Raw genomic sequence first — 115,343 nt, 5'->3', positions numbered from 1 at the left:
ATAACCGAAGTCCTCAGCAAAAATACATCGTGGCAGAGTTCAATAAACAGCGTGTTGTATTCCATGTGGATAATGTCACGCAAATTCACCGTATTTCATGGGATCAGATTGAAAAACCTTCTGATATGTATCAAGGTGGTACTTCTCAAGTAATCGGCGTTATTAAGCGTAATGAAGAAATGATTTTATTATTAGACTTTGAACGTATTATGGTCGATATTAATCCAGAATCAAGCATTAGTGTAGATGCGGTGAAAAAGCTTGGTAAGCGCGAACGTACGGAAAAGAAAGTCGTGATCGCGGAAGATTCACCTTTATTACGCAAATTGCTATTTGATACGATGACTGAAGCAGGCTATGTAAATACCGAGTTTTTCGAAAATGGACGAGATGCTTATGAATATTTAGAGGCACTTGTGAAGGCAGATAAAAATATCGAAAATCATGTACAAATCGTTGTAACAGATATTGAAATGCCACAAATGGATGGTCACCATTTAACGAAAAAAATTAAAACGCATCCTGATTTGAAAAAACTACCGGTTATTATTTTCTCTAGCTTAATTACAGATGATTTACGTCATAAAGGTGATCAAGTTGGAGCAGAAGAACAAATTTCAAAACCAGAAATTGCCGAGTTAATATTAAAAATGGATAAGCTAATTTTATAAATGTACAACGAATAAATTCTTCAGCTGTAAATGTAAAATTAAAAAGTTAAGCCGGATACTTGAAAAAGTAATTCCGGCTTTTTTAAAAAGGTGACTGTATGAATTTGTGTTAAAAGTAAATTAGTGTAACTAAATTCCAGCAAGAGGTGACAGCGTAAAATGGAAGATTTAAAAACAGCTATTCTTGATATTGGATCTAATACCATTCGCTTAGTGTTATATTCATATGATAAAAATGAAGGCTTACGTGAATTTGGCAATATAAAGACAGTCGCACGTTTAAGAACCTATATTTTGCCTAGTAGTGAAATGTCTGAGGAAGGGATTTGCCTTTTAGCGGATATATTGAATTCATTTAAGCTTATATTAGCTGATTATCGTGTAACCGATGTCAAAGCTGCCGCAACTGCCGCTGTAAGGCAAGCAATCAACAACGCTGAAATCATTGTGCGCATGCAGGAAGAAACGGGACTATCCATTGATATTTTAAGCGAAGAAGAAGAGGCTTATTATGGCTTTGTTGCAGTGGCTAATTCAATGAATACACCTTCTGCTCTTACAATTGATATTGGTGGGGGCTCCACGGAAATTACCGTATTTAAAAATAAAAAGTTGCAAAAAACAATTAGTTTTCCATTTGGCACGGTCTCTCTTATGCAAAAATTCGTACATGGTACGATCATTAGTACAGAAGAAAGAGAACAATTACGGAGCTTTGTCACGGAGCAATTTATGTCCATGGATTGGATTAAGGAAGTGCGTTTACCTGTCATTGCAATTGGAGGAAGTGCAAGAAATATCGCTCAAATCCATCAACAACAGGTGAACTATCCACTATCTGGTGTTCACCAATACGAAATGAAATTAAATAATTTAGTGGATTTACAAAAACAATTAACACAACTTAACTTTGAAGAGTTGAAGCAATTAGACGGTTTATCTTCGGACCGGGCAGATAGCATTGTCCTTGCATTAGAAGTTTTTATTGCACTAATGACGGTTGTACATACAAATGACTTCCAAATTAGTAAAAAAGGATTACGGGAAGGGCTTATCATTAGTCGTGTTTTACAGGGAAATCCACAAGCTTACGATAAAAATAATGTATTTGATGAAAATGCAAGGCGACTAGCATTGACCTATAATCGTTCTGAAAAGGAAATAAAAACACTTGTTCAGTTAGTGACGCAATTTTATAAGGAATGCTGTCAAAGCAATTTACTCAATTATGAGGAAGATGATTTACAGCTATTGAGAAGGGCTGCGCGTGTGTATGCCATTGGCGAATATATTGAACTAGATTCTTCCAGTCAGCATACGTTTTATTTAATTTCGAATCAATCCATTGATGGACTATCACATGTAGAGCGAGTGAAATTGGCATTAGTCGCTTCCTATAAAAATCGCGATTATTTCCAACGTTTTGCACAGCCTTTTGAAACGTGGATTTCAAAGGATGATTTAAAAAAATTGCGGGATTTTGGCGCGATGCTCAAGTTTGTGTATGCATTAAATATGACGAAACGAAATGTTGTAAAAAATGTAGCAATGGAAAAAGTAGAAGATCATATACAGTTGGTTATTTCAACGAGTGAACGGGCGATTGCAGAATCTGCGCAAGCTGAAAAACAAAAAAAGCATATTGAGCGCATATTTAAAAAAACAGTGCAACTAGTATTCAATGAAGAAGGGCGGAAATAGTATGATGGCTAATGTAGATGAAGAGCGTGTTTCGAACCCAAATTTCCAAACAAACGATGAAGAAGCGAAAGTACGATTATTAGAAGAAATCGCTAAACCACAATATTATAACAATCGCGAGCTAAGTTGGTTAGCGTTTAATGAACGCGTATTAGAAGAAGCAGAAGATATAAATAATCCGCTATTAGAGCGCTTAAAGTTTTTAGCGATTTTTAGTTCCAATTTAGATGAATTTTTTATGGTTCGTGTGGCGGGATTACAAGACCAAATTCGTGCCAACTTCCATAAAGCTGAAAACAAATCAGGCTTAACCCCGAAAGAGCAGCTAGCGAAAATTGCGGAGCGAACACAGGCTTTAGTACGTCGCCAAACCGAAGTTTATCGACATTTAGTGGATGATTTACTACCACAGGAAAATGTGCATGTGCGCGATTTAAAACTATTAACACCAGAACAAAAAAATTATATTAATGAATTATTTGAGGAAACAATATTCCCGGTATTAACACCAGTAGCAGTCGACGCCTATCGTCCATTCCCGACACTAATAGGGCGTACATTAAATTTACTTGTCATGCTAGAAAATAACGGCATAGATAATGAAGGTATGGATAAAGTGGCAATTGTACAAGTGCCATCGGTGTTAGAGCGTTTTATTAAAGTGCCTTCTCAAAATAACGAAACGGTGTATGTTTTGCTAGAAGATGTGATTTCAAATAATGTGAATCACTTATTTTTTGGGTATAAAGTGAAATCGACGCAGGCATTCCGATTAACGCGTAATGCAGATTTAACAATTCACGAGGAAGGTGCACAAGATTTACTCGTTGAAATTGAAAAAGAGTTAAAGAAGCGTAAATGGGGCGTTGGTTCGCGCTTAGAAGTTCGTGATGGTGAGATGAATGATGACGTTTTAGAATATTTATTAGATGAATTTGAAATTGAGGAATCGGATGTCTTTAAAATTGATGGTCCACTTGATTTAACCGCTATGTTTGGGTTTGTTAAAGCGATTTCAGTTGGTCGAGAGCATTTAGAATATGAAAGTTTTATCCCACAACCACCACAGGACTTACAATCGGATGAAAATATTTTCGAGAAAACATTAATCCAAGATATTTTTTTCCATCATCCATTTGAATCCTTTGTACCGATTGTCGATTTTATTGCGGAGGCGGCGGAGGATCCAAGTGTGTTAGCGATTAAGCAAACATTGTATCGTGTTAGCGGAAATTCACCGATTATCCAGGCATTAAAGCAAGCCGCTGAAAATGGCAAGCAAGTAACGGTATTAGTAGAATTGAAAGCACGTTTTGATGAAGAGAATAATGTGCACTGGGCAAAACAATTGGAACAAGCGGGTTGTTTAGTCATTTATGGTATGAATAATTTGAAAACCCACTCTAAAATAACATTAGTTGTACGCCGTCGTCACGGAAAAATTGAACGCTTTGTGCATCTAGGTACGGGGAATTACAATGATGCAACGGCTAAGATTTATACCGATATGGGGATCATTACTTCGAATAAGGAATTTGGTATTGATGCGACGAACTTCTTCAATTATTTAAGTGGCTATACAGAAAAACCAAAATTCCATCATATCGTTGTCGCGCCATTTGATATTCGTGATGAATTCATTCAATTAATTGATGAAGAAATTGAGATGCATAAAAAGTATGGCAATGGCTTTATTCGCGCGAAAATGAATTCTTTAACGGACAAGGATTTAATGATGAAGCTATATGAGGCATCAATAGAAGGTGTACAAATTGAATTAATTATTCGAGGGATTTGCTGCATTCGTCCCGGAGTTTCGGGAATTAGTGAAAATATAACAGTGACGAGTATCGTTGGACGTTTTCTAGAGCACTCGCGTATTTTCTGGTTCCATCATAATGGCGAAAATAAATTGTTTTTATCGTCAGCAGATATGATGACACGCAATATGATTAAACGTGTGGAAATTTTATTCCCAATCTATTCTCCAGACATTAAAAAACGGATTATGGGCATTATGGAAGCGCAATTAGAGGACAATCAAAAAGCGCGAATTCAAGATTCTAATGGGAAATATCATTATAAAGAGGACCATAATAGTGATACACGCATTAATAGCCAAGAAATATTTTTAATCGAATCTTTAGGGACGATTGTAGAGGAATAAAACGATACCACTAAAAAAGCGTGTTGCCAATTTATTGTTGGCACACGCTTCTTTTTTGAACTAATTCTGTTTTCTAAAATTAGAAACTTTTTTAAGATAATGAAGTCCACCAATTAATATAAATGCGCCTAAAAACTTGTACAGTAGTGTTTGGAATGCTTCATGTTCAATTGAAATTGTCATAAAAAAGCAACCTATAAAAATAATAATAAATCCTATGATAGCATTTATAATTTTCATAAGTGTACACCTCCCTCTAAATTAATCTGCTTTCTAATGATGGATTTATTTGTTGGAAGCTTGAAAAATACCGAACTGTAATTAATAATATAAATTTTCAGAAAACTGTAGGTATTTTTTGAGTTTTATAGTAAAATAAGATAATGAATGAGTGTTCATTTTAGGAGAGATGGGGGATTTTCTATGATGTTACAAAATAAGACGATTATTATTACGGGTGGATCAAGTGGGATGGGTCTTGGTATGGCAAAACAATTTGTAAAAGAAGGTGCAAATGTTGTTATTACAGGTCGTGATCTAGATCGTTTAGCCAATGCTAAGCAGGAAATTCTAGAAAGTGGTTCAACGATTGAAACATTCCAAATGGATGTACGTGATCCAGACCAAGCACAGGCAATGGTTGATTTTGCGGTTGGGAAATTTGGACGAGTAGATAGTTTAGTGAATAATGCTGCTGGGAATTTTTTAGTACATGCAGAAAAGTTATCTCCAAATGGATGGAAAGCAGTTATTGATATTGTATTAAATGGCACTTTTTATTGTTCGTCAGCTGTGGGGCGTTACTGGATCGAGAATGGGATTAAAGGATCTCTATTAAATATGGTTGCCACGTATGCATGGGGGGCAGGAGCTGGAGTTATTCATTCTGCTGCTGCAAAAGCAGGGGTGCTGTCCATTACGCGATCACTTGCTGTAGAGTGGGGCGGTCAATATGGAATTCGTGCAAATGCCATTGCTCCAGGACCAATCGAGCGAACAGGTGGCGCAGATAAATTATGGGAGTCTGAAGAACAAGCAAAGCGCACAATTAATTCGGTACCATTACGTCGTTTAGGAACACCAGAAGAGATTGCGGATTTAGCCACGTTTATGCTTTCAGATAAGGCCAGTTACTTAAATGGAGAGTGCATCACGCTTGATGGCGGATCCTGGTTAAATCAATTCCCATTTTAAGAATCAATTAATTGACTAAGGAATAATAATAGCGGGAATGCCACATACTAGTTGTACTGCAAAAGGGGGCGGTTTCGATAGGTATGTGGTTATACCCAACGATTTTTGTATGTGTCATTCTATGTATAGTAGGTTACTGGCTTACTGTACGAGTGGGACATGGTATTGAAAAAGATGGCCAAGAAAGAGATTCGGATATTCCAGAGCCAATTATGGAGCATCCATTTTTATTGAATCCAATTATTTTGTCTTACATCATTTTTGGTTTATTTACAGGGTCCATTATCTTTTATTATTGGGCAAAAGGTTGGTAAAGCATACGTAACAAGACGAGAATTTCTTTTCGTTTTGTTGCGTTTTTATTTTAGCGTGTCTGGTATGACTTAGTACCTTACTCATCTTTTTAAAACACTAGGCAGCATTCATGGTCAAAAAATTGGCAATTATGTTATGATAGAAGTAAGCAAATAGATGCTGTGTCATTTTTTAGCGAGCATTACGGATTCGGTATGAAATTTTTTGAGTACCTTACGTCTTTGTGACAACAGCTAACTGACCTATATCATGTAAGTTAAAGCACAAAGCCGAATCCAACCGCATAATTGATTTGATTTTTAAAAGTCGCAGTATTTTCTAGGGAAATTTGTCGACGATGATCCCTTAGCTTACTTAGTGTTTACTGCCCGTTATAAGCGGCATAAAGGAGTAGAAGATCATGATTTCAATTAACAACAGAGCTTTATTAGATATGCCTATTAGTGAATTTATTATTTCTTCTGAAAAAGTAGCACATGTACAAAGTGGAAATAGTGCAGAGCATGCCTTACTTGTGCTAACGAAAACAGGCTATTCTTCCATTCCTGTTTTGGATATGAAATACCGATTACAAGGTTTATTAAGCACAAAGATGATAACAGAAGCCATTTTAGGTTTAGAGCGAATTGAATATGAAAAATTATCAGATATTCGAGTAGATGAGGTAATGGATCCAAAGGTTACGTATTTAAAGTTGTCAGATACATTTCAGCGTGCACTTGATTTAGTCATTAACCATGCCTTTTTATGTGTTGTGGATGAGGATGGCACATTTGTTGGAATTATGACGCGACGAATTATTTTGAAACAATTAAAAAAATATATTTATCAGCATAATGCATAGATAGTAAGAGTCGGCAAAATCCAATAAGGGATTTTGTCGATTTTTTAACGACAAGTATGACATGCATTGGAGGAACCGTGATGACTGTAACAGAGGCAGAAATTTTAAAAATTTTAGCCGAGGAAAGAAATATGCGAAAAGCGGCAGAGCGATTATTTTTGACACAGCCGGCTTTATCGCAGCGTTTACAATCGATTGAGAAGGACTGGGGGGCACAGCTATTTATACGCTCGCAAAAGGGATTAACCCCGACACCAGCGGGAGAACTAGTCATCCAATACTCAAATGAAATCATTGTAAAGCAAGAGGAAGTATTTGAAACGATTCAAGCACTCAATTCAAAGGTTCATGGGACATTGAAAATTGCTTGTGCATCGATTGTTGGACAAAACTGGCTGCCAAAAGTGTTGAAGGATTTTGTGACGAAATATCCTGATGCCAAAATTTCATTAATGACGGGCTGGAGTTCTGAAATTGTGAAGGCACTCTATGAAGGAGAGGCACATGTTGGAATTGTCCGCGGTCAAGTCGATTGGAAAGGTAAAAAAATTCATTTATTCCGCGATATGATGTATTTAGTGGATAAGGAATTAGCGGATATAGAAGATATACTGACGTCAGATCGCCCGTTCATCCAATTTAAAAGTGATTCCGATTATTATCAAGAAATTCAGCAGTGGTGGCAGCGACATTTTAATCACAATCCGAAGCATCAGATTATTGTCGACCAAATCGAAACGTGCAAACAAATGGCTGTTAACGGAATAGGCTATGCCATTTTGCCATCTATTACACTAAACGGAGAAGAAAAGGTCAATAGAATTCCATTAACGAATTCAGAAAAGGACCATGGGCTTACACGTGATACATGGCTCATTGGCTATGACTCGTCCTTTGAATTGCGTCAAGTCGAGGCTTTTGTCGATGTTGTGCAAGACCACGCAAGATGCTTATATGATTATTCTAATGGCGAATCTTAGTAATAAACTATTATATAAAAAAATAAAAGTTATCTGTTTAGCGAATGTTGTTAAACGGGTAACTTTTTTTAGAGGGAAAAATAGATTAATGTCATTTTAAATTTTTGATTATTCTGGAACTTTACATTGCAAATTTCGTACAATGAAAGAGAGAGGTGGGTTTGTATGAAGAAAATGATGACCTGTATTATCCTATTAATTTGCCTAATTCCGTCCGTAAATGCAGCGGCCGAAGTTTCAATTACAGCTGAATATGGTTTGCAAGGACAAGGGAAATTTGATCGACCGATTGCTGTCACATTGACACTTCAAAATGATGAAACACCATTTGAAGGGGAGCTTGTCACGACATATCCAGCTAATTATATGCTGCAAACAGGGCAAGTCATCTCATTAAAGCTTGCGCCACATGAAAAGCTAATAAAACAGTTTTATATGGGAAGCTATCCGTATGAACTCTACTCGGATAATGAAAAGCGATTTGTTCAGTTGTATGAAGGTAGTGTTGAAAATGGGAAAAAGGTGGAGCATTTTCAATTTGAAAATAGAAAGCCAAATTTATTCGAGTATGAGACACATGTTGTCGGCGTTTTTAGCTATCCACAAGTAGCACAAGCATTGCAAAAATTGCGGACGATTGAAAAAGGAAGATTATTGGAAGTAGAAACCTATCCATTGATGACGGCGGACTTGGTCACTGATATTCGTTCCATAGACTTTATAAATACGATTGTTTTGACAGATCCACTGAAAATGATAGAGCAGGACCAATTTGATATTTTAATTGAATGGATGAAACAGGGAGGACAGCTTGTTGTACAAGAGGATGTCACTTTTACACCACTCGCTTCTTATGCAGCTTTGCAAGCAACAGGGGGAACTTCCGAAATTAGCCCAACACAATTAACAGATTTTACGGGCGAGGGTAAATTTACAAATCCAATGTCAATTCGAACGAGTGAATTGATGCCGAAAGCTCAAGCGATTGAGGTAAATGGTCAACTGATTGCGGCTAAACAAAAGGTCGGAAGCGGTATGCTTATTCAAACAGCATTCTCATTGACGGATTCAACTTTAATCGAAATAGACGGCTTTGCAAACTTATTTGCCAAATTAATCGACTTCCAAAATAAAGAAATGTACAAATCCTCGATTGACGATGAAATAGTAAATCAAGTTGTCCCAGTGAATGAGCTATTCCCAGCCTTTCAATTTTCGACGTGGATTATTATTAGTGTGTTTGCGCTTTATATTTTAATAATAAGTCCAGTTATCTATTTTTTACTCAAACGAAAAGATAAAAGAGAGCATGCATGGTGGATTATACCGACCATTTCCTTTGTGTTTTCAATCATGCTATTCCTAGTAGGTGCGCGAGATCGCCTTGCCCAACCTCAAATTCAGCAAAGCGCGGTAATTAAAATAGGAAATGAGATAGACCAACAGTATTTCACACAATCTTTGCTAACAAATAAACGAGGAGATTATACGTTTGAATTAGCAAATGGTATTGAGGCCACTGCTTACAATAGTCGAATGTCGAATCGGACGGATTTCCAAAAAGGGCAATGGAGTTATGTGAAGCAAAATGAGTTTGTTATGAAAAATGTTGCGTATTGGGATGTTGAAACGATTGTAGGAAAAGGCCCGATTGAAGTAGGGCAATTTAAGCTAAATATGACGAACGATAACGGGATTTTGACTGGGACCATTACGAATGAATTACAGATAGATGTAACAGATGTACAGCTTTGGACGGGGACGAATTTTATTTCTATTGGAAATTTAAAACAGGGTGAAAAGCGAAAGATTGAAGAAAAAGTCCCGACAACGCTATTATTACCAGTAGCGCAGCCAATAATGGACTACACTGCACCAACGCCAGAAACAATCGATAAAGTGTGGAAAGACCGACTGAATGCTCTCGCCTATTCGACCCTTTCAACAGAGGATGCACCTGCTATTATTGCAAGTGCAAATAATGTACCACTCGGCGCTATATTATCGCAAAAGGCACAAGTTACTTCAAACGTATTAATTGTTCAGCCGATTCATGATGTATTCACAAATCTGTCGGATGAAATTACGTTAACGAATGAAGCTTTTAACATGAGCTATTCAGAAACACTTTACGGTGGGATAAAGGAACAATTCAACTCATCTATGCAAGATGTTTATTTAGCTCCGGGTACGTATGATGTGTCATATCGTCTATCATTGCCAATTCAAAATATGGCAATGGATTGGTCAAGTTTGCACTATAAAACGGAACATCCAATAATGCGTGCAACTATATATAATGTGGAAACGGAGCAGTTCGAGCCAGTAAATACAAACTTTTCAACAGAAAATGTCCAGTCCTATTTAAATGATGGAGAAATAATTGTTCAATGGGAAGTTAGCGAAGGGGGCAATTTGGAACTACTAAACTTGCCTGAAATCACGCTGAAAGGAGGGCGACAACAATGATTGAATTTCAGCAACTGACAAAAAACTATGGGCAATTAAAAGCACTAAATGAATTGTCCTTAACGATTAAAAGAGGAACGATCTTTGGTTTTGTTGGAGCAAATGGTGCGGGGAAATCAACGGCTTTTTCAATTCTTGCAACGTTACTAAGCCCAACTTCTGGCGACATTTTAGTAAACGGAAAAAGCGTTGTGCAAAATCCGCATGAAGTACGTGCCCAAATTGGTTACATGCCAGACTTTTTTGGTGTGTATGACCAATTAAAAGCCGAGGAATATTTAGACTTTTACGGGGCGGCTTATGGAATGCCTGCAATGTTACGCCAGCAAAAAATTACGGATCTATTAGCGCTCGTTCGCCTTACTGATAAACGCGATCAATATGTAGATGACTTATCAAGAGGGATGAAGCAACGTTTATGTTTAGCGCGAACGTTAATGCATGACCCAGACATTTTAATTTTAGATGAACCTGCTTCTGGATTAGATCCACGTGCACGGGTAGAAATGCGTGATATTTTAAAGGATTTAAAAGGACTTGGAAAAACGATTCTTATATCCTCACATATTTTGCCTGAGCTCGCAGAAATTTGTGATGAAATTGGGGTATTGGATAGCGGAAAATTAATTGCAAGTGGCAATATACTTGAAATTCAAGCACAGCTACAAGGGGATAAGTTTATAACGGTAAAAGTGCTAGGAGATGTAAACGTTGCACAGCAATTTTTCTTACAGCAGCAAGTGGAGCATATAGAAAAAAATGATTTTGAAAATAGCGTAACTTTTGTATTTAATGGGGATGATGTGATGCAGGCGAACTTATTAAAGGCAGCCATTGATGCGGGGATTCAAGTGACGGCATTTGAAGTAGAAGATAAAAACTTGGAAGATGTCTTTATGGTCATTACCGAGGAGGTAGCAAAGCATGAATCAAAAACCGTTTAATCCAGTATTGTTGAAGGAGTTAAAACTACGCTTTCGCAATGCCAAAAGCTTTTCCAGTATTGCTTTTTATTTAATCGCGTTAACATTATTCATCGTTGCCTTTTTTAATTTGATGACGGGCTATACAGCAAGTGGATTTTTTCAGCCATCGGAAAGCTTTTTATTATTTGCTTGTTTAACCGTTTTACAAATGGGGCTTATTTTATTTATTGCCCCAGCGTTAACGGCGGGAGCCATAAGTACCGAAAGAGAAAAGCAAACATTAAATATTTTATTGACGACGACGCAAACATCAGCACAAATTATTATTGGTAAATTAATGGCATCATTAGCCTTTTTACTCGTTATTTTACTGGCGACGTTACCGTTATACAGCATCGTATTTCTTTTTGGTGGCGTCTCTCCAAGCATGGTAGTAGCGGTATTCTTGCTCTTTATTTTAACGGTTTTTGCATTGGGAAGCGTCGGAATTATGTTTTCGACGATTACTAAAAAGACGATTGTTTCCATGATCACTACTTATGGGGTAGCAATTTTCTTCGCTTTCTTTACGTTTCTATTCTTTTTAGTAGGTGTAGTGAATGGTTTAGAAAGTGGATTATTGGCCATTTCGTATGTATGGATTAGCTTAAATCCATTTGCCGTAGCGCTCAGTGTCATTTCTCCAGACATTGCACTTGGAATTAGTGAAACGACGAAAATTGAACTTAGCCCTGTATGGATTTATGTGATTGGCTATAGTGGAATCGGGTTATTAAGTTTAGCCATTGCGATAAAAAAATTAAGAGCAACTCATTAATAAAAGCTGTCCCTAGTGTTCATTTGCACTGGGGACAGCTTAATTTGTTTATGATGCTTTCATTAAGTGCGGTGCTTTTTTGGAAGTCCACATAAAAGCGAGTATGAAGCAACCGACTAAAATAACGAAGCCTAAATAATAAGGAGCTTCTGAATTCCATTCGAATAAAATACCTGCAAGTGCTGGACCGAACATATTTCCTAAGCTCATATATGCATTGTTCATCCCAGCAGCAAAACCTTGTTCAGTACCCGCCATTTTTGAAATAAGTGTATTAACGGCTGGTCGAATAAATGTTGTTGCAATCGAGAACAATGTAGCTACGGTTAGAATGATAAAGAAACCATTTACGAAAATAATCAGTAACATTGTAATTGCAGCCAGTAATAAATTAACTAAAATGACTTTCATTTCTCCAAAACGTTTGAACAAAATATTGATGACATACATTTGTAAAATAACGCCGGCAAATCCGCCAACCGTTAAAATAATCGCGATATCAGTAGGTGTATAGTTAAACACCTTATCTAAATAAAGAGAGAGCGTCGTTTGGAAATTAGCGATACCAAAGCTAAATGTAAAGACTACGAGTAAAAATACAAAATAAGACGTTTTGAATGAACGTGCTAGTTGTTTGACGAGATTTTCACGTGGGGCCTTATTCGCGACGGTACTTTTAATGTTTGGTAAATAAATGGCAGATAAAATGGCTGCTGCAAACGCCACCGTACCAGCTAAATAAAATGGGAAAGTTAAATTGATATTTCCTAATAAACCACCGACTCCAGGTCCAATCATAAATCCAAGAGACATAGAAGCGCCGATCATGCCCATTCCCTTTCCGCGTTCTTCAAAGGTTGTGATATCTGCAACGAATGCCATAATTGGAGGCATTATGAAAGCAGCGCCTGCACCACTTAAGAAGCGAGCTAAAAATAATACCCATACTTCGGTTGCGAAACCGAATAATAGTTGGGAGAAACCATACACAACGAGTCCTGAAATAATAAAGATTTTTCGTCCGTGGCGGTCTGATAAATCGCCTGCCACAGGTGAAAGTAAAAATTGTGCCAGTGCAAATCCAGCAACTAAAAATCCGAGCACTTGACCACCTACGCCAAAAACGTGTAAATAGGCAGGCATGACGGGAATAATGATGCCGATCCCGCCCATCGTAATAAACATATTAAACATTAATAAATAGAGTACAATTTTATTTGATTTTTGTTCCATCTAGAGCCTACCCTTCTATCAAAATATTTCGATTTCTGAAATGTATATTGATTAATATTCATATTGTACCTGTATTCGTGATAAAAATCACCTTTTCTTTGAAGTTCACAACAGGTTACAGAAGATAAATGCTCCTAGGAAGTAAGGTAAACAAAAAAACTACTGCACAAGTTATATGATATAACTTTGTGCGGTAGCTAATATAAATTACTTTGTAATAATAATACCTTGCTGATTATCCCCAGAGAGCTCGTAGTCGCTTAAATTTTTCACAGCTTCCTGTGCATCTTCAATGGATGGATAATATGAAATCATTGTGCCATTTGTTGTTTTATAAAAGCCATTTGATTGTAAGTAAGCAATATATTCCTCAAGCACCCATTGTTCTGTAAACATAACTTCACTGTGCGGCAATCCGACATAACGGAAATGCCAAGGTTCAAAAGCAATGCCTGTTATATCTGTCTTTCCTTCAGGATAGCGCAAAATAAATCCGTAACGCCAAGCATTTTGAGCGAGCCATTTACCTTCATCGGATACACCCATCGGACCGCTTGTTGAACCAATATCGACAGCAAGCCCAGAATTATGCTCGCTATAGCCAGCTGGTAGCGCAACATTGCCGCCGAATTGATCGAATACACTTTGTTGCGTGTGAAAATCGCGGAACCCACTATTGATGGCGAAGTTCGTAATGCCTTCTTCATGTGCGTCCTTTAACATTGCGTTTAAATGTTGGGCAAGGCGTTTGGAAATTTCCGTAGTAGCGTCGGAAATTTCAGCATATTGAACGACTTCTGTTGCCAGTTTTATATCATTTGGAATGGTTGTTTCGTCCACTGCAAATTGGTTATTAATTAATCGTAAATCCCCATGATAGATGTGCAAATTTTGCTGGGGATGTTTATCGGTAGTAGAAGTAGAGCGACTCGCATCGAATCCCCAAAACCCGATAGCAAGTATTAATAAAAGTATGATCCATTTTTTCATTTCATTGCCTCATTTTCCGTTTACTTTAATTCAGCAGAATTCCTCAATTCCTATAAGTCGGGAATGAATTCTAAAAGGGCAATTCTATTCAGTGGGGGTTCAAACCCAGGCTGAATTAAATTAAGCCCCGGCGGATGTCACAGATTTTTAAGGGAAGTTTTTCGAGCGAGCTCGAAAAAATCTGGACGCAATTACGCCGAGGCGTAATTGATTTTAGCCAATTCCACAAAAGTTTGGTCAATTTTTTTGATTCTTATTCCCGAATGGCGCTTTTCTATTTCTTTAGTATACCGATAAAAACTTAATAGAAAGTGAAGCAATTTCTTAAGAATTTCTGAATATTTCTGAAGAAAAAAAGCAACTATCCTTATGCTCAAGGATAGCTGCTCACATTAATTCAAATTCATTTTAAATTCTAAGAAGTATTCGTTGTATTTTCCTAACCAAGTAAGACCAAGATTCTCGTATACTTCAAGCTTCTCGCGTAATTCGTGACTAGGATAAAAGCGTTCGTCTGCGATGACTTCTGGGTCCATAATGTCCCATGCCGCTTCATTAGGTGTCGAATAGCCGACATAGTCAGCATTTTGAGCGGCATTTTCTTGATCTAACATGAAGTTAATAAATTTATGTGCACCTTCTATATTTTTAGATGTTTTCGGAATGACCATATTATCAAAAAATAAGTTAGAGCCTTCTTCTGGAACCGCGTAGTTAAGTTCTTCATTTTCAGCCATCATATCTGCTGCTTGCCCTGCCCATGTTAGTGCAACAGCCGCTTCGTTATTAATCATCAACGGTGTAATTTCATCACCAATGATCGCCTTAACGTTCGGTGACAATGTCATTAATTTGTCCGTTGCTTGACGTAAAACTTTATCGTCTTTCACATTTAATGATTCACCAATTGTATTTAATCCCATACCGATGACTTCACGTGAGCCGTCTACTAAAAAGACTTTTCGCTTTAACGACTCATCCCATAAATCATCCCAAGTTTCGAATGTTAAATGGTCCTCGATTAAGTTGGGGTTATATACAATTCCAACTGTCCCCCAAAAATAAGGAATCGAAAATTCATTATTCGGATCAAATGGTAAATTTAAAAAGTCATCATTAATATTTTTCAGGTTTGGAATTAATGTGTGATCTAGAGGAATAAGTAAATTATCTTCTCTCATTGATTCCACTGTATATTCAGATGGCACGGCAATATCATAAGCTGAGCCGCCTTGCTGAACTTTTGTTAACATCGCTTCATTAGAATCGAATGTTTCATAAATAACATTAATACCTGTTTCTTGTTCAAACTTTTTGATTAAATCTGTGTCAATAAATTCGCCCCAGTTGAAAACAGTTAGTGTATCTTTGCTGCCTGTACTGCCTTTTGATTGCATTTGACCAGCAGCGACAAATAGCAGACCACAAACAATGACAATAGCAATCGTCGCTTGTAATAAATCTCTCATCGTTGTCCCTCCGAAGTTGCTGATTTTGCCTTTTGATTAATGAAGTAATAGCCGATGACAACGAGTACAGTAATCGCAAATACTAATCCTGAAATGGCATTGACCGTTAATGAAATTCCTGCGCGTGCCATCGAGTAAATTTCTACCGATAATGTGCTAAATCCATTGCCGGTAACGAAAAATGTAACAGCAAAATCATCGAGTGAATACGTCAAAGCCATAAAGAAACCTGCGAAAATACCAGGTGAAATATACGGTAAAATGACACGGGTTAATATATCTCTTTTTGTTGCACCTAAATCACGCGCTGCATCGATTAATGATGTGTTCATTTCAAGTAACTTCGGTAAAACCATTAAAACAACAATCGGAACACTGAAAGCAACATGTGATACAAGTACCGAAGCAAAACCTAATTTAACACCGATCATTGTGAATAAAATTAAGAAGCTGGCACCAATCACTACGTCTGGTGAAACGATTAAAACATTGTTTAATGAAAGGAGTGTGTTGCGCATTTTTTTATCTTTAATTGAAACAATACCAATTGCACCAAGTGTACCGATAATCGTTGCAATTAAACCAGATAATAAGGCAACGATCACGGTATTAATTAAAATAACAATGAGACGAGAATCATCAAATACAGCTTGGTAATGCTCAAGTGTAAATGATTCGAAATTGTTCATGTTGCCGCCGCTATTAAATGAGTAAAAAATTAAATAGAGAATAGGCGCATAAAGCACGGCAAAGACAAAAACTAAATACGCCTTTGAAGTAGCGGATAATTTTTTCATTATGCGCGTCCTCCTTTAGAGTTTTGTTTCGTAACAAGCATTGTTAATGCCATGAATACGATTAAGAATACCGCAATTGTCGAACCCATGCCCCAGTTTTGTGAAACAAGGAATTGCTGCTCAATCGCTGTACCAAGTGTGATGACTTGGTTCCCAGCAATTAATCGTGTAATCATGAATAATGATAATGCAGGAATAAATGTGACTTGAATACCTGCTTTTACACCATCAATTGTAAGAGGGAATACAACGCGTCGGAAAGTCGTCCATGCCGATGCGCCTAAATCACGAGCCGCAAATACTAAGGATGGATTCATTTTATCCAATGAGTTAAAGATCGGAATAATCATAAACGGAATGAAAATATAAACCGCTACGAAAACGAAACTAAAATCCGTAAATAAAATTTGTTTAGGATTAAAGCCAAATACTTCAATCAATGCATTAATCGGACCATAAAGACCGAAAATGCCAATGAATGCGTACGTTTTTAATAATAGGTTAATCCAAGAAGGGATAATAATAAGCATCAACCAAAGTTTCTTATGTTTTGTTTTTGTTAGTAAATAAGCTGTTGGATAAGCAAAAATTAATGTGAATAATGTAATTAAAAATGCATACCAAAAGCTACTAAATGTCATTTTTAAATAAATGGGTGTAAAGAATTTTGCATAGTTGGCTAATGTAAAATTGCCGTTTAAATCAAGTAGCGAATAATATAAAATTAAAGCGATTGGCGCGATAACGAATAAAAGTATCCAAAATAAATAGGGGATTAATGGGGTTTTAGCTGCTTTACTATTCATGCTCTTCATCCCCATAAGCTTCAAGACGCTTGTCGAAATCTTCCTCTGTTTCATTTAAACGCATGACATGAATCGCTTCTGGATCAAAGTCCAAACCGATTTCTGCACCAACTTCTGCTTTTTTCAAAGAGTGTACGAGCCATTCATTGCCGTCTTTATCGTAAGTTGAAAGCTCATAATGCACCCCGCGGAATAATTGCGTATCAACCGTTACAATTAATTTCCCTTTATCCGGTGTTGTAATTTCTAAATCTTCTGGTCGGATGACAATATCGATTTTCTCGTTTGGTTTCATACCGCCGTCGACACATTCAAATACGTTGCCCGCAAATTGTACTTTATAGTCTTCAATCATCGTACCAACAACGATATTCGATTCTCCGATGAAATCTGCCACGAAGCGGTTAATCGGCTCATCATAAATATCTACTGGTGTACCTGATTGTTTAATTTCTCCATGTGATAAAACAAAAATTTCATCACTCATCGCAAGTGCTTCTTCTTGGTCATGTGTAACGAATACAAAAGTTTTACCAAGACGTTGTTGCAATTCGCGTAGTTCATATTGCATTTCTGTACGTAATTTTAAGTCTAGTGCCGATAATGGCTCATCTAATAAAATCACTTCCGGATCATTGACAATGGCACGAGCAATCGCAACACGTTGACGTTGACCACCTGACATTTCTTGAATTTCACGATTACCATAACCGGCTAAGTTGACGAATTTTAACGCTTCTTGAACGCGCTCACGAACTTCTGCTTCTTTTACTTTTTTAATACGTAAACCAAATGCCACATTTTCGAAAACGTTTAAATGGGGGAATAATGCATAATCCTGAAATACGGTATTTACTTGGCGTTCATTTGCAGGGATATTATTAATACGTTTTCCATCAAAATAAACATCGCCAGTTGAAGCCTCTGTAAAGCCGGCAATAATACGTAAAATGGTTGTTTTACCACAGCCAGATGGACCGAGTAATGTATAGAATTTACCTCTCTCTAATTCGAAGTTAATATTTTTTAATACGACTGTCCCATCGTCGAATGATTTTGTGACATTTTCAAAGCGAATAATCGCGTTATCCATTGCATGTGCCTCCTAAATTATAAATAAGATTGAGTTGCAACTAATAGTAGCTTCGTCATACCATTATGTGCATTAAAAATTTGATGATTTGAGGTAGCTTCATAGTAGACAGCATTTCCTTCACTTGCGATATATTCAGCATTGCCGATGACAACTCGAATGCGACCGTTTAAAACGTAAATAAAAGTTTCCGCTAAAGAAGGTTCGAATGTTTTAAATTCAGCATCCTTTTGAAGTGTAATGAAGACAGGCTCCATTTCTTTTTCATTGGAAGTTGGAATTAACCATTCGATTTCATATTTTTTGTCGTGGTCAATAAAGCTTGTTTGATCATCTTTTGTAAAAACAATTTTTTCATTTTCTTGCTCATCATCAAAAAAGTCTCGTGGCGAACACCCGAGAACTTCTAATAAATTGAATAAAGTTTCAATTGATGGAGAGTTTAAATCGCGTTCTAGTTGTGATATATAGCCTTTCGTTAAATCGGTGCGTTCTCCAAGTTCCTCCTGGGTCAAGCCCTTTGTTAATCGAAGTGACTTGATTTTCGTTCCAATTTGCATACGGTCAAGCTCCTCTCCAAGTTTACTTATGTTAAACTCTAAGTACAGAAGTTTACTTTAACAAAACTTTAAGTTTACGAAAACAATTATAATTATACATAATGTTAGCAGATTTTCAAGGGGAATTTTCTAGAAAGACAAACAATTTCACGACTACTGATGAAATCGTGAAAAGCCGACCAAATCAAGGTCGGACTTGATTAAAATGTAAATGTTTAAAATGAAATGAAGATTGAGGTGACGAAAGAAAAAAAGAGACATATTCTAATGGTAAGGAGGGAAATATGAAAATACGTAATCCAATGCCTCCACTTGAAGGTGCAGAGGTAATCTTAAATGAGCGCAAGTTTGATCGACAAAAGAACGGGAAGCTCGTACTCATTTATTTTTGGTCCATTAGCTGTAATCAATGTGAGCCGTCATTGCTGAAATTAAATGAGTTAAAGCAGATTTTTCAAAATAAGATCCAAATTTTAACTGTCCATATGCCGAGAGATAAAAAGGATAAAGAGGTGGCTCCAATAAAAGCTAAGGTGGAAAATCTCGCGCTGCCATTTCCGGTATTTGTGGACAGTCAATTAAAAATATCAGATGCGTTTCAAAATCGAATGGTGCCTGCATTTTATTTATTTGACCAAGAAGGGTTGCTTCGGTTTTATAAAGCAGGGGTCATGTCAACAAAGCAATTAGAACAAAAAATTAATCGAATCCTATAAAGTCAACTTCACAATTTATGAGAAAAGTGAATGATGCGACATTATTAATGGCGAGAAACCAATTTTTACGATAAAATATGGACAATTGAATTTGCACGGAGGAGAACCGATGAAAAAAGAATTTGTTGTTATCGGCTTAGGTCGATTCGGAGGAAGTATTGTAAGAGAACTTGTCAAACAAGGTGCAAATGTGATGGCGATTGATACTGATAGCGAACGCGTAAATGAATTTGCACAAATTGCGACGCAGGCAGTGGTGGCGGATACGACGGAAGAATCGGTCATTAAGTCTTTAGGCATTTGGAATTTTGAACACGTGATTGTAGCAATCGGTGAAAATATTCAAGCAAGTATATTGACGACATTAATATTAAAAGAACTAGGCGTTCCACAAATTACTGTAAAAGCGCAAAATGATTATCATGAAAAAGTGTTACGGAAAATTGGCGCAGATTTTGTTGTGCATCCTGAGCGTGATATGGGCATTCGTATTGCAAATAATATGCTTTCAAACAGTGTGTTAGATTATTTAGAGCTTTCTGGTGAGCACTCGATTATGGAAATTAAGGCGAGTGAGAAAATTGCTGGTAATTCTTTAATTGAACTGGATATTCGTGCGAAATATGGTGTCAATATTGTTGGCATTACGCGCGGGGAGGAAATTATGATTTCGCCTGCAGCAACGGAACGTATTGAGGTAGGGGATGTACTGCTTATTATTGGGGCCGATGTGGATATCAATCGATTTGTTCAAAAGGTAATTTAATGTTTATTCTAGACATCAACGTGTTCAAGGAGGGACGGTGTTGATGTCTTTTTTGCGTTTACGCACAAAAAAGAGAAGGTGCACAAATATATGTGCACCTTCTCTTTGCAGTTATACTTCCATAATGATTGGTAAGATCATTGGACGACGTTTTGTTTTTTCATATAAATATGGTCCTAAAACGTCTGTAATTTCGTTTTTAAAGTCATTCCATTCAGTATCTTTCTCTTGGATGCTGCTATTTAAATGTTTGTTTAACATTTTTTGCGCTTCATTAATCATCGTACCTGATTCACGCATATACACAAATCCACGAGAAATAATATCTGGACCTGACACAAGTTTATTTCTTGCCATATCGACGCTTACGACAACGATGACTAAACCTTCTTCTGAAAGTATGCGTCGGTCGCGTAATACGATATTGCCGATATCCCCGATTCCATTGCCATCAATATAAACATTACCTGAAGGAATTCGACCGGCAACATGCGCCTCATTTGGACTTAATGCTAATACCTCACCGTTATCCATAACGAATGAGTTTTCAGTTGGGATTTCACACGCTTCAGCAAGTTCCGTATGGATTTTTAACATACGGTATTCACCGTGAATCGGCATGAAAAATTTAGGCTTCATTAAACGAAGCATTAATTTTTGTTCTTGTTGAGAACCATGACCAGATGTATGAATATTATTTAATGCACCGTGAATTACTTCAGCACCAGCGCGGAATAATAAGTTGATAATTTTGTTTACGCTCATCGTATTACCTGGAACAGGAGAAGATGAGAATATAACAGTATCACCCGGTTGGATTTGAATTTGACGATGCGTACCATTTGCGATACGTGATAAAGCTGCCATAGGTTCCCCTTGAGAGCCGGTACATAAGATCATCACTTCATTTGCTGGTAGGCGATTTAAGCTTTGTACATCAACAAATGTTTCTTTCGGTGCAGTAATATAACCAAGTTCACGGCCGATTGTAATGGCATTGTCCATTGAGCGGCCAAATACAGCTACTTTACGTCCGTACTTTACAGCTGCATCCGTAGCTTGTTGTAAGCGGTGAATATTTGATGCAAATGTTGCAAAAATAATACGACCATCCACTTTGCGGAAAATGTCATCGATACTTTTTCCGACTGTACGCTCAGACATTGTGAAATCTGTTTTTTCGGCGTTTGTACTATCAGAAAGTAGGCATAGTACACCGTCACGACCAATTTCAGCCATCTTTGTTAAGTTTGCTGGCTCGCCAACTGGTGTAAAGTCAAATTTAAAATCTCCAGTATGGACAATATTACCTGGTGGTGTTTTTACAACAACGCCAAATGCGTCAGGAATACTGTGTGTTGTACGGAAAAAGCTAACAGATGTTTTTCTAAATTTGATAATGTCTTCTTCTTTAAATTCAATTAGCTTTGTCGTGCGTAATAAGCCGTGCTCATCTAATTTATTGCGAAGTAGACCTAGCGCTAACTTCCCGCCATATACAGGTACATTTACTTGACGTAATAAATAAGGAATACCACCAATATGATCCTCATGACCATGTGTAATGAAAAGCCCTTTTATTTTGTCAACATTGCGTACTAAATAAGTATAATCTGGGATAACGTAGTCAATGCCTAGTAAGTCATCTTCCGGAAATTTAATACCAGCATCAATTAAAATAATTTCGTCTTGGAATTGAACTCCGTATGTGTTTTTGCCGATTTCGCCCAGTCCGCCGAGCGCGAAAACAGCTGTTTGATCATTCTTAACGAATTTCATGAGAATTAAGCATTCTCCACAATGAAATTAGGGCTTGCTTGTTCATACTCAAGGTAGTTACCTTCTAATAATTGAACAAGCTCGATGTTATAAGTACGGTCTTTTAAATAGTGACGAACTTCACGTTCAGAAGCAGCCTCTAAATAAAGAGTTTTTGTGTTTTCGCGAACTGGAATGGCATTGATGTTTTCTTGATAATACACTTTGTAAATCATAGTTACTCTCCTTTAGTTACGAACATAATTATTGCACTTCTATAATAGAAAAAATGCATTTCCTTTATCTTATCACGCGAGTCCTTTAAAATAAAGAAAAGCCCATCAATTTCCTTTAAAATTGAGAAGAAATATTTAAGGTTTACAAGAAAGGAATAGGGAAAAAATGGCGTACCCTCAAAGTTTGAAATGAGGTACGCCATGAATGTTATAAATTTTTTTAGGCAATTAATTTTTTACCGAGGACGCCTTTTAACTGTTTCAAGAACTTCTTTTTGAGACGTTTCAACATAGGTCATCACTCCTTAAATTTATTATACAGAATATTCTTTCATTTGTAAATAGACTATTAAAAAGTGAGGAAGAAAAACAATGAAAAAGTTATTATTTTTTGATGTAGACGGTACGTTATATAATTCGCAAAAAGAGTTACCCGACTCTGCAAAGAAAGCTCTTTTAAAAGCGCGTGAAAATGGTCATGAAGTAGCGATTGCAACAGGGCGTGCACCTTTTATGATTCGAGAATTGCTAGAGGAACTTGAAATTGATACATATATTACTTTTAATGGGCAATATGTTGTACATAAGGGGGAAGTTATTTATACAGACCAGATTGCGAAGACAGAGCTACAGAAAATAATAGCTTTTGGTGAATCTCAAAATCATCCATTTGTCTTTTTAAATGAAAAGGAAATGATTGCTTCAAAAGAAAAGCATCTCTCTATTGAAGAAAGTTTGGATACGCTTCATTATCCATATCCAAAGATTGATGCAAACTATTATTTACAAAACCCAGTTTATCAAACCCTATTATTTGCAGAGCAACACGAACAAGAACGGTACGAAAAGGAATTTCCGAACGTTCAATTGATTAGGTGGCATAAATTTTCATGTGATATTTTGCCGAGAGCAGGTTCAAAATCGCGAGGGATTCAAAAATTAATCGAGCATTTGGATGTTTCTATGGAAGATGTCATTGCGTTTGGCGATGGCTTGAATGATGTTGAAATGCTAAGTGCAGTTGGGCTAGGTGTAGCGATGGGAAATGGACATGAAAAAGCAAAAGCAGCAGCTTCGATTATTACGAAGCATGTTGATGAGGATGGCTTAGCATTTGCTATGAAACAATTGAATCTAATCTAAAAAGACGCTCCTCACGCCGAAAATAGCGTGGGGGGCGTCTTTCATTAAAGGAATTTATATAGTTAAAACAAGTTAATCTCTTTTATAGGGAGTACTATTTTCAATTTCCGTAAATGGATCTTTTGCATTGATGCGATCGTAAAACAGAACGCCGTTTAAATGATCGAGTTCGTGTTGAAATGCAATTGCTGGTAATCCAGATAAACGCAACTTTTTTTCTTCCCCATCAATGGTCATAAACTTTACTGTAATTCGAGAATAGCGCGGTACGTAACCCACTATAGCGCGATCTACTGATAAACAACCTTCACCATTTGTAAGGTAAGTTTGTTCAACTGAGTGACTAACGATTTTCGGGTTGCAAGCTACGAAGCTTAATTGTTCGCCTTGTTCATCTTCTAAATGAAGTGCAAACATGCGCTTAAGACAATTTACTTGATTCGCAGCTAAGCCAATTCCACCGCGTAAACCGTATTTTTCTGCTATTGCGTCATCTTGGCTGTTAATTAAATATTGCAGCATATCTCCGGCTAGTGTTTTATCTTCCGTAGAAAGTGGGAACGTAAATTCTTCAGCTCGCGTACGCAATGTTGGATGACCATCTCGGATAATATTTTCCATTAAAATCATGTGAAACTTCCTTTCAATACTTACTTATAATGTATAGTATACACCAATCGTCTAATCGTTCGTATGGAAAAATATCAGGAATAAAACAACATTTGTAGGAAGTTAATTAAAGTGTAAAGATGTAGGTAGATGGGTATGTTATGGAATGGGGAATAATTAATTTTATCGAGACGAATATCTTACGCTCAAAAGTTGATTGAGACAGTGGAAATCAATTAGGGATATGCTGAAAAATAAACTATTATAGTACAGAATGTTGTTTATTATGTAACAGTGTGCCGAACTGTCTCAGTTTGAACTATCGAAAAGAAAACGTTCGATTTGTAGGTAAATAATGATTGACCGATAAGAAATTATTCATTATACTCAAATTTATAAGGTATTGTACTAATGTAATTTTCGAGTTTTTTAATACAGTTTAAAGGGGATGTACTACATGAATGAAAAAATGATGAATCAATTCAACCCAACTGGAACTTTGCAAGAGATTGAAGCGAAGTTCGAAATGTTCCAAATATTAAATGAAAAAGGCGAAGTTGTAAATGAAGCAGCAATGCCAAACCTAACAGATGAAGAATTAGTAGAGTTAATGACTCGAATGGTATATACACGTATTTTGGATCAGCGCGCAATTTCGTTGAACCGTCAAGGGCGTTTAGGATTTTATGCACCAACTGCAGGTCAAGAAGCATCTCAATTGGCATCGCATTTTGCATTAGAAAAAGAAGACTGGATTTTACCAGGCTACCGTGATGTCCCTCAACTTATATGGCACGGACTTCCATTGTCGAAAGCGTTTTTATTTAGCCGTGGTCACTTCATTGGAAACCAAGTACCTGAGGGGGTTAATATTTTAGCGCCACAAATTATTATTGGTGCACAGTATATTCAAGCAGCGGGTGTTGCACTCGGCTTACAAAAGCGTGGTACAAAATCAGTTGCCATCACATATACAGGTGACGGTGGTTCTTCACAAGGGGACTTCTATGAAGGAATTAACTTTGCAGGTGCTTTCAAATCACCAGCAATCTTCATTGTACAAAATAACCAATTTGCGATTTCAACACCTCGTGAATTACAAACAGCGGCGAAAACAATTGCACAAAAGGGAATTGCTGCTGGGATTCCATCTGTATTAGTAGATGGAATGGATCCATTAGCAGTTTATGTGGCGACAAAGGATGCACGTGATCGAGCAGTTGCTGGAGAAGGTCCGACACTAATCGAAACAATGTGTTACCGCTATGGTCCACATACGATGGCAGGGGATGACCCAACGCGTTACCGTAATACGGACACAGACAATGAGTGGGCAGCAAAAGATCCATTGATTCGTTTCCGTCGCTTCCTAGAGGTTAAAGGCCTGTGGAATGAGCAAGAAGAAGAAGCGGTAATTGAACGTGCAAAAGAAGAAATTAAAGAAGCGATTAAAATAGCAGACCAAGCACCGAAACAAAAGGTGACAGAGTTAATGGACAATATGTACGCAAGTGATATGCCATATAACTTAAAAGAACAATATGCAATTTTCAAAGAGAAGGAGTCGAAATAAGCCATGGCACAATTGACGATGATTCAAGCAATTACAGACGCATTACGCTGCGAACTAAAAAATGATGAAAATGTTTTACTATTCGGTGAAGATATTGGTGTAAACGGTGGGGTTTTCCGTGCAACAGAAGGTCTTCAAAAAGAATTTGGCGTAGAGCGCGTTTTTGATACACCACTTGCAGAGTCGGGTATCGGTGGTCTAGCAATTGGTTTAGCTTTAACAGGATATCGACCAGTTCCTGAAATTCAATTCTTTGGATTTGTATATGAAGTGATGGACTCAATCAGCGGACAGCTTGCTCGTATGCGCTACCGTTCAGGTGGTACGTATAATGCACCTGTAACGATTCGTTCACCATTTGGTGGTGGCGTTCATACACCTGAAATGCACTCGGATTCATTAGAAGGGTTAATGGCACAACAACCTGGTTTAAAAGTTGTCATTCCATCTACACCATATGACGCAAAAGGTTTATTAATTGCCTCTATTCGTGATAATGACCCAGTTATTTTCTTAGAGCATTTAAAATTATATCGTTCATTCCGCGAAGAAGTTCCGGAAGAAGCATACACAATTGAAATTGGTAAAGCCGATGTAAAGCGCGAAGGTAAAGATTTATCTATTATTGCATACGGTTTAATGGTTCATGAAAGCTTAAAAGCGGCAGAAGAGCTTGAAAAAGAAGGTCATTCGGTAGAAGTAATCGATTTACGTACGATACAACCATTAGATATCGAAACAATTATTGCTTCAGTTGAAAAAACAGGGCGTGCAATCGTAGTTCAAGAAGCGCAAAAACAAGCAGGAATCGCAGCCAATGTAGTTGCGGAAATTACAGAGCGTGCCATTTTATCTTTAGAAGCGCCTGTATTACGTGTGGCAGCGCCAGATACAATTTATCCATTCCCTCAAGCAGAAGGTGTATGGTTACCAACGTATAAAGATGTAATGGAAACGGCAAAGAAAGTTTTAACATTCTAAGAATTGAAGGTGAGATAAATGGCGTTTACGTTTCGTTTACCGGATATCGGTGAGGGTATACATGAAGGAGAAGTTGTAAAGTGGTTCGTTAAACCGGGTGACCAAGTAAAAGAGGATGATATTTTAGCGGAAGTTCAAAACGACAAAGCTGTTGTAGAAATCCCATCTCCTGTTGAAGGCACGGTTGAAGAAATATTTGTTGCAGAAGGTACTGTTGCGATAGTAGGTGATGCATTAATTCGCTTTGATGCACCTGGCTATGAAGACCTAAAGCTTAAAGGTGATGAACACCACGATGCAAATGAATCAGCCAAAACAGAAGCACAAGTACAAGCGACTGCTGAAGCTGGACAAGAAGTGAAAAAAGAAGAAACGCCAAAAGTGGAAGCGAAAGCAGAAGCAAATACTTCACAACGCATTATTGCGATGCCATCTGTACGTAAATATGCGCGTGAAAAAGGTGTAGAAATTCAACAAGTAACAGGTACAGGGAAAAACGGCCGTGTGCTAAAAGAGGATATTGAAAGCTTCTTAACAGGAGGCAATGAAGTTGTAGCGCCTACTGAAGAAACAGATGCAGTTCACGAGCAAGCACAGGAAACAAAACAAGTAGCGCCAATCGTACTTGAAGGTGACTTCCCTGAAACACGTGAAAAAATGAGTGGTATTCGCAGAGCAATTGCAAAAGCGATGGTCCATTCAAAACAAACAGCGCCACATGTTACGTTAATGGATGAAGTAGATGTAACGGCTTTAGTGGCACATCGTAAAAAATTCAAAGATATTGCTGCAGAGCAAGGCGTTAAATTAACGTTTTTACCGTATGTTGTGAAGGCATTAATCTCGACATTGCGCAAATATCCTGAATTCAATCGTTCATTAGATGACGCAACACAGGAAATTATTCAGAAACATTACTATAATATAGGTATTGCCGCTGATACTGAAAAAGGATTGTTAGTTCCGGTCATTAAACATGCAGATCGTCAGTCTGTTTTTGGATTATCAACAGCAATTAATGAACTTGCGGTAAAAGCTCGTGAAGGTAAATTAGCACCTGCAGAAATGAAAGGTGCATCCATTTCAATTACAAATATTGGTTCAGCAGGTGGGCAATGGTTTACGCCAGTAATTAACCATCCTGAAGTCGCAATTTTAGGAATTGGTCGTATTTCAGAGAAACCGGTAATAAAAAATGGTGAAATTGTAGCTGCACATGTGTTAGCATTGTCATTGAGCTTTGATCATCGCATGATCGATGGGGCAACTGCGCAAAATGCTTTAAATCATTTAAAACGTTTGCTAAGTGAGCCAGACTTATTATTAATGGAGGCGTAGAAAAAATGGTAGTAGGAGATTTCCCAATCGAATTAGATACACTTGTAGTAGGTTCAGGTCCAGGAGGATATGTAGCAGCAATCCGTGCAGCACAAACAGGACAAAAAGTAACGATCGTTGAGAGAGGCCAATTAGGGGGCGTTTGCTTAAACGTTGGATGTATTCCATCAAAAGCATTAATCTCAGTAGGTCACCGCTTTGAACATGCACAACACTCAGATGATATGGGTGTCGTAGCTTCAGAAGTTAAACTTGACTGGTCTAAAGCGCAAGCGTTCAAAGACAGCGTTGTTAAGAAATTAGTAGGCGGCGTTGAAGGTTTATTAAAAGGTAATAAAGTGGATGTCGTTAAAGGGGAAGCATACTTTGTAGATGCTAACACTGTACGTGTAATCGATGGCGAACATGCACAAACATATACGTTTAAAAATGCAATTTTAGCAACTGGTTCTCGTCCAATCGAGATCCCGACGTTTAAATTTACTGAGCGCGTAGTTAGCTCAACAGGTGCATTATCATTCCCAGAAGTACCTGGTAAGTTGGTTGTAATTGGTGGCGGTTACATTGGTACTGAATTAGGTTCTGCATATGCAAACTTAGGTTCACAAGTAACAATCATCGAAGGCGGCAAAGACATCTTAGCTGGTTTCGAAAAACAAATGACGCAAATCGTTAAAAAGGGTCTTAAAAAGAAGGGCGTTGAAATTGCAGTAAACGCATCTGCTAAAGGCGTTGAAGAAAACGAAAATGGCGTAATCGTTACTTATGAAGTAGCTGGCGAAGAGAAAAAAGTTGAAGCAGATTACGTTTTAGTAACTGTAGGTCGTCGTCCAAATACGGATGAAATGGGCTTAGAAGAAATCGGTATCAAATTTGCAGAACGTGGCTTATTAGAAGTAGACAAACAATGCCGTACTTCTTTATCGAACATTTATGCAATTGGTGATATCGTATCAGGTCCACAATTAGCTCATAAAGCTTCTTATGAAGGTAAAGTAGCTGCGGAAGTAATCGCTGGTGAAACATCAGTAGTGGATTACTTAGCAATTCCAGCAGTATGCTTCACTAGCCCAGAGATGGCAACAGTAGGTTACTCTGAAGAATCAGCAAAAGCTGAAGGTTTAGAAGTAAAAGCTGCTAAATTCCCATTCGCTGCAAACGGTCGTGCGTTAGCGTTAAACGAAACAGATGGCTTCGTGAAACTAGTTGCACGTAAAGAGGATGGTTTATTAGTAGGTGCTCAAATCGTAGGTGCTGGTGCATCTGATATGATCGCTGAAATGGGTCTTGCAATCGAAGCGGGTATGACTGCTGAAGATATCGCATTAACAATCCATGCTCACCCAACATTAGGTGAAATTACGATGGAAGCTGCTGAAGTATTACTAGGCAACCCAATCCATATCGTAACGAAATAAATTTAAGTTACAAAACTGTACCTCATAGAATAGAACTTTGAAAAAAGTCTATTCTATGGGGTGTTTTTGCGTTTTCTATACCAAATACATATAAAAGCTGTTTAATGTAATGAAAATAGTAATAGACAGAAAATTCGAGTAGACGTAAAATGGATGGTAATAAAGGGGGAGTTGAATATGAATATTATTCGAACGATTGCGCAAGTCGGTATTTTAACATTGTACTATTTGCTAGGGGTGGCAATAGTTGAAGTAACAGGTATTATTATTCCAGGAAGTATCATTGGGCTGCTATTATTATGGTTATCACTTTATTTCAAACTTATCAAAGTGCAGCATGTCCAAAAAGGAGCAAACCTTTTGCTAGCATTTTTAACTTTATTTTTTATACCTTCAACAGTAGCTATTATTAATTATCCTGAATTGCTAACAAAAGCAGGCGCTATTTTAATGCTTGCTGTTATTTTAAGTACACTATTTACAATCATTGTTACGGGGAAAGTAAGCCAGTACATAGAAAAGCGTGAAATGGGTCAGGAGGAGAGGAAACATGCTTCAACTACTTCAAGCGTTAGCCATCATAGTTAGTACGGTACTGCTATTTATTGCGTTTAATAAGCTATATTTAAAAGTGGGACATCCACTGTTGTTACCGATTTTAACTGCGACATGCACGGTTATTATTGTATTGCTTGTATTTAATATTCCTTATGAAACTTATATGGAGGGGGGACAATGGATTTCGAAAATGCTTGGACCTGCAGTAGTAGCGCTAGCATTTCCATTATATACACAGCGTGAAATTATTTTTAAATATAAATATTCAATTTTAATTAGCATTGTATTTGCGTTATGTGCGGGGGTAGCAAGTGTGTTTACCCTTTTGAAATTAAGCGGTGCGGAAGAATCCTTTATATTAACCGCCTTGCCGAAATCATTAACGACACCGGTTGCGATGCAAGTGAGTGATTCTATTGCAGGAGTACCGCCATTAACAGTCGTCTTGGTCATGATTGCTGGGTTTACAGGCGCTTTTTTAGGCTCGACACTATTTAAAATTTTTAATATAAATTCTGCAATTAGTCGTGGTGTTGCTATGGGGAGTGCCTCGCACGGTGTAGGGTTAACAAAGCTTAAGGAATACGGCGAAGAGGATTTATCGATCGGCTCGTTAGCAATGGGATTAAGCGCGGTATTTGGTGCGTTTATTATTCCGTTATTTGTTTTTTTATTACTATAGTGAATACGAAAAAAGTGCAATTCTAAAAAGAATTGCACTTTTTTCATCAATAAATTGCTTTCCGCTCTTTAATGACACGTATATTTTTTAATGAGTCATCTTCTGGTCCTTGTACAGGTAATCCAGCCTCGATATTCATCAATATGAAATCGATATTATCTTGCGTAATTATTTCCCCGGGAATAAAAATCGGAATCCCAGGTGGATAAACCATAATAAATTCTGCACAAATATACCCTTCCGCTTCTATAAGAGGAATGCTTTCGGTTGGCGCGTAAAAAGCATCACGAGGCGTCATAGCCAGTGCTGGTATGTCTGGGATGTTGACATTCGTTTCCGTAATAGTCGCCTCAGAATCAAACGTTTGAGACATGCGCGTCAATGCGTGAATTAATAGGTTAATTTCCTTTTTAGAATCTCCTAATGTTACAACGCATAAAATATTGTAAAGGTCGGATAACTCCACCTCTAAATTGGCATTGTGACGTAGCCATTCTTCTGCAACATGACCTGTAATACCTAAATCTTTCACGCTAATTAACAGTTTTAATGGATCCATATCATACGTTGCTGAAGAGCCTAATCTCTCGCGTCCAACACAGTGTAAATGTGGAATCGCATTAATTCGTTTTCGGGCATTTTTTGCTAAACGAATGGCCTCATCTAATAATTCTTGTCCGTGAACAGCTAATTGACGACGCGCTGTATCAAGTGAAGCAAGTAATGGATAAGAAGTAGAAGTTGTTGTGAGCATTGAAAAGACCGACTGAACGCGCTTAGCGGATACGAGTCCTTCTTTGACGTTAAGTACAGAGCTTCCTGTCATCGAGCCACCTAGCTTATGGACGCTTGTTGCAGCCATATCTGCACCAGCCTGCATCGCGGATAAAGGCAAATCATCATGGAACTTAATATGAACACCATGCGCTTCATCGACAACAACAGGTATATTTTTTTCATGGGCAATATCAATAATGCGTTTTAAATCGGCAACGAAGCCAAAATAAGTTGGATTAATGACGAGTACCGCTTTTGCATCTGGATATTTTATCAGTGCACGGTCCACGGATTCCGGTGAAATTCCATGCGAAATACCGAGCTCACTATCTACTTCGGGATGAATAAAAATCGGAATCGCTCCTGCAAAAACAATTGCAGACATAATGGATTTATGTACATTCCGCGGTACTATAATTTTATCGCCTGGACCGACGACGGTTAAAATCATCGTCATTATGGCGCCACTAGTACCTTGCACGGAAAAAAATGTATGATCAGCTCCAAAGGCTTCAGCAGCAAGTTTTTGCGCCTCCATAATAACACCTTTTGGAGAATGTAAATCATCTAGTGGAGCAATATTAATTAAATCGATTGATAAAACGTTGTCGCCTATGAATTCACGATAGGCTGGGTCCATTCCTTGTCCTTTTTTATGACCTGGGATATGGAACTGAATAGGATGTCTGTTACGATGTTTAAGTAGTGCATCGAACAAAGGAGTCTCTAATTGTGACAACGCAGGTACCACCTCACTATATAGTATTTTAGCAAGCATGCCTTGGCATAGTTGCGTCTAGAATGTGTAACTTCTTTCAGAGGGATTTTAAACAGTCTCTGTAAGAAATTAAAAACAAGTGAATTATAGCACCTATTAAACTTGCTGACTATATAAATATTTCAAATTATTCAAATTCCACTGTGTAGCAGGGGGAATAAATGGTTCATGATGTAGAAGGTTGCAGAAGCGAAGAGCATACGTATAAAATGAAAATAGTAAAAGAAAAGGCAGGTAAACATTATGGAATACTCATACCCACTATCAACAGATTGGTCAACACAGGAAATGGTGGATGTCGTTCGTTTTTTTGAGGCGGTAGAAATGGCATATGAAAAAGGGATAAAGCGTGAAGTGATGATGGCACGTTATAAACGCTTTAAAGAAGTCGTCCCTTCACAAGCAGAAGAAAAGACGATTTGCCGTGAATTTGAAGAGGCGAGCACATATATCCCATATCGCGTCGTAAAATTAGCGAAAGAACTAGAAGACGGGCAAATTGTTCGTATGAAATAAAATATAATGGTAGTAAACAAAACGGACTGTAAACTTTAGGACTAATCTAAAGTTTATGGTCCGTTTTATTTTTTTATGAAGAATAAAAAAATAAAACTAACAAACATTCAAATGACTGGAATGTTTGTTAGCTAATTGTACATATTAATAATATAGACACTTTATTTTCAAACAGCAGATGATGTTTCCTTTTTTAATAAAATATCAGGTGTAATTTATCTTCCTATGATGGCATTGTAAATGGGAATTAGTTCATCGAAGGTTTGTTCCGTTAGTTGCATAAATTGATCTGCAGACATATTTAATGCATCTTCTGCTAGGATATGACGGCCGATTAAAAATTCACCTTTTTTCACATCACGGAGACGATCAAGGAGCTGTTTTAATTTTTCATCGCGGGCTGTCATAAGAGAAATTGCATCAGGTGCCATATGGTCACCTGAAATAATGAAATCATCGGACAGTTGATCGAAAATTTCCATATGATTTAGAAGGCGAGTGGCCATTTCTTGTTTATGTGGTGCTTCGTAAATTACTGCAACTACGATAAATACATGTGTACCCCATAAGCCGATTTGGAAGTGAGGTAAAGCTTTATAACCGCGTTTATATGGTGCAAATGCAACCCAAGAATCTTTCGGGGGATTTACTGTGCGGCGTGCATGCTTTGCTACATGTGCAAAAAATTCATCACCCGTTTGTGTACTGAAATAAGCTGAAAAAAATTCACCTAAAGTATGAAATTTAGGTCTGATTCGTGTTGTTAGAGCTTCCATTCTTTCATCTAATCCGTTAATTTCAAAAACCTGGAAGTCGTTTGGATCCCATTTTACCTGAGTCAAAATTAAAAACTCCTTTCAATATTAATGTTTATTTTCGTTCATTTTTGGGAAAAAATCTATTAAAGGAAACTTTTTTTACAATGAAGATGGTTGAAGGGATTCGGCCGAATTTTTGGATAAAAGGAAGTCGAAAATTTATCGGATGGAATCTTGAACTAGTCCAAGTGAAAAAAAGTTAAAAAAAAGACTGAGGAAGTGATATTTTATGAAACAGATGATTAAAATTATACGCAAAGTGGATATTGAAAAGCAATATGAAGAGGTATTATTATTAGAAATGGATTATGAACTAGCTTCTTTATATGTGGCAATGAATGAAAATAATCAAAATGAAATGGATAAATCTAAGAAGCGTTTAGTTGAGATTCAAGAGGAGTTAAATGGATTACATGCATATGCGTAACCAAAAAAAATATCCAAAATGAAAAATCACTTGCTTTTTTACAATGAGCAAGTGATTTTTTGCTATAATAAGGATATTAATAACGGTTATCTTATTGTTGCTTAATAGGTAAAAATAATTTGGATTTATGGATTGGAAGGTGGATAAATAATGAATGTAAAACAGGTAGATCAATTTGCGAAAGAAATACTGTTAGAAGCAGGGAAAAGAATACGAGCTGCATTTTCGTATGACATAGAAATTGAAACAAAATCAAATGCGAATGATTTAGTAACGAATATTGACCGTGAGACAGAAGTGTTTTTTATTGAGCAAATTAAAAACTTTGATCCAACACATCGAATTTTAGGTGAAGAAGGAATGGGGGAAAAGGTAAATAGCTTAGAAGGTGTCGTTTGGATTATTGATCCGATAGATGGCACGATGAATTTCGTGAAACAACACCGTCATTTTATGATTTCAATTGGTGTGTTTGTGGATGGGGTTGGTGTTTTAGGGTACATATATGATGTCATGCGTGAAGATTTGTTTTATGCAATTTCAGGTGAAGGGGCATGGTACAATGACTCACCACTGCGGAAACTACAACCGTTAAATATTAACGAAGCGGTTATTGGAATTAACGCTAATTGGGTTACACCAAATAGCAAAATTAATCATGAAAAAATTATTGATTTAGTTCGTACGGTGCGTGGCACACGTTCATATGGTTCGGCTGCGATGGAAATTGCCTTTGTTGTCAGTGGTAAGTTGGATGCCTATATTTCGATGCGATTAGCACCGTGGGATATTGGCGGGGGGACAATCATTGCTAAAGAAGTAGGTGCAATTGCGACGAATTTTAATGGTGATGCCTTTGATTTTTTAACAACCGATACATTTTTAATAGCAAATCCATGCATACATCAACTGATTTTGGATCAATATATAGAAGAAAAGTAAAAAAACTTCGGTGCGTACTGCGCCGAAGTTTTCTTTAGAAAATTTAAAGAAGACCTTGCTCTCTAAATTTGCGTTTTGTTGTAAATCCTAACCCGAAAATCGCGCACATTGCGATAATCCCGACAATAATCCCGATAATTCCAGTCGTATCAAAATCTGTTCCAGTCATAAATACAAGTGAAACTGAAAAGCCGATAGCAACCATTGAAAATATTGCAGAAAGGGCATAGATAAACATTACTGCCTTTGCTTTATTCATTCGATATTAACCTCCAATCTCAACGATATATGTGATCAAAAAATGATATTATTCCTTACAAAAAGACAATTAATCTTTCTTGTGCTATAATATCACAGTTAAACAATTGAAAAAAGAATATGGAGTGGAACAATGACAAACTTACGTCAAGACATTCGCAATATCGCGATTATAGCTCACGTTGACCATGGTAAAACAACTTTAGTTGACCAATTATTAAAACAATCGGGTACTTTCCGTTCGAACGAGCGCGTTGAAGAACGTGCGATGGACTCAGGTGATATTGAGCGCGAGCGCGGTATTACGATTTTAGCAAAAAATACAGCAGTAAATTATAACGGTACACGTATCAACATCCTTGATACGCCTGGACACGCCGACTTTGGTGGTGAGGTAGAACGTATCCTGAAAATGGTAGATGGCGTTGTACTAGTTGTCGATGCGTATGAGGGTTGTATGCCTCAAACTCGTTTCGTACTAAAAAAAGCTTTAGAACAAAAAATTACACCAATCGTAGTTGTAAACAAAGTCGATAAAGATTCAGCTCGTCCTGCAGAAGTAGTAGACGAAGTATTAGAATTATTCATCGAGCTTGGCGCAGGGGATGATCAATTAGACTTCCCAGTAGTTTATGCTTCAGGTGTAAACGGGACTGCTTCATTAAGCGATAATCCTGCTGATCAAGAAGAAGACATGACATGCTTATTCGAAAAAATCATTGAAGCAATTCCAGCACCAGTTGACAATTCAGAAGAGCCATTACAATTCCAAGTAGCATTACTTGACTATAATGACTTCGTTGGTCGTATCGGTATTGGTCGTGTATTCCGTGGAACGATTTCAGTAGGACAACAAGTAGCATTAATGAAGCTTGATGGTTCAGTGAAAAACTTCCGTGTTACGAAAATCTTTGGTTTCTTTGGTCTTAAACGTGAAGAAGTTCAAACAGCTAAAGCTGGGGACTTAATTGCCGTTTCTGGTATGGAAGACATCAACGTAGGTGAAACAGTTTGTCCTACAGAGCACCAAGAAGCGTTAACACCATTACGTATTGACGAGCCAACTTTACAAATGAAATTCTTAGTAAATAACTCGCCATTCGCAGGTCGCGAAGGTAAATGGGTAACTTCTCGTAAAATCGAAGAACGTTTACGTGCACAATTACAAACAGATGTATCTTTACGCGTTGAAGATACGAACTCTCCTGATGCTTGGACAGTTTCTGGTCGTGGTGAGCTTCACTTATCGATCTTAATCGAAAATATGCGTCGTGAAGGTTATGAATTACAAGTATCTAAACCAGAAGTAATCATCCGCTTAATTGATGGTGTGAGATGTGAGCCAATCGAGCGCGTTCAAATTGACGTTCCTGAAGATGCTGTAGGTTCTATTATCGAATCAATCGGTACACGTAAAGGTGAAATGTTAGATATGGTAAACAACGGTTCTGGACAAGTTCGTTTAATTTTCAACGTACCAGCACGTGGTTTAATCGGTTACTCAACTGAATTCATGTCGATTACAAAAGGTTTCGGTATTATCAACCACACATTCGATTCTTACCAACCAGTAGTTTCTGGTAAAGTTGGCGGACGTCACCAAGGTGTACTTGTTTCTATGGAAACTGGTAAATCTACAACTTACGGCATGATGGGTATCGAGGACCGTGGTACATTATTCATCGAGCCAGGTACTGAAATTTATGAGGGCATGGTCGTTGGTGAAAATAACCGTGACGGCGATATCACTGTAAACGTTGTGAAAATGAAACAAAAAACAAACATCCGTTCAGCTAACAAAGATGCAACGAATGTTATTAAAAAGCCTCGTATTTTAACGCTTGAAGAAGCTTTAGAATATTTAGGTGACGATGAGTACCTAGAAATCACACCAGAATCTATTCGTTTACGTAAACAAATTTTAGATAAAAATGAACGTGAGCGTATGGCTAAAAAGAAAAAAACTGCTGAAAACGAATAATAATTCGGCGTAAATAGGGAAAGGATGAATGATGTTGAATATGATGGCTGTAACAAGTAGCGCATTGAATTTAGTATTAGCATCTGCATCTACTGTAAATTTAGATGAAAAGGATCGCGTTTTTGAACGTATGTCTGGAATCACAAGATTTTTATATGAGAATTTGCCAAGCTATAATACAGCCTATGATATAGCCGGGTATGCAACGTTTCTTATCGTGTTCCTTATGTCAGCAATTGTATATAAATTAGGTTTTGCGAAAAAACTTTCAATCGGTAGAAATGTGGTTATCTATACATTCCTATTTGTAGGATGTATCGTATTGACGTTCTTAGCACTATTTTTACCAATGATTGAAGGCTTGATCGTAGCAGCCTTAATTTTAATCGTCTATAAATCGCGATTATGGCGTGAAAAGCGAGAAGAAGCTAAATCTGCCAAAATTGCAAAAGAAATGTAATATCATAGAGGTGTAGAGAAACGATTTGTTTTTCTATACCTTTTTTCCATTGAAGTAATACATAATAGGTTGGTAAAGTAGAAAAATAGATTGGAGTAGATTGTAATGACATTCACAAGGAAACAAGTTGTTACTAGTACGAGTATTGTGTTAGCCATTTTAGCAATCATCGTATTTGTACCGGCATTTATCGCCTCATCTAAAGAAGATTTAGCAACAGAGAAGTTAAGTGACTTATATCAAGAGGATTTTGTTATGGCGAAATCAACCGCGAGTATATTTAGTAGTAATTTTGATTTGACTGTACAATCAAATGATTCGAAAATTGTATATGATTTTAAAGTTCAAGACGATCAAATTTCAGGAAAGTATTACGAAGAAAATATTAATGTGCAAATTAATGAGTTATTGAAGCAACAAGTGAATGGCCTTGTTATGACGAATGCGCAGATGGAACCTTTAACAAAACCAAGTACATATAAAGAAGCGGTAATTGAAAGCTTAACGGTAGGGATCATTTTACCAGAGCCCCTCGCAGAGCAGGAGGCGGCAATGGTAGCGCAATTTTTAAAAGATGAGGTAGCGGATGTACCTGTACAAGTAGAAACATTTGTAGTAGAAGATGAACGAGATTATGAAGGGGTTTCGTATGAAGTGACACAGTTTTTCCAACTAAGCTCTATTACAGCAAAAAGTTTTGGAGATATTGCATTTGATACCCAACAATTTAATTTTTAATAAAAAAAAGTGCCGATTAATTGCAATCGGCACTTTTTTTTAACTTTAAGAAATATCATATTTAAAATTCTTCATCAAATTTTGACGACGTACGGAAAAATTGGAATTTCCCCGTTTCTAAACGTTTTCCTGTATTTTCTGTTACGCGCGTAGAACAAGTACTGCACATAAACGTATGGATCGGACGATTTCGCAGTTTTTTAGCCAATGGTAAATCATCTTGTAAATCATGTATCGTATCGCAAATTACACATTTTACACGCATGGATTTTCCTCCTATTGAATACGAATCGCAGTTACGTTTTTGATTGGGTTGTCCGTGTTTGAACCGTCCGCAAGTAAAATATGAACAGGTCCATCTGCTACTAATGGCTTCCCATCTTGACTGAATTTTAAAATAAGCGTGCTTGCTTCTTCAATCGAAAAAGAATGTTCTTCATTTGTCGAGCATTCAAAAATGACTTCGGTAGCGCTGTCATTCACTTGTGCATTTTTTAGGAATGGATTCAATTCCATCCCGAATGTCCCTGTTAACATTCCTTTTCGGTCAAATTTACGCTCCGTTTTCAATGTAGGTGGGAATACCGCACCTTCCATTATTTCACGTGACCAGTGTGCACCCATATCTCGTAAATATTTTTCGTTATCTTCTGCTACCTTTTCCGTAATGAAATATGTAGTAAGATCAAGTTTTCGGTCATCAAAAATCCAGACGGTTGGATCTAATGTTAATTGGTATGTTACGTCACCTTTAATTAGAATAATTGTTTCAGCCATGACTAAGTCCCCCTTACCTAATATCGTTTCTATTATAACGCTATTTAATCTAGAAAGAAATATAATTGAATTGCTTCTAAATCATACAAAGACGCTTGCATTTTTGAATGTAAAAAGATACACTTTACTAAGATAGAATCGAAGAAATATCAAAGATGGGGGCGTCCTCATGGATACGAAAGCACAAGCTTCCTTTCAGGAAAAAGCATTCGGGCTATTAACTGCGGATGCAGATAAAATTGCTCAATTAATTCGCGTACAAATGGATAACTTAACAATGCCATCTTGTCCATTATATGAAGAAGTTTTAGATACACAAATGTTTGGCTTATCACGTGAGATTGATTTCGCCGTAAAACTCGGATTGATTGAACGTGAGCAAGGAAAGGGAATTTTAAATTCACTTGAAAAAGAACTTTCTTTATTGCACGAAGCGTATACAGACAAATAAAAGAAAACTCAAACGCTCCAAGCGGTTTGGGTTTTTTTTTCAAAAAAGAGGTTTGGATAGATGAAAAGTTATTTTAAACAATATTTACGTAATTTTGATTATGGTTTATTTTTTGTATTTATTTTTCTAAGTTTATTCGGATTAGTCATGATTTATAGTTCGAGTATTTGGGTATCGATTGTTTATTTAGGTGAAAGTCCTGATTATTATTTCTTAAAACAAAGAACGAATCTGATTCTTGCCTTTCTATTATTTTTAGTTGTGGTCATTGTGCCGTATAAACGACTAAGTAGTAAAGTAATATTAATGCCTCTTATGGTGTTGATGATAATTTTAGAGTTTTGGGTAACATTTGCTGGGAATGGTAAAACAACGACGGGTTCCCAAAGTTGGATTAGTATTTTTGGACTTATGAACTTCCAACCTTCAGAATTTGCAAAATTATTCATTATTATTTTCTTTGCGGGGACATTTTATCGTAAAAGTATCAATAAAGGTTCCGCGCAACTTTTGAAATTTGATGATATATCGTTTCCGTTAGGTATGTGGCTATTTATACTTGGCTGTGTAGGGTTAGAGACGGATATTGGAGCACTCTTTATTATCTTTGTCATTGCAATGTCTGTCGTTGTGACAAGCGGTTTACGAGGAAAAGTCCTGTTGAGAATTTTTGGTATGATTTCGGGTTTAGGAGCAGTTGTCGTATCAGCGCTCTTACTTCTTAAGTGGGAGTCAATCTCTACTGCCAGCCGAATTGGTCGCTTTACCTCTTATTTAGATCCATTTGCTTATGCGCAAGGGTCAGGTTATCAAGTTGTAAATGGTTACTATGCGATTGGGTCTGGGGGGTTAGAAGGGAAAGGTCTCGGCCAATCCGTTCAAAAACTCGGATACTTACCAGAACCACAAACCGATTTTATTATGGCAGTCATTGCAGAAGAATTAGGCTTATTAGGTGTTTCGATTGTTATTCTAGGATTAGGTTTCATTGTTATACGAGGTTTTTATATTGCTATGATAACTAAAGACCCGCTAGCGAGAATGCTAGCAGCGGGCATCTCTACTTGGATTGGATTACAAACTTTTATTAATTTAGGTGGTTTGTCGGGAATCATCCCGTTAACTGGGGTAACGCTACCATTTATTAGCTATGGCGGTACTTCTATACTATTGCTATCCGTAGCAATGGGGATATTAATTAATGTCTCCACGTATCACAAAATAGAAAAAAGAAAGTAATTAGGGGGATGGGGAGAAATGAGAGCGATTCAAAAGATTTTAGTAGCAAATCGTGGCGAAATTGCCATTCGAATTTTACGTGCATGTAATGAACTACATATTAATACGGTGGCAATTTATTCGCGTGAAGATAGTGGTTCTTATCATCGTTATAAAGCAGATGAGGCTTATATTGTAGGGGTAGGTAAAAAGCCAATTGATGCTTATTTGGATATTGAGGACATCATCAAAATTGCTCAAAATGCAAATGTCGATGCAATTCATCCAGGCTATGGCTTTTTAGCAGAGAATGTAGAGTTTGCTCGTCGCTGTGAAGAAGTAGGCATCCAATTTATTGGGCCAACTTCTGCTCATTTAGATATGTTTGGAGATAAGGTAAAGGCCAGAAAACAAGCAATTCAGGCAGATATTCCGGTTATTCCAGGTACAGATGGTCCGGTTGATAGTCTTGAAGAAGTAAGTATTTTTGGAGAAACACACGGCTACCCAATTATGATTAAAGCTGCTCTTGGTGGCGGTGGACGTGGTATGCGTTTAGTGCAAAATCCTGATGAACTGGCATCCGCTTATGAGCGTGCGAAATCAGAAGCAAAAGCGGCATTCGGTTCGGATGAAGTGTATGTTGAAAAAGCGATTATTAAGCCGAAGCATATTGAAGTGCAAATTATTGGTGATGAGCACGGCAATATTGTTCATTTATATGAGCGTGACTGTTCGATTCAACGTCGTCATCAAAAGGTTGTAGAGATCGCTCCATCGAATTCGATTTCAGAAGATTTGCGCAATCGTATTTGTGATGCAGCGGTAAAACTAATGAAAAATGTGGACTATATTAATGCAGGAACTGTGGAATTTTTAGTAGCGGATGAGGCATTTTATTTCATCGAGGTGAATCCACGTATTCAAGTAGAGCATACAATTACTGAAATGATTACAGGTATTGATATTGTCCATGCACAAATAAAAGTAGCACAAGGGCAAAATTTACATTCTCCAGAAGTCGGTATTCCAGCGCAGGATAAAATTCCGCTATTTGGATTTGCGATTCAATCGCGTGTTACGACGGAAGATCCAGCGAATGGCTTTATGCCGGATACTGGTAAGTTAATGGTGTATCGTTCAAGTGGGGGCTTTGGTGTCCGATTAGACGCAGGGAACGGCTTCCAGGGAGCAGTTGTAACACCTTATTATGATTCATTACTTGTAAAAATTTCAACATGGGGCATGACGTTTACGGAAGCTGCTGCCAAAATGGACCGAAATTTACGTGAGTTCCGTATTCGTGGTGTCAAAACAAACATCCCGTTTTTAGGGAATGTCGTGCTTCATAATAAGTTTATTACAGGTGAATTTGACACGAGCTTTATTGATACAACGCCGGAGTTATTTGTATTTCCTGAGAGAAAAGACCGTGGAACAAAACTATTAAACTATATTGGTAATGTCACGTTAAATGGCTTCCCAGGTGTTGAAAAACGGTCAAAGCCGATTTTTGTGCAACCCGAAAAACCGAAAGTAGATATACTTATTCCACCATTAAGTGGGACGAAGCAAATTTTAGATTCGCGTGGTGCGGATGGTTTAGTCAAGTGGATTAAAGAGCAGGAAGATGTTTTATTAACGGATACAACATTCCGTGATGCGCATCAATCGTTATTAGCAACTCGTATTCGTTCGCAAGATATGTTCCAAATTGCGGATGAAACAGCGCGACTTATGCATAATTATTTTTCACTGGAAATGTGGGGCGGGGCTACATTTGATGTTGCATACCGTTTCTTAAAAGAAAATCCATGGCAGCGCTTAGAAAAATTACGTGAGCAAATGCCAAATGTGCTGTTCCAAATGTTATTGCGCGGTGCCAATGCAGTTGGTTATACAAATTACCCGGATAATTTAATTCGTGAATTTATTCAAGAGTCGGCTTCATCAGGCATTGATGTATTCCGTATTTTCGACTCATTAAACTGGGTTAAAGGGATGGAAGTTGCGATTGATGAAGTGCGCAATAGTGGGAAAATAGCAGAAGCATCGATTTGTTATACAGGGGATATATTGGATGATTCACGTGCCAAATATACAGTGCAATATTACAAAGATATGGCACGTGAACTAGAGGCGGCAGGTGCTCATATTTTAGCGATTAAAGATATGGCAGGATTGCTAAAACCTCAGGCGGCGTACCGATTAGTTTCAGAGTTAAAAGAATCAACGGATTTACCGATTCACTTGCATACGCATGATACGAGTGGTAATGGAATTTTTGTATATGCAAAAGCGATTGAAGCTGGTGTAGATATTATTGACACAGCATTAGGCTCTATGGCGGGCTTAACATCGCAACCAAGTGCGAACTCATTGTACTACGCAATGAAAGGTTCGGACCGTGCTGTACGTGCGGATATTGAAAGTTTAGAAAAGCTTTCTTACTACTGGGGAGATGTCCGTAAATATTATGTCGACTTTGAAAGCGGCATGAATGCGCCACACTCGGAAGTTTATGTCCATGAGATGCCAGGTGGTCAATACAGTAATCTACAGCAACAAGCGAAGGCAGTAGGGTTAGGCGATCGCTGGGACGCAGTAAAAACAATGTATTCAACAGTAAACTTAATGTTTGGTGATATTGTAAAAGTAACTCCATCTTCAAAAGTTGTCGGTGATATGGCGTTATTCATGGTGCAAAATGATTTAACAGAAGAAAATGTGCTAGAGCGCGGCGTAGCAATTGATTTCCCAGAGTCTGTTATTGAATTTTTCCAAGGTTATTTAGGACAACCACATGGTGGATTCCCGAAAGAGCTTCAGCAAGTGGTATTAAAAGAGCGTGAAGCGATTACAGTACGACCAGGAGAGTTACTAGCGCCAGTCGATTTTGAAGCGTTATCTGTTGAACTGGAAGGAAAAATAAAACGCAAACCTTCTAAGCAAGAGATTTTAGCTTATGCCCTTTACCCGAAAGTATTTGAGCAATATGTACAAGCATTTGATCTGTTTGGCGATATTTCTGTATTGGATACGCCGACGTTCTTATACGGTTTAAAATTGGGGGAAGAAATTGAAGTAGAGATCGAAAAAGGAAAAACTTTAATTATTAAACTCGTTTCAATTGGGGAGCCTCAGCATGATGGTACGCGTGTCCTTTATTTTGAAATGAACGGCCAATCTCGTGAGCTTGTCATTCAAGATTTAACGGTAGAAGTAGATGGTAGCATTGCTTTAAAAGCAGACCCAGCGAATCCGAACCAAATTGGGGCAACGATGCCAGGTACTGTATTAAAAGTAGTGATTAACAAAGGAAGTACGGTAAAAAGAGGGGACCATTTATTAATTACAGAAGCGATGAAGATGGAAACAACTGTGCAAGCGCCAAAAGATGGTGTAGTTAAAGAAGTATACGCATTAGCGGGTGACGCCATTTCAACAGGTGATCTATTAATAGAATTAGAATAAAATAGTCCATAGAAACAAAAAATCTGATCCAACTATAACAGTTGGATCAGATTTTTTTCGTTATTTACTTCGAGATACGAGTAAAATCATGTAACAAAGAAGTCCGAATAATAATGTAATTAATAATGAGTGCATTAATGCCACGAACAATTGTAATTTTAACAGTACAACAAGCATTCCTGCTAGAACTTGTAAAACGACAATAATGGCTGCAATCACCCAACCCCAATAAATAACGCGTTGTTGCTTGTAATTTTTTACGACATAAATCGTAATATAAGCAATCCAAACAACAAATAGTAAAACAGCAAAACGATGCCCCATCTGTACCCATTCATATAAATTATATGGAATGGCGAATGGTTGATCATTGCGGCACAATGGCCAGTCAGGACAAACTAAGCTAGCGTCCGTATGGCGTACTAACGCACCGGAATAAACAACAACATATGAATATAACGTGACACTAATCGTATGTATTTTTAACTTTTTGCTCATATAAATTTTATCTGCGTCGAATTTTGTATCCACTTCAAATACAATTAATGAGAGCAATAACACTGCTGCAAATGAGATTAACGAAATGCCGAAGTGTAACGCTAAAATAAAATCACCTTGTCCCCATAAAACTTGTGCAGCCCCGATTAAAGCCTGCAAAATAAGGAAGAACATGGCCATAGAACCTAAAAACTTCACTTCACGAATATGTCCTAAAGAACGCCAAGACCACACTGTTAATACAAGAATGAAGATGGAAACGGCTCCAGTCACAACGCGGTGTGAGAATTCAATTAAAACTTCTGTCGTTATTTCCTTAGGGATTAAAGAACCGTTACAATCAGGCCAGTTTCGTCCACAGCCCAATCCACTATCCGTTTTTGTAACGAGTGCACCACCCAAAAGAATTAGTAACATGCCAATAGTTGCTGCGACAGCAAACCATTTTAAAAATCTACTATACTTGTGTTGCATAAAGTAAGCCACCTACTTTGATATTCAACATCGCTTAAAAAAAAGCGTCTCTAGTTTTAGATAATAGCGAATAAATGAATAAAAGACAACTTCATTCATAATTTCTGCATTTTGAATCAACCATTTTTTCACAAATTGTTCATAAATTTGTCTCCTATCCTTCACAAATATTGTAAGGAAATGCATTACTATATAGATGTTGATTTAGATTTTTAAACGTTTCACTTGCATTTCGAAAACTGTTCGTCGAAATTTCACGAAACGTCTAGAAATCCGATACAAAGTTAGATATAGTTAGGGTAGCGGAAAATGCTTACAAATTTGAAAGGAGAGGTAATGTATTGAAAGGTTTTGTTTTTGCTCTTCTGGAATACGAATCTAAATGCTAGAATTTTTTTGAATGATCTTCTTGCACTCATAAGATTGGGATTGTTCATTCAAACTTAATCACAACATTCAAAAGAATTTTGCAAATTTTCTAATCACATTGACCCAAATGAAATTACATACTTGTAGATCATTTATTATTCATAGTGTTAACGATTTACGCTATGACGTGTTTAAGGTCAACTCGAAAAAGGTAGATTAAAAGCAACCACAACTAGTCAGTACACAGACTCTAATCAAAAGTAAGCGAAATTTTGTTTTTGATGGCATCGTTCGCGGCCGACATGTGAGGACGAAAAGGTATGATTCTATGTAGAAACGTAGAGTATGATGTCATAACTATTTCAATGTTCCGAACAGTTATGGATGTAGGTTTATTATGATGCATGCTATTTTGGAAGTCTTTCTAAACTAAGATTTCGCATAGAGCATAACCACAGTCCTAGTAACACATGAAAATACAACAAAGAAAGAGGGGTTTATTAAGCTATGATGAAAGGGCTTAAAAAATGGCGTTTATTCTCGCTATTAACAGTAATGACAGTATTCCTTTCAGCATGTGGTGAAGATTATATTTCTACACTTCGCCCAGCAGGTGCAGTTGGTAAAGAGCAGTTAAATCTTCTATTACTTACATCTATAATCATGTTTGCTGTAGTAATAGTAGTGTCAGTTATCTATTTAGTTGCTTTCTTTAAGTTCCGCCGTTCAAAAACTGGCGAAAACCACATGCCAAAGCAAGTTGAAGGAAGTCACACACTAGAAGTGATCTGGACAGTTATTCCGATTATCTTATTATTAATCATAACGGTTCCAACGTTAAACTCTACCTTTAAATTTGGGGATGTTGCCGCAATGGATGAGGTAGATGAAAACGGTAATAAAACAGCGCTTACAGTAAATGTAACGGCAAAATTATATTGGTGGGAATTTGAATACCCAGAGCAAGGTATTATTACTGCACAAGAATTAGTAGTACCAACTGGTGAAAAAGTATACTTCAATTTAATTGCTACAGATGTAAAGCATTCATTCTGGATTCCAGCAGTTGGTGGGAAAATGGATACAAACGTTGATGGAATTAACAAATTCTACTTAGAATTTGGTAAAGAATCAAAAGACTTAAATGAAGGTGAAGGCGTATTCTACGGTAAATGTGCAGAGTTATGTGGTCCTTCACATGCATTAATGGATTTCAAAGTAAAAGCACTTGAGCGCCCTGCATTTGATACATGGGTTGCATCAATGCAAGCTACTGAAGGAAATACGGCAAGTTCAGAGTCAGCTAACGTTGGAGAAGCAACATTTGCAAACTCTTGTCTAGGCTGTCACGCAGTTTCGGCTGTTGCAGGTCCGGGTATGGGTCCTAACCTAGCTACATTCGGTGATCGTAATCGTCTAGCTGGTTTCATGGATCATACAGTAGAAGCAACTACGGATTGGATTATGGATCCAGAGTTTTACAAGCCAGGTAATACAATGACTGGTAAATACAACGTCACTGAAGAAGAAGCGAAAGCAATTTCTGAATACTTAATGACGTTAACTATTGAAAAATAAACAATTAATTAGATAGAAACATTTGAAGGAGGTTAATGTTGTGAGCTCTGTTACACAGAAAAAGGGCTTTGGAGCACATGTATGGGACTATTTAACAACGGTCGATCATAAAAAAATCGCCATTATGTATTTAGCTGCCGGTACATTGTTCTTCGCTATTGCAGGTTTTGAAGCGTTACTGATGCGTATTCAGTTAATGTTCCCTGAAAGTACGTTCATCTCTGCAGGCCTATTTAACGAACTATTAACAATGCATGGTACAACGATGCTATTCTTAGCAGCGACACCATTATTATTCGCATTTATGAACGCAATTGTACCGCTCCAGATAGGTGCGCGTGACGTTGCATTCCCATTCTTAAACTCGCTAGGATTTTGGTTATTCTTCTTAGGTGCGATTTTCCTTCACCTATCATTCTTCCTAGGCGGAGCACCTGATGCAGGGTGGACATCATATGCATCACTATCTTTATATTCACCAGGACATGGTATTGACTTCTATATTTTAGGTCTACAAATTTCTGGTGCAGGTACATTAATTTCAGGTATTAACTTCATCGTAACAATTATTACGATGCGTGCACCTGGTATGACGTTCATGCGTATGCCATTATTTACTTGGACATCTTTAGTATCAAGTTCATTAATTTTATTTGCATTCCCTCCACTTACTGGTGGATTATTCTTAATGTTAGTTGACCGTATGTTCGGAGCAAACTTCTTTGATCATACAATGGGTGGTAACACTATTATCTGGGAGCACTTATTCTGGATCTTCGGTCACCCGGAAGTATATATTTTAGTATTACCAGCGTTTGGATTATTCTCTGAGATTATTCCTGTATTCGCTCGTAAACGTTTATTCGGATATTCTTCAATGGTATTCGCAACAATTTTAATCGGTTTCTTAGGGTTCATGGTATGGGCTCACCACATGTTCACAGTTGGTTTAGGTTCTACTGCGAACGCAATCTTCGCTGTTGCAACAATGGCAATCGCCGTTCCAACAGGTATGAAGGTATTCAACTGGATCTTAACCATTTGGGGCGGGTCTATTAAAGTTACAGTACCAATGCTTTATGCACTTGGTTTCATCCCGTCATTCGTTGCGGGTGGTGTTACAGGGGTAATGCAGGCAACTGCTCCACTTGACTACCAATTACACGATTCATATTTCATCGTAGCTCACTTCCACTACGTAATTGTTGGTGGTATCGTAACTGCGTTATTCGGTTCAGCTCACTTCTACTGGCCGATTATGTTTAACCGTACGTTAAATCATAAATTAGGAGTACTTACTTTCTGGGTATTCTTTATTGGTTTCCATTTAACGTTCTTCTTACAGCACTTCTTAGGATTAATGGGTATGCCACGTCGTGTATTCACATATATGGGCGGTCAAGGTTGGGATTTATTCAACTTCATTTCAACGATCGGTGCCATGATGATGGGTGTTGGGGTAGTTTTATTAGTAGTAGACGTATTATTATCGATTAAATCTAAACCAGTTAACAAACGTGATTACTGGGGAGATGGTCGTTCACTTGAGTGGGCAATCGAAACGCCACTACCATTCTATAACTTTAAACAAACGCCACTTATCCGTGGATATGATCCATATTGGATTGAAAAAGAAGAAGGTAACAAAGAAGGTATGGTATATGCTGAGCCACTAGGCGAAATTCACATGCCAAACAACTCGATTTTACCTTTAGTTATGTCAATTGGTACATTTATCGCTGCATTCGGTGCATTATATAGTCCATGGGGCGATCAAGTGCAAGCAGGTACAGCAACAGGTGCTTCACCAGCAGTTTCATTAGCGTTAATTATTGGGGGATTAGGTTTAACGATTGCATGTATGATTATTCGTTCAGTCAAAGATGACCTTGGTTTCCACGTAACAGTTAAAGAAATTGAAAAAATTGAAGCAGATTTAGCTCACTACCGTGCAACAGGTAAAAAAGGGGGTAACAAGTAATGGATCTTAATCAAAAATTTACTCCACAAACTTGGCCAAAACACCCTGAACAAGCAACATTAGAAGGGAAAAACAAAATTGTAGGCCTTTGGATTTTCCTTGCTTCTGATACTGTTTTATTCGCAAGTGTGTTTGCTACTTATATCGCATTAAAAGATCATGGTCCAGCAGGTATGACATTCGCTGCCAAGGATCTGTATGAGTTACCTTTAGCGTTCATTATGACGATGTTACTTTTAACATCATCTTTAACTTCTGTGTATGCCATGTATCATATGAAGAATTATAATTATAGTGGCGTTCGTACTTGGATGGGGATTACAGTCCTTTTAGGATTAGGATTCTTAGCTTTAGAAATTTACGAGTTCCAACATTATGTTCATATTGGTTTTGGTTATACTCAATCAGCATTCTCTTCAGCATTCTTTACGCTCGTTGGGATGCACGGGATTCACGTTATCATTGGTTTAATTTGGATTTCAGGTTTAATCTTCCGTAACAGCAAACGTGGATTAAATTTATACAACGCACCGAAGTTCTTTGCTGCTTCTTTATACTGGCACTTCATTGACGTTGTATGGGTATTCATCTTTACAGTAGTATATCTGATGGGAGTGTTGGGATAATATGTCACACGAAACTCATGTAGAAGTACGTACTCAAGCACAATACGAATATGACAAAGCGCATTCAAAAGCGCATATGCGTAAGCAAGTAGTGAACTTTGCGATTATGATTTTCTTAACATTTGTCGCATTTGCTTCAGTTGTAGCAGGCTTTCCAGCAACATTTATTGCTCCAGTAATATTATTATTAGCTGGTATTCAAGTGGTATTACAACTTTATGCATTCATGCACTTAGAAGACCGTTCTACACATATGGTTGGTGTCATTGAGTTCTTTATTTGGAGTGGAGGCTTCCTTGCGTTCACGTTCTTTGTAGCGTTTACGACAATTATTTGGTGGGGTTAATCATTCAGACAAAACCGTTCTTAGCATAAAGCTGAGGACGGTTTTTCTACATATATAAGTTTAATCAAAGAATCTAACCTTATGATGTAAGCATTCTAATAAAGCTTCTCATAAAGTACCTGCTAGTTTAGGCTGGCTAAGCAGATGAGGCGCACAGCTTTGTTGCACAAATCTATACGACTCATCTGTGTGCTTTGTGCAAGGCCAGCCTATTAAAAATTTTTCCTTTCTAAAACTTTCTGCATTTTTCGCCGCTTGCCGTGGGAGGCGGCGTTATCCTTAATAAACTTTGTCCCACTGTGCAAGGACTATCCTGCATTTTTTTCTGTTGAAGGGCAAAAAATATATAACCTTTGTGCAAAGTTGAACCTTTGAAATGAAAAAATTATATTGCAAAATGAAATCAAATGGCATGTATTGCAGGATCGACAGCATGATGTTGGCAAATTTTATTGTCAAGCGTGTATTTCAATAAAATATGGAGTAGCAAAAACTAACTTCACATTCGAGAAAGTGATTAGGGGTTGCAGTGGAGAAAACTTGAATAGAAAGGAGTTGATTGGAATGGAGGGGAGGGGAATCCTACGGGAACAGCACGTGCGGAAAATCCACTTGTTTCGAGATATATCGAGAAGCAAGTTAGTTGGAGCCGTGCCCGTGGAACGCGTCCGGACCGGAATGGAAATCAACTCCCCCTTTTTAGAAAGGGCTTTTTATGTTTAGTTCTTTAATTGATAATACATAAATTGAATATACGAATTATCGGAATGCCGATGTTCAATTAAGAACGCTTTAAGCAATACATAAAATACATGTTTGAATTCAATTAATTGTCATAGTTCTTCCATTGAAGTTAAAGAATAGGCAATCTATAATGAAGTAACTGATGTTTAAAGGAGCATGATTGTATGCCAATTAGTATTTTTGGTTTCCAAGCTTTATGGAGCCCATACTTAATAGGATTAATCGCATTTTTAACTGTAGTCTATTTTTTAGTAACGATTACTTGGAGAAAAGATTTTAAAGTAAGTGAACCATTAAAGAAGAGTGAGGCAATTTACTTCATTCTTGGTATGATTGTGCTGTATATTATAAAGGGCTCGCCAATTGATTTACTAGGTCATATTATGTTTACAATGCATATGACACAAATGGCCATACTATTACTTTTAGTACCGATATTTATTATTAAAGGTATTCCTTGGTGGGTTTGGAAAGTGGTTGTGGAAGCACCTGTTGTACGGACAATTTTTAAAATCTTCACAAAACCATTAGTGGGCATCTTAGGTTTCACAGGTTTATTCTCGATTTATCATTTACCTGCAATCTTTGATACCATTAAATTGAACGAGACGTTTCATGGCGTTTTCACGATGATTTTATTTATTTCTGCACTATTTATGTTTTGGCCTTTACTGAATAATATTGAAGGTCAGCATCAAATGAAAAATATTCATAAGCTTGGCTATATTGCTTCCAATGCGGTATTAATTACACCGGCTTGTGCACTGATCATATTTGCTTCAAGCCCAATGTATCTTACATACAGTGACAGCGCGATGTGGTTAAAGGCGATGGAATTATGTGTGCCGGCATCTACACTTTCAGGTCTTACTTTATCGGGGCCAGAGTTATTCTCGAGTATGGATTTATTAGCCGACCAACAAGTAGGTGGCGTGTTAATGAAGATTATTCAAGAAATTATTTTTGGTGTTCTTTTGTTCCGTATTTTCCGCAAATGGTGGGATACAGAGCGCAATAGTCAAAAGGAAATAACGGAAAATGCTTTAAAGGAATTCCAAAATCGAACGCGTTATCAATAATGTAACTTGATTCAGCAGGGGGTCAAACCCCGACTGAATCAAGTTAAGCCCCGGCGGATGTCACAGATTTTTTAGGGGAGGTTTTCGAGCGAGCTCGAAAAAATCTGGACGCAATTACGCTGGGGCGTAATTGATTTGATTGTTTTCGTTGGAATTTTACTTCACGTAGATTGGGGATTTTGAAATGGGCGTACCTATGTTACCGACAATTAGTACATTCTTCATCGTTGTTAGTGCCATATTAGTAGCGATTGGTTGGGTATTAATTGCACAAAGAAAAGTTGAGGCACATAAAAAAGTAATGATGGCAGCAGGTGTATCAGCACTTACCTTCTTTATTATATATGCGTCAAGAACAGTTTTCATTGGCAATACAGCTTTTGGTGGACCAGATGAATTAAAAGGATACTATACATTCTTCTTAATTTTCCATATTACATTGGCGACAGTTGGTGCAGTATTCGGTCTTACAAGTTTATTGTCAGGATATAAGAATAATTTAAAATTACACCGCAAAATTGGTCCAATTACAAGTATTATTTGGTTCTTTGTTGCAATTACAGGTGTATTAGTTTATTTACTTTTATATGTGATTTATGAAGGTGGAGAAACGACATCGGTAATTAAGGCGATTTTAGGTTTTTAGATGAACGAAAGGCTTCCTATAGTTGATATAGGAAGCCTTTTATGTAGAAGTGAAAACGTTTAGAAGTTTTTTCAACATATAAAAAAGCTGGATTATGTACCAGCTTTTTTAGGTGAATTAAATTCCGTATGCAGATAGTTCTTTACGAACATTAGATAAAACTGTTTCGCAATCTTTTACAAGATGTGCAGGGAATACTTCGTCAGTATATTCTACACCATGTGGGTAGTAGTATTTACCGATTGCTGGTTTGTTAATGTTTAAAGTTGCATTGTGAGCTCCTACATCACCTGATACGGCGTTGCAGAAAACGCGTAAATAAAAACGGCCTTCACGTACATCGAAACAACGGTCAAATGTCATACGGTCATAATCCCATGCACCATGACATTCTAAACCGAATTTACCCATGATTGTAGATAAAATTTCTTGATCAACTTTCACTTCTTCAAGTTGTGTGTTTTCAAAATACATCTAGATATCCTCCTTTTGTATATCGTACATAAGTATACGCTCAAGTTTAATAATAGAGCAAAATGGTAATTCTTGCAATGACAACATTGTGTCATAGTGTCTACAATTGGTATAATTATGAGGAGGAAGTTGCACCTAAGGAGGGGCTTATGAAAGCGTTATTTCGTATATTAATTGTTGCAACATGTTTAGGGATGGTTTACTATTTTTCAGATTTTGATAATTCGACGACAGGATTATTAGAAGGACCCAATCAAATTACACAACCAGTAACCAATGTATTACCTGAAAATCTTAACGGGGATGATTTACCAAGGCCAACAACCGGAATTTCTACGTATATTGGGAAGTCTAGTGAAGAAATAGTGGCGCATTACGGAAAACCAAATCGGATAGATGTTTCTGCATTTGATTATGAGTGGTGGGTTTATAATGTAGAGGGTCAAACATTAATGGTTGGGGTTGATCAAGAATTCGTTACGCAAGTGTATACAAATAATGTGAAGTTTAATATAGCACCATACCAAATGGGGCAATCATTAGATGATGTATATCGGATGACGATTTTTGAACAAGAAGTAGCGGTTAACATTGGTGAAAATATATATATGTTCGCAATGAATGAAATGGATATGCAAAATCGTATTTTAGTAAAATATGAAGACATTTTTGCACAATTATACATAGATGAAGAAAAGCAGCAGTTAGATGGTATTCGGTTTTTGGATGGTCAAACATTAGTGCTGCATAAGCCGTATGAATTACAATTTGCTGGAGAGCTAGTAGAAGCTAGTACACCGTCTAGTTTCAAACAAATTGAAATTAATTTAGCGAACGGCAAGCAATTAACGGAACTTGTCAATTCGTATCGCCTGAAAAATGGATTACCTAATTTCCAGTACATGGATCAGTTAGCGACAGTTGCTGGGGAACACAGTGAACAAATATTTTTAAATAATAGGCTAACACAGGATTCAACGATAGACACGTTAACAAATCGTTTAGATGCGTATGAAATTAGCTATCAAAATGCTGGTGAAAATAGTGCGACCAATTATGTAGATGCCATCGAAGTTGTGCATGGCTGGATTAATTCAAAAGAACATCGAGATTTAATTTTAAGTGAACGATTTAATCGGGTTGGATCTGGCGCATTCGTCAATTATTTTACACAAATTTATATAGAAGAAAAGTAAACGTTCATCTAAAAAGGTGAACGTTTTTGTGTCGTTTTTACTTTCATTTCATATAGTAAATGGAGGAGTGTGGGCGTGCAACTTGCAGAACTAGTAAAAGATTGGCCTTGCACAGTGAAGGGTTCTATTCGAACAGAAATTATTCAGGTTGAAGATGATGCAAGACGAGTAAAACCGGGTGATTTATTTATCGCGCGCAAAGGAAAGCATTATCATGGACTGACATTTTTAGATGAGGCGATGGAGAAAGGGGCAGTAGCGATTGCTGTTGAAGATGAAATGCAATTTGATTCATTGAAGCTTCCTATTCCCATCGTCTGGGTGCCCAATTGTTTAAGTTTTTTAGCCTTTGCTAGCGCCAAATTATATGGATTTCCTGCCGAAGCGTTAAGCGTTATTGCTGTAACGGGAACGAATGGGAAAACGACAGTAACACATTTCATCGGGCAACTATTAACTAAATTACAACAGCGTGTCATGGTAATCGGCACAAACGGTATATTTATAGATGGTGAAAAATGCTATCAAGAATTAGAATCATTAACAACATTACAATCGAAACATTTACAATTTTTATTATCGAAGGCGTTAGAACAAAAAATTGATTATGTCGTATTAGAAGCTTCATCGATGGGTTTAGCAAAGCACAGGTTGGATCATTGTGAAGTTTCCTTAGGAGTGTTTTTGAACGTTACAGAAGATCATATCGAGGATCATGGCAGTTTTGATGACTATAAAAAATCAAAACAGCTATTAACAAAGCTGACTAAAAAAATTCTAATTAATAATGATGATGCTGTTTGTCGTTCTATTGGAATTATTGCGAAAAACAAAAAGTATTATTTTGGAACAGGTAATAAAGTCGATGTCCATTTACAACTTTTATATGAAACGAGTAGTGTTTCGGTTTGTTGTATTCAAGCAGATGGCGAAAAACATGTCGTGACGCTACCAATTATTGGCGAATACCAGAGGAATAATGTACTTGCAGCGCTGTCGAGTCTTGCTATACTAGGACTTCCATTTCATGAACTTTGTCAGGCGACGCAATCTTTGTCATTACCAAAAGGTCGATTTGAACAAATTTCGAATCCCCTTGGCGTGAAGATTTATATTGACTATGCCCATACAGCAGATGCGATGAAAGGTATTTTACAAACATTAAAAAAACATGCATCCAACAGATTAATTGTTGTTTTTAGTTGTGGTGGTGACCGAGATCAAGCGAAACGGCCGAAAATGGGTATGGTTGCTTCGGCTTTTGCAGATTACATTATTTTAACGACGGATAATTCAAGAGGAGAATCTCCACAGAAGATTAATGAACAAATCAGAAAAGGATTTTCATCTTTGCAACAATTTGAAAGTATATTAGATCGGCAACAAGCCATTGAAAAGGCGATTAAAATGGCTAGACAAGGGGATACGATTGTTATTTTAGGAAAAGGACATGAGCAAACACAACAAATTGGGCAGCAAACAACGCATTTCTCGGATAAAGAATGTGTAGAATTAATATTAAAGCAGCTGGAAGTTTCGTAAGCGCGCTTTGGGGAGATGTTTCGCTTTATTTCCTTACTTTTTCTGTTATGATAAAGTGAGAGATTGGGGGAATATACAATGCTCATGACTTCTGAATGGGTTTTCATTTTAGATGAGGTCGATGAATTAAGTGCGATGATTCTTTCCTCAGAACAGGCTCAAAAACTTCGCCAAGCTTATCAAGCTGTTTATGAGGATATAGAACTTTCGACAAGAATTAAGGCCTTTCAACGCATAAAAGATCAATATGAGGATGTACAACGCTTCGGGAAGTACCATCCAGATTACAATATAATTATGAAACAAATACGAACAGAGAAACGTCAGCTGGATTTAAATGAGCAAGTGGCGACATTAAAGCTAGCGGAAAATGATTATCAAGATTTACTCGATGAAATTAGTCTCATTATTGGGCATTCTGTTTCAGAGGCGGTAAAGGTACCAGTAAGTAATCCGTTTTTTGCGAGTGCAGGCTCAGCTTGTGGTACGGGCTGCGGTACGGGTGGCGGCTGTTCTTGTTCAGCTTAAATTGATTCATACAAAAGTGCTTCACTGCTATTATGAGGGGGAAGTGACCAACTTTTATAAGAGTGAAACAAAAACGTCATTTGCGTATCGTGCAGGTGATGTTTTTGTTTTGAGAATATTTTGGTTGGCCCGATTTGCGGAGATAAAAATCAATTACGCCCCAGCGTAATTGCGTCCAGATTTTTTTCGAGCGCGCTCGAAAACCTCCTCTTAAAAATCTGTGACATCCGCCGGGGCTTGGGTCAACATGATGTTGATCACAAAGGCGTTGTCACAGGACGTGACGGGTTTAGCCTTTGAGCATCTACTTCAGCCGAAGTTTGAACCCACTGAATAGAATTGCCTATTTGGCATTCATCTCCCACTTATAGAAGTAGGGGATGAATGCTGAATCAAATTAAAAAAGCTACCCCTCGCGTTTTTTCGCAAGAGGTAACCTTTTAAAATTATTGGTTTACTTTTTGAATTAGTACTTCTGCAATATCTGGTCGATTAGTTACGATACCAATAGCGCCTTGGCGAACAACGCGGCTCATTGTCACTAAATCGTCAATTTCAGAATATAGAACAGGGACATTTAAATCTGCTAAAAAGTTAATGAACTTTTGTGAATCAAAGTTGAAAACACCTGATTTTAATGGCACTTGGAACAAATCAACTTTTGGACTGTAAAGATGTCCAAATTGACTTGTGAAGGCTGTTATCGCTTTTTTAATATCTGCTTCACCTGCGCTTAATGCAATGCTGTTACGGGCATAGAGATTAAAGCGGTCAATTTGCTCGCTATGTGGACTCGTCACGATAATTTGATTTTGTACGGCTAATTCTTCAATTAATCGCCATAATTTTGAAGGCATTAAGCTTCCTTCATACGTATCGGGCCCGTCTTGAATGCTAATGATAAACAGTTTATCTGAATACGTTTCAAGCAGTTCTCGCAGTGTCACAATTGCGACAGGTTCATCACGATAAGGTTTATTGCCTTCTAAGCATTCGAAATTATACCCATTGTTTAATTGTTGGAGCTCTGTTAAAGTCATATCTTTTACATAGCCAGAGCTATTCGTCGTTCGATCTACTGTGGCATCGTGAAAGGCGATAATTTCCTCGTCCTTTGTGAGACGGATGCCAATGCTAAAGCCATCGACACCAAACGTTACAGCCTTTTCAAATGCTTGTAATGAGTGTTCAGGAGCTAAGCCTGCCCCACCGTGATGAGCAATGACAACTGGACGTTCAAATTGGAGCGCCTCTTTTAATTCACGTTTTTGTGGTTTAGAAATCGCTTTTGAACCAGCCCAAGCAGCTGCACTTGCTGCAGCGATAGCGATTGCAATGTTCGTTTTTTTACCCATAATATCGTCCCCCTCTACCCATACATCGTTCATTTTTAAAATAAAAACTAGTGTGACAAAACAGAGTGTACATGGTGGATCTATCGCATGTGGCGTAATGTCACGCTACTAATTTCCATTATAGCGGAAAATATACTGAGATGTCTAAACTCTGTTGCTAACAAATTGTACATTTGGTATTCTTTTATTGGATATGTAAGCAAAAGTTAAGCGGAAATGCACATAAGAAAAGAGGGATTTTACATGAATGAAAGACAAGGATTGATTGTGTATGTGCATCAAATGAAGCATGCTAAGTCATTACGAAAATATGGTCACGTGAACTTTATTTCAAGGAAGTTGAAATATGTAGTGATCTATTGTAACCGAGATGAGATTGAATCACTTAAAAATAAAATACAACGTCTTCCATTTGTGAAAGACGTTGTAGAATCGTTCCGACCACTCCTAAAGACGGAATTTGAAAATTCAAAACCAGATAAAGCAAAGGAATATGATTATAAAGTCGGACTTTAATTAATGCATTGGTGGCAAATAGTGATTTAGCCGTAAAATTCCAATTAAGTATTGATAAAACTGATTTGTTTCCGAAAAGATAGAAGAGTGCTTTATTTCGAAAATACTTTCTTGTTTGTTTGCTTTATGCACAACTTCCTGGAATATTTCGATTCGCTTCGAAGGTTTTTCTTCATTGTATGGAATTCCTTCGCGGCAAATATAAATCGGCATGAATTTGCTTTCACCAGAAGGCTTAAATGCTACTGCAAGTGAAGCAACCATGCTACCATTATGATTAGCAGTGAAGATGAACGCGTTATGGATACGGTGCTCATTCGTTTGGATTAATTCGCAAAGCTCGAAAACATCGCCATAGCCTTGACCTAGTTCTATAAATTGTTGAATCATTAAGACACATCCTTTCCATACAATAGTATCATGATGCAGGAGGACAGGCACATGAAAGTTGCCGTAAGTTTTTTTTCGTTTTTAGCAGTATTAATAGGGACGATGCTTTTTGTACAGTATCAAGTTTATTCAGAACAATTGGACACTATTGACAAAGGGTATCATTACTCCCAAGAGATTGAAATTGTATATCGTGGGGAAAGCTTGGACATTCGCCAGCATTTTAAAAATTTACCGGCTGAAGAAATTGCGATTCAGTGGCCAAAAAATGCTGTAAACCCAAATTGTTTTATTGAAAATGAGAACAGTTGTGCACGTTTAAGTGAAGACTCGACAAAATTTAAAGCGGGAGAAACACGTTCACAATCGATTTCGTATGTGATACCGCTTGATAAGGGTTTACAATCAGGAAAGTTATTGAAAGGGATTTTTGCTACATTAAATGAGGGCGATGTTCAATTTTCGACTGTACATATTACAACGGATCACAATGTTGAAGGTCAATGGGTAACTGGTTTACCATTAATTGGTGAGCAACAATTATCCCTGGTAAACTACGCGATGTTCAGTGGGAAAGGCCCGGTTAAAGATATTTTCTGGCAAGAGGGCGGATTTGATTTACAAAAGCAAACAGATATTCTTTCGATTTATTCCAAAAAGCCTCTGCAAGCTGCATTTTATGACAAGCTTGAACAAGTGAATTTCTTGAGTGAGGATCATTTAGCCATTATTAATGGGTCAAATATGGATGGTCTCGAAGGTTATCGCATGCTGTTTTTACCAGATATCACGGTAGCTAAAGTACAGCAAAAAGTCATTATTTCACAGCTTGAAACGAGCTATCAATTTGGTGATAGCCCTCATTGGATTAAGGAGCTCGTTGCATCGTATTTAACAGGTACGGTATTTGGAAGTGAAAAAACAAAAGAAGTGGTATCAACAATGACGGGCCAAATGAACGATCAACAATTAGCGGATTGGAATGGGCGTTTAATCGCGCTAGAAGGCAAAAAGATGAATGCTAAAGTGTTGGATGAACAATTGTCAGAGGTACTAGGAGCTTCAACGAATTTTGTTACAATGAATGCGGAATCTGAAACATTTTATCCGTTTTTATATATTGACGGACGAGAGATCTTTGTCAATTTACATGAACAAAAGGATATGCATGTTATTTTAAAAGATGGAGAAATGCTATATTCTGCTAATGCGTTATTAAAGACGCTTGGCTATCAAGTTGAAACTGGGGAAAATGGTTATTATGTGACAAGTGAAACACGTACCTTCCGTTTCCCAAGCGAGCCAGGCTTCTATGTATTTAATCAGCGACGTTATAACACGATTTCTACACCGGTTAAAATTGTTGCAGATCAATATTATATTGAAGAGTCATGGCTACAGCGATTATTTTTAATTGAATTAACAAAATCGAATAATCGCATTACAATTACAACAACTGAAGAATAATAATGATGATATAGAAGGTTTGGTGAATACATGCGTGTTGTCGCAGGAGAACGAAAAGGAATGCCATTAAAAGCAATTGCTGGGGATACAACGAGGCCAACGACAGATAAAATAAAGGAATCCATTTTCAATATGATTGGACCATTTTTTGACGGTGGGATTGCAGTGGATTTATTTGCGGGTAGTGGTGGCTTAGGGATAGAAACGTTAAGCCGTGGTGCGGACCGTGCCCTCTTTATTGAAAAAGATAGCCGCGCTTTCCAAACATTGCAGGAAAATATTAAAAAATGTCGCTATGAACAAGTGTCTGAGTTATTTCGGGCGGATGCGATGCGTGCTGTTAAAGCATTGTTAAAAAGAGATATTAAGATTGATTATTTATTTGTTGACCCTCCTTATCATAAAAACGAATATTATGATTTAGTGGATGCCCTTGTACAAGGGGAGAAATTAGCTGCTAATGCGATTATTCTTTGTGAGCATTCAAGAGACGTGGCACTACCTGAAAGTTATGGATCATTTAAGTTATCTCGTCAAGAAACATACGGAAGTACGATTATCTCGATATATCGTCATTCAGCGAGTGTTTAAACACTGGACGCAATTATGCCGAGGTATGGGGCTTAGGGGAAGAGGGAGAAACGATTGACTGATAAAATAGCGGTAGTACCGGGAAGCTTTGACCCAGTAACGAAAGGCCATTTAGATATTATCCGACGAGCTGCAGATGTATTTGATATAGTGTATGTCGCGGTGTTAAATAATTCAGCAAAGCAGTCGTTATTTTCCATTGAGGAACGTATCAAATTACTTGCTGAAGTAACGGAAGATTTACCAAACATCCGGATCGAATCTTCATCAGGTTTACTCATTGATTACGCACGTGAAAAAAAAGCAAAAGTAATTGTCCGTGGACTACGCGCGGTTTCAGACTTTGAATATGAAATGCAAATTACTTCAATGAACCGAGTGCTTGACGAAAATATTGAGACATTTTTCATCATGTCCAAAAATCAATATTCATTTTTAAGCTCAAGCATCGTAAAAGAAGTAGCAAAATATGGCGGGAATATCGGTGAATTAGTTCCAACAATTGTAGAAAAAGCACTTAAAGAGAAATTTAACTAATTAAAACGACAAGACCAGATGAATTGGTCTTGTCGTTTTTTTTCTTGTAAAGGAAATCAAAGCTTAAAGGAAAATAAGGAAAAACAGTATTGGAATGACTAAGCTATATAAAAGTCGAATCCAAATATAAGGACGTATGGCAATTTTGGCAGAACGGGCAATAACAATGACTTGCAAATGAATGCTCAAACTTTGTGTTGTTAATAGCACGACCGTCGCAAGCAACAATATGTTTCCGGTAAGTACATTGTGTAATAAATATAAACCATTTGTCATTTCGAGTAAGCCAGCAACCGCTAAATGAAAATATTCAGGTAAAGCTTGGAATATTGAATCCGTGCTATGTAAAAATACACTATATACAGTTGTGAAAAAGACGATTGTTGCTGCTACGATGAGAACGGTTGGTACGCTATCTTTAATGCTATTTGTAAAGGGTTCGGCATCCTTTTTAAAAGGTTGCGCAGTAAAATTTGCTTTCGGCAGGTAAAAATAAGAGACGGTTAATAAAATCAAAGAAAAGGCATGGACTAATAGTAAATACTGCCAAGCAATTGTAGTGGATTGAAATAAATCATGTGCAACAAAACCAAAAACAAATAACGGGCTTGGACTATGACAAATACCAAGTAAATAAGCAGCCTGTTTTGGTGTAAGTTGTCCTTGCTTTGAAAGGTGAGCAATCGTCGCTGCACCAGTCGGAAAGCCACCAACTGCACTGATGACATACGTTTTAAAAAATAAGAAGTAGGAAGCGGTTGTTGCTGGCTGTGCAGTTAATCGAATAAACCAATTCGTTAAGATTAAGTAAGGTAATAAATATGGAAATAAAGCCTCCATAAATAAAGAAACGCCTAAATCGGCACCTTCATGGGCAACTTGGGGAAACATCAATAATAAAACGATCAAGGAAACACATAAAATGATTGTCCAAATGGCGATTTTCATCCTCTTCAATTTTTGTTATTCTTTTGTCCAAGTGCTACACTTAATGATATGCGAATACAAAATAGAATAGTCGTACAAAGATGGTGGGGGCGAGTTGTTAGATGAATAAGTTAACGAAAATTTTATTAGGTTTGTTCGTTATTATTTTTGGGGTGCTATCATTTTATCGCCTGGATTATTACGTAACAAGACCGGGTGGCACGTATAATATTACAGACTTTATTTCGATTCAAAATGGAGATGAAGATGATATCGGAACGTTTAATATGACAACCGTTGCAATGGGACGCGCAACGCCGATTACGTACGTGTTAGCACAAATGCGGGACTATTATGATATTGTCAAAATGTCCGATGTGCGCCAAGAAGAAGAGGACGATGAAGAATATAATTTACGACAATTAAAATACATGACAGATTCACAATTCAACGCGACGTATGTGGCTTTTAATCGAGCTGGATTAGAGTATCGTGTGACGTATAAGGGATTATATATTTTAAATGTCATTTCTGGTGGTGCGGCAGAGGGCGTATTAAAGCCGGGGGATGAAATTGTAGAAGCGGATGGCAAGCGGATTGAAAGTTTAAAAGAATTCATTGAAATCGTCACTCCGAAAACAAAAGGTGAGGAAATTCAGCTTGTTGTGAAGCGTGCGAATGAATTAATCGACGAGAAACTAACGATTAAAGAAATTCCGGGAGCAGAAGGACGCTACGGGATTGGTATTACGTATTCAGAGAGCAAAGCAATTAAAACAGACCCTAAAGTAACGGTTAAAACTGAGGACATTGGAGGACCATCAGCAGGCTTGATGTTTACTCTAGAGTTACTAAATCAATTACTCGATAAGGATTTAACGAAGGGCTACAATATTGCAGGTACAGGTGAGATGCATGAAGACGGGCGAGTAGGCCGCATCGGTGGAATCGAAAAAAAGGTCGTAACGGCTGATAAACAAGGTATGGCGATTTTCTTTGCACCAGATGATGAAATAACAGAAGCGATGCTTGAGCGTAACCCAAACATCGTTTCAAATTATAAAACTGCTAAGGAAACAGCCGAAAAGATTGGCACAAAAATGAAGATTGTCCCAGTAAAAACGATTGATGATGCATTGCAGTATTTAGAAAAGCTTGAACCCAACAAATCAATTACGCCTCGGCGTAATTGAGTCCAGATTTTTTCGAGCTCGCTCGAAAAACTTCTCTTAAAAATCTGTGACATCCGCTGGGGCTTAACTTAATTCGGTGGGGGTTCAAACCCCCACTGAATTAAGTTAAAAACGGATAGGCGGAGATTGATAATCTTCGTCTATTTTTTCTGTTGAAAATTGTTCAATCCCTAAACGATACATTTGTGTAGCCTTTAAATCCAGCGCTAAAATAGAATCTGAAACAGCAGCAACACGGCTGATGAGTGGTAATTGTAAAGACTTTTTTATCGCTGAAATATAACGTTGTCCCTCTGCGGTCATACCTAAAATTCGCAAATAGGTGGGCTCCGTGTGCGCATGTAATTGCTCTTTTGTAATGCCTGTATAAATATGTGTAATCATTCGTTGTAAACGAGCCCAAGTGTAACGTTTGGATTTGAGTGCATTCATAAACTCACTAAAAGTAGCACTGTTAGCAGCGTGTTTGATTAATGAGTTTTGCAAACCTTCCGTAACATCTGCGTATTGAAGTAATTGTGCAGGTGTGTGACGTAAAATAGCGTATTTAACAAGCGGCCAAAAATTTTCCCATGATGCAAACTGTTGGTGATTTTGTTGCCATTGTGCTAATTGATGAAAGCTAGCAGACGGGAGGAATTGAGAAATGTCAGCTAATGAATCCCCGCTAAATAATGCTTTTCGAATTCCAGTTGCGCTTGCAATATCTTGATGAACATCGATGGCATCATGATAACCAGCAGCAATTCTTTGGATTGTTGTAGGTAGCATAGGGCTGTTGATTTGTTGGATTGCTTCTACATAATGAAAGCCTAAAATATTGTTCGGTTGTGCTAAATCAATGTATGAGTTGGGCTGTTGTTGTTTAAGCTGTTCATAAGCGAGGTACAGTGCTTGTGGATAGCTTTTACCAAGTTGAATTTGTTCTTTAATTGTGCGGTTATACTGTGCACGATTGTTTTCAATTAAATGATAGCTATTTAAAAAGGGCTCGATGCTACCTTGTTCACTCCCGAACGCTAATGTGGTGCATTGCATCGCGTGAAGTAATTTTACAGCACCAGCGGCAAACTGGTTCGCCTGTGCTGTACTAAAAACGTAAGGGAGCTCAATGACAACATCAACACCGCTCGCCAAAGCCATTTTTGTGCGATGCCACTTGTCAACGAGTGCAGGCTCTCCACGTTGGAGAAATTGCCCGCTCATTACTGCGACAGCTACATCTGAATTTGTTGTACGTTTTGCTTCTAGTACATGATGTAAATGTCCATTATGAAAAGGGTTGTACTCTACGACAATTCCAACGGCTTGCATAAACATCCTCCTTACGATAGAATAAGTTGTCATTAATACAATTAATCATCCTAAAGATGATTGTTTTATCAAATTAATACAATTCATTATTGATTATAAGCATGAATTGAAAGAGTGACAAGAAATTATCTTGACATCTATTTTTGTTCACTATATAATCAACAGTGTTGTCTCGAGGTGATTAACGAATGAAATGGTCAATTCATCAATTATCTAAGTATCGTAAAGACGGAATGCCACTTGATGCAAATGTACAATTGGACAATCTCGAAATCCGAAACTCAGATATTCGTAACGTTTCACCCGTTCATGTAAAAGGGCTATGTACTTTTGGTGCATCGCAAATGACTTGTCAACTAACGATTAGCGCTACATTGACGCTTCCATGTGCACGCACGTGGGAAGATGTTGAGTATCCCGTGAATATTGAAACAGTTGAAATTTTCAGCTGGGTCGATAAGGAACAACGCGGGGATGTTTTTAGCGATATTCATTTTATCGATGGAGACGTTATTGATATGAAGCCAGTTCTTGAAGAATTAATTCTTCTTGAAGTGCCGATGCAAGTATTCAAAGAGAATACCGAAGGACAAGTGCAAACAGGTAAAAACTGGTCCTATTCAACGGATGAAGATGTGGAAATAGCTAATAAGGTTGACGAACCAAAATTGGATCCAAGACTGGCTGCTTTAGCTAAGTATTTTGATCAAACAGATAAATAGATAATCTGTAAGGAGGTGCCATCAATGGCTGTACCATTTAGAAGAACTTCTAAAACTGCAAAAAGAAAGCGTCGTACGCATTTCAAATTATCATTACCTGGTATGGTAGCTTGCCCAAACTGTGGAGAAGCTAAACTATCTCACCACGTTTGTAAAGCATGCGGACAATACAAAGGTAAAGAAGTAGTAGCGAAATAATTCAGTATTTACGCTATATAAAGGCTAGATGAGAGACCATGGCTCTCGTCTAGCCTTTTTTCTCGTTGTTTTACCTATAACCATTTTGCTATCCCCATTGTCAAAATAAAAATTCTACATTACTATAATATTAAGTGGTACTTTTTAGTGGATTTTGGAGTGACGGATTTTAGCTAGATCCATATAAGAGGAACATGATTTGAATGGATTTTGACGATAAATGATACTGGGGGATGGGGAAATGGATTATTTAATCGATAATAAAGATGGAGTTTTAACGTTTACAATCAATCGTGAAGAAAAACGTAACGCAATCAATTATGCTGTTATGGATGGGTTGAAGGAAGTCATTACATATATTAAAGAACATGAAAGTGTTCGTTTTTTAGTCATAACAGGGGCTGGAGATAAGTCGTTTTGCTCGGGAGGCGATTTATCGGAGTTTCACTCACTTGAAACAGAAGAGCAAGCTTTCGGTATGTTAAGTAAAATGGGGAATATTTTATATGATTTAGCTACTTTACCGGTACCAACGATTGCGCTTATAAACGGTACTGCGGTTGGCGGTGGTTGTGAGATTGCGACGGCATGTGATTTCCGAGTGATGGCGTCACATGCAAAAGCAGGCTTTATTCAGGGGTCGTTAGCGATTACTTCTGGATGGGGCGGGGGAACTTATTTATTTGAACGCGGGCTAAGACATGACCGAGCGCTAAAAATGCTTGTGGATGCAATACCATATGATGCGCAAACTTTATATGAAATTGGTTGGGCGATGCGCGTTTATATTGAAGGGACAAAGGAACAAGCGTTGGCTGATTTTATTGAACATATGGCGAAAATCCACCCTTCCGTACATCAAGCATATAAAGAAATTGAGCTTCGAAAATGGCGTGAACGTAATATGTACGAACGTGTTATGGAAGAGATTCATATGTGCGCGAAATTATGGGAATCCGAAGCGCATCATGAAGCGGTAAATAACTTCTTAAATAAATCCAAACAAAAATAATGGAACGACTCTTAATTTTTAACCGAATTAAGAGTCGTTTTTCTCTCGCTTTTTATTCTATTTCAATCAACCTGGCATATAGTAGTAAAAAATGTGAGGTGGTTCAAGATGGAGCAAAAGAGAAGAAAAGATCAATGGACAGCTATGGATGACGAGAAGTTAGCGGAAATTGTAATTCAAGCAGTGCAAAATGGTCGTACGCAATTAGAAGCGTTTGAGCAAGCAGCACGTGAATTAAATCGAACGAAGCAAGCTTGTGGGTTTCGATGGAATAAAACATTAAGATTGCAGTACGGGCAAGTATTAAACAGTGTTAGAAAGCGTCCGAAGCAACTAATGCGTAGTCATTTAAAACTAGCGTTATCCAGTTTCGAGGAATTAACGGAAGCTTATAATGATCTTGAAATTAAACATACAGAGCTACAATCTGAATATGAAAAAGTGTTAAAGTGGATGCAACAAGGGGTAAATTTAGTTGGGGATAAGAAGTGAAGAAATACATGAATCCCACTTTTAGTAGAAAAAAGTTTATTTTCCGAGAAAATATTTGAAATTAAATTTAGTGATAGCTTACAATAGAAGTAGAAGCATGATGTTTTCTTTGTAACTGACAAAGTATAACTTGCTTATCTACATAAGTAGGGACATCATTTCGTAGGTTCTCAAGCGGGAGATGTCATTCTAAGGAAAACATTCTACTAAGGGGGCATTTTAAAATGGCAGAAGTAAAAGCGCAAATGGCAGGGACAGTTTTTGAGGTAAGTGTTAAAGAAGGGGAGAGTGTAACCAAAGGGCAAACATTAATCATTCTAGAATCAATGAAAATGGAAATTACACATGATGCAGAAGGGGACGGGATGGTAACGAAAATTCGCGTTGCTGAAGGTGATTTTGTTGAAGAAAATGATGTACTAGTGGAACTAGCCTAAACACAAAGGGGAGAGATATGTGACGCAGCCAACGTACAATGCAAAATTACAGCAGAAAATCGATTCAATCAATGCGGGTGGACATTCAAAGTATCATGAAAAATTAAAAGAAACGAATAAACTATTTGTTCGTGATCGATTAAAACTTTTATTTGATGATGGTAAATATGAAGAGGATGGTAGATTTGCAAACTGTGAGGCAGGCGATTTACCGGCGGATGGTGTTGTAACAGCGATTGGACAGATTGATGGCCAAACCGTTTGTGTAATGGCAAATGACTCGACAATAAAAGCCGGCTCGTGGGGTTCTAGAACGGTTGAGAAAATCATCCGTATTCAAGAAAAAGCCGAAAAACTTCAAGTGCCGATCCTTTATTTAGTCGATTCGGCGGGTGCGCGTATTACAGATCAGCTCGCAATGTTTCCAGGAAGACGAGGGGCGGGACGTATTTTCCATAATCAAGTTCGCATGAGTGGCGTCGTTCCGCAAGTTTGTATTTTATTTGGCCCTTCAGCAGCGGGTGGAGCCTATATACCTGCATTTTGCGATATTGTCATTATGGTAGAAGGCAATGCGTCGATGTATTTGGGGTCTCCTCGGATGGCTGAGAAAGTAATTGGTGAAAAGGTTACGCTAGAAGAAATGGGTGGCGCTCGGATGCACTGTACAGTAAGTGGTTGTGGGGACGTACTTACGGACAGTGAAGAGCAAGCTATTGAGGAGGCGCGCCGCTATATCGGCTATTTCCCAGCAAATTTTTCGGAATACCCGCCACTAGATGAAATGAAGTTACCGAAAAGCGGAAAAGCGTTAGAAGAAATTATTCCAGAAAATCAAAATGCCCCGTTTGATATGTATGAATGTATCGATCAATTAATTGATGAACATAGCTTTTTTGAAATAAAGAAGCTATTTGCACCGGAGTTAATAACAGGGCTTGCACGCATAGATGGTCAAGTTGTTGGAATTATAGCTAATCAACCGAAAGTAAAGGGTGGTGTGCTATTTATTGACTCTGCTGATAAGGCGGCGAAATTTATAACGTTATGTGATGCGTTTTCCATCCCGCTCTTATTTTTAGCGGATGTTCCTGGATTTATGATTGGGACGAAGGTTGAACGTGCGGGCATTATTCGTCACGGCGCGAAACTAATATCCGCCATGAGTTCGGCTACCGTACCGAAAATTTCAGTCATCGTTCGAAAAGCGTACGGAGCGGGCTTATATGCGATGTGTGGCCCAGCATTTGATCCAGATGTTGTTATTGCACTTCCAACGGCACAAATCGCTGTCATGGGACCTGAAGCGGCGGTGAATGCAGTCTATTCAAATAAAATTGAAGCGATTGAAGATCCAAAAGAGCGAATGCAATTTGTGAAGCAAAAAATAGAAGAATATAAAGAAGAAATTGATTTGTATAAACTTGCGTCAGAGATGGTGATTGATGAAATCGTTGCGCCAAATCAACTTAGAGAAACATTAATTCAACGTTTTAATTACTATAATTCCAAGCAAATGACGCTTCCTTATCGAAAACACCCAGTCTATCCAGTATAATAATGTTAGCTGAAGGTCTGTCATGGCGGCAGGCCTTTTTAATTTGAACTAATATTGGGGGTCCTGTATGAAAATCGAGATTATTGGTGCTGGAGCAGTGGGATTGTTAGTAGCGAGTTTCTTTGCGGAAATGCAAGCGAATATCCACTTAATTACTCGGACGGAGCAACAAGCCGAGCGATTAAAAGAAAATAACTTAATCCGAACGAATCATGATGGGACAAAGTCGGTTTTCCCGATTGATGCAGCAACGACTTTAAGTGGCGATGCCGATATGATCATCATCGCGGTGAAATACGGTCAATTACAGGATATTTATAGACAGTTACATACGGTAAAGCAATCCACACCAATTTTATTTTTACAAAACGGCTTAGCGCATTATGACGAGGCGCTTCAGTTGCCATTCCATCAAATTGCTTTTGGCTCCGTCCAATTTGGTGCGCAAAAAATAAATGGGCATCATGTTGCGCATAAAGGAATTGGTTCGATGAAAATTGCGGTTGCGAGGGGAGAAGAGCATTTATTTTCGCCTATGGTAGCTTATTCATCCGAGCATTTTTCAATCGTTTTTGAACAAGATGCGGAAATGATGTTACTCGAGAAAGCGTGGTTAAATTGCTTTATTAATCCTTTAACGGCAGTATTGCAAGTGCGAAACGGAAAACTAGTTCAACAAATTGATGCTTTTCAAATAGTGAAAAATTTATATAATGAAATGATAGTAGCTTTCCCACGATTCGCAGATAGTTTTCGATTGGAGAAAGTTGTCGCACTTTGTGAACGAACGGCTGAAAATACATCTTCTATGCGAGCGGATCTTTTAGCGGGTAGAAAAACGGAAATTGAAACGATTGTCGGGGCTATTATTAAAAGAGCACAAATGGAACAAAAGCAATTACCGGTCTTACAAACACTTTATTTACTTGTGAAAGCTTTGGAGGAGAGCGGTGAACAAATGTGATGCTTTTTTTGCAATTCGTACTAGCAACCATTATTCTATGTCCCCTTCTTGCGTTTCTTGTTGTATTTGTAAGCTGTAGGAGAATCCGTATTAAACGACATATGGCTATCGGTGTCGCGGCAGATATCACGACAGCCATTTTGTTTTTTTCTGTACCAATTGCGATTCAAGCGTTGTGGGAGTGGTCATTATTTATCCCGATTTACTTGTTGGCGCTATCGGTAGCTGTTATTTTTACATATATTGATTGGAAAAGGAAAAAAGAAATACAAGTGATGCAACTACTGAAAAGAATTTGGCGATCTTATTTTATATTGTTAGGAACGATTTATTTTTTCGTCTGGGTCATCGGTTTAGTGCACTCAGTAACGATATATCTGATGGCTGTATAAGCAATTTTCTTTTCACTACACGGTTAGAACGTATAGAATAAAGAAAGCAATATAAAATGATAAATGAAAATTATATAATTTGCGTTAAAGCCCCTGGCGGATGTCGCAGATTTTAAGGGGAGTTTTTAAAAAGGAAGTCAGCCTAAAGACGTCATATCGTGTGACAACGGCTGACTGACCCACGTCCTGTGGGCCCTCGGAAAAAATCTGGAATCAATTACGCCTCGGCGTAATTGATTAATATGCAATCGAGTAGAAAGAAGCAGAGGAGAATTATAATGAAGTTGGAACAAATCCAATCCCCAGTGAATCCGCAATTAATAACGGATTATTGGTCTAATAATGCGGAGATTCATTCGTTTTTTGAATACAAATATGAGGATCAATCCTTTATTGAGCGAGCCAATTATTTGCAAAATAATATGTATCGTTCAAAAGAGCTTGCGGAAATCATTCGAAGCTTTATGGAAAAGTACGGGATTCAAGAAAAAACAACAGAACATCTTCTTGAGCTTGAACAAGGTGCGCCGGTAGTCGTGGGTGGGCAACAAGCTGGACTTTTAACAGGTCCGCTTTATTCTGTTCATAAAGCCATTTCTGTTATTTTATTGGCGAAAGAGCAACGTGAAAAGCTAAATCAACCAGTCGTTCCAATGTTTTGGATTGCTGGTGAGGATCACGACCTTGAGGAAATTAATCATACAAATACAATTGTTGATGCTGAAGTCAAAAAGCGTGGATATAGCGAACGTTCGAAGCTAAAAACAATGGCATCCACAACGTCATTAAATTCAGAAGCAATCGAACAATTTGTTAAAACGGTGTTTCACGACTTTGGCGAAACGGAATATACAGAGCAATTAGTAGCAACTGTTTTAGCGCATGCAAAAATGAGTGCTACATATACCGACTTCTTTACTGTGCTAATGAATGATTTATTTAAAAATCACGGGCTGCTCTTATTAGATGCTACATATGCGCCTTTCCGACAATATGAGCAACGTTATTTTAAAGTGCTCATTGAAAATAATGAAAAAATTGCTTTGCAAGTCGTAGAACAAGAAAAGAAACTAGCGCAAGCAGGTTATGGAGTGCCAATTGGAGCAACTGAAAACAATGCGAATCTCTTTTTTGTAAAAGAAGGCGAGCGTTTTTTACTAGAAAGAAAGAATGGACAATTTAGTAATGCACTTGCACAGGTGAAACTGACAGAAGAACAGTTGCTGCATATGGCTGAAGATTGCCCAGAAATATTAAGTAATAATGTTGTGACACGCCCTTTAATGCAAGAAATGGCGATTCCAGTATTAGCGTTTGTAGGTGGTGCGGGTGAATTAGCCTATTGGGCAACGTTGAAGCCTGCCTTTACGACACTACGATTGCAAATGCCTATTTTTGCACCGCGTTTAAATATGACGCTTGTGACGAGACAAGTACAACAAATACTTGAACAGCAAGAGTTAACTGTGACGCAAGTTTTCAGTGGGCAAGCGGAAGCGAAGTTGCAACAATTTATTGCGAGCATACAGGACCGAGAATCACAGCAACTAATCGAACGTATGAATGACCAGCTAGTGGCGCAATATGAAGTGCTATCGGAGTACTTGCAAGGTGGTAATTATCAGCTTGAGAAGTTACTTGAAAAAAACAAAGCATATCATGACCGACAATTCCACTATTTGCAAACGAAAATTTCAGAGCAAGTATTGCAAAAACATGATGCAATCATTCATCAGTATAAAACATTACTTGTAGAACTTTTCCCTAATGGAGGGTATCAAGAGCGTGTGTATAATCCTTACCAATATATGAATACGTACGGCTTAACGTTTATTGATGATTTACTTCAATTGCCGATGACGATTTCTAATCAACATCAAATTATCTCGTTTTAACTTGATTCAGTAAAAAGTCCTTTATAGTGGTGGAAACTATACACATTTGTATTTAAACATAGGTTTAAAGGCGTTATATCGAGGTATAATAATTGCGAGAGAGTTATCTTTTAACAGAGATAGCTCTCTTTTTTTACATCTTTTTACACAGAACATATGTGTGAGAATATGCCTATTTACGTAATTTCCGATATACTGCGCAGTTAGTACCCAAAATGGTGGAGGAAAGTGGGGGGATGTGGTACATTATTTAGTAAAGTGGGGTGAGTAGCATGTTCATGGGAGAATATCAACACTCTATTGATTCTAAAGGCCGCATGATCGTTCCCGCAAAGTTCCGAGATATTCTTGGAGAATCGTTTGTGATAACGAGAGGACTTGATCAATGTATTTTTGGATATCCTATGGAAGAATGGCGAAAACTCGAAGAAAAATTAAAAGATTTACCGATGACTAAAAAAGATGCTCGTGCATTTGCGCGATTCTTCTTTTCTGGTGCAACAGAGGTTGAAATAGACAAGCAAGGTCGAATTAACATTCCAACTACACTCGTACAGTTCGCAAATCTTGAAAAAGACTGCGTCATCGTAGGCGTATCGAGTAAAATAGAAATTTGGGCAAAAGAAGCTTGGAATAAATACTTTGATGAATCGGCAGAATCCTTTAATGAAATTGCAGAAAATTTAATCGGCTTTGATTTTTAAAATTAAAGCGCAAGAGGAGCTTCATGTTATGTTCGATCACACAACTGTATTATTGAAAGAAACTGTTGATGGACTGAACATCAATCCTGATGGTATTTATGTGGATTGTACGTTAGGCGGTGCAGGCCATAGTGAATACTTAGTTAAACAGTTATCATCACAAGGTCGATTAATTTGTTTTGACCAAGACACAACAGCAATTGAAAATGCGAAAGTACGATTAGCCGATTATTTGGACCGTGTTACATTTGTACATGCTAATTTTCGTGATTTAAAAGAAGAACTATTTAACCTAAACATTCATCAAGTCGATGGCATTTTATACGATTTAGGGGTTTCATCACCACAACTAGATACGCCAGAACGTGGATTTAGTTATCATCATGATGCACCACTCGATATGCGAATGGATCAAACAGCAGAGCTTTCTGCCTACCATGTTGTAAATGAATGGACATATGAAAGTTTGGTCCGTATTTTCTTCCGTTATGGAGAAGAAAAATTTTCAAAGCAAGTCGCACGTAAAATTGAGCAAGCCCGAGAAGTTGCGCCGATTGAGACGACTGGACGATTAGTTGAATTAATTAAAGATGGTATTCCAGCTCCAGCACGTAGAAAAGGTGGACATCCAGCAAAACGTATTTTCCAAGCAATTCGAATTGCCGTAAATGATGAATTAGGTGCGGCTGAGGATTCCTTAGTAGATGCGATTGATGTATTAGCAATTGGTGGTCGAATTAGTGTCATTACGTTCCATTCTTTAGAGGATCGCTTAACAAAATCACTATTTAAAGAAGGTTCGTCATTGCCAGATTTACCTCCAGGCTTTCCTGTAATACCAGATCATCTAAAGCCTATTCTTAAATTGGTGACAAGAAAACCAATTTTACCATCAGAAGAGGAGTTAGAAGCAAATAATCGTTCACGTTCAGCGAAATTACGAATAGCTGAAAAAATTAACGATAAAGGACGTGGGTAAAATATGGCATTACGCGCAAGACAACCATATATACAGCAGCCAGAGCTACCTGAAAAGCATCAGCAGCGACAACCAGTCCAACCCCCAAAACGGAGACCGGATTGGTTTTCGAAACGGGAAAAATTTTTGTTTTTAATTTTTGCAGTAGTCGTAGCAATGTTTGCAGTATCTATACTACATACACAAGGGGAAATCCAAACGGTCAGTATAGAAATCCAAAAAATCGAAAAAGAAATTACTGGAATAAATAATGATAACGTAGATTTAAAAGTACGTGTGAGTGAATTATCTACTCACGAACGTATTTGGGAAAAAGCGAAAGAACTCGGTTTAACATTAAATGAAAAAAATGTGAAGGTAGTGCCGGGAGAATGAAAAAGAAAAAATTTCGTTACCAATTTGGAGCCTTTCTAATGTTGTTAATTTATGGAGGGCTCTTTTTATTGTTATATTGGCGATTTGCATCGATTCAGGCGACGGGTGTTGTAAAGGGACATGAATTAGAAGCGGAAGCATTATTACAATATCAACGCAATTTCGTATTATCAGCAGATCGTGGAAGAATATTGGACCGTAATGATAATATCATAGCCGAAGATACATTAAGTTATCGACTTGTCGCAGTTATAGATGATTCTGCTACAGAAAACCCGAAAAAACCAAAGCATGTTGTCGATATAGCAAAAACTGCAAAAGCATTAGCTGAGTTTATACCAACAATAGCTGAGGATGAAATTTACACAAAGCTAACGAATGGTAAAGATAATGATAGATACCAAGTAGAGTTTGGAACGGCTGGTCGAGGGATTAGTCATGAAACGAAAACTAAAATTGAAAGTCTAGATTTGCCTGGAATTTTATTTTTTAGTGATAAAAAGCGCTATTATCCGAATGGTTCCTTTGCGTCACATTTAATTGGTTTTGCTTTACGTGAAACGGATGACGAGGGTAATTCTGAAGTGGTCGGAAAAATGGGCTTAGAATTGAACTATGACGAACAATTAACGGGAACAGATGGTAGCTTACAGTATCAAAAGGATAAGGGAAACTATTTATTACCGAGCAGTGACAAGATTGTACAAGAAGCGCAAGATGGCAATGATATTTATTTAACATTGGATAAAACGATTCAAAGCTTTTTAGATGATGCGATGTCACGTGTCAACGAGCAATACAATCCACAATCGATGGTCGGTGTTGTAGCTAATCCAAAAACAGGTGAGATTTTAGCGATGTCACAGCGACCAACATTTGACCCCGATACGCGAATCGGCTTGGAAACAAACTGGCTAAATGATGTCGTTGAAAATACAATTGAGCCAGGTTCGACATTTAAAGCATTTACAGTTGCAGCTGCTGTTGATTCAGGCAATTGGCACCCGAATGCAACGTATCAATCGGGTACGTATAAAGTGCTTAAGGATACAATTCGTGACCATAATGATGGAAGAGGTTGGGGGCCGATTACTTATTTACAAGGTCTCCAACGATCCTCTAATACAGCGATGACCAACCAGTTGGATATTATGGGCTGGGAAACATATGAAAAGTATTTAGATGCTTTCGGATTTGGTCAAAAAACCGGTATTGACTTACCTGGTGAAGCAAGTGGTGTCATTAATTCACGCTATCCATTAGAAAAGTATACGACGACATTTGGTCAAGGTTCAACCGTTACACCAATACAGTTGATTCAAGGTTTAACAGCAATTGCGAATGACGGGAAAATGATGCAACCGTATGTTATTGATAAAATTGTCAATCCGAATACAGGTGAGGTTGTTTTACAGTCAAAGCCAAAAGAAAAAGGTCAGCCAATTAAACCAGAATCGGCTAAAACTGTGCGCGAGGTGCTTGCTTCAACTGTATATGGAGAAGCGGGAAATGCAAAACGTTTCCAAATTGAAGGCTATGAGGTTGCAGGGAAAACAGGTACTGCCCAAATGCCAAAAACAAATGGACGTCCAGGTTATGATTGGGGGAAAAATGAATTCCTTTACTCATTTTTAGGAATGGCACCAGCAGATGACCCGCAATTAATCGTATATATATATGTAGCAAAACCGAAGCTTGCTGCAACGGAACAGGGCTCAGATCCAGTATCACAAGTATTTAATTCTGTTGCTTTAAACAGTTTGAAATACATGAATATTAATCCGTCTGATATTGCGGAAGTTCAAACTAAAAACTTACCAGATTTTGTAGGAGAGCATACGGATCAAGTTGTAGCGGGACTAGAGGGAGACGGCTTAAGACCAATTATTATTGGAGAAGGCGGTCAAATTGTTGAACAATACCCAAAAGCGAATACGGTATTGACGAAAGACAGTATCATCTTTTTGAAAACAGATGGGGTTATTACACTTCCATCCTTTGAAGATTGGTCATTACGGAATGTGCTTGTGTATAAAACATTATCGAAGTTGCCAATTGAAATCGTTGGAGAGGGCTACGTTGAAAGTCAAAGTGCTTCTCGTGGGACGATTATTATCGATAATTCACCCATTGTCGTGAAATTAAAAACGCCTCAAGAGCAATATACGACGCCACCACCTGAAGAAATACTAGAGGCTGGCGAAACCGAAACTTTGCCGCAAGATTAGTAGGAATTTGAATAGAAAGTTACTTCAATACATACTTTGTGTTAAGCGAGGTGTCAATATTGAAGTGGGTATCAAAAAAATCTAAAAAACGATTAACATGGATCGCCATCGCATTTGTACTATACGGCGTGGCGATTTTTGTTAAGTTGGTCTATGTCCAACTAGTTCAATATAACGAACTATCAACAATAGCAAAGCAAAGTTGGGATCGGGAAATACCTTTTAATTCAGAGCGTGGAAAAATTGTAGATCGTAATGGAGAGGTCATTGTGTCAAATGAGCTTGCACCGACCTTATACTTTATGCCTTCACAAAATAAAGAAAAAGAACAAGTGGCAGATGCGATTTCAAATGTCCTTAATAAGGACCGAGCGGCGATATTAAAAAGATTAGAACAAAAAGTTTCAATTGTAAAACTAGCACCAGAAGGCCAAAATATTACGTATGAGCAAGCTGTTGAAATCCAACAAAAACAAATACCAGGTTTATATACGGGTGTTGACTATGTAAGACATTATCCGAATGGTAATTTACTTGCTCGATTCCTCGGTTTTACAGGAGTAGACAATCAGGGGCTCGCAGGAATTGAATATGAGTATGATAAGTTACTTACCGGGTCAGATGCGGCTGTCCGATTATTCACAGATGCAAAGGGGATTGCACTCGATAATGCAAATGATGAGTGGAAAGAAGGCAAGGACGGCGCAACACTGCAATTGACGATTAATTTAGAAATACAGAAAAATGTCGAACGTGCATTATCCGAGGCGATGATTCAAAATGATGCTGATCAAGCTTTGGCTATTGCGATGAATCCAAAAACTGGGGAGATATTAGCGCTCGCCTCGTATCCGACCTATGATCCAGCAAATTTTGCTGAGGTAGAACCTGCTATTTACAATCGAAATTTACCTGTGTTTATGTCCTATGAACCTGGTTCGACATTTAAGATTATTACACTAAGCGCGGCAATTGAAGAAGGTGTAGTAGATTTAGAGAAAGACCAGTTCTATGACCCTGGATTTACAATGGTAGAAGGTGCAAGATTACGCTGTTGGAACAGAAGTGGACATAAAGATCAAACATTTTTAGAAGTTGTACAAAACTCCTGTAATCCAGGTTTTGTTGAACTAGGACAACGAGTAGGTTCGGCGAAATTATTGGAGTATATTCACCGCTTTGGGTTTGGTAAAAAAACAGGCTCGAATATTGCGGGTGAAGCTTCTGGTATTTTATTTACCGAGGATAATTTCGGCCCAGTAGAGCATGCAACAACATCTTTTGGGCAAGGTATATCTGTCACGCCAATTCAACAAATGCAAGCCGTGGCAGCAGTTATTAACGGAGGTACGCTGTATCAGCCGTACGTTATTTCAAAAGTAATTGATCCAAATACGAAAGAAGTGCTTATTCAAAATGAGCCGATTGTCAAAGAGCAAATTGTGAGTGAAAAGACATCAAGTATTGTTCGAAACGCTTTAGAAACGGTTGTTGCAAATGGCTCTGGACGACATGCATACCGCGATGGCTTAAGAGTTGCAGGTAAAACAGGGACAGCACAGAAAGTCGAAAATGGCCGCTATAAAGATGGGGACTATATTGTATCCTTTATTGGCTTTGCGCCTGCGAATGACCCTGAAATTTTAGTTTATGTGGCGATTGATCATCCGAAAAGCGCTTTGCAATTCGGCAGTGTAATCGCAGCGCCAGTTGTTGGGCAAATTATTGAGGATGCAGCACCAATATTAAACATTGAAAAGCAGCAAGAGCAGCTTGATAAAAAGTATGTGTGGGGTGATCAGTTGACGACCCGCCTTACAAACTTTGTCGGACAATCACCAAAAGAAATCACTACCTATATGTATCCTTATAAAATTGAGTGGCATGGTACGGGGAGTAAAGTTGTAGAACAAATACCAATTGCGAATAGCCTCATTCATGAAGATGATGTAATCCATTTATATTTAGACGATTAAATCACAATTTGACCTATTAAAATCCATCTAAAACAACTATTATAGTGAAGGGTATTTAACTGCGTCTGCTGGGCGTTCCAACCCGCACTAGACGCAGTTACGCCGAGGTGCAATTGATACAGACAGAAGATTTAAAGGAGATATTTTTTATGACATTACCAATAACATTGACTATTCTAGCTTCCTCATTCTTGTTGACGGTCATTTTGGCCCCACTAGGAATTCCACTGCTACGCAGGCTGAAGTTTGGTCAGAGTATACGTGAGGAAGGCCCGCAATCTCACATGAAAAAAGCGGGTACACCTACAATGGGTGGTCTTATTTTTTTACTAGCCATTATTGTTGCAACAGCGGTTGTAGCCACTCTATTTGATTTATTTACAACACAAACAGTCGTATTATTACTAATTTTAGTTGGATTTGGTGTGATTGGATTTTTAGACGATGGCTTAAAGGTTATTTTTAAACGTAATTTAGGATTAACATCACTACAAAAACTAATCGGGCAAATTGCAATTGCAGTAGCCGCATTTTTACTATTACGATTAGGGGCGTTTGATACGTCGATTGGGCTACCATATACAGATATTTCAATTGATTTAGGTATTTTCTATGTGGCCTTTTTAATCTTTTGGTTAGTAGGATTTTCAAATGCCGTCAATTTAACTGATGGGGTTGATGGCTTAGTACCGGGCACTGCATCCATTGCCTTTGCGGCGTATGGTGTAATTGCTTTATTCAATGAGCAAGCTGATATCGCATTATTTGCCTTTGCTGTAACAGGGGCATTACTCGGCTTTTTAATTTTTAATGCAAACCCAGCGAAAGTGTTCATGGGAGATACAGGCTCATTAGCACTTGGTGGCGCACTTGCCATGATTTCAGTATTAGTGAAGCAAGAGCTGTTATTACTTTTAATCGGTTTAGTTTTCGTCATCGAAACGTTATCGGTTATTTTGCAAGTAGGAAGCTTTAAACTTCGGAAGAAACGTATTTTTAAAATGACTCCAATCCATCACCATTTTGAATTATCAGGGTGGTCTGAATGGAAAGTAGTAATCGTATTTTGGTCAACCGGATTAGTCGTAGCATTAATAGCAGTATTGGCGGAGGCGTTATTATGATTGAATATTCAGGTTTGCAATCTAAGAAAATTTTAGTGTTAGGTTTAGCGAAAAGTGGTGTAGCAGCGGCAGAATTATTGCATGAGCTTGGTGCTTTTGTAACGGTTAATGATGCAAAGCCATTTGATGCGAATCCAGAAGCGCAGGATTTATTGTCAAAGGGAATTACAGTAATTTGTGGTCGCCATCCAGAAGATTTATTGGATGAAGGCTTTGAACTCGTTGTAAAGAATCCAGGAATTCCATATTCAAATCCAATTGTTGCAGATGCAATGAAACGTAATATAGCAGTTATAACTGAAATGGAACTCGCATATTTAGTAAGTGAGGCACCTTTTATTGGGATAACGGGATCGAATGGTAAAACGACAACGACAACATTACTATTTGAAATGCTTCAACTTGGTCAATTACAACCACTGATTGCAGGGAATATTGGTACGGTTGCATGTAGCGTTGCAGCAGCAGCAACAGAAGATCAAGTCATTGTGACAGAACTTTCATCGTTTCAACTAATGGGCACACGTACATTTAAACCGCGCATAGCAATTTTAACGAATTTATATGAGGCCCATTTAGATTATCACGGCACATTTGAAGAGTATGCAGAGGCAAAATTCGGTGTAACACGCAATCAAACAGCGGAGGATTACTTTATTTATAATGATGACCAAGAAATTGTTCGCGAGTATGCGCAAAAATCCAAAGCAATGCTCATTCCATTTACAACAAAAGGTAAAAAGGCGAATGGTATTAGTGCAGATGCGCAAAATATTTACTGGAACGGAGAAGCAATTCTCGCTTGCAGTGAAATCGTCTTACCAGGAGAGCATAATTTACAAAATATTTTATGCGCAGTAGCAGCTGCACTTTTACAAGGGTGTCCGATAGAAGCAATTAAAAACGTCCTGTCGACTTTTGTTGGGGTTCGCCATCGTACGCAATTTGTCCGTGAATGGAATGGTCGAAAAGTGTATAACGATTCCAAAGCAACAAATGTATTAGCAACGAAAAGTGCGTTATCTGCATTTGAACAGCCGATTGTCTTACTGGCAGGTGGTTTGGACCGCGGTCATTCATTTGAAGAGCTACGAGAAGAAATGAAGCATGTTAAAGCGGTCGTGGCATTTGGTGAAACGGCATTACGCTTTATGGCGTTTGCAAAATCATGTGGCGTTACAAATACCGTACGAGCAATCGATGTTGAAGATGCGGTAGGGTATGCCGCAAAATCTTCAGAACAAGGGGATATTATTTTATTATCACCAGCATGTGCAAGTTGGGACCAACATACAAGTTTTGAAATTCGAGGAGATTTATTTATCGATCGTGTTATGAAGCTTTCATAGAGAAAGGATAGTTACACTGTCACATCAATTCAAACAATGGTTTTTTAGTAGTGCTTTCATTTTATCTATCATTGGGATTGTGTTTATTTATTCCGCTGGTACGTACTGGAGTTCCATTCATTATATTGGACAAACACCGTTTTATATAAAGCAAGGTATCTATTTCGTTATCGCGGTTATTAGTTGTTTAGTGGTGATGAACATGAAAGTGCTACAAAAACCGAAAGTATGGGTGTTTTTTTATTGGGTATCCATCTTTCTATTAATTGCCGTATTAATACCGGGTATTGGGATTGTGCGAAATGGCTCTCAAAGTTGGATCGGTGTTGGTTCACTAACGGTTCAACCAGCGGAGCTTGCTAAAATAACGACTTTAATTTATTTAAGTATTCTTTTGGCAAACGGAAAAGCAGGACAGCGGATTGTACAATGGAAACATTTCCTTGTAATCATTCTTCCGTCTTTGTTAATCATGCTACAACCAGATTTTGGCGCAGTGTTTATTTTAGTTGCAGCAGCGTTTCTTTTACTTTTTATCGCGCAATACCCAGTAAAATTGTATCTCATCTTAATTTTAACGGGCATTGTGGGTTTAGTAGCATTAATTGCTGCAGCACCATATCGATTAAAGCGGATTGAAGCTTTTTTAAATCCTTGGGCAGATGCTTTAGGAAGCGGTTTCCAAGCCGTTCAATCTTTGCTTGCAATTGGACCAGCTGGTTTATTTGGACACGGATTTTTAGAAAGTAGACAAAAATATTTATATTTACCTGAACCGCAAAATGACTTTATTTTTTCGATTATTTTAGAAGAAATAGGGTTGTTAGGTGGTATGGGCCTGCTGCTTATTTTTGCGTGCTTTTTACTATCCGGATATAAATTGGCTTTAGCTTGCAATAGTCAACTTCATTTTTATATCATCTGTGGATTAACAACAACAATTGCAATACAAGCTTGTTTAAACATCGGTGTAGTAATCAATTTATTGCCTGTTACTGGTGTGACATTGCCATTCATTAGCTATGGTGGAACATCGTTATTAGTAGTCTGGCTAACCGTAGCGCTTGTTTTAAACTTTTCAAAGGAATAACGTGAAAGAAAGGAGTAGAGATGATGGAGAAAGTAATAGACATTACAGAACGTGTACCAGCCATGCGAAAAAGACGAAAACGGCGAACGAATCTTAAATTTGCATTTTTAACAACCATTTTCTTATTCATCATCCTATTGCTTCTTTATTTTCAATCACCATACAGTGATATGAAGGAAATTAATATTCAAGGGTCTAATTTAAAGGATGAGGCTTATTATTTAAATCAATCCGGATTAATGTTAGATGAGTCGATGTGGGGATTCAAAATAAGTGATATTGAAAAAGAAATTGCTAAAAATGACTGGATAAAATCAGTCGATGTACAGCGGAAGTTTGTCAATACGGTTCAAATTACGATTGAGGAATGGCATAAAGTTGCTTATATTTCCCGAGAAGGTGATTTTTATCCGATGTTAGAAAATGGCGTTATTTTTAATGAATCGAGCGAAATGGTGCCAGTTGACGCGCCCATTTTTTTGAAGTTTAAAGATGAAGCGATAAGAAAAAAAATATTGAAGCAGCTCGCCTTACTTAAGCCAGAAGTATTGTCACTTATTTCTCAAATCAATGCAAGCCCATTAGAATCTGATCCATATGCGATTACTTTGTTTATGAATGATGGTTACGAAGTGCGTGCAGAGGTTAACACATTAGCTGAAAAGCTGAATTATTATCCATCCATTATTGCACAAATTGAAAATGATGACGCGTTTGAAAAAGGAATAATTGATATTGAAGTCGGCTCTTATTATCGCCCATTCTCTGAGGAATACGCAATCAATATCCCAGAGGAAGGCGAGGATATAGAGGGGGATGAACAGGCTGATGAACAACAATCAACGGACTAAAAAACCATCTCCTTTTACTAGGAAATATATGATTATTTTAACGGTTTGTATTATTACAGGTTTTATCATTGGTTTTTCGTACAATTCATCGAAGGACAAGCGAACGTTAAGCTCAGCCTCGCCTTATTATGAACAGGAAAATCAGTACCGGGAAGAATTAATAGTGCAGCAGGAACGAAATAAAGAGTTAACAGATGAACTGGCTGAATTAGAAAAAAAAATTCGAGGCTATGAAAAGGAATATTCTTCAAATGAGGTACAGTACGAAAGAAATATAAAAGAAGCCCAACAATTGCGCTTATTGTTAGGAATTGACTCTGGAGAAGGAAAAGGTATTAAAGTAACATTGCAGGATGCAGACTATAATCCCGCAAGTACAAACCCTAATGATTATATTGTGCATGAAAGTCATATTTTCAAAGTGCTGAATGAGTTGAAAATTGCTGGTGCAGAGGCAATTGCCATCAACGGTCAACGCTTAAAGATGAATTCTTATATTAGCTGCAATGGGCCGGTAATCACAGTTGATGGAAAGCAATATCCAGCGCCCTTTGTTATTGAAGCTGTTGGTAAACAAGATATTTTATTATCAGCATTAGAGCTAACGGGTGGTGTTTTTGATCAATTGCTAAATGAACATGTTGTTGTGACGTTTGAAAAAAGTGAATTAATTCAAATGCAATCTATAAACGAAGAAGGTTAGTATATCATTCGGAGGATAACGTGATGACGAAAAAAATGTATCGCAACATTACAATTGTATCGTTCATCATTGGTTTTATGCTAGCTGTTCAATACAATACAGTACAAAATCCAACCGAACGGGATACACGAGATATTTGGGAAATCCGCCAGGAATTATCAGAAGAGAAAAAACGACATTCAGAATTGTTATCGTCAATAAGTGCTTTGTCGAGTACGGTCAATAAGTATGAGGACGATGAATTTGATAACCCAGAACTGCTCTTACAAGAGACTGTAAATGATTTGAAAAAGCAAGCTGGATTATTACCTATTAGTGGGCCAGGTGTTACGCTAACGATTGAGCCTTCTCAAGAATTAATCCAATTTGGTTATGAATTGAAGCCGATTTCTCCGGATTTACTTATTCGATTAACGAATGATTTATATCGAAATAATGCGCAAGCAATCGAAATTGATGAGAAACGATTGACATACAATAGTGCAATACGCGATATTAACGGTAAAACAACAATCAATAGTGAACCAATTAAAAAAATAAACTTTGAAATAAATATTATTATGCAAACATATGAACAAGCTCAGAAGTTAGCCAATCATTTATTAGCGTCATCCTTTCAAGATGAGTTTTTTATTGATAATTTAATGCTGACAGTCTATGATGCCGAACAAAACGTACGAATTAATTCCACAGTTGAATTACAACAAAGCAAATATTTAGTCGATAAGTAAAAGGGGTTGTGAATATGTGGTTGCCACTATTAGGATTAATTTTTGGTGTAATGTTAGGTGTTTTGACAGATATTCAAATTCCTTCAGTTTATGAAAATTACTTATCAATTGCAGTATTGGCAGCATTAGATACGATGTTTGGTGGAATTCGGGCCCAATTACAACAAGTGTATGATGATAAAGTGTTTATTTCTGGATTTTTCTTCAATATTTTATTAGCAGCAGGGTTAGCATTTTTAGGTGTACATATTGGTGTGGATCTCTATTTAGCCGCAATATTTGCATTTGGCGTCCGTTTATTTCAAAATATTGCAGTCATCCGACGTATACTATTAACAAAATTAGACAATAGACGCTTGAAAAAAAGTGAAAACTCTTGAAATTAACGTTAAGTTTTCATGACAAATTGTGATTTTACTTAGACAATCAAGTAAATTTACAATAGAATAAAAAATAGGAGTAATCGAAGGAGGTGCAACAAGTTGAATCATCAAGAAATATATGTTTCTCTAGATATTGGTTCATCATCCGTTAAGGTACTTATTGGAGAGATGAGTGATGATCAATTGCACGTAATTGGTGTAGGTCATGTAAAATCAACAGGTATCCGTAAAGGAGCAATTGTTGATATTGACGCTACCGTGCAGTCAATAAATAAAGCTGTCGAGCAAGCTGAAAGAATGACAGGCATCAAAATTGATGAAGTTGTACTTGGTGTACCAGCTAATCAAACATTTTTACAACCTGTAAAAGGGGTTGTTGCTGTAAATGGCGAAAATAGAGAGATTACTGATGACGACTTAGAGCGTGTAATCGATTCCGCACAGGTGATGTCGATTCCGCCAGAGCGTGAATTAGTCAATTTAATTCCAAAACAATTTATCGTTGATAATTTAGATGAGATAAAAGATCCACGTGGAATGATAGGCATTCGTTTAGAGATGGACGCAACGATGATTACAACTTCGAAAACACTTGTACATAATGTACTTCGTTGTGTTGAGCGTGCAGGGTTACAAATTCGTGAAATCTATTTACAACCGTTGGCGGCAGGTACATTTACGTTAACAGAAGATGAAAAAAATCAAGGAACAGCCTATATTGATTTAGGTGGAGGCTCTACTACGATTGCTTTATTCCAAGATGGCCTTTTAAAAAGCACTGCCGTAATACCAGTTGGAGGCGAACATATTACAAAGGATTTATCCATCGTTTTAAAAACGCCAACAGAGCAAGCTGAAAAAATTAAAAAGCAATATGGACATGCCTTCTATGATGATGCATCTGATGAACAATTATTTGAAGTACCGGTTGTAGGTACCGATACAACAGATCAATATAGTCAACGTTATATTGCTGAAATTATCGGTGTTCGTTTAGAAGAACTATTTGAATTAGTTTTAGACGAATTAGCCCGAATGAGTATTCAAGATTTACCTGGAGGCGTTGTAATTTCTGGAGGGGTAGCTCAAATTGAAGGAATTGCTCAATTAGCCCGCCAAGTGATGCAAACACGTGTGCGCGTGTTTACGCCAAACTATATTGGTGTTCGTGAACCTGGATTCACGACATCTGTCGGATTAATTCGTTATGCACATGCAGATGACAAGTTTTATGGTAGAAGTGCAACCAGCTCTGCACCTTCTTATGCACCGTATCCTGCTCAACCAAATCCTTCTAAAAAACAAGCAAGTGCGTCGGAGAGAGTAGAAAGCGACAATAAAGTTGGAGTTATTGACCGCGCAAAAAATTTATTAAATAAATTTTTCGATTAAAACGAACATTTAATCTGTCATAAATTAGGAGGAGAGACTATGTTAGAATTTGAAACGGGTATGGATCAACTAGCTGTCATTAAAGTAATTGGTGTAGGTGGCGGTGGTAACAATGCCGTAAATCGCATGATCGAGCATGGAGTTCAAGGTGTGGACTTCATCGCAGTTAATACAGATGCACAAGCTTTAAATTTATCAAAAGCTGAATATAAATTACAAATTGGTGGGAAATTGACGCGCGGTCTTGGTGCAGGTGCGAATCCTGAAGTTGGGAAAAAGGCAGCTGAAGAAAGTCGCGAACAACTTGAGGAAGTATTACGCGGTGCCGATATGGTATTCGTTACAGCTGGTATGGGTGGCGGTACAGGTACCGGTGCAGCGCCAGTAATCGCGTCAATTGCACGTGATTTAGGCGCATTAACAGTTGGCGTTGTGACGCGTCCATTTACATTTGAAGGGCGAAAGCGTCAAACGCAAGCAATCGGTGGTATTTCATCGATGAAAGAATCAGTAGATACGTTAATCGTCATTCCAAATGATAAGCTACTTCAAATCGTTGATAAATCGACACCAATGTTGGAAGCGTTCCGTGAAGCGGATAATGTTTTACGACAAGGTGTTCAAGGTATTTCAGATTTAATCGCTACGCCAGGTTTAATCAACCTTGACTTTGCCGATGTTAAAACGATTATGTCTGATAAAGGTTCAGCATTAATGGGGATTGGTATTGCAGCAGGTGATAATCGTGCAGTTGAAGCTGCGAAAAAAGCGATTTCATCACCACTTCTTGAAACGTCAATTGATGGAGCAAAAGGTGTAATTATGAATATTACAGGTGGCTCGAACTTGAGTTTATTTGAAGTTCAAGAAGCGGCTGATATTGTTCAATTAGCTTCTGATGAAGAGGTTAATATGATCTTTGGTTCGGTGATCAATGATAATTTAAATGATGAAATTATCGTAACAGTTATCGCAACTGGGTTTTCAGATGACTTTAGCTCACCAATGCCAACACCAATTCGTCCAACTCTAGGTGTACGTCAACAGGCGGCGGCATCAACACAGCCAGCACCACAACAGCAGCAACAACAACCGCGTGTGCAAGAGCATATTCAACAAGAAATGCCACGTCAGCAAATGCAACAAAATTATCAACAAGAAGAAACATTAGATATTCCAACGTTTTTACGTAACCGAAACCGTAATCGATAATCGGTTCATTCTATAGAGGTTGCTCTAGTAGTCCATTAAGGGACTACTAGAGCAACCTCTTTTTTATTTATATGTATTCAAATAATCGTTGAATGGTGGAATTTTGGCTAACGGCATAATTGAATGGAGTAAATGTCGAAATCGTCTAATTTATCTGACATTATGTCTATAAAATTATGTGAATCCCTTCTATGGTTTGACAAATTATATTTAAGCGCAGTGATAATCTTGGTCATAGGAGGAACAACAATACATGGTAGGGGAACTCATCGTCTTATTCAATTTTTTCTTCAATATTATTTTACTTCGATTTACACAAGCGGTGACGAGATATCCGATAAAGACATGGCGATTAATAAGTAGTGCCTTTTGTAGTGCGCTTATAGCCGTTGTTTTTTATGAATCAATCGTAATGACAATTGTTAGTTTTATTGTTTTGATTGGAATTGCATTTTCATTTCGATGGAGCAGTTTTTTCGTTCAAGGTAGCTGGTTAATGATGGGAACATTGCTGGCAGGTGGCTTGCTAAGTGCGGTTCAACCTTATTTATTGAAACATTCCATTTTTGCTTATATTTTGTTTTGTTTAGGCATAGCTTGTAGTAGTTTATTTTTGATGAAAAGAAGTTGGTTTAACAAATTACAACAAGTCGTCCAGCAACAATATGTTACAAACTGTGAGGTCGAGCTATTTGATCAAACATTAAGTTTACTAGCCTATATCGATACTGGAAATGAATGTCTTGAACCGTTGAGCAGAGCGCCTGTACATTTCATCTCTTTTAAAGCAGTTCATGAGCAATTAGAGCCCACTTTTGAAGCGAGCTTACAAAAATGGTCAGAAAAAGAACCGTTAGCTCTTGAAATGTTTTCTAAAGAACTTCGGAAAAATATCCGTATTGTTCCGCTAACAACTGTTCAGAATAGCTCCGTTTTAGTACCAGCTTTTCGAGCACAAGTTAAAATTAATGACAAAACAGATAGTAATCAATATGTTATTTTTACAAAAAATGATGCTCGTTTCCCACAAAAAGCTCAAATGATAGCGCATGTATCTGTTCTTACAAAATAATAAAGGAGGATGAATATTGCTTCAAAAAATTAAAAACATATTATTAAACTTATTTAGCAAGTATTTAAAAAAAGGGACTTATTATATAGGAGGACATGATTCATTGCCAATTCCACTTACAAGAGAAGAAGAAGTTGTTGTCGTTGAAGCGTTTATGGGCGGAGATTTACATGCTAGAGATATGCTAATTGAGCGCAATTTGCGTTTAGTTGTTTATATAGCAAGAAGGTTTGATAATACAGCTACACCGATAGAGGATTTAATTAGTATCGGTTCAATTGGCTTAATTAAGGCGATTGAGACATTTAATTTAGACAAAAATATTAAATTGGCGACTTACGCTTCTCGTTGTATTGAAAACGAAATTTTAATGCATTTGCGAAAAACAAGCCGAATGAAGGGAGAGGTTTCGCTAGATGAGCCCTTAAATTCTGATGCAGATGGTAATGAGTTGTTGTTATCGGATATTTTAGGAACAGAAGAGCATATTATTACAATGGATGTTGAACGTAAGCTAGAAAGACAGCATATGTTTGGTGCGATTGATAAATTAACACCAAGAGAAAAATACATTATGGAATGTCGTTTTGGATTAAATGGCAAAGAAGAAATGACACAAAAAGAAGTGGCTGATCATTTAGGCATTTCACAATCTTATATTTCGCGTTTAGAGAAAAAAATCATTTTAGATTTACGCGAGCATTTAAATGAGCCGATTGCATAAGTATGGTTAAAATTGGTGTGCATACAGTTTTTTATTCCGGACAAACTTAAACGAAAGAGAAAAGTCCGGAAGGTGAGATTGAATGCGTACTAAAGTTGAATTATGCGGAGTCGATACTTCTACATTACCCGTATTAAAGCATGAGGAAATGAAAAGTCTTTTTATTCGTTTACAACAAGGAGAAGACTATGTTCGTGAAGAATTAGTTGTTTGTAACTTGCGTCTAGTGCTAAGTATTGTAGGCCGATTTGCTTACCGAGGTGAGCAGGCGGATGATTTGTTCCAAGTTGGTTGTATTGGTCTTTTAAAAGCAATTGATAATTTTGACTTGAAGCATAACGTTCGCTTCTCAACATATGCTGTACCAATGATTATTGGTGAGATTCGCCGTCATTTACGTGACCACCATTCATTACGTGTATCCAGATCTTTACGTGACATAGCATATAAGGCAATGAAAGCAAAAGAAGCTTTTATTGCAGAATTTTTAGTAGAGCCAACGATTGAACAAATTGCACAGGCAATTGAGATGAAAAAAGAGGATGTTTTATTTGCGTTAGATGCAATACAAGATCCGATGTCCTTGCAAGAGCCAATCTATTCGGATGGTGGCGATGCTATTTTTATGATAGATCAAATTAAAGATCAAGTCACGGAAGATCAATGGGTCGGGGCTATTTCCGTACAAGAAAGCTTAAAAAAATTAGATGTAAGGCAACAAATGATTGTGACAAAACGCTTTTATTATGGAGAAACGCAAACAGAAATTGCACAATCTCTAGGGATTTCACAAGCACAAATTTCCAGAATCGAAAAGAGTGCGATTGAAATGATGAAGCGTGATTATCGATAAAAAAGGATGAACCCTCATACACTCAACATGAAAAATGACACAACTCGGTCTAACTTGATCTTGTTGTGTTTTTTAATTGTATCCTATGAATAATGTTGAATTCAAGTTGCATTTGATTGAAATGAAAGGATGGGAAAATGCGTTTTTCATCTGTGCAGGAAAAAGAGATTATTGAGGCATCAAGTGGAAAGTTTATTGGCTACATTGTAGATGCAGAGGTTTGTGAAAAGGATGGAATCATTTTAGCGTTTATTATTGCTACGCCAAAAAAGTTTTATCACCTATTTCAAGGGGAAGAGAGTACTAGGAAAGTCTCATTTAGTCATATACTCACAGTCGGGAAAGATGTTATTCTCGTAAAAACAAGCGAGGAATAGGTCGCGCTATTCATTGAAAATTATGTTCGCCCTTGATACAATGAAAGAAACTATTGTTGTAAAGTTGGGAAAAAAGTGACGAAAATAGAAAAAAAATTAGAATTCATTCAAAAACAAATAGAAAATGCAAAGCTACGAACAAATCAAATGCAAGAAGTGAAGATCATTGCTGTTACAAAGGAAGTAGATGTAACACGTACAGAAGAAGCGATTACAGCAGGACTTACTCATCTAGGTGAAAATCGCCCAGAAGGTTTGGCAAAAAAGCTAGAAGCGATTCATTCTGATGTGGAATGGCACTATATCGGTTCATTACAAACACGCAAAGTAAAACAGGTTATTGCACAAATTGATTACTTACATTCATTAGACCGCTTAAGTTTAGCCGAAGAAATAGAAAAACGTTCAACAACTATTGTGAAATGTTTTGTTCAAGTAAATGTTTCGGGCGAAGATTCTAAGCAAGGCTTAACTAAAGAGCAAGCTTTACAATTTGTAAAACAGCTACAATCGTTTACAAAGATTGAAGTTGTAGGATTAATGACGATGGCGCCCTTTACAGAAGATGAGCAGGTAATCCGCCAAGTTTTCCGTGAGTTAAAACAGTTGCAACAGGAAGTTGTACAATTATGTTTACCGAATGTACCATGTACAGAACTGTCGATGGGCATGTCAAATGACTATGAGATTGCAGTTGAAGAAGGTGCGACATTTGTGAGAATTGGAACAGCTCTTGTTGGCTAAGGAGGAAGTAATATGAGCATAAAAAATATTTTCGACAAATTCTTCTACCTAGAAGATATGGAAGATGAACAAGCTCCAGGTCAAGCGACACCAAAGCAACAACCTGCTCCTAAGCCTGTTTCATCATCAAAGCAAGAACAGATGCCGCAGCAGGTTATCCAAAATCGTATGAAAAAAGAACGAAAAATTCAGCCGCAAATACGCAATAGTGAAGTAGATATTCCAAATAATGTCGTAAGTTTGCAAGCTGCGACTTCATTAAAGAATTCGAAACTTGTATTAGTAGAGCCGCGAGTTTATGCAGAAGCACAAGATATTGCAGAGCAGTTAAAAAATAAACGAGCGACTGTTGTTAATTTGCAACGTATTGATCGTGATCAAGGGAAGCGAATAATCGATTTTTTAAGCGGAACAGTGTATGCTTTAGGTGGCGACATTCAACGTATCGGAACAGATATATTCCTATGTACTCCTGAAAATGTAGAAGTATCTGGTGAAATATCGAATTTTGTGTTTGAATAATCGAGTAATCTTTTAAGTAGAGAGGTATAAAAAACTATGATCTATACATTAGTAGAAACAGCATTTCTCGTATATCGATTTATGCTCATAGGTTACATATTGATGTCTTGGATACCGGCGCTGCAAGAGTCAGCTGTTGGGAAATTCCTTGAGACAGTATGTGAACCGTATTTAGGCTTTTTCCGTAAGTTTATTCCACCAATTGGTATGATTGATATTTCTCCAATCGTTGGACTATTTGCACTTATGTTCATCCAACAAGGTGTATACATCGTACTTGGATATTTTCTTTAAGATGTAATCCCTCTGCTTTAATGTAGGGGGGTTCTTTTTAATATGATTAGAATACATCACTCGTGCAAAATCGATTGGGTGAGAAGGTATACATAAATAAAACTAGGGGAAGGTGATTTTATGCAGCATGTAATTCAACATTTTCGGAAAGATGAGCAGCCGTTTATCGAACAAGTTATCGGATGGCAACGTGAAGTGGAGGATCGTTATGCCCCGAAGTTAACAGATTTCCTTGATCCAAGGCAACGATTTATTGTCGAGGCAATCACCCATCAATCAGAGGACCTCCATGTTTTTACTGATGGGCTTTTTGAAAATGCCGAAAGACAGCGAATGCTAATTGCACCTTCTTATTTTCAAGCGACGAAGGAAGATTTTCAAATTGCGTGCTATACAATCAATTACCCATCTAAATTTGTTCAAATCAAACATCCAGATGTACTAGGTGCGTTATTATCGATAGGGTTAGATCGTAGTAAATTTGGCGATATTCGTCTAGCTGAAAATACGGTGCAATTTACAATGGCTACGGAAATTGTGGACTATGTTCGTGCAAATTTAACAGGTATTGGTAAAGTGAAGGTGCATGTTGAGGAAATCCAATCAACTGTACCCTTACTTCAAAATGAAGAGCAATGGATTGAAAGTTCCTATACGGTTTCTTCTATGCGTTTAGATGTGGTTTTAGCAACGGTTGCCAATATATCGCGCCAAAAATCACAAAATTTAATCAGTTCGGGTAAAGTGAAAGTAAACTGGACTGTACGAGAATCGACCTCTTTTGAATTACAAGAAGGGGATATTATTTCTGCTCGGGGCTTCGGAAGAGTGAAAATAATTATGACAGAAGGTCGAACAAAAAAGGACAAGATCCGATTGCAAATAGGACGATTAGAGCAAAAACTATAAATTACCAGCATTATTTACGAAAACTTGATGTTATTCAACGTAGAAACCATTATAATAAGTTTTAAATACATTCGTGCAAAGGAGAGTCGAACGATATGCCATTATCACCTCTTGATATACATAATAAAGAATTTACACGTGGATTCCGTGGTTATGCAGAAGACGAGGTAAATGAATTTTTAGATCAAATTATTAAAGATTATGAGATTCTTTTACGTGAAAAGAAAGAGTTAGAAGACAAAGTAAAATCCATGTCAGAACAAATGAAACATTATAGTTCACTGGAAGAAACATTACAAAAATCAATCGTTGTAGCTCAAGAGGCTGCTGATGAAGTCCGTCGCAACTCTCAAAAAGAATCAAAGCTAATTGTAAGAGAAGCGGAAAAAAATGCGGATCGTATTGTAAATGATGCGATGACAAAAGCGCGTAAAGTGACGATTGAAATAGATGAATTAAAGAAACAATCGAAAGTTTTCCGCAATCGTTTTAAAATGCTCGTTGAAGCGCAATTAGACTTGTTGAATACAGATGATTGGGACCATCTACTAGAATATGATGTAGATCTTACAGAAATCCAAGATCACAACCGTCCTGAAGAATCAGGTGACATGTTAAAAGAAGGAAAATTAACGTATTAATGAATTGTGCTTGACATTCTGATAGTCCTTTTCATATACTGAAAAATAACTAATGAGATGCAATTTGCAACAAAGGCAAAGACGGAGACAGTATGTTTACATTTGTGGTGAAGCGATTCGAGGATGGTGAAAGCTCGAACGAAGCAAGTTTAACAGAAAATCACTCCCGAGCTAAATAGCTGAAATTTTTAGTAAGCTATTTCGTTTTACACGACGTTACAGTGTCTAATGAGGCAATATGATGTATTGCAAAATTAGGGTGGTACCACGAGAGTTATGCTCCTCGTCCCTTTCCATAGGGATGAGGGGCTTTTTTGTATTTTATAACAGGTGTTTACATTTAAATTATTTTAGGAGGCTTTTTAAAATGGTAGAGTATAAAGAAACATTATTAATGCCGAAAACAGATTTCCCAATGCGCGGTGGCTTGCCGACGAAAGAACCACAAATTCAAGCACAGTGGGATGAAATGGATATTAACAAATTAGTAAAAGAGCGTACAGCAGGTCGCCCACACTTCGTATTACACGATGGCCCTCCATATGCAAATGGTGATATCCACGTAGGTCACGCATTAAATAAAGTAATTAAAGATATGATTAACCGTCAAAAATCGATGACAGGTTATTATGTTGATTATATTCCGGGTTGGGATACACATGGTTTGCCAATCGAGCAAGCTTTAACAAATAAAGGTGTTAAGCGTAAAGAAATGTCGATTGCAGAGTTCCGTGAGCTTTGTGAAAAATATGCATATGAACAAATCGCGAACCAAAGTGGCCAATTCCAACGTTTAGGCGTACGCGGTGACTTTGAAAACCCATATATTACATTAAAACCTGAATTTGAAGCGCGTCAAATTGAAGTATTCGGTAAAATGGCGGAAAAAGGCTATATTTACAAAGGCTTAAAACCTGTTTATTGGTCACCATCTTCTGAGTCGGCTTTAGCTGAAGCGGAAATCGAATATAAAGATGTTGAGTCGTATTCAATTTATGTAGCTTTCGGCATTAAAGATGCTAAAAATGTCGTGCCAGCAGATGCAAAATTTGTTATTTGGACGACAACACCTTGGACAATTCCAGCAAACTTAGGTATTTCAGTGAATCCTGAATTCACATATGTCGTTGCAGAAACAAATGGTTCAAAATACATCGTAGCGAAAGATTTACTGGCTACATTATCAACTACTTTTGGTTGGGAAGATGTACAAATCGTTCAAGAAGTAAAAGGGCAAGAACTAGATATGCTTGTTGCAGAGCACCCAATTTACAAGCGTGATTCATTAGTAATGGTAGGAGATCATGTAACGGCTGATGCAGGTACAGGATGTGTTCATACAGCACCTGGACATGGTGAAGACGATTATCAAATTGGGAATCGTTACGGCTTAGAAGTATTATCTCCAGTAGATAACGGTGGTTGTTATACAGATGAAGCGCCAGGATTTGAAGGGCTATTCTATGAAAAAGCAAACCCGATTGTCGTTGAGAAGCTAAAAGAAGAAGGTGCATTGTTAAATGTATCGAAATTCAAGCACTCTTATCCACATGATTGGCGTACGAAAAAACCAGTAATTTACCGTGCAACACCACAATGGTTTGCGTCTGTGGAAATGTTCCGTGATGAATTATTAGGTGCAGTAAAAGCGACTGAATTCACACCAGCATGGGGCGAAACACGTCTTTATAATATGATTCGTGACCGTGGAGATTGGGTAATTTCTCGTCAACGTGCATGGGGTGTTCCGATTCCAATTTTCTATGCAGAAAACGATGAACCAATCATTACACCAGAAACAATCGCGCACATTTCGAAATTATTCCGTGAGCACGGTTCAAATATTTGGTTCCAAAAAGAAGCTAATGAATTATTACCAGAAGGCTTTACACATCCAGGTAGCCCGAACGGTAAATTCACGAAAGAAAATGACATTATGGACGTTTGGTTCGACTCAGGTTCGTCACACCAAGGTGTACTTGTTGAGCGCGGTATGAAATATCCTGCCGACCTGTATTTAGAAGGCTCTGACCAACACCGTGGCTGGTTCAACTCATCATTAATCACATCGGTTGCGATTAACGGTTATGCACCATATAAAGGGTTATTAACACACGGTTTCGTATTAGATGGTGAAGGACGCAAAATGTCGAAATCACTTGGTAATACAATTGATCCAATAAAAGTAATGAATCAATACGGTGCGGATATCCTACGTATGTGGGTAGCATCAGTAGATTATACAGCGGACGTACGTATCTCAATGGATATGTTAAAGCAAGTTTCTGAAACATACCGTAAAGTACGTAACACATTGCGCTTCTTACACGGCAACGTAACAGATTTCAATGCTGCAACAGACCGTGTAGCTTATGAAGACTTACGTGAGATGGATCAATACATGTATATGCGCTTACAAGATGTTGTGAAAACAATTCGTGCAGCATATGACCGTTATGACTTCTCAACGGTGTATTCAACAGTGAATAACTTTGTAGCAATCGAGCTTTCTTCATTCTACTTAGATATCGCGAAAGATGTTGTATACATTGAGGGTACGGATAATAAAAACCGTCGTGCAATGCAAACAGTTATGTACGATACATTAATGGCGTTATTAAAATTATTAACACCAATGATTCCTCATACGATGGAAGAGTTATGGGAGTATGTAGAAGTAGAAGGTAAAGTGCAATCGATCCAATTAATGGACTTCCCTGAAGTGGACGAAAAAGCGAACTTTACTGAACTACGCACGAAATGGACGAAATTAATTGCTGTTCGTAATGAAGTGTTAAAAGCATTAGAAGAAGCACGTAATGCGAAAACGATTGGTAAATCATTAGAAGCAAAAATTTCAGTTTATGCAGATAGCGAAACAGCTGAATTATTAAATGATGAAAAAATTGACTTTGCACAGCTGTCAATCGTTTCACAATTTATAGTTGCAGGTAGCAAAGAAGATGCACCGGCAAACAGCCTAGCTTTAGAAAAAACAGCACTTGTTGTTGAAAAAGCAGACGGTGAAAAATGTGAACGTTGCTGGACAATTACTGAAACAGTTGGTGCAGTAGAAGCACATGCTACATTATGTAAGCGTTGTGCGGATGTGGTAGAGAACTATTACGTATAACATGAACGAGAACGCTATTGTCGATTTGGCAATGGCGTTCTTTCTACATATTTTCAGTTATCTGAAAAGATAGACGATTCATTAGGAGGATTTTGAATGGGAAATGAACAGATCCAGTCGAATTCTTATACACCAGATACCTTTATGCAAGGTGTAAAAGACTGTGTTCCGACGTTATTAGGTTATATAAGTATTGGGGTAGCCTTTGGGGTTGTTGGCATTGCATCAGGTATTTCTGTATTGGAAATTTTTTTATTGTCGGTACTTGTATATGCAGGTTCGGCACAATTTATTTTTTGTGGTTTATATTTAGCAGGTGCACCTGTAACGGCGATTGTCGCGACGATTTTTATTGTAAACCTTCGTCATTTATTAATGTCCTTAACAATTGCGCCGTATTTTACAAAGCATTCGACTCTTCGAAACATCGGCTTTGGCACATTATTAACGGATGAAACGTTTGGGGTTTCTGTTGTGGCTGCAAGTAAGGAAGGTCGTCTCGGTGGCAAGTGGATGGATGGTTTAAATGTGACGGCTTATACAACGTGGATTGCCGCTTGTACATTTGGTGGGGTTGTTGGCCAATGGTTGCCGAATCCAGAGAAATGGGGGTTGGATTATGCCCTTGTAGCGATGTTCGTCGCTTTATTAATTTTAACATTAGCGAGCATTCCAAAAACGAAGCTTATGCATTACTTGAAGTTAATCGTGTATATGGTTGTATGCATGTACGGCTTATTGTATTTTGTGCCGGGACATTTAGCGGTATTATTGTCCACGTTAGCAGTAGCGACGATTGGGGTGGTGACTGAAAAATGACGACGACAATTTGGATTGTACTTGTTATTTTAGGTTGTGCAGTTGTCACTTGGTTGCCGCGAATTTTACCGTTTGTTTTTGTGAAAAACGTCAAAATGCCTGATGTTGTGTTGAGATGGCTTGCTTACATACCGGTATGTATTTTATCAGCGCTTGTTATTGAAGGGATGTTTGTGAAAGAAGCGCAACTAGTGACGATTGATTGGCTTCATTTGTGCGCGTTTATTCCAACTTTACTCGTTGCATTAGTGACGAAAAGCTTGTCAAAAACAGTTGTTGCGGGAGTGATAACGATGGCTGCGCTCCGTTTTTTCTTTAGCTAAATGATTCACTGGGAGACTGACTTACTTACTTACTTAGTTTTATCGCTAGGTGGGTCTTTTTTTAGAGTGCATTCAGTGAATTAAATTTGAAATATGATATATGTTATAATTTTTTTAAATAATAAAATGTGGGGAATACAGTTTTGTAGGAGGGGATCATCGATGGATTATATTTACTCAACGTTAACGACAACGCGTCAGCCAGAAAAAGCAGTGGAAGAGATAGCGCGTAATTTACATAAAGAACCAGGCTTCGTTTTGTTTTTTGCAAGTACAGTTTACTCATTCGAAAAACTAACAGAATTATTTAAACAAAAGTATCCACAAGCTCAAATTGTCGGTGTTACAACAACGGGTGAAATTGGGCCACAAGGTTATAGTGAATACAGTTTGTCAGCGCAAAGTTTTTCTGGGGAATTTGGTAAAGTACAAGCTGTTTTGATGAAGGATATCGTGAAGTATCCAATTTTCGATAGGGGAAATTTAGTGCAGGCGGCAAAATCAATCGGCATACAAGTTGGATCAAAGACGATTGAAAAAGAAGGGCTTGGATTTGTTTTTCCAGTCGGCTTAAAGGCTGGGGAAGAAAAGATGTTGTCAGTCGTGAATTCAATCTTTCACTACGATGGATTTCCGATTTTTGGAGGTACAGCAGGTGATGATGCGAAGTTTGTGACGACGAAAGTTAGTGTTAATGGTGAAATAACATCAACTGGTGGAGCGGCAATCTTTTTAAAGCCTGTTGTAGATTTTTATATTTATAAAGAAAATATATTTAAAAGTACGGGAAAACAAGTCAAAATAACAAAAGCGGATGCAGAAAAACGGATTGTGTATGAAATGAACAATCGACCAGCTGCGGAAGTTTATGCGGAGTTACTAAAGGTTCCTAAAAATGACTTAGGAAAGCATTTTGCATTACATCCACTGGGGCGGAAATTTAATCAGGATTTTTTAATTGCCTCCCCATTTCAAGTGAAGTCTTCAGGAGAGGTTGAGTTTTATTGCCAGGTGTATGAGGGAGCAATCGTTGATATATTAGAGCCAAAAAATCCAGTGCTTGAAATGGAAAAAACGATTGCTGATTTTAGTGGTCGTTTTACACAGTTACATGGTGTATTAGGGTGTAACTGCATTTTACGTAAAGTCCAATTTCAAAATGAGCAACTGTTTTCAAAGTTGAATACGCAGTTAAGTGTTTTGCCAAATTTATGTGGTTTTTCAAGTTATGGTGAACAATTAAATAAGTCACAATTAAACCAAACATTGCTCCTTATTGGTTTTGGGAAATTACGAAAGGAGTGAACAACATGTTAAAGCAATTATTTATGAAAAATAAACTACCGGAAGACCTTCAACAGGAAGTCGATGCATTAACGCTTGAAGAACGTACCCAAGTCATTGCAAGTGTAGAAGAGTTATTAGATTTATTGCATGCAACGAATACGAAAAATACAGAAAGTGATAGCCTGTTTATGGAACGCATAACGGTTATTTCTGAATCCATTCAGCAAGATCAGCAGCTGTTACAAACTTCAAATGAACGCGCGCATTCCATTGTTCAAGAGACGGAAGAAATCCAACATATTACTACGAAGGTTGAAGCACAAGTTGAAAAAAATCGTCAGCTCATTGTCGAAGGTAGCAATCAAATGAATGAGCTATATGACCAAATGGAAAATGTTCGTGAGGTTTTTGAACAATTTGGACAATCGATTGGCGCAGTGCAACAACAAACGAAAGAAATTATAGATTTTGCAAAGTTAATTAGTGCCATTGCAGATCAAACGAATTTATTAGCATTAAATGCATCGATTGAAGCAGCTCGTGCAGGTGAACATGGCAAAGGATTTGCGGTGGTGGCGGCTGAAGTAAGGAAGTTAGCAGAGCAAAGTAAAAATGCGCTTATTCAAATTAACGGAAAAGTGCATGACATCGTTCAACATATGGAAGACGTTGTTGTGAATATTCATCAAGAGCAGCAAACGATTCAAAAGACACAGCAAATGTCTGCTGAAACAAAACAATATTTTGGTCGGATTGAGCAATCAGAAGCGCTCCTTGCAGAAAATATGGTAGCCATTCAACAAGCAACGAGTCAGACATTAAATCAAGTTGTATCATTTCAAATGTTATTAGAGCAAATTGTCGGATCTTCAAAACTATCAATGGAACAAATCGAACATTTATATCGATTTTCTGAAAATAAATCGTATAATGCGAATGATATGATTACATTTAATATACAAGTGAAGCATTTAATCACAGCGTTAAAAAATGACCGATTATAAGTAGCTGTAAAAGAATAGCCGTGAGTTCTCTGGGAATAAGGTGGGAAATGAAAGGCGATTATGTCACGAGAGGTGTTTTTCTATTGATGTTTCTTTCGTTAAAATTGTCGTTCAAACATAGAGTTATGTTAAAATAGGAAAGATATATCGTAAACGGAGGATTTGCTATGTATAAATATTACGGATTAGCATTATTTGCAGTCATTATTGATCAATGGACAAAATGGCTTGTCGTGAAAAATATGGAGTTAGGCGAACGAATTAGTATATGGGATCCGTGGTTTGGTCTATTATCACATCGTAACCGTGGCGCTGCATGGGGAATGCTTGAAGGGCAAATGTGGTTATTTACGATTGTGACAATTGGCGTCATCATTGCGATTTTGTATTTTTACCATACAGAGGCAAAAGGTAAGCCGCTATTTCAAATTAGTTTAATGCTATTATTAGGCGGTGCATTAGGGAATTTTATCGACCGACTATTCCGTGGAGAAGTAGTGGACTTTTTCGATGTTTTCATTCCAATCATCAAATATGACTTCCCGATTTTTAATATTGCGGATGCTGCATTATCAATCGCAGTAGTCATGCTCTTTATTACGATTATTTTAGAAGAAAAAGCAGAAAAGAAAAAGGTGAAGAAATGACAGTAGTTACATTAACAATCGAACAGTTCGCTGGAGAGCGTTTGGATAAGGCACTTTCACAGATAGAAGAAACTTGGTCACGTTCACAAATTTCAACTTGGGTAGATAAAGATCTTATTACCGTGAATGGCGTGAAAGTAAAAGCGAAATATAAAGTAAAAGAAGGCGACGTTGTGGAAGTGGACGTGCCAGAAGTAGAAGAATTAGAAATTATTGCAGAAGATTTAAATTTAGAAATCATTTTTGAAGATGACGATGTATTAGTTGTCAACAAGCCACGTGGTATGGTTGTTCATCCAGCACCAGGTCATGCAAGCGGTACGTTAGTAAATGGTTTAATGCATCATTGTACGGATTTATCAGGCATTAATGGTGTAGCACGACCAGGCATTGTACACCGTATCGACAAAGATACATCGGGCTTACTAATGGTCGCAAAAAATGATGTGGCGCATGAAGGGCTAGTGAATCAATTAGTTGAAAAATCGGTTACACGTAAATATACAGCGCTTGTACATGGTCATATTCCACATGATAAAGGAACAATTGATGCGCCAATCGGACGTGATGCAAAAGATCGTCAAAAACAAGCGATTGTTGATAAAGGCAAGCATGCTGTAACACATTTCACTGTATTAGAGCGCTTTGGTAATTTTACTTTAGTAGAATGCCGTTTAGAAACAGGTCGTACGCATCAAATTCGTGTGCATATGAATTATATTGGCTATCCTCTTGCAGGTGACCCGAAATATGGTCCGAAAAAGACAATTGATTTCGGAGGGCAAGCGCTACATGCTGGCGTATTAGGCTTTATTCAACCTGTAACGAAAGAATATATCGAGTTTGAATCAGCACTACCAGCAGAATTTGAACAATTATTAACAGAAATGCGCGCTCAAGCAACAGTAAAAAAAGCTGAGACTGAGTGATTTTCTGAGATTATGTTATAGAGGGCACTTCTTGTTCGATATTGAACAGGAGGTGCCTTATTTCTTTACCTAAAAAAATAAGGGCATGTGCTTAGCCAGCCTAAACTAGCACATACTTTATTAGAATATTAGAGAGAGTCTTTCGTTTATCGAAAAGGTCAGATAATTCTCATTAATAGAACATTTCGCGGGGCATGAATGATCTTTGAAAATAGGTTGACAGTACAATAAAACCAGCCTATACTAACAACAGTGAATGAAACAACTTGACGAGAGCAAGTAAGTAATCACGAATTCAATTAAATAGTGTTCACCTTTAATGGCAGTCCAGAGAGGCTGAGAAGGGACAATGTGAAACGTTAGCGAGTTTTTGTAAGCACTCGTGTGCCGTTTTTTAACATGGACTTTTTCAACCCTCTAGGAATTTATTCTAGAGGGTTTTTATTTTGGATTGAAAGTGCGTGAAAGTATTTATGAAGGGAGAAACGAGATGGAGCAAATTACTGAATTACTAGATGGACCTTCGCTAAATCGTGCTGTCACACGAATTGCACATGAAATTATTGAACGCAATAAAGGCATTGATGAAGTGATATTAGTGGGTATTAAAACACGTGGTGCCTATTTAGCGAAACGATTAGCAGAACGCATTACCACGATTGAGGGCAAAGCGATTCGCACAGGAGAGTTAGACATTACACTGTATCGTGACGATTTATCAACGAAGCATGTGAATGAACAAGCACAAGTACAGCAAGTAGATATTAATTATCAATTAAAAAATCAAAAAATCGTTCTGGTAGATGATGTTTTATATACAGGCAGAACGGTTCGTGCAGCACTGGATGCCATTATGGATTTAGGAAGACCTTCACAAATACAGTTAGCGGTATTAATAGACCGAGGGCATCGTGAATTGCCAATCCGCGCAGATTATGTAGGAAAAAACATTCCAACAGCGGGTCATGAACGTATCGTTGTCAACTTAGTGGAAGTAGATGGACAAGATTTAGTAACGATTCATAAAGAAGATTAAAGGAGGGGCAATATGTCGAAAGTAGTTTTAGATATTAATGAAAAACCGAGTGTAGGACAACTTATTACATTCAGTTTCCAACATATGTTCGCCATGTTTGGTTCAACAATTTTAGTACCTAAATTAGTAGGACTTAGCCCGTCAATCGCCCTTTTAACAAGTGGAATTGCGACGATTATCTTCTTATTGATCACACAATTTAAAGTGCCAGCGTATTTAGGTTCATCATTCGCCTTTATCTCGCCAATTCTTTTAGTGACAGGATTTGGTCAAGCTGGTGTGGAAGTAAATCCAGGGAATGCGATGATTGGAGCGATGGCGGTCGGTTTGGTATACGGAATTGTCTCGCTGTTAATTTGGAAAACGGGCTATAGATGGTTAATGAATATTTTACCGCCAATCGTTGTAGCACCAGTTATTATCGTCATTGGATTAGGGTTGTCAGGAACGGCAATTGATATGGCGATGAATATTACAGTGGACGGTGTCAAACAATATAGCGGTTTACACTTCTCAGCAGCGTTAGTCACTTTAGCTGCGGCCATAATATTTACGCTGTTCTTTAAAAATATTTTAAGTGCCATGCCAATTTTATTAGGTATCGTTATCGGATACATATATTCAGTAATCATAGGTATTGTAGATTTCACTGCAGTAAAAAATGCTAGCTTCTTTACAATGCCAGACTTCTTAATTCCAGGCGTTGATTATGAATTTAATATAACGAGTACGATTTTAATCGGTATGGTACCGGTTGTCATAGTAACGATTTCAGAACATATTGGTCACCAATTAGTTTTAGGAAAAGTGGTAAACCGAAACTTCATTAAAGATCCAGGTTTACACCGTTCGCTTCTAGGGGATGGATTAGGAACATTCGCATCTGCGCTTATCGGTGGACCACCAAAAACAACATACGGTGAAAATATCGGTGTACTTGCCATTACACGTGTATACTCGGTTTACGTCATATTAGGTGCAGCTATCGTTGCCGTTGTCGTGTCATTCTCAGGTCAATTAATGGCACTCATTGAAACAATTCCAACAGCCGTACTTGGCGGGATTTCAATCCTATTATTCGGGATTATCGCATCGAGCGGACTGCGCATGCTCGTTGAAAACAATGTAGACTTCGGAAATAACCGGAATATGGTCATTGCGTCGGTTATCCTAGTAGTAGGAATCGGCGGAGCAGCAATGCGCTTCACAGAAAGCTTTGCGATCGAAGGGATGGCATTAGCATCGATTATCGGTGTCTTGCTCAACTTAGTTCTACCGGGTCGTGAAAAAATAGAAAACGATATTTATGAAACTAAATAATAGTACCTTTTAAAGAATTGTCCAGAGAGGCAAGCAAGGGGACTTGATGAATGAGAGATAGGTGAATATTACCTAGCTTTAGCTTGTCACGCCTCCCTTGCCTAGCTGATGACATCAGTTAGGCTTTTTTACTAAATATTAGGCTGAAATTGCTTCATACTTCACCATTATCGGAGGCGCTTTATGAAAAACTTACTTTCAATGGAACATTTATCAAATGAAGAAATTTTACACATCTTAGACCGAGCGAAGGCGTTTGAAAATGGCGAAGAGCCAAAAACAGCCCGAACTTACAACGTAGCGAACTTATTTTTTGAGCCAAGTACACGTACGAAAACGAGCTTCGAAATGGCAGAGCGTAAAGTAGGATGTACGGTAATCCCATTCGATGCTGGCTTTTCAAGTGCAGTGAAGGGCGAAACGATGTATGACACAGTGAAAACATTAGAAATGATTGGCATTGATGCAGTTGTTATTCGTGCAGAAGAAGACGAATATTACAACGAATTGCTAGAAGGTATCAACGTTGCGGTCATTAACGCAGGCGATGGTGCAGGTCAACATCCGTCACAATGTTTACTGGATTTATACACGATCAAAAAAGAGTTTGGAACATTTGACGGCTTAAATGTCACAATCGTAGGTGATATTTCACATAGTCGCGTCGCTAAATCAAATGCAACAGCGCTCGCAAAATTAGGTGCGAATGTACGCTTCTTATGTCCACAAGATTGGGCAGGCGATTTTGAAGCCTATCATTCTTGGGATGAAGTGCTCGAAGATAGTGATGTTATCATGTTGTTACGTATTCAGCATGAGCGCCATACCGTAAGTAAAAGCTTCTCGAAAGAAAGCTATCATGAGCAGTACGGCTTAACACCAAAACGTGAAAAAATGATGAAGTCATCAGCAATCATTATGCATCCAGCACCAGTAAATCGCGATGTTGAGATTGCTGATGAATTAGTAGAGTGTGAACGCTCACGCATCTTCCAGCAAGTGCGTAATGGTGTATACACAAGAATGGCCATTGTAGAAACAATTTTGAAGGGGAGAGAATAATAATGATAACAGTTATTCAAAACGTAAAACGATTAGATGAGCAAGGCGAATTACGCGTTTCTTCTATTATAATTGAAGATGGAAAAATTACAGGCTTTGACGGAGAAATTCCAACAGGGGCAAATGTAATTGACGGACAAGGTCATTTTGTTTCACCAGGATTCGTCGATGTGCATACACATTTACGTGAGCCAGGTTTTGAACATAAAGAAACAATTGCAACAGGAACAGCATCAGCAGCAAAAGGTGGTTTCACAACAATTTGTGCGATGCCAAATACGAAGCCAGTACCGGATTCAGTAGAAAATATGCAGTTAATTAACGGATTAATTAAGGACAGCGCGGTTATTCGCGTCTTACCATACGGATCATTAACAAAAGACATCTCTGGTGAAGTTCGAACGGATATGAAAGAGCTTAGAGACCAAGGTGCAGTAGCCTTCTCAGATGACGGTGTAGGGATTCAATTAGCTTCAACAATGTATGAGCAAATGCAACAAGCGGCAAAGCTAGATGTAGTTGTTGTAGCACACTGTGAAGATAACTCATTAATTTACGATGGTGTTATGCATGAAGGTACGCGCAATAAAGAACTTGGTTTACCAGGTATTCCATCTATTTGTGAATCAGTACAAATTGCTCGTGACGTACTACTTGCTGAAGCGGCAGGTGCTCGTTACCATGTTTGTCACGTTTCAACAAAAGAATCGGTTCGTTCAGTACGCGATGCAAAAGCAGCAGGCATTAAAGTAACGGCGGAAGTTTGTCCACACCATTTATTACTTGAAGAAATGGACATCCCATCAGATGATGCAAACTGGAAAATGAACCCACCATTACGTGCGTTAGATGACAAAGATTCATTACATGCAGCATTATTGGACGGCACAATTGACTGTATCGCAACAGACCATGCACCACACACAGTAGAAGAAAAATGCTGTGGTATGGTAGGCGCTCCATTTGGGATTGTCGGCTTTGAAACAGCGTTCCCATTACTGTACACAAACTTTGTAGAAACAGGAAAATGGACGTTAAAGCAATTAGTTGATTGGATGAGCGTAAAAGCAGCAGAAATTTTTGACTTACCATATGGCACATTAGAAATCGGTGCTTCAGCGGATTTAGTATTAATTGATTTAAATAAAGAGCAAACAATCGATGCGGATGGTTTTGTGACTAAAGGGCGTAACACACCATTTAATGGTTGGGTTGCTAAAGGCTGGCCAGTCATGACAATTTGCGAAGGTAAAATCGCATATCAGGAGGCAAAATAATGAAAACACGTTTATTAATTTTAGAAGATGGCACAGTATTTACAGGTACGGCATTCGGTAGTGACCAAGCATCACAAGGTGAAGTGGTCTTTACAACAGGGATGACAGGCTACCAAGAAACATTATCAGATCCTTCATTTTACGGACAAATTATTACATTAACATATCCGTTAATTGGAAATTACGGCATTAACCGTGATGATTTTGAATCGATTACACCAGCTATTCGTGGTTTCGTTGTTCGTGAATTAGCAGAACATCCATCAAACTGGCGTTCAGATATGACATTAGACGCGTACTTAGCATCTCAAAATATTCCTGGTATTGAAGGCATTGATACACGTAAATTGACGCGCATTATCCGTACAAAAGGTGCAGTACGTGCCATTTTAACTGAAGCAGATGCTGACGTAAATGTTGAAGAAGTGGTAGCGCAATTACAAAACACACCATTTATTACACATCATGTGCGTGAAGTATCAGCAAAAACAGCTTACCCATCACCAGGTCGTGGGAAACGCGTAGTATTGATTGACTACGGTATGAAACACGGTATTTTACGTGAATTAAATCAACGTGATTGCGATGTAATTGTTGTTCCTTATAACACAACAGCAGAGCAAATTTTAGCGATGCACCCGGATGGCATTATGCTATCAAATGGTCCTGGTAACCCAATGGACGTAGCAGAAGGTATAGAAACAGTGAAAAACTTAATCGGAAAAGTGCCAATGTTCGGTATTTGCTTAGGACACCAAATTTTCGCATTAGCATCAGGTGCAAGCAGCTTCAAATTACCATTCGGCCACCGTGGAGGAAATCACCCAGTTAAAGATTTACGTACAGGTCGTACAGACATTACATCTCAAAACCACGGCTATGCAATCGACATGGAGTCATTAAAAAATACAGATTTAGAATTAACACATATCGCATTAAATGATGGTACATGTGAAGGGGTTCGTCATAAAAAATTCCCAATCTTTACAGTGCAATATCACCCAGAAGCATCACCAGGTCCAGAAGATTCAAATCACTTATTTGATGAATTTATTGAAATGATGGAAATCGAAGCAGCGAAGGAGAACCAACATGCCTAAACGTACAGATATAAAAACAATTTTAGTAATCGGATCAGGTCCAATCGTAATCGGTCAAGCAGCAGAATTTGACTATGCAGGAACACAAGCTTGTCTTTCATTAAAAGAAGAAGGCTATCGTGTTATCTTGATTAACTCAAACCCAGCAACAATTATGACGGATACAGCAATGGCGGATAAAGTATACATCGAGCCAATTACATTAGAGTTCGTATCACGCATTTTACGTAAAGAACGTCCAGATGCAATCTTACCAACACTTGGTGGACAAACAGGTCTGAACATGGCCATTGAATTAGATGAATCGGGAATTTTAGATGAGTTAAACATCGAAATTCTTGGGACAAAATTAGACGCGATTCATAAAGCAGAAGACCGCGACTTATTCCGTAATTTGATGTATGAACTAGGTGCACCAGTACCAGAATCAGACATTATTCACAACATGGTCGAAGCAAAAGCATTAGTTGCACGTATTGGCTATCCAGTAATCGTACGTCCTGCATTCACACTTGGTGGTACAGGCGGCGGTATTTGTAACAACGATCAAGAGTTAGAAGAAATCGTTACTTCAGGTTTAAAATATTCACCAGTGACACAATGTCTGCTTGAAAAATCAATTGCAGGTATGAAAGAAATTGAATATGAAGTAATGCGTGACGCAGCAGATAACGCGATCGTTGTATGTAACATGGAAAACTTTGACCCAGTAGGCATTCATACAGGGGATTCAATCGTTGTTGCACCAACACAAACATTATCTGACCGTGAAAACCAAATGCTACGTAATATCTCTTTAGATATTATCCGTGCACTAAAAATTGAAGGTGGCTGTAACGTACAGTTAGCGCTTGATCCACATAGTTTCCAATACTATGTAATCGAGGTAAACCCACGTGTATCTCGTTCATCAGCACTAGCATCAAAAGCAACAGGTTACCCAATTGCTAAATTAGCAGCAAAAATCGCTGTTGGTTTAACATTAGATGAGATTAAAAACCCAGTAACAGGTTCAACATTTGCTTGTTTCGAACCAGCACTTGACTACATTGTAGCGAAAATTCCACGTTGGCCGTTCGATAAATTCGAATCAGCAAAACGTAACTTAGGTACACAAATGAAAGCAACTGGTGAAGTAATGGCACTTGGTCGCACATTTGAAGAAGCATTACTTAAAGCGGTTCGTTCTTTAGAAACAGGACACGTACACATCGAAATGAAAAACCCAGCAGAGCTAACAGATGCTTGGATTGAAAAGCGTATTAGAAAAGCAGGGGACGAACGCTTATTCTTCATCGGTGAAGCGATACGTCGTGGTGTGACAATCGAACAAATTCATGAATGGTCAGCAATTGATTTATGGTTCTTACACAAGCTAGAAAAAATCGTTATGATGGAAGCGACACTTATTGCCAACAAAAACGATAAAGACGTATTACGCACAGCAAAACGCCTAGGCTTTGCAGATAAGAAAATTGCTGAGCTTTGGGGAACGACAGAAGCAGCGATTTATGCATTCCGTAAAGAAACGGGCATCATTCCAGTGTACAAAATGGTCGATACATGTGCAGCAGAATTTGAATCAAACACACCATATTTCTACGGTACGTATGAAGATGAAAATGAATCAATTCGCTCTGAAAAAGAATCAGTTATCGTACTAGGTTCGGGTCCAATCCGTATCGGTCAAGGTGTTGAGTTTGACTATGCAACAGTACACTCTGTATGGGCGATTCAAGAAGCAGGTTATGAAGCAATTATTATTAACTCAAATCCAGAAACTGTTTCGACGGACTTCTCGATTTCAGATAAATTATACTTTGAGCCATTAACAATTGAAGATGTGATGCACATCGTAGACTTAGAGCAACCAATGGGTGTTGTTGTACAGTTCGGTGGCCAAACAGCAATCAACTTAGCCGATAAATTAGAAGCAAACGGCGTGAAAATTTTAGGTACAACATTAGAAGATATTGACCGTGCAGAAAATCGTAACAAGTTCGAAGCGGCATTACAAGAGCTGAAAATCCCGCAACCACAAGGGGAAACAGCAGTTTCAAAAGAAGAAGCGTTAGTAATCGGTGAAAAATTAGGCTTCCCAGTGCTTGTTCGCCCATCTTACGTACTTGGTGGTCGCGCAATGGAAATCGTCTATAACTTAGATGAACTAGCTTACTATATGGAGCATGCAGTAGAAGCATCACCAGATCACCCGGTATTAGTTGACCGTTATTTAACAGGTCAAGAAATCGAAGTAGACGCAATTTGTGATGGTGAAAATGTATTAATCCCAGGTATTATGGAGCATATTGAGCGCGCAGGTGTTCACTCTGGTGACTCAATCAGTGTATACCCACCACAAAAATTAACAGATGCACAAAAGGAAACATTAGTAGACTATACAACGCGTCTAGCACTAGGTTTAGGGATTGTCGGCTTAATGAATATTCAATATGTAATGAGCGAGGGCGAAATTTACGTAATCGAAGTAAACCCACGTTCATCTCGTACAGTGCCATTCTTATCGAAAATTACCAATATTCCAATGGCGAATATCGCAACAAAAGCGATCTTAGGTCAATCAATTGTAGAGCAAGGTTACAAGCCAGGCTTAGCGCCGGAACAAGCGGGCGTATTCGTAAAAGTACCAGTGTTCTCATTCGCGAAATTACGTCGTGTAGACATTACATTAGGACCTGAAATGAAATCAACAGGTGAGGTAATGGGTAAAGATGCAACATTAGAAAAGGCATTATACAAAGGCTTAGTTGCAGCTGGTATGGAAATTAAAACACACGGTACAGTATTATTCACAGTATCGGATAAAGATAAAGACGAAGCAGTTGTTTTAGCAAAACGCTTCTCAACAGTCGGCTACCGTATTGTAGCAACTGAAGGTACTGCAAAATTATTTGAACAAAATGGCGTGAAAACAGATATCGTGGAGAAAATTGGCGGTAAAGGGAAAACATTACTCGACATGATTCAAAACGGCGAAGCACAGCTAGTTGTCAATACATTAACAAAAGGTAAACAACCAGCGCGTGATGGCTTCCGTATCCGTCGTGAATCAGTAGAAAACGGTGTGCCATGCTTAACTTCATTAGATACAGCAGAAGCAATGGTACGCGTAATCGAATCGATGACATTTACAGCAGAAGAAATGCCAAAAGCGGAGGTAACAAACTAAGATGATTCGTCAAGAGAAAATGACGGTCGTTGCGCAAGTACAAATCGCTACGAACATTTTCGAATTGACACTGCAAGGGCAACTGGTTCAGGATATGACTCCTGGCCAGTTTGTTCATGTAAAGGTGTCGGATACGTTCGAGCCATTGTTGCGCCGACCAATCAGTATTGCAAATGTAGATAAAGAAAAAAATGAATTTACGATGATTTACCGTGCAGAAGGACGAGGTACACAATTCCTTGCAACGAATCGTGAAGGACAAATTGTAGATGTGTTAGGACCATTAGGGAACGGTTTCCCTGTTGATGCAGCACAGCCAGGTCAAACCGCATTATTAGTAGGTGGTGGGATTGGTGTTCCGCCATTACATGAGCTTTCGAAGCAGTTAAATGCGCGCGGCGTCAAAACAATCCATGTTTTAGGCTTCCAATCAGAAGACGTTTGCTTTTATGAAGAGCAGTTTTCAGCATTAGGGGATACGTATTACGCAACAGTTGACGGATCGAAAGGCACAAAAGGTTTTGTCACAACGGTATTTGATGATGTAAAGCCACAGTTCGATTTATTTTATTCATGTGGGCCAATGCCAATGCTACGTGCATTAGAGCAATACTACCCGGAAAAAGAAGGCTATTTATCATTTGAAGAACGCATGGGCTGCGGTATTGGGGCATGTTTTGCATGTGTTTGTGATACGACAGACAAGCATGAAAAAGACTATGTGAAAGTTTGCTCAGACGGACCTGTATTCCCGAAAGGAGTGGTGGCATTATGAGCCGTATTAACATCGAGTTACCAGGATTAGATTTAAAAAACCCGATTATGCCAGCTTCTGGTTGTTTCGGATTTGGTCGTGAATATGCACAGCTTTATGATTTATCAAAGCTTGGTGCCATTATGATTAAGGCAACGACATTAGAAACACGTCGAGGGAATCCAACACCGCGTGTAGCTGAAACTTCTGCCGGTATGTTAAACGCAATTGGTCTACAAAACCCAGGAATTGAAAAAGTCATGGGGGAAGAGCTGAAATTTTTAGAAGGCTATGATGTTCCGATTATTGCCAATGTAGCTGGAACAGAAGTAGCAGACTATGTAGAAGTAGCGGAGCGCATTTCGAAAGCGCCAAACGTGAAAGCATTAGAATTAAATATTTCTTGTCCAAACGTAAAATGTGGTGGCATTCAATTTGGTACAGATCCACAAACAGCAAAAGAATTAACACAAGCGGTTAAAGCTGTTTCGAGCGTGCCGGTTTATGTAAAATTATCACCAAATGTAACGAGTATTGTCGATATTGCAAAAGCAGTAGAAGAAGGCGGAGCAGATGGCATCACGATGATTAATACATTAGTTGGTATGCGTTTAGATGAGCGTACAGGTAAGCCAGTTATCGCCAATGGTACTGGTGGCTTATCTGGTCCAGCAGTAAAGCCAGTAGCCATTCGCATGGTATATGAAGTGTATAAAGCGGTCAACATTCCGATTATCGGGATGGGTGGCGTAACATGTGCGCAAGATGTGATTGACTTTATGTCAGCAGGCGCATCAGCAGTGGCAGTAGGGACAGCCAACTTTGTCGATCATTTCGTTTGCCCAACAATTATTGACGAACTACCAGCGAAGTTAGACGCGCTAGGTGTAGAACATATTTCTGAAATTATCGGAAGGAGCCATCGATAGCATGAATAATAAACCGATTATTGCCTTGGATTTTCCAGGCGAAAAAGAGGTCTTTGAATTTTTAAATCACTTTGATGAACCATTGTTTGTAAAGATTGGTATGGAACTTTATATGCAGGAAGGTCCAGACATCGTAAAAAAAGTAAAAGATCAAGGACATAATATTTTCCTGGATTTAAAACTACATGATATTCCAAATACGGTGAAATCAGCAATGAAAGGTTTAGCGCGTCTCGGCGTGGATTTAGTCAATGTCCATGCAGCGGGCGGCCGTGCTATGATGGAAGGCGCTTTAGAAGGATTAGAAGCCGGAACAGCAGCAGGTAAAGAGCGTGCAGCTTTAATTGCCGTAACACAGCTAACGTCAACAACGGAGCAACAAATGCAAGAAGAGCAAAAAATTATCCTTTCGTTGCAACAATCGGTGTTGCATTATGCACAAGTAACAAAGCAAGCTGGGTTAAATGGTGTCGTATGTTCGGTTCATGAAGCGCGCGCAATTCGAGAAGCTTGTGGAGAAGATTTTTTACGAGTGACACCAGGTATTCGTATGTTAGGTGGGCAAGCGCATGATCAAAAACGTATTGCTACTCCAGATGGTGCAAAGCAAGATGGTTCATCACTAATTGTGGTAGGTCGCGCAATTACAGGAGCGGCAAACCCAGTTGTAGCCTATCAAGAAGTTTGTCAATTATGGGAGGAAAAATAAATGTCATTACAAAATGAAATCGCACATGCAATGTTAAAAGTAGGAGCAGTAGAGTTAAACCCAACAGATTTATTTACGTGGGCATCAGGTATCAAATCACCAATTTACTGCGATACACGTTTAACAATTTCTGATCCAGTTGCTCGTAAACAATTAGCAAAAGGATTAGCATCTTTAATTCAAGAGAATTTCGCGGAGTGCGGTATTGTTGCGGGGACAGCAACTGCTGGTATTCCACATGCGGCATGGGTTTCTGATATTTTAGATTTACCAATGGTTTATGTGCGCTCAAAAGCAAAAGAGCATGGTCGAGGCAATCAAATTGAAGGTAAATATAAAGCAGGCGATAAAGTAGTGGTTGTAGAAGACATCGTTTCAACGGGTGGCTCGGCAATTACAGCAATAGAAGCATTGCGTGCAGCAGGTTGTGAAGTGCTGGGCGTTGTGTGTGTGTACACATATAATTTACCAAAAGCAGAGCAAGCATTTGCTAATGCAGGCGTAAAATATGTGTCCCTAACAAACTTTGATTACTTAATTGAAGCGGCAAATGAGTCGGGAACAATTCAAGAAGATCAAATTCCTTTCTTGAAAAACTGGCATAAAGATTTAAAAGAAGGTAATTTATAATCAATTATACTTAGGTGTGTATCATTAGATAGCTGTTCAAACACAATCTTAACTAATAAAAAATAATATTAAAGCAATTAAGAGACGTGTGAAAGTATAGAAGGTTATACTTTCATACGTTTTTATTATGGTTATATAATGACTCTACTCCTCTGATCCTTTTTTTATATAATTGAAGTTCGATTTTTTTACGTCCCATTAAAAAGTAAATCATATATACTAAGGACTATTATTGAAGGAGTTCATTGTATAAAATTGATATATTTCACCCATTCAACGCAATAAAATATCTGAATATTTAAACTTAACTGTTAATTTGCTATTCTTTTAAATAAAATGTTAAATTAGAATAGTTAGAAAGTTTAGTGATTGACATCTAATTCGATTTATGGATAATTTATATTAATATTCAATAAATTAGAATATACATAAATAGATGCATAGAGCAGAAAAATTAGCATAGCAGAGCGTAGTGGATGTTTATTTATAAGAAAGGAGTGGTTAGCTTAGTGTCTACTAATGAATTATTAACAATCCGTAATTTACGGACGAGTTTTCGTATTAAAGATACTTTCTACCCAGCTGTAGACGATGTTTCATTAACGCTTCGCAAAAATGAGATTTTAGCAATTGTCGGTGAATCAGGTTGCGGTAAAAGTACGTTAGCTACTTCGATTGTAGGATTGCACAATTCAAACAATACAAAAGTTGAAGGTGAAATTTTATACAACAATCAAAACTTAGCGAATTTAACAGAGGCTCAATTTAACAAACTACGAGGAAATGATATTGGATTTATATTCCAAGACCCTTTATCGGCATTAAACCCATTAATGCGTATTGGTGAGCAAATTGCAGAAGGTTTAATTTACCACACAAAGTTTAATAAAAAACAACGTGAAGCGCGTGTTCTACAACTTTTAGAGCAAGTTGGTATTCCTAATGCGCCTCGCGTGGCAAATCAATTTCCGCACCAATTATCTGGGGGGATGCGTCAGCGTGTAATGATAGCGATTGCATTATCAGGAAAGCCAGCGATAATTGTTGCCGATGAGCCAACGACAGCACTAGATGTAACAATTCAAGCGCAAATTTTAGATTTACTAAAATCGCTTCAAGATGAAATTCAGTCTGGCATTATTTTAATTACCCATGACTTAGGGGTTGTAGCGGAAATCGCAGACCGTGTAGCGGTTATGTATGCAGGAGAAATTATTGAAGAGGCGCCTGTTATTGAATTATTTAGAAATCCGAAGCACCCGTATACACGTTCACTATTAAATTCGATTCCACAAACGCATAGTGAAAATGAAAAGTTAGAAATTATCCAAGGTATGGTGCCATCCTTAATGAAATTACCTAGGGAGGGCTGCCGTTTTTCATCTCGTGTTCCGTGGTTGGATGAATCGGTACACGAAAAAAATCCAAAGCTTCATGAAGTGGGTCCAGGACATCGTGTTCGTTGTACATGCTGGCAACATTTCTATTTTGAAGA

General features: G+C 37.8%; 114 protein-coding genes and 1 other annotated feature (2 of these 115 running past the window's edge). Of the genes, 92 read left to right on the top strand and 22 right to left on the bottom strand.

Features of this window, described 5'->3' with window-relative positions; all coding sequences use genetic code 11:
- The 3 genes from ACQKIH_RS01800 to ACQKIH_RS01790 form a co-directional block, all read left to right on the top strand.
- Positions 1-671, top strand: partial view of a chemotaxis protein gene (locus tag ACQKIH_RS01800; protein WP_427763074.1) — the 3' portion only. It extends 235 nt beyond the left edge of the window; the window shows 671 of its 906 coding nt (coding positions 236-906); its start codon lies beyond the left edge, outside the window; its stop codon occupies positions 669-671.
- 159 nt (positions 672-830) lie between these two features.
- Positions 831-2,372, top strand: coding sequence for a Ppx/GppA phosphatase family protein (locus tag ACQKIH_RS01795; protein WP_427763072.1), 1,542 nt, complete (start codon positions 831-833; stop codon positions 2,370-2,372).
- Positions 2,373-2,376: 4 nt separating this feature from the next.
- Positions 2,377-4,539 carry an RNA degradosome polyphosphate kinase gene (locus ACQKIH_RS01790; protein ID WP_427763071.1) on the top strand — a complete coding sequence of 721 codons (2,163 nt, stop codon included), beginning with the start codon at positions 2,377-2,379 and terminating at the stop codon, positions 4,537-4,539.
- 60 nt (positions 4,540-4,599) lie between these two features.
- On the opposite strand, the gene ACQKIH_RS01785 is transcribed toward ACQKIH_RS01790, so the two are convergent.
- Entirely contained in the window at positions 4,600-4,779 is a 180-nt protein-coding gene (locus ACQKIH_RS01785; protein ID WP_057985635.1) for a hypothetical protein, read from the bottom strand.
- 186 nt (positions 4,780-4,965) lie between these two features.
- On the opposite strand from ACQKIH_RS01785, the gene fadH reads away from it, so the two are divergent.
- From fadH to ACQKIH_RS01750, 7 genes are all read left to right on the top strand, one after another.
- Positions 4,966-5,733, top strand: a complete 768-nt coding sequence (gene fadH, locus ACQKIH_RS01780; RefSeq protein WP_057985905.1) for a 2,4-dienoyl-CoA reductase — start codon at positions 4,966-4,968, stop codon at positions 5,731-5,733.
- A gap of 83 nt (positions 5,734-5,816) precedes the next feature.
- On the top strand, positions 5,817-6,047 hold the full coding sequence (locus ACQKIH_RS01775) for a short-chain dehydrogenase (RefSeq protein WP_236706776.1): 231 nt from the start codon (positions 5,817-5,819) through the stop codon (positions 6,045-6,047).
- A 401-nt stretch (positions 6,048-6,448) separates the two neighbouring features.
- Positions 6,449-6,892, top strand: a complete 444-nt coding sequence (gene cbpB / locus ACQKIH_RS01770) for a cyclic-di-AMP-binding protein CbpB (protein ID WP_057985639.1) — start codon at positions 6,449-6,451, stop codon at positions 6,890-6,892.
- A gap of 80 nt (positions 6,893-6,972) precedes the next feature.
- Positions 6,973-7,872, top strand: coding sequence for a transcriptional regulator CcpC (gene ccpC, locus ACQKIH_RS01765; RefSeq protein WP_427763068.1), 900 nt, complete (start codon positions 6,973-6,975; stop codon positions 7,870-7,872).
- A 165-nt stretch (positions 7,873-8,037) separates the two neighbouring features.
- Entirely contained in the window at positions 8,038-10,341 is a 2,304-nt protein-coding gene (locus tag ACQKIH_RS01760) for a hypothetical protein (protein WP_427763066.1), read from the top strand.
- Positions 10,338-11,285 carry an ABC transporter ATP-binding protein gene (locus ACQKIH_RS01755; RefSeq protein ID WP_427763065.1) on the top strand — a complete coding sequence of 316 codons (948 nt, stop codon included), beginning with the start codon at positions 10,338-10,340 and terminating at the stop codon, positions 11,283-11,285. Before ACQKIH_RS01760 ends, ACQKIH_RS01755 begins: the two co-directional genes overlap by 4 nt.
- Positions 11,266-12,084, top strand: coding sequence for an ABC transporter permease (locus ACQKIH_RS01750; RefSeq protein ID WP_427763063.1), 819 nt, complete (start codon positions 11,266-11,268; stop codon positions 12,082-12,084). Before ACQKIH_RS01755 ends, ACQKIH_RS01750 begins: the two co-directional genes overlap by 20 nt.
- 48 nt (positions 12,085-12,132) lie before the next feature.
- Here ACQKIH_RS01750 and ACQKIH_RS01745 read toward each other — a convergent pair whose 3' ends face one another.
- The 7 genes from ACQKIH_RS01745 to ACQKIH_RS01715 all read right to left on the bottom strand — a co-directional run bounded on the left by ACQKIH_RS01745 (position 12,133) and on the right by ACQKIH_RS01715 (position 19,032).
- Positions 12,133-13,317, bottom strand: coding sequence for an MFS transporter (locus ACQKIH_RS01745; RefSeq protein WP_057985649.1), 1,185 nt, complete (start codon positions 13,315-13,317; stop codon positions 12,133-12,135).
- Positions 13,318-13,524: 207 nt separating this feature from the next.
- Entirely contained in the window at positions 13,525-14,307 is a 783-nt protein-coding gene (locus ACQKIH_RS01740) for a M15 family metallopeptidase (protein WP_427763061.1), read from the bottom strand.
- Positions 14,308-14,699: 392 nt separating this feature from the next.
- Entirely contained in the window at positions 14,700-15,776 is a 1,077-nt protein-coding gene (locus ACQKIH_RS01735) for an ABC transporter substrate-binding protein (protein ID WP_427763060.1), read from the bottom strand.
- Complete coding sequence (locus ACQKIH_RS01730; protein ID WP_057985655.1) at positions 15,773-16,573, bottom strand: ABC transporter permease; 801 nt, start codon at positions 16,571-16,573, stop codon at positions 15,773-15,775. The genes ACQKIH_RS01735 and ACQKIH_RS01730 overlap by 4 nt, the downstream gene beginning before the upstream one ends.
- The gene (locus ACQKIH_RS01725) at positions 16,573-17,379 is read right to left on the bottom strand and encodes an ABC transporter permease (RefSeq protein WP_057985657.1); all 807 of its coding nucleotides are present in this window, start codon (positions 17,377-17,379) and stop codon (positions 16,573-16,575) included. The genes ACQKIH_RS01730 and ACQKIH_RS01725 overlap by 1 nt, the downstream gene beginning before the upstream one ends.
- Entirely contained in the window at positions 17,372-18,472 is a 1,101-nt protein-coding gene (locus ACQKIH_RS01720; RefSeq protein ID WP_057985660.1) for an ABC transporter ATP-binding protein, read from the bottom strand. The genes ACQKIH_RS01725 and ACQKIH_RS01720 overlap by 8 nt, the downstream gene beginning before the upstream one ends.
- A gap of 17 nt (positions 18,473-18,489) precedes the next feature.
- Positions 18,490-19,032 carry a helix-turn-helix domain-containing protein gene (locus tag ACQKIH_RS01715; protein ID WP_057985662.1) on the bottom strand — a complete coding sequence of 181 codons (543 nt, stop codon included), beginning with the start codon at positions 19,030-19,032 and terminating at the stop codon, positions 18,490-18,492.
- Between the two features lie 284 nt (positions 19,033-19,316).
- On the opposite strand from ACQKIH_RS01715, the gene ACQKIH_RS01710 reads away from it, so the two are divergent.
- Both ACQKIH_RS01710 and ACQKIH_RS01705 read left to right on the top strand, forming a co-directional pair.
- Positions 19,317-19,748 (top strand): TlpA family protein disulfide reductase, encoded by a 432-nt coding sequence (locus ACQKIH_RS01710; RefSeq protein WP_057985664.1) that lies wholly within the window; start codon positions 19,317-19,319, stop codon positions 19,746-19,748.
- 109 nt (positions 19,749-19,857) lie between these two features.
- Positions 19,858-20,514, top strand: coding sequence for a potassium channel family protein (locus tag ACQKIH_RS01705; RefSeq protein ID WP_057985665.1), 657 nt, complete (start codon positions 19,858-19,860; stop codon positions 20,512-20,514).
- Between the two features lie 111 nt (positions 20,515-20,625).
- Here the strand turns inward: ACQKIH_RS01705 and rnjA are convergent, their stop codons facing one another.
- On the bottom strand, positions 20,626-22,293 hold the full coding sequence (rnjA, locus tag ACQKIH_RS01700) for a ribonuclease J1 (protein ID WP_057985667.1): 1,668 nt from the start codon (positions 22,291-22,293) through the stop codon (positions 20,626-20,628).
- Between the two features lie 5 nt (positions 22,294-22,298).
- The gene (locus ACQKIH_RS01695; RefSeq protein WP_057985669.1) at positions 22,299-22,508 is read right to left on the bottom strand and encodes a DNA-dependent RNA polymerase subunit epsilon; all 210 of its coding nucleotides are present in this window, start codon (positions 22,506-22,508) and stop codon (positions 22,299-22,301) included.
- A 372-nt stretch (positions 22,509-22,880) separates the two neighbouring features.
- Between ACQKIH_RS01695 and ACQKIH_RS01690 the strand changes: the two genes are divergently transcribed.
- Positions 22,881-23,651: a Cof-type HAD-IIB family hydrolase gene (locus ACQKIH_RS01690; protein WP_427763056.1), complete on the top strand. Its 771-nt coding sequence runs from the start codon at positions 22,881-22,883 to the stop codon at positions 23,649-23,651.
- Between the two features lie 72 nt (positions 23,652-23,723).
- On the opposite strand, the gene def is transcribed toward ACQKIH_RS01690, so the two are convergent.
- Complete coding sequence (gene def / locus ACQKIH_RS01685; RefSeq protein ID WP_427763055.1) at positions 23,724-24,281, bottom strand: peptide deformylase; 558 nt, start codon at positions 24,279-24,281, stop codon at positions 23,724-23,726.
- 436 nt (positions 24,282-24,717) lie between these two features.
- Between def and pdhA the strand changes: the two genes are divergently transcribed.
- From pdhA to ACQKIH_RS01655, 6 genes are all read left to right on the top strand, one after another.
- A complete protein-coding gene (pdhA, locus tag ACQKIH_RS01680; protein ID WP_057985674.1) occupies positions 24,718-25,833 on the top strand; it encodes a pyruvate dehydrogenase (acetyl-transferring) E1 component subunit alpha in 1,116 nt (371 codons plus the stop codon).
- Between the two features lie 3 nt (positions 25,834-25,836).
- Positions 25,837-26,814, top strand: a complete 978-nt coding sequence (locus ACQKIH_RS01675; protein WP_057985677.1) for an alpha-ketoacid dehydrogenase subunit beta — start codon at positions 25,837-25,839, stop codon at positions 26,812-26,814.
- Positions 26,815-26,832: 18 nt separating this feature from the next.
- Positions 26,833-28,152 carry a dihydrolipoamide acetyltransferase family protein gene (locus tag ACQKIH_RS01670; RefSeq protein WP_427763054.1) on the top strand — a complete coding sequence of 440 codons (1,320 nt, stop codon included), beginning with the start codon at positions 26,833-26,835 and terminating at the stop codon, positions 28,150-28,152.
- 5 nt (positions 28,153-28,157) lie between these two features.
- Positions 28,158-29,570 carry a dihydrolipoyl dehydrogenase gene (lpdA, locus tag ACQKIH_RS01665; protein WP_427763053.1) on the top strand — a complete coding sequence of 471 codons (1,413 nt, stop codon included), beginning with the start codon at positions 28,158-28,160 and terminating at the stop codon, positions 29,568-29,570.
- Between the two features lie 177 nt (positions 29,571-29,747).
- On the top strand, positions 29,748-30,158 hold the full coding sequence (locus tag ACQKIH_RS01660; RefSeq protein WP_057985682.1) for a CidA/LrgA family holin-like protein: 411 nt from the start codon (positions 29,748-29,750) through the stop codon (positions 30,156-30,158).
- Entirely contained in the window at positions 30,121-30,810 is a 690-nt protein-coding gene (locus ACQKIH_RS01655) for an LrgB family protein (protein ID WP_057985684.1), read from the top strand. The genes ACQKIH_RS01660 and ACQKIH_RS01655 overlap by 38 nt, the downstream gene beginning before the upstream one ends.
- Positions 30,811-30,856: 46 nt before the next feature.
- Here ACQKIH_RS01655 and ACQKIH_RS01650 read toward each other — a convergent pair whose 3' ends face one another.
- Positions 30,857-32,326: an aminotransferase class I/II-fold pyridoxal phosphate-dependent enzyme gene (locus ACQKIH_RS01650; protein WP_427763051.1), complete on the bottom strand. Its 1,470-nt coding sequence runs from the start codon at positions 32,324-32,326 to the stop codon at positions 30,857-30,859.
- Positions 32,327-32,608: 282 nt separating this feature from the next.
- On the opposite strand from ACQKIH_RS01650, the gene ACQKIH_RS01645 reads away from it, so the two are divergent.
- A complete protein-coding gene (locus ACQKIH_RS01645) occupies positions 32,609-32,881 on the top strand; it encodes a UPF0223 family protein (protein WP_057985688.1) in 273 nt (90 codons plus the stop codon).
- Between the two features lie 215 nt (positions 32,882-33,096).
- Here the strand turns inward: ACQKIH_RS01645 and ACQKIH_RS01640 are convergent, their stop codons facing one another.
- A complete protein-coding gene (locus tag ACQKIH_RS01640) occupies positions 33,097-33,723 on the bottom strand; it encodes a YktB family protein (RefSeq protein ID WP_427763049.1) in 627 nt (208 codons plus the stop codon).
- Between the two features lie 205 nt (positions 33,724-33,928).
- Here ACQKIH_RS01640 and ACQKIH_RS01635 point away from each other — a divergent pair, with 205 nt between their 5' ends.
- A complete protein-coding gene (locus ACQKIH_RS01635; RefSeq protein WP_057985692.1) occupies positions 33,929-34,126 on the top strand; it encodes a hypothetical protein in 198 nt (65 codons plus the stop codon).
- A gap of 150 nt (positions 34,127-34,276) precedes the next feature.
- Entirely contained in the window at positions 34,277-35,068 is a 792-nt protein-coding gene (locus tag ACQKIH_RS01630) for an inositol monophosphatase family protein (RefSeq protein WP_057985695.1), read from the top strand.
- 43 nt (positions 35,069-35,111) lie between these two features.
- Here the strand turns inward: ACQKIH_RS01630 and ACQKIH_RS01625 are convergent, their stop codons facing one another.
- On the bottom strand, positions 35,112-35,327 hold the full coding sequence (locus ACQKIH_RS01625; RefSeq protein WP_057985697.1) for a DUF5325 family protein: 216 nt from the start codon (positions 35,325-35,327) through the stop codon (positions 35,112-35,114).
- 132 nt (positions 35,328-35,459) lie between these two features.
- On the opposite strand from ACQKIH_RS01625, the gene typA reads away from it, so the two are divergent.
- From typA to ACQKIH_RS01610, 3 genes are all read left to right on the top strand, one after another.
- Positions 35,460-37,307, top strand: coding sequence for a translational GTPase TypA (gene typA, locus ACQKIH_RS01620; RefSeq protein WP_427763047.1), 1,848 nt, complete (start codon positions 35,460-35,462; stop codon positions 37,305-37,307).
- Positions 37,308-37,335: 28 nt separating this feature from the next.
- The gene (locus tag ACQKIH_RS01615) at positions 37,336-37,767 is read left to right on the top strand and encodes a YlaH-like family protein (protein WP_057985701.1); all 432 of its coding nucleotides are present in this window, start codon (positions 37,336-37,338) and stop codon (positions 37,765-37,767) included.
- 105 nt (positions 37,768-37,872) lie between these two features.
- Positions 37,873-38,505 carry a hypothetical protein gene (locus ACQKIH_RS01610; RefSeq protein WP_057985703.1) on the top strand — a complete coding sequence of 211 codons (633 nt, stop codon included), beginning with the start codon at positions 37,873-37,875 and terminating at the stop codon, positions 38,503-38,505.
- Positions 38,506-38,566: 61 nt separating this feature from the next.
- Here the strand turns inward: ACQKIH_RS01610 and ACQKIH_RS01605 are convergent, their stop codons facing one another.
- Together ACQKIH_RS01605 and ACQKIH_RS01600 are read right to left on the bottom strand one after the other, a co-directional pair.
- Positions 38,567-38,770, bottom strand: a complete 204-nt coding sequence (locus ACQKIH_RS01605; RefSeq protein WP_057985705.1) for a DUF2197 domain-containing protein — start codon at positions 38,768-38,770, stop codon at positions 38,567-38,569.
- Between the two features lie 11 nt (positions 38,771-38,781).
- A complete protein-coding gene (locus ACQKIH_RS01600; RefSeq protein WP_057985707.1) occupies positions 38,782-39,282 on the bottom strand; it encodes a hypothetical protein in 501 nt (166 codons plus the stop codon).
- A gap of 169 nt (positions 39,283-39,451) precedes the next feature.
- On the opposite strand from ACQKIH_RS01600, the gene ACQKIH_RS01595 reads away from it, so the two are divergent.
- Genes ACQKIH_RS01595 through pyc form a run of 3 tightly spaced genes read left to right on the top strand, consistent with a single transcriptional unit; the run spans position 39,452 to position 44,425 of the window.
- Positions 39,452-39,733 (top strand): Fpa/YlaN family protein, encoded by a 282-nt coding sequence (locus tag ACQKIH_RS01595; RefSeq protein ID WP_057985710.1) that lies wholly within the window; start codon positions 39,452-39,454, stop codon positions 39,731-39,733.
- Positions 39,734-39,793: 60 nt separating this feature from the next.
- Positions 39,794-40,972: an FtsW/RodA/SpoVE family cell cycle protein gene (locus tag ACQKIH_RS01590; protein WP_427763045.1), complete on the top strand. Its 1,179-nt coding sequence runs from the start codon at positions 39,794-39,796 to the stop codon at positions 40,970-40,972.
- Positions 40,973-40,990: 18 nt separating this feature from the next.
- The gene (gene pyc, locus ACQKIH_RS01585; RefSeq protein WP_427763043.1) at positions 40,991-44,425 is read left to right on the top strand and encodes a pyruvate carboxylase; all 3,435 of its coding nucleotides are present in this window, start codon (positions 40,991-40,993) and stop codon (positions 44,423-44,425) included.
- A 60-nt stretch (positions 44,426-44,485) separates the two neighbouring features.
- Here pyc and ACQKIH_RS01580 read toward each other — a convergent pair whose 3' ends face one another.
- Positions 44,486-45,397 (bottom strand): COX15/CtaA family protein, encoded by a 912-nt coding sequence (locus ACQKIH_RS01580; protein WP_427763042.1) that lies wholly within the window; start codon positions 45,395-45,397, stop codon positions 44,486-44,488.
- Between the two features lie 876 nt (positions 45,398-46,273).
- Between ACQKIH_RS01580 and coxB the strand changes: the two genes are divergently transcribed.
- From coxB to ACQKIH_RS01550, 6 genes are all read left to right on the top strand, one after another.
- Positions 46,274-47,344, top strand: coding sequence for a cytochrome c oxidase subunit II (gene coxB / locus ACQKIH_RS01575; protein WP_057985718.1), 1,071 nt, complete (start codon positions 46,274-46,276; stop codon positions 47,342-47,344).
- Positions 47,345-47,384: 40 nt separating this feature from the next.
- Positions 47,385-49,325 (top strand): cbb3-type cytochrome c oxidase subunit I, encoded by a 1,941-nt coding sequence (locus ACQKIH_RS01570; RefSeq protein ID WP_057985720.1) that lies wholly within the window; start codon positions 47,385-47,387, stop codon positions 49,323-49,325.
- On the top strand, positions 49,325-49,951 hold the full coding sequence (locus ACQKIH_RS01565; RefSeq protein ID WP_057985722.1) for a cytochrome (ubi)quinol oxidase subunit III: 627 nt from the start codon (positions 49,325-49,327) through the stop codon (positions 49,949-49,951). The genes ACQKIH_RS01570 and ACQKIH_RS01565 overlap by 1 nt, the downstream gene beginning before the upstream one ends.
- 1 nt (position 49,952) lies before the next feature.
- Positions 49,953-50,297 carry a cytochrome C oxidase subunit IV family protein gene (locus tag ACQKIH_RS01560; RefSeq protein ID WP_057985724.1) on the top strand — a complete coding sequence of 115 codons (345 nt, stop codon included), beginning with the start codon at positions 49,953-49,955 and terminating at the stop codon, positions 50,295-50,297.
- A 908-nt stretch (positions 50,298-51,205) separates the two neighbouring features.
- Positions 51,206-52,120 carry a cytochrome c oxidase assembly factor CtaG gene (gene ctaG, locus ACQKIH_RS01555; RefSeq protein WP_057985728.1) on the top strand — a complete coding sequence of 305 codons (915 nt, stop codon included), beginning with the start codon at positions 51,206-51,208 and terminating at the stop codon, positions 52,118-52,120.
- Between the two features lie 184 nt (positions 52,121-52,304).
- The gene (locus ACQKIH_RS01550) at positions 52,305-52,766 is read left to right on the top strand and encodes a DUF420 domain-containing protein (protein ID WP_057985730.1); all 462 of its coding nucleotides are present in this window, start codon (positions 52,305-52,307) and stop codon (positions 52,764-52,766) included.
- Between the two features lie 117 nt (positions 52,767-52,883).
- Here the strand turns inward: ACQKIH_RS01550 and ACQKIH_RS01545 are convergent, their stop codons facing one another.
- Entirely contained in the window at positions 52,884-53,240 is a 357-nt protein-coding gene (locus ACQKIH_RS01545; protein WP_057985732.1) for a YugN family protein, read from the bottom strand.
- Positions 53,241-53,389: 149 nt separating this feature from the next.
- On the opposite strand from ACQKIH_RS01545, the gene ACQKIH_RS01540 reads away from it, so the two are divergent.
- The 3 genes from ACQKIH_RS01540 to ACQKIH_RS01530 all read left to right on the top strand — a co-directional run bounded on the left by ACQKIH_RS01540 (position 53,390) and on the right by ACQKIH_RS01530 (position 56,506).
- On the top strand, positions 53,390-54,436 hold the full coding sequence (locus ACQKIH_RS01540; RefSeq protein WP_427763040.1) for a CAP domain-containing protein: 1,047 nt from the start codon (positions 53,390-53,392) through the stop codon (positions 54,434-54,436).
- Between the two features lie 75 nt (positions 54,437-54,511).
- Positions 54,512-55,978: a UDP-N-acetylmuramoyl-L-alanyl-D-glutamate--2,6-diaminopimelate ligase gene (locus ACQKIH_RS01535; RefSeq protein WP_057985736.1), complete on the top strand. Its 1,467-nt coding sequence runs from the start codon at positions 54,512-54,514 to the stop codon at positions 55,976-55,978.
- Positions 55,979-56,056: 78 nt separating this feature from the next.
- Positions 56,057-56,506: a YlbF/YmcA family competence regulator gene (locus tag ACQKIH_RS01530; RefSeq protein WP_427763038.1), complete on the top strand. Its 450-nt coding sequence runs from the start codon at positions 56,057-56,059 to the stop codon at positions 56,504-56,506.
- Positions 56,507-56,952: 446 nt separating this feature from the next.
- Here the strand turns inward: ACQKIH_RS01530 and ACQKIH_RS01525 are convergent, their stop codons facing one another.
- Complete coding sequence (locus tag ACQKIH_RS01525) at positions 56,953-57,861, bottom strand: glycerophosphodiester phosphodiesterase family protein (RefSeq protein ID WP_057985740.1); 909 nt, start codon at positions 57,859-57,861, stop codon at positions 56,953-56,955.
- A gap of 243 nt (positions 57,862-58,104) precedes the next feature.
- On the opposite strand from ACQKIH_RS01525, the gene ACQKIH_RS01520 reads away from it, so the two are divergent.
- Positions 58,105-58,377, top strand: a complete 273-nt coding sequence (locus ACQKIH_RS01520) for a YlbG family protein (protein ID WP_057985742.1) — start codon at positions 58,105-58,107, stop codon at positions 58,375-58,377.
- On the opposite strand, the gene ACQKIH_RS01515 is transcribed toward ACQKIH_RS01520, so the two are convergent.
- Positions 58,378-58,767: a DUF7147 family protein gene (locus tag ACQKIH_RS01515; RefSeq protein WP_057985744.1), complete on the bottom strand. Its 390-nt coding sequence runs from the start codon at positions 58,765-58,767 to the stop codon at positions 58,378-58,380.
- A gap of 51 nt (positions 58,768-58,818) precedes the next feature.
- Here ACQKIH_RS01515 and ACQKIH_RS01510 point away from each other — a divergent pair, with 51 nt between their 5' ends.
- From ACQKIH_RS01510 to coaD, 3 genes are read left to right on the top strand one after another with little or no spacing between them, the layout of a single operon-like run.
- Complete coding sequence (locus tag ACQKIH_RS01510; RefSeq protein WP_427763037.1) at positions 58,819-60,234, top strand: RNA polymerase II; 1,416 nt, start codon at positions 58,819-58,821, stop codon at positions 60,232-60,234.
- 30 nt (positions 60,235-60,264) lie between these two features.
- Entirely contained in the window at positions 60,265-60,825 is a 561-nt protein-coding gene (gene rsmD, locus ACQKIH_RS01505; protein ID WP_057985748.1) for a 16S rRNA (guanine(966)-N(2))-methyltransferase RsmD, read from the top strand.
- A gap of 54 nt (positions 60,826-60,879) precedes the next feature.
- Positions 60,880-61,362 (top strand): pantetheine-phosphate adenylyltransferase, encoded by a 483-nt coding sequence (coaD, locus tag ACQKIH_RS01500; RefSeq protein WP_057985750.1) that lies wholly within the window; start codon positions 60,880-60,882, stop codon positions 61,360-61,362.
- Between the two features lie 63 nt (positions 61,363-61,425).
- On the opposite strand, the gene ACQKIH_RS01495 is transcribed toward coaD, so the two are convergent.
- Positions 61,426-62,319: a hypothetical protein gene (locus tag ACQKIH_RS01495; protein WP_427763036.1), complete on the bottom strand. Its 894-nt coding sequence runs from the start codon at positions 62,317-62,319 to the stop codon at positions 61,426-61,428.
- Between the two features lie 92 nt (positions 62,320-62,411).
- Between ACQKIH_RS01495 and ACQKIH_RS01490 the strand changes: the two genes are divergently transcribed.
- Positions 62,412-63,482 (top strand): SepM family pheromone-processing serine protease, encoded by a 1,071-nt coding sequence (locus ACQKIH_RS01490; protein WP_057985754.1) that lies wholly within the window; start codon positions 62,412-62,414, stop codon positions 63,480-63,482.
- Between the two features lie 105 nt (positions 63,483-63,587).
- Here the strand turns inward: ACQKIH_RS01490 and ACQKIH_RS01485 are convergent, their stop codons facing one another.
- On the bottom strand, positions 63,588-64,796 hold the full coding sequence (locus ACQKIH_RS01485; protein ID WP_427763034.1) for a nucleotidyltransferase: 1,209 nt from the start codon (positions 64,794-64,796) through the stop codon (positions 63,588-63,590).
- 188 nt (positions 64,797-64,984) lie between these two features.
- On the opposite strand from ACQKIH_RS01485, the gene ACQKIH_RS01480 reads away from it, so the two are divergent.
- From ACQKIH_RS01480 to ACQKIH_RS01235, 50 genes are all read left to right on the top strand, one after another.
- Positions 64,985-65,518 (top strand): YceD family protein, encoded by a 534-nt coding sequence (locus tag ACQKIH_RS01480; protein ID WP_057985758.1) that lies wholly within the window; start codon positions 64,985-64,987, stop codon positions 65,516-65,518.
- Between the two features lie 24 nt (positions 65,519-65,542).
- A complete protein-coding gene (gene rpmF / locus ACQKIH_RS01475) occupies positions 65,543-65,716 on the top strand; it encodes a 50S ribosomal protein L32 (RefSeq protein WP_057985760.1) in 174 nt (57 codons plus the stop codon).
- Positions 65,717-65,957: 241 nt separating this feature from the next.
- Positions 65,958-66,728, top strand: coding sequence for an enoyl-CoA hydratase/isomerase family protein (locus tag ACQKIH_RS01470; RefSeq protein WP_057985762.1), 771 nt, complete (start codon positions 65,958-65,960; stop codon positions 66,726-66,728).
- 108 nt (positions 66,729-66,836) lie between these two features.
- Positions 66,837-67,220 carry a transcriptional regulator gene (locus ACQKIH_RS01465; RefSeq protein WP_057985765.1) on the top strand — a complete coding sequence of 128 codons (384 nt, stop codon included), beginning with the start codon at positions 66,837-66,839 and terminating at the stop codon, positions 67,218-67,220.
- Positions 67,221-67,444: 224 nt separating this feature from the next.
- A complete protein-coding gene (locus ACQKIH_RS01460; RefSeq protein WP_427763032.1) occupies positions 67,445-67,657 on the top strand; it encodes a biotin/lipoyl-binding carrier protein in 213 nt (70 codons plus the stop codon).
- A 19-nt stretch (positions 67,658-67,676) separates the two neighbouring features.
- Positions 67,677-69,215, top strand: coding sequence for an acyl-CoA carboxylase subunit beta (locus ACQKIH_RS01455; protein ID WP_427763030.1), 1,539 nt, complete (start codon positions 67,677-67,679; stop codon positions 69,213-69,215).
- A gap of 67 nt (positions 69,216-69,282) precedes the next feature.
- Entirely contained in the window at positions 69,283-70,179 is an 897-nt protein-coding gene (locus ACQKIH_RS01450; protein ID WP_427763028.1) for a ketopantoate reductase family protein, read from the top strand.
- On the top strand, positions 70,179-70,571 hold the full coding sequence (locus ACQKIH_RS01445) for a DUF3397 domain-containing protein (RefSeq protein WP_427763026.1): 393 nt from the start codon (positions 70,179-70,181) through the stop codon (positions 70,569-70,571). The genes ACQKIH_RS01450 and ACQKIH_RS01445 overlap by 1 nt, the downstream gene beginning before the upstream one ends.
- A 278-nt stretch (positions 70,572-70,849) precedes the next feature.
- A complete protein-coding gene (gene bshC, locus ACQKIH_RS01440) occupies positions 70,850-72,466 on the top strand; it encodes a bacillithiol biosynthesis cysteine-adding enzyme BshC (protein WP_427763025.1) in 1,617 nt (538 codons plus the stop codon).
- Between the two features lie 272 nt (positions 72,467-72,738).
- Complete coding sequence (gene mraZ / locus ACQKIH_RS01435) at positions 72,739-73,170, top strand: division/cell wall cluster transcriptional repressor MraZ (protein WP_057985776.1); 432 nt, start codon at positions 72,739-72,741, stop codon at positions 73,168-73,170.
- Positions 73,171-73,198: 28 nt separating this feature from the next.
- Positions 73,199-74,149, top strand: coding sequence for a 16S rRNA (cytosine(1402)-N(4))-methyltransferase RsmH (rsmH, locus tag ACQKIH_RS01430; RefSeq protein ID WP_057985778.1), 951 nt, complete (start codon positions 73,199-73,201; stop codon positions 74,147-74,149).
- 3 nt (positions 74,150-74,152) lie between these two features.
- Positions 74,153-74,524, top strand: a complete 372-nt coding sequence (ftsL, locus tag ACQKIH_RS01425; RefSeq protein ID WP_427763023.1) for a cell division protein FtsL — start codon at positions 74,153-74,155, stop codon at positions 74,522-74,524.
- Between the two features lie 68 nt (positions 74,525-74,592).
- Positions 74,593-76,752, top strand: coding sequence for a penicillin-binding transpeptidase domain-containing protein (locus ACQKIH_RS01420; RefSeq protein WP_486387652.1), 2,160 nt, complete (start codon positions 74,593-74,595; stop codon positions 76,750-76,752).
- A 59-nt stretch (positions 76,753-76,811) separates the two neighbouring features.
- Positions 76,812-78,728 (top strand): peptidoglycan D,D-transpeptidase FtsI family protein, encoded by a 1,917-nt coding sequence (locus tag ACQKIH_RS01415; protein WP_427763022.1) that lies wholly within the window; start codon positions 76,812-76,814, stop codon positions 78,726-78,728.
- Between the two features lie 149 nt (positions 78,729-78,877).
- Positions 78,878-79,852 carry a phospho-N-acetylmuramoyl-pentapeptide-transferase gene (gene mraY, locus ACQKIH_RS01410; protein WP_057985785.1) on the top strand — a complete coding sequence of 325 codons (975 nt, stop codon included), beginning with the start codon at positions 78,878-78,880 and terminating at the stop codon, positions 79,850-79,852.
- Positions 79,849-81,201, top strand: coding sequence for a UDP-N-acetylmuramoyl-L-alanine--D-glutamate ligase (gene murD, locus ACQKIH_RS01405; protein WP_427763122.1), 1,353 nt, complete (start codon positions 79,849-79,851; stop codon positions 81,199-81,201). The genes mraY and murD overlap by 4 nt, the downstream gene beginning before the upstream one ends.
- Positions 81,202-81,208: 7 nt before the next feature.
- A complete protein-coding gene (locus tag ACQKIH_RS01400) occupies positions 81,209-82,291 on the top strand; it encodes an FtsW/RodA/SpoVE family cell cycle protein (RefSeq protein ID WP_057985789.1) in 1,083 nt (360 codons plus the stop codon).
- A 23-nt stretch (positions 82,292-82,314) separates the two neighbouring features.
- Positions 82,315-83,142, top strand: a complete 828-nt coding sequence (locus tag ACQKIH_RS01395) for a cell division protein FtsQ/DivIB (RefSeq protein ID WP_057985791.1) — start codon at positions 82,315-82,317, stop codon at positions 83,140-83,142.
- Positions 83,120-83,845, top strand: a complete 726-nt coding sequence (locus ACQKIH_RS01390) for a DUF881 domain-containing protein (protein ID WP_427763019.1) — start codon at positions 83,120-83,122, stop codon at positions 83,843-83,845. Before ACQKIH_RS01395 ends, ACQKIH_RS01390 begins: the two co-directional genes overlap by 23 nt.
- 23 nt (positions 83,846-83,868) lie before the next feature.
- Positions 83,869-84,576 (top strand): DUF881 domain-containing protein, encoded by a 708-nt coding sequence (locus ACQKIH_RS01385; protein ID WP_427763018.1) that lies wholly within the window; start codon positions 83,869-83,871, stop codon positions 84,574-84,576.
- A gap of 14 nt (positions 84,577-84,590) precedes the next feature.
- Entirely contained in the window at positions 84,591-84,956 is a 366-nt protein-coding gene (locus tag ACQKIH_RS01380; protein ID WP_057985796.1) for a small basic family protein, read from the top strand.
- A gap of 102 nt (positions 84,957-85,058) precedes the next feature.
- Positions 85,059-86,351, top strand: coding sequence for a cell division protein FtsA (ftsA, locus tag ACQKIH_RS01375; RefSeq protein ID WP_057985798.1), 1,293 nt, complete (start codon positions 85,059-85,061; stop codon positions 86,349-86,351).
- A gap of 39 nt (positions 86,352-86,390) precedes the next feature.
- On the top strand, positions 86,391-87,563 hold the full coding sequence (ftsZ, locus tag ACQKIH_RS01370; protein ID WP_427763016.1) for a cell division protein FtsZ: 1,173 nt from the start codon (positions 86,391-86,393) through the stop codon (positions 87,561-87,563).
- 253 nt (positions 87,564-87,816) lie between these two features.
- Complete coding sequence (locus ACQKIH_RS01365) at positions 87,817-88,635, top strand: sigma-E processing peptidase SpoIIGA (RefSeq protein ID WP_057985802.1); 819 nt, start codon at positions 87,817-87,819, stop codon at positions 88,633-88,635.
- A 16-nt stretch (positions 88,636-88,651) separates the two neighbouring features.
- A complete protein-coding gene (gene sigE, locus ACQKIH_RS01360; protein WP_057985804.1) occupies positions 88,652-89,359 on the top strand; it encodes an RNA polymerase sporulation sigma factor SigE in 708 nt (235 codons plus the stop codon).
- An 82-nt stretch (positions 89,360-89,441) separates the two neighbouring features.
- Entirely contained in the window at positions 89,442-90,212 is a 771-nt protein-coding gene (gene sigG, locus ACQKIH_RS01355; protein WP_057985806.1) for an RNA polymerase sporulation sigma factor SigG, read from the top strand.
- Between the two features lie 137 nt (positions 90,213-90,349).
- A complete protein-coding gene (locus ACQKIH_RS01350; RefSeq protein WP_057985807.1) occupies positions 90,350-90,589 on the top strand; it encodes a PRC-barrel domain-containing protein in 240 nt (79 codons plus the stop codon).
- Positions 90,590-90,664: 75 nt separating this feature from the next.
- A complete protein-coding gene (locus ACQKIH_RS01345) occupies positions 90,665-91,333 on the top strand; it encodes a YggS family pyridoxal phosphate-dependent enzyme (RefSeq protein ID WP_427763014.1) in 669 nt (222 codons plus the stop codon).
- A 12-nt stretch (positions 91,334-91,345) separates the two neighbouring features.
- Positions 91,346-91,855, top strand: a complete 510-nt coding sequence (locus ACQKIH_RS01340; RefSeq protein ID WP_427763012.1) for a cell division protein SepF — start codon at positions 91,346-91,348, stop codon at positions 91,853-91,855.
- Positions 91,856-91,891: 36 nt separating this feature from the next.
- Entirely contained in the window at positions 91,892-92,149 is a 258-nt protein-coding gene (locus ACQKIH_RS01335) for a YggT family protein (protein WP_057985813.1), read from the top strand.
- A gap of 120 nt (positions 92,150-92,269) precedes the next feature.
- The gene (locus tag ACQKIH_RS01330; protein WP_427763010.1) at positions 92,270-93,058 is read left to right on the top strand and encodes a YlmH family RNA-binding protein; all 789 of its coding nucleotides are present in this window, start codon (positions 92,270-92,272) and stop codon (positions 93,056-93,058) included.
- A gap of 95 nt (positions 93,059-93,153) precedes the next feature.
- On the top strand, positions 93,154-93,699 hold the full coding sequence (locus ACQKIH_RS01325; RefSeq protein WP_427763008.1) for a DivIVA domain-containing protein: 546 nt from the start codon (positions 93,154-93,156) through the stop codon (positions 93,697-93,699).
- 69 nt (positions 93,700-93,768) lie between these two features.
- Positions 93,769-93,993 (top strand) — a binding site (T-box leader).
- A gap of 73 nt (positions 93,994-94,066) precedes the next feature.
- A complete protein-coding gene (gene ileS, locus ACQKIH_RS01320; RefSeq protein ID WP_427763006.1) occupies positions 94,067-96,832 on the top strand; it encodes an isoleucine--tRNA ligase in 2,766 nt (921 codons plus the stop codon).
- 96 nt (positions 96,833-96,928) lie between these two features.
- Positions 96,929-97,651: an AzlC family ABC transporter permease gene (locus tag ACQKIH_RS01315; RefSeq protein ID WP_427763004.1), complete on the top strand. Its 723-nt coding sequence runs from the start codon at positions 96,929-96,931 to the stop codon at positions 97,649-97,651.
- A complete protein-coding gene (locus tag ACQKIH_RS01310) occupies positions 97,648-97,974 on the top strand; it encodes an AzlD domain-containing protein (RefSeq protein ID WP_427763002.1) in 327 nt (108 codons plus the stop codon). Before ACQKIH_RS01315 ends, ACQKIH_RS01310 begins: the two co-directional genes overlap by 4 nt.
- Positions 97,975-98,136: 162 nt before the next feature.
- Positions 98,137-99,279 (top strand): FIST signal transduction protein, encoded by a 1,143-nt coding sequence (locus ACQKIH_RS01305; protein WP_427763001.1) that lies wholly within the window; start codon positions 98,137-98,139, stop codon positions 99,277-99,279.
- 5 nt (positions 99,280-99,284) lie between these two features.
- Positions 99,285-100,265, top strand: a complete 981-nt coding sequence (locus tag ACQKIH_RS01300; RefSeq protein ID WP_427763000.1) for a methyl-accepting chemotaxis protein — start codon at positions 99,285-99,287, stop codon at positions 100,263-100,265.
- A 167-nt stretch (positions 100,266-100,432) separates the two neighbouring features.
- Positions 100,433-100,912 (top strand): signal peptidase II, encoded by a 480-nt coding sequence (lspA, locus tag ACQKIH_RS01295; protein ID WP_057985829.1) that lies wholly within the window; start codon positions 100,433-100,435, stop codon positions 100,910-100,912.
- Positions 100,909-101,841, top strand: a complete 933-nt coding sequence (locus ACQKIH_RS01290) for an RluA family pseudouridine synthase (protein WP_057985831.1) — start codon at positions 100,909-100,911, stop codon at positions 101,839-101,841. The genes lspA and ACQKIH_RS01290 overlap by 4 nt, the downstream gene beginning before the upstream one ends.
- 490 nt (positions 101,842-102,331) lie before the next feature.
- Positions 102,332-102,877, top strand: coding sequence for a bifunctional pyr operon transcriptional regulator/uracil phosphoribosyltransferase PyrR (gene pyrR, locus ACQKIH_RS01285; protein ID WP_057985833.1), 546 nt, complete (start codon positions 102,332-102,334; stop codon positions 102,875-102,877).
- A gap of 12 nt (positions 102,878-102,889) precedes the next feature.
- A complete protein-coding gene (locus ACQKIH_RS01280; RefSeq protein WP_057985835.1) occupies positions 102,890-104,197 on the top strand; it encodes a solute carrier family 23 protein in 1,308 nt (435 codons plus the stop codon).
- A gap of 183 nt (positions 104,198-104,380) precedes the next feature.
- On the top strand, positions 104,381-105,259 hold the full coding sequence (locus ACQKIH_RS01275) for an aspartate carbamoyltransferase catalytic subunit (protein ID WP_427762997.1): 879 nt from the start codon (positions 104,381-104,383) through the stop codon (positions 105,257-105,259).
- Between the two features lie 2 nt (positions 105,260-105,261).
- On the top strand, positions 105,262-106,536 hold the full coding sequence (locus tag ACQKIH_RS01270; protein WP_427762996.1) for a dihydroorotase: 1,275 nt from the start codon (positions 105,262-105,264) through the stop codon (positions 106,534-106,536).
- On the top strand, positions 106,536-107,636 hold the full coding sequence (gene carA / locus ACQKIH_RS01265) for a glutamine-hydrolyzing carbamoyl-phosphate synthase small subunit (RefSeq protein ID WP_427762994.1): 1,101 nt from the start codon (positions 106,536-106,538) through the stop codon (positions 107,634-107,636). Before ACQKIH_RS01270 ends, carA begins: the two co-directional genes overlap by 1 nt.
- Positions 107,629-110,826, top strand: coding sequence for a carbamoyl-phosphate synthase large subunit (carB, locus tag ACQKIH_RS01260; protein WP_427762992.1), 3,198 nt, complete (start codon positions 107,629-107,631; stop codon positions 110,824-110,826). The genes carA and carB overlap by 8 nt, the downstream gene beginning before the upstream one ends.
- 1 nt (position 110,827) lies before the next feature.
- Positions 110,828-111,601: a dihydroorotate dehydrogenase electron transfer subunit gene (locus ACQKIH_RS01255; protein ID WP_427762990.1), complete on the top strand. Its 774-nt coding sequence runs from the start codon at positions 110,828-110,830 to the stop codon at positions 111,599-111,601.
- On the top strand, positions 111,598-112,509 hold the full coding sequence (locus tag ACQKIH_RS01250; protein WP_057985846.1) for a dihydroorotate dehydrogenase: 912 nt from the start codon (positions 111,598-111,600) through the stop codon (positions 112,507-112,509). The genes ACQKIH_RS01255 and ACQKIH_RS01250 overlap by 4 nt, the downstream gene beginning before the upstream one ends.
- Before the next feature lies 1 nt (position 112,510).
- Positions 112,511-113,218 (top strand): orotidine-5'-phosphate decarboxylase, encoded by a 708-nt coding sequence (gene pyrF / locus ACQKIH_RS01245; protein ID WP_427762988.1) that lies wholly within the window; start codon positions 112,511-112,513, stop codon positions 113,216-113,218.
- Entirely contained in the window at positions 113,219-113,848 is a 630-nt protein-coding gene (pyrE, locus tag ACQKIH_RS01240) for an orotate phosphoribosyltransferase (RefSeq protein ID WP_427762987.1), read from the top strand.
- A gap of 509 nt (positions 113,849-114,357) precedes the next feature.
- Positions 114,358-115,343, top strand: the 5' portion of a protein-coding gene (locus ACQKIH_RS01235; protein ID WP_427762986.1) for an ABC transporter ATP-binding protein. Its footprint extends 25 nt past the window's final position; only the first 986 of its 1,011 coding nucleotides appear in the window; its start codon is at positions 114,358-114,360; its stop codon lies off the right edge, out of view.

This window comes from Solibacillus cecembensis (genome assembly GCF_050272495.1).
GTDB classification, from domain to species: Bacteria; Bacillota; Bacilli; order Bacillales_A; family Planococcaceae; genus Solibacillus; species Solibacillus cecembensis.
The sequence above is the reverse complement of the archived record's forward strand: the minus strand, read 5'-3'. Positions and strand labels throughout refer to the sequence as shown.

Coding starts and splice junctions, on each gene's coding strand:
- ACQKIH_RS01795 (WP_427763072.1), top strand. CDS start 831: ATGGAAGATTTAAAAACAGCTATTCTTGATATTGGATCTAATACCATT.
- ACQKIH_RS01790 (WP_427763071.1), top strand. CDS start 2,377: ATGGCTAATGTAGATGAAGAGCGTGTTTCGAACCCAAATTTCCAAACA.
- ACQKIH_RS01785 (WP_057985635.1), bottom strand. CDS start 4,779: ATGAAAATTATAAATGCTATCATAGGATTTATTATTATTTTTATAGGT.
- fadH (WP_057985905.1), top strand. CDS start 4,966: ATGTTACAAAATAAGACGATTATTATTACGGGTGGATCAAGTGGGATG.
- ACQKIH_RS01775 (WP_236706776.1), top strand. CDS start 5,817: ATGTGGTTATACCCAACGATTTTTGTATGTGTCATTCTATGTATAGTA.
- cbpB (WP_057985639.1), top strand. CDS start 6,449: ATGATTTCAATTAACAACAGAGCTTTATTAGATATGCCTATTAGTGAA.
- ccpC (WP_427763068.1), top strand. CDS start 6,973: ATGACTGTAACAGAGGCAGAAATTTTAAAAATTTTAGCCGAGGAAAGA.
- ACQKIH_RS01760 (WP_427763066.1), top strand. CDS start 8,038: ATGAAGAAAATGATGACCTGTATTATCCTATTAATTTGCCTAATTCCG.
- ACQKIH_RS01755 (WP_427763065.1), top strand. CDS start 10,338: ATGATTGAATTTCAGCAACTGACAAAAAACTATGGGCAATTAAAAGCA.
- ACQKIH_RS01750 (WP_427763063.1), top strand. CDS start 11,266: ATGAATCAAAAACCGTTTAATCCAGTATTGTTGAAGGAGTTAAAACTA.
- ACQKIH_RS01745 (WP_057985649.1), bottom strand. CDS start 13,317: ATGGAACAAAAATCAAATAAAATTGTACTCTATTTATTAATGTTTAAT.
- ACQKIH_RS01740 (WP_427763061.1), bottom strand. CDS start 14,307: ATGAAAAAATGGATCATACTTTTATTAATACTTGCTATCGGGTTTTGG.
- ACQKIH_RS01735 (WP_427763060.1), bottom strand. CDS start 15,776: ATGAGAGATTTATTACAAGCGACGATTGCTATTGTCATTGTTTGTGGT.
- ACQKIH_RS01730 (WP_057985655.1), bottom strand. CDS start 16,573: ATGAAAAAATTATCCGCTACTTCAAAGGCGTATTTAGTTTTTGTCTTT.
- ACQKIH_RS01725 (WP_057985657.1), bottom strand. CDS start 17,379: ATGAATAGTAAAGCAGCTAAAACCCCATTAATCCCCTATTTATTTTGG.
- ACQKIH_RS01720 (WP_057985660.1), bottom strand. CDS start 18,472: ATGGATAACGCGATTATTCGCTTTGAAAATGTCACAAAATCATTCGAC.
- ACQKIH_RS01715 (WP_057985662.1), bottom strand. CDS start 19,032: ATGCAAATTGGAACGAAAATCAAGTCACTTCGATTAACAAAGGGCTTG.
- ACQKIH_RS01710 (WP_057985664.1), top strand. CDS start 19,317: ATGAAAATACGTAATCCAATGCCTCCACTTGAAGGTGCAGAGGTAATC.
- ACQKIH_RS01705 (WP_057985665.1), top strand. CDS start 19,858: ATGAAAAAAGAATTTGTTGTTATCGGCTTAGGTCGATTCGGAGGAAGT.
- rnjA (WP_057985667.1), bottom strand. CDS start 22,293: ATGAAATTCGTTAAGAATGATCAAACAGCTGTTTTCGCGCTCGGCGGA.
- ACQKIH_RS01695 (WP_057985669.1), bottom strand. CDS start 22,508: ATGATTTACAAAGTGTATTATCAAGAAAACATCAATGCCATTCCAGTT.
- ACQKIH_RS01690 (WP_427763056.1), top strand. CDS start 22,881: ATGAAAAAGTTATTATTTTTTGATGTAGACGGTACGTTATATAATTCG.
- def (WP_427763055.1), bottom strand. CDS start 24,281: ATGATTTTAATGGAAAATATTATCCGAGATGGTCATCCAACATTGCGT.
- pdhA (WP_057985674.1), top strand. CDS start 24,718: ATGAATGAAAAAATGATGAATCAATTCAACCCAACTGGAACTTTGCAA.
- ACQKIH_RS01675 (WP_057985677.1), top strand. CDS start 25,837: ATGGCACAATTGACGATGATTCAAGCAATTACAGACGCATTACGCTGC.
- ACQKIH_RS01670 (WP_427763054.1), top strand. CDS start 26,833: ATGGCGTTTACGTTTCGTTTACCGGATATCGGTGAGGGTATACATGAA.
- lpdA (WP_427763053.1), top strand. CDS start 28,158: ATGGTAGTAGGAGATTTCCCAATCGAATTAGATACACTTGTAGTAGGT.
- ACQKIH_RS01660 (WP_057985682.1), top strand. CDS start 29,748: ATGAATATTATTCGAACGATTGCGCAAGTCGGTATTTTAACATTGTAC.
- ACQKIH_RS01655 (WP_057985684.1), top strand. CDS start 30,121: ATGCTTCAACTACTTCAAGCGTTAGCCATCATAGTTAGTACGGTACTG.
- ACQKIH_RS01645 (WP_057985688.1), top strand. CDS start 32,609: ATGGAATACTCATACCCACTATCAACAGATTGGTCAACACAGGAAATG.
- ACQKIH_RS01635 (WP_057985692.1), top strand. CDS start 33,929: ATGAAACAGATGATTAAAATTATACGCAAAGTGGATATTGAAAAGCAA.
- ACQKIH_RS01630 (WP_057985695.1), top strand. CDS start 34,277: ATGAATGTAAAACAGGTAGATCAATTTGCGAAAGAAATACTGTTAGAA.
- ACQKIH_RS01625 (WP_057985697.1), bottom strand. CDS start 35,327: ATGAATAAAGCAAAGGCAGTAATGTTTATCTATGCCCTTTCTGCAATA.
- typA (WP_427763047.1), top strand. CDS start 35,460: ATGACAAACTTACGTCAAGACATTCGCAATATCGCGATTATAGCTCAC.
- ACQKIH_RS01615 (WP_057985701.1), top strand. CDS start 37,336: ATGATGTTGAATATGATGGCTGTAACAAGTAGCGCATTGAATTTAGTA.
- ACQKIH_RS01610 (WP_057985703.1), top strand. CDS start 37,873: ATGACATTCACAAGGAAACAAGTTGTTACTAGTACGAGTATTGTGTTA.
- ACQKIH_RS01605 (WP_057985705.1), bottom strand. CDS start 38,770: ATGCGTGTAAAATGTGTAATTTGCGATACGATACATGATTTACAAGAT.
- ACQKIH_RS01600 (WP_057985707.1), bottom strand. CDS start 39,282: ATGGCTGAAACAATTATTCTAATTAAAGGTGACGTAACATACCAATTA.
- ACQKIH_RS01595 (WP_057985710.1), top strand. CDS start 39,452: ATGGATACGAAAGCACAAGCTTCCTTTCAGGAAAAAGCATTCGGGCTA.
- ACQKIH_RS01590 (WP_427763045.1), top strand. CDS start 39,794: ATGAAAAGTTATTTTAAACAATATTTACGTAATTTTGATTATGGTTTA.
- pyc (WP_427763043.1), top strand. CDS start 40,991: ATGAGAGCGATTCAAAAGATTTTAGTAGCAAATCGTGGCGAAATTGCC.
- ACQKIH_RS01580 (WP_427763042.1), bottom strand. CDS start 45,397: ATGCAACACAAGTATAGTAGATTTTTAAAATGGTTTGCTGTCGCAGCA.
- coxB (WP_057985718.1), top strand. CDS start 46,274: ATGATGAAAGGGCTTAAAAAATGGCGTTTATTCTCGCTATTAACAGTA.
- ACQKIH_RS01565 (WP_057985722.1), top strand. CDS start 49,325: ATGGATCTTAATCAAAAATTTACTCCACAAACTTGGCCAAAACACCCT.
- ACQKIH_RS01560 (WP_057985724.1), top strand. CDS start 49,953: ATGTCACACGAAACTCATGTAGAAGTACGTACTCAAGCACAATACGAA.
- ctaG (WP_057985728.1), top strand. CDS start 51,206: ATGCCAATTAGTATTTTTGGTTTCCAAGCTTTATGGAGCCCATACTTA.
- ACQKIH_RS01550 (WP_057985730.1), top strand. CDS start 52,305: ATGGGCGTACCTATGTTACCGACAATTAGTACATTCTTCATCGTTGTT.
- ACQKIH_RS01545 (WP_057985732.1), bottom strand. CDS start 53,240: ATGTATTTTGAAAACACACAACTTGAAGAAGTGAAAGTTGATCAAGAA.
- ACQKIH_RS01540 (WP_427763040.1), top strand. CDS start 53,390: ATGAAAGCGTTATTTCGTATATTAATTGTTGCAACATGTTTAGGGATG.
- ACQKIH_RS01530 (WP_427763038.1), top strand. CDS start 56,057: ATGCTCATGACTTCTGAATGGGTTTTCATTTTAGATGAGGTCGATGAA.
- ACQKIH_RS01525 (WP_057985740.1), bottom strand. CDS start 57,861: ATGGGTAAAAAAACGAACATTGCAATCGCTATCGCTGCAGCAAGTGCA.
- ACQKIH_RS01520 (WP_057985742.1), top strand. CDS start 58,105: ATGAATGAAAGACAAGGATTGATTGTGTATGTGCATCAAATGAAGCAT.
- ACQKIH_RS01515 (WP_057985744.1), bottom strand. CDS start 58,767: ATGATTCAACAATTTATAGAACTAGGTCAAGGCTATGGCGATGTTTTC.
- ACQKIH_RS01510 (WP_427763037.1), top strand. CDS start 58,819: ATGAAAGTTGCCGTAAGTTTTTTTTCGTTTTTAGCAGTATTAATAGGG.
- rsmD (WP_057985748.1), top strand. CDS start 60,265: ATGCGTGTTGTCGCAGGAGAACGAAAAGGAATGCCATTAAAAGCAATT.
- ACQKIH_RS01490 (WP_057985754.1), top strand. CDS start 62,412: ATGAATAAGTTAACGAAAATTTTATTAGGTTTGTTCGTTATTATTTTT.
- ACQKIH_RS01485 (WP_427763034.1), bottom strand. CDS start 64,796: ATGCAAGCCGTTGGAATTGTCGTAGAGTACAACCCTTTTCATAATGGA.
- ACQKIH_RS01480 (WP_057985758.1), top strand. CDS start 64,985: ATGAAATGGTCAATTCATCAATTATCTAAGTATCGTAAAGACGGAATG.
- rpmF (WP_057985760.1), top strand. CDS start 65,543: ATGGCTGTACCATTTAGAAGAACTTCTAAAACTGCAAAAAGAAAGCGT.
- ACQKIH_RS01470 (WP_057985762.1), top strand. CDS start 65,958: ATGGATTATTTAATCGATAATAAAGATGGAGTTTTAACGTTTACAATC.
- ACQKIH_RS01465 (WP_057985765.1), top strand. CDS start 66,837: ATGGAGCAAAAGAGAAGAAAAGATCAATGGACAGCTATGGATGACGAG.
- ACQKIH_RS01460 (WP_427763032.1), top strand. CDS start 67,445: ATGGCAGAAGTAAAAGCGCAAATGGCAGGGACAGTTTTTGAGGTAAGT.
- ACQKIH_RS01450 (WP_427763028.1), top strand. CDS start 69,283: ATGAAAATCGAGATTATTGGTGCTGGAGCAGTGGGATTGTTAGTAGCG.
- ACQKIH_RS01445 (WP_427763026.1), top strand. CDS start 70,179: ATGCTTTTTTTGCAATTCGTACTAGCAACCATTATTCTATGTCCCCTT.
- bshC (WP_427763025.1), top strand. CDS start 70,850: ATGAAGTTGGAACAAATCCAATCCCCAGTGAATCCGCAATTAATAACG.
- mraZ (WP_057985776.1), top strand. CDS start 72,739: ATGTTCATGGGAGAATATCAACACTCTATTGATTCTAAAGGCCGCATG.
- rsmH (WP_057985778.1), top strand. CDS start 73,199: ATGTTCGATCACACAACTGTATTATTGAAAGAAACTGTTGATGGACTG.
- ftsL (WP_427763023.1), top strand. CDS start 74,153: ATGGCATTACGCGCAAGACAACCATATATACAGCAGCCAGAGCTACCT.
- mraY (WP_057985785.1), top strand. CDS start 78,878: ATGACATTACCAATAACATTGACTATTCTAGCTTCCTCATTCTTGTTG.
- murD (WP_427763122.1), top strand. CDS start 79,849: ATGATTGAATATTCAGGTTTGCAATCTAAGAAAATTTTAGTGTTAGGT.
- ACQKIH_RS01395 (WP_057985791.1), top strand. CDS start 82,315: ATGGAGAAAGTAATAGACATTACAGAACGTGTACCAGCCATGCGAAAA.
- ACQKIH_RS01390 (WP_427763019.1), top strand. CDS start 83,120: ATGAACAACAATCAACGGACTAAAAAACCATCTCCTTTTACTAGGAAA.
- ACQKIH_RS01385 (WP_427763018.1), top strand. CDS start 83,869: ATGACGAAAAAAATGTATCGCAACATTACAATTGTATCGTTCATCATT.
- ACQKIH_RS01380 (WP_057985796.1), top strand. CDS start 84,591: ATGTGGTTGCCACTATTAGGATTAATTTTTGGTGTAATGTTAGGTGTT.
- ftsZ (WP_427763016.1), top strand. CDS start 86,391: ATGTTAGAATTTGAAACGGGTATGGATCAACTAGCTGTCATTAAAGTA.
- ACQKIH_RS01365 (WP_057985802.1), top strand. CDS start 87,817: ATGGTAGGGGAACTCATCGTCTTATTCAATTTTTTCTTCAATATTATT.
- sigG (WP_057985806.1), top strand. CDS start 89,442: ATGCGTACTAAAGTTGAATTATGCGGAGTCGATACTTCTACATTACCC.
- ACQKIH_RS01350 (WP_057985807.1), top strand. CDS start 90,350: ATGCGTTTTTCATCTGTGCAGGAAAAAGAGATTATTGAGGCATCAAGT.
- ACQKIH_RS01340 (WP_427763012.1), top strand. CDS start 91,346: ATGAGCATAAAAAATATTTTCGACAAATTCTTCTACCTAGAAGATATG.
- ACQKIH_RS01335 (WP_057985813.1), top strand. CDS start 91,892: ATGATCTATACATTAGTAGAAACAGCATTTCTCGTATATCGATTTATG.
- ACQKIH_RS01330 (WP_427763010.1), top strand. CDS start 92,270: ATGCAGCATGTAATTCAACATTTTCGGAAAGATGAGCAGCCGTTTATC.
- ACQKIH_RS01325 (WP_427763008.1), top strand. CDS start 93,154: ATGCCATTATCACCTCTTGATATACATAATAAAGAATTTACACGTGGA.
- ileS (WP_427763006.1), top strand. CDS start 94,067: ATGGTAGAGTATAAAGAAACATTATTAATGCCGAAAACAGATTTCCCA.
- ACQKIH_RS01315 (WP_427763004.1), top strand. CDS start 96,929: ATGGGAAATGAACAGATCCAGTCGAATTCTTATACACCAGATACCTTT.
- ACQKIH_RS01310 (WP_427763002.1), top strand. CDS start 97,648: ATGACGACGACAATTTGGATTGTACTTGTTATTTTAGGTTGTGCAGTT.
- ACQKIH_RS01305 (WP_427763001.1), top strand. CDS start 98,137: ATGGATTATATTTACTCAACGTTAACGACAACGCGTCAGCCAGAAAAA.
- ACQKIH_RS01300 (WP_427763000.1), top strand. CDS start 99,285: ATGTTAAAGCAATTATTTATGAAAAATAAACTACCGGAAGACCTTCAA.
- lspA (WP_057985829.1), top strand. CDS start 100,433: ATGTATAAATATTACGGATTAGCATTATTTGCAGTCATTATTGATCAA.
- ACQKIH_RS01290 (WP_057985831.1), top strand. CDS start 100,909: ATGACAGTAGTTACATTAACAATCGAACAGTTCGCTGGAGAGCGTTTG.
- pyrR (WP_057985833.1), top strand. CDS start 102,332: ATGGAGCAAATTACTGAATTACTAGATGGACCTTCGCTAAATCGTGCT.
- ACQKIH_RS01280 (WP_057985835.1), top strand. CDS start 102,890: ATGTCGAAAGTAGTTTTAGATATTAATGAAAAACCGAGTGTAGGACAA.
- ACQKIH_RS01275 (WP_427762997.1), top strand. CDS start 104,381: ATGAAAAACTTACTTTCAATGGAACATTTATCAAATGAAGAAATTTTA.
- ACQKIH_RS01270 (WP_427762996.1), top strand. CDS start 105,262: ATGATAACAGTTATTCAAAACGTAAAACGATTAGATGAGCAAGGCGAA.
- carA (WP_427762994.1), top strand. CDS start 106,536: ATGAAAACACGTTTATTAATTTTAGAAGATGGCACAGTATTTACAGGT.
- carB (WP_427762992.1), top strand. CDS start 107,629: ATGCCTAAACGTACAGATATAAAAACAATTTTAGTAATCGGATCAGGT.
- ACQKIH_RS01255 (WP_427762990.1), top strand. CDS start 110,828: ATGATTCGTCAAGAGAAAATGACGGTCGTTGCGCAAGTACAAATCGCT.
- ACQKIH_RS01250 (WP_057985846.1), top strand. CDS start 111,598: ATGAGCCGTATTAACATCGAGTTACCAGGATTAGATTTAAAAAACCCG.
- pyrF (WP_427762988.1), top strand. CDS start 112,511: ATGAATAATAAACCGATTATTGCCTTGGATTTTCCAGGCGAAAAAGAG.
- pyrE (WP_427762987.1), top strand. CDS start 113,219: ATGTCATTACAAAATGAAATCGCACATGCAATGTTAAAAGTAGGAGCA.